This window comes from Porphyromonas vaginalis, from assembly GCF_958301595.1.
Classification (GTDB): Bacteria; Bacteroidota; Bacteroidia; order Bacteroidales; family Porphyromonadaceae; genus Porphyromonas; species Porphyromonas vaginalis.
Map to the genome: position 1 here is coordinate 1,384,117 of NZ_CATQJU010000001.1, position 115,343 is coordinate 1,499,459.

Annotated in this window: 75 protein-coding genes, 3 tRNA genes, 2 rRNA genes and 1 riboswitch (2 of these 81 only partly in view); of the genes, 17 read left to right on the top strand and 63 right to left on the bottom strand. The window is 52.6% G+C overall.

Annotated features, from left to right (window positions below; all coding sequences use genetic code 11):
• The 23 genes from Q2J34_RS05485 to Q2J34_RS05595 form a co-directional block, all read right to left on the bottom strand.
• Window positions 1–3 carry the start of a TlpA family protein disulfide reductase gene (locus tag Q2J34_RS05485; protein WP_298887880.1) on the bottom strand. Its footprint begins 1,104 nt before the window's first position, so the window shows 3 of its 1,107 coding nt (coding positions 1–3); the start codon lies at window positions 1–3; its stop codon lies beyond the left edge, outside the window.
• A 29-nt stretch (window positions 4–32) separates the two neighbouring features.
• Window positions 33–752, bottom strand: coding sequence for an SIR2 family NAD-dependent protein deacylase (locus Q2J34_RS05490; protein WP_298887876.1), 720 nt, complete (start codon window positions 750–752; stop codon window positions 33–35).
• A 41-nt stretch (window positions 753–793) separates the two neighbouring features.
• Window positions 794–1,408, bottom strand: coding sequence for a ribonuclease HII (locus Q2J34_RS05495; RefSeq protein WP_300969490.1), 615 nt, complete (start codon window positions 1,406–1,408; stop codon window positions 794–796).
• Between the two features lie 7 nt (window positions 1,409–1,415).
• Window positions 1,416–2,642 carry an aminotransferase class V-fold PLP-dependent enzyme gene (locus Q2J34_RS05500; protein WP_300969491.1) on the bottom strand — a complete coding sequence of 409 codons (1,227 nt, stop codon included), beginning with the start codon at window positions 2,640–2,642 and terminating at the stop codon, window positions 1,416–1,418.
• A gap of 23 nt (window positions 2,643–2,665) precedes the next feature.
• Entirely contained in the window at window positions 2,666–3,547 is an 882-nt protein-coding gene (menA, locus tag Q2J34_RS05505) for a 1,4-dihydroxy-2-naphthoate octaprenyltransferase (RefSeq protein WP_300969492.1), read from the bottom strand.
• 36 nt (window positions 3,548–3,583) lie between these two features.
• Complete coding sequence (locus tag Q2J34_RS05510; RefSeq protein ID WP_300969493.1) at window positions 3,584–4,960, bottom strand: aspartate kinase; 1,377 nt, start codon at window positions 4,958–4,960, stop codon at window positions 3,584–3,586.
• Window positions 4,957–5,694: a cell division ATP-binding protein FtsE gene (locus Q2J34_RS05515; protein ID WP_300969494.1), complete on the bottom strand. Its 738-nt coding sequence runs from the start codon at window positions 5,692–5,694 to the stop codon at window positions 4,957–4,959. The genes Q2J34_RS05510 and Q2J34_RS05515 overlap by 4 nt, the downstream gene beginning before the upstream one ends.
• A 25-nt stretch (window positions 5,695–5,719) precedes the next feature.
• A complete protein-coding gene (locus Q2J34_RS05520; protein ID WP_300969495.1) occupies window positions 5,720–6,247 on the bottom strand; it encodes an NAD(P)H-dependent oxidoreductase in 528 nt (175 codons plus the stop codon).
• Window positions 6,248–6,253: 6 nt separating this feature from the next.
• Window positions 6,254–6,940, bottom strand: a complete 687-nt coding sequence (locus Q2J34_RS05525; protein ID WP_300969496.1) for an outer membrane beta-barrel protein — start codon at window positions 6,938–6,940, stop codon at window positions 6,254–6,256.
• A 109-nt stretch (window positions 6,941–7,049) separates the two neighbouring features.
• Complete coding sequence (locus Q2J34_RS05530; protein ID WP_300969497.1) at window positions 7,050–7,694, bottom strand: nitroreductase family protein; 645 nt, start codon at window positions 7,692–7,694, stop codon at window positions 7,050–7,052.
• A gap of 905 nt (window positions 7,695–8,599) precedes the next feature.
• Window positions 8,600–11,053, bottom strand: a complete 2,454-nt coding sequence (locus Q2J34_RS05535) for a transglutaminase domain-containing protein (protein WP_300969498.1) — start codon at window positions 11,051–11,053, stop codon at window positions 8,600–8,602.
• A gap of 44 nt (window positions 11,054–11,097) precedes the next feature.
• Window positions 11,098–11,817, bottom strand: a complete 720-nt coding sequence (locus tag Q2J34_RS05540; protein WP_300969499.1) for a copper homeostasis protein CutC — start codon at window positions 11,815–11,817, stop codon at window positions 11,098–11,100.
• A 226-nt stretch (window positions 11,818–12,043) separates the two neighbouring features.
• A complete protein-coding gene (locus Q2J34_RS05545) occupies window positions 12,044–12,778 on the bottom strand; it encodes a HesA/MoeB/ThiF family protein (protein WP_300969500.1) in 735 nt (244 codons plus the stop codon).
• Window positions 12,769–13,875: a 2-iminoacetate synthase ThiH gene (gene thiH / locus Q2J34_RS05550; protein ID WP_298887852.1), complete on the bottom strand. Its 1,107-nt coding sequence runs from the start codon at window positions 13,873–13,875 to the stop codon at window positions 12,769–12,771. The genes Q2J34_RS05545 and thiH overlap by 10 nt, the downstream gene beginning before the upstream one ends.
• A complete protein-coding gene (locus Q2J34_RS05555; RefSeq protein WP_296928446.1) occupies window positions 13,875–14,657 on the bottom strand; it encodes a thiazole synthase in 783 nt (260 codons plus the stop codon). Before Q2J34_RS05555 ends, thiH begins: the two co-directional genes overlap by 1 nt.
• A gap of 25 nt (window positions 14,658–14,682) precedes the next feature.
• The gene (gene thiE / locus Q2J34_RS05560; RefSeq protein WP_298887850.1) at window positions 14,683–16,713 is read right to left on the bottom strand and encodes a thiamine phosphate synthase; all 2,031 of its coding nucleotides are present in this window, start codon (window positions 16,711–16,713) and stop codon (window positions 14,683–14,685) included.
• A gap of 22 nt (window positions 16,714–16,735) precedes the next feature.
• A complete protein-coding gene (gene thiC / locus Q2J34_RS05565) occupies window positions 16,736–18,508 on the bottom strand; it encodes a phosphomethylpyrimidine synthase ThiC (protein ID WP_297113377.1) in 1,773 nt (590 codons plus the stop codon).
• 41 nt (window positions 18,509–18,549) lie between these two features.
• Entirely contained in the window at window positions 18,550–18,750 is a 201-nt protein-coding gene (gene thiS, locus Q2J34_RS05570) for a sulfur carrier protein ThiS (protein WP_025883295.1), read from the bottom strand.
• A 128-nt stretch (window positions 18,751–18,878) separates the two neighbouring features.
• Window positions 18,879–18,980, bottom strand: a riboswitch (TPP riboswitch).
• Between the two features lie 461 nt (window positions 18,981–19,441).
• Window positions 19,442–22,549 (bottom strand): efflux RND transporter permease subunit, encoded by a 3,108-nt coding sequence (locus tag Q2J34_RS05575; protein WP_298887847.1) that lies wholly within the window; start codon window positions 22,547–22,549, stop codon window positions 19,442–19,444.
• 16 nt (window positions 22,550–22,565) lie between these two features.
• Window positions 22,566–23,627 (bottom strand): efflux RND transporter periplasmic adaptor subunit, encoded by a 1,062-nt coding sequence (locus Q2J34_RS05580; RefSeq protein WP_298887845.1) that lies wholly within the window; start codon window positions 23,625–23,627, stop codon window positions 22,566–22,568.
• A gap of 33 nt (window positions 23,628–23,660) precedes the next feature.
• Window positions 23,661–25,043 (bottom strand): TolC family protein, encoded by a 1,383-nt coding sequence (locus Q2J34_RS05585; RefSeq protein WP_298887843.1) that lies wholly within the window; start codon window positions 25,041–25,043, stop codon window positions 23,661–23,663.
• Window positions 25,044–25,059: 16 nt separating this feature from the next.
• A complete protein-coding gene (locus Q2J34_RS05590) occupies window positions 25,060–25,641 on the bottom strand; it encodes a TetR/AcrR family transcriptional regulator (RefSeq protein ID WP_300969501.1) in 582 nt (193 codons plus the stop codon).
• 519 nt (window positions 25,642–26,160) lie between these two features.
• Window positions 26,161–28,638, bottom strand: coding sequence for a choice-of-anchor J domain-containing protein (locus tag Q2J34_RS05595; RefSeq protein ID WP_300969502.1), 2,478 nt, complete (start codon window positions 28,636–28,638; stop codon window positions 26,161–26,163).
• A gap of 240 nt (window positions 28,639–28,878) precedes the next feature.
• Between Q2J34_RS05595 and Q2J34_RS05600 the strand changes: the two genes are divergently transcribed.
• Window positions 28,879–29,226 carry a hypothetical protein gene (locus Q2J34_RS05600; RefSeq protein WP_298887838.1) on the top strand — a complete coding sequence of 116 codons (348 nt, stop codon included), beginning with the start codon at window positions 28,879–28,881 and terminating at the stop codon, window positions 29,224–29,226.
• On the opposite strand, the gene Q2J34_RS05605 is transcribed toward Q2J34_RS05600, so the two are convergent.
• Genes Q2J34_RS05605 through Q2J34_RS05615 form a run of 3 tightly spaced genes read right to left on the bottom strand, consistent with a single transcriptional unit; the run spans window position 29,223 to window position 38,875 of the window.
• On the bottom strand, window positions 29,223–29,831 hold the full coding sequence (locus Q2J34_RS05605; RefSeq protein ID WP_306424757.1) for a WbqC family protein: 609 nt from the start codon (window positions 29,829–29,831) through the stop codon (window positions 29,223–29,225). The genes Q2J34_RS05600 and Q2J34_RS05605 overlap by 4 nt on opposite strands.
• Window positions 29,832–29,867: 36 nt before the next feature.
• Complete coding sequence (locus tag Q2J34_RS05610) at window positions 29,868–32,207, bottom strand: PIN domain-containing protein (protein ID WP_298887836.1); 2,340 nt, start codon at window positions 32,205–32,207, stop codon at window positions 29,868–29,870.
• 2 nt (window positions 32,208–32,209) lie between these two features.
• The gene (locus Q2J34_RS05615) at window positions 32,210–38,875 is read right to left on the bottom strand and encodes a sacsin N-terminal ATP-binding-like domain-containing protein (RefSeq protein WP_300969503.1); all 6,666 of its coding nucleotides are present in this window, start codon (window positions 38,873–38,875) and stop codon (window positions 32,210–32,212) included.
• Window positions 38,876–39,466: 591 nt separating this feature from the next.
• Between Q2J34_RS05615 and Q2J34_RS05620 the strand changes: the two genes are divergently transcribed.
• Window positions 39,467–39,730: a hypothetical protein gene (locus Q2J34_RS05620; protein WP_300969504.1), complete on the top strand. Its 264-nt coding sequence runs from the start codon at window positions 39,467–39,469 to the stop codon at window positions 39,728–39,730.
• Here Q2J34_RS05620 and Q2J34_RS05625 read toward each other — a convergent pair.
• From Q2J34_RS05625 to Q2J34_RS05650, 6 genes are all read right to left on the bottom strand, one after another.
• Window positions 39,727–40,380: a WbqC family protein gene (locus Q2J34_RS05625; protein ID WP_300969505.1), complete on the bottom strand. Its 654-nt coding sequence runs from the start codon at window positions 40,378–40,380 to the stop codon at window positions 39,727–39,729. The genes Q2J34_RS05620 and Q2J34_RS05625 overlap by 4 nt on opposite strands.
• On the bottom strand, window positions 40,374–40,859 hold the full coding sequence (locus tag Q2J34_RS05630) for a S26 family signal peptidase (RefSeq protein WP_300969506.1): 486 nt from the start codon (window positions 40,857–40,859) through the stop codon (window positions 40,374–40,376). Before Q2J34_RS05630 ends, Q2J34_RS05625 begins: the two co-directional genes overlap by 7 nt.
• A complete protein-coding gene (gene lepB / locus Q2J34_RS05635; protein ID WP_422763943.1) occupies window positions 40,843–42,261 on the bottom strand; it encodes a signal peptidase I in 1,419 nt (472 codons plus the stop codon). Before lepB ends, Q2J34_RS05630 begins: the two co-directional genes overlap by 17 nt.
• Before the next feature lie 27 nt (window positions 42,262–42,288).
• Complete coding sequence (dapB, locus tag Q2J34_RS05640; protein ID WP_300969507.1) at window positions 42,289–43,014, bottom strand: 4-hydroxy-tetrahydrodipicolinate reductase; 726 nt, start codon at window positions 43,012–43,014, stop codon at window positions 42,289–42,291.
• 78 nt (window positions 43,015–43,092) lie between these two features.
• Window positions 43,093–43,722: an OmpH/Skp family outer membrane protein gene (locus Q2J34_RS05645; RefSeq protein WP_300969508.1), complete on the bottom strand. Its 630-nt coding sequence runs from the start codon at window positions 43,720–43,722 to the stop codon at window positions 43,093–43,095.
• A 42-nt stretch (window positions 43,723–43,764) separates the two neighbouring features.
• Window positions 43,765–43,980, bottom strand: a complete 216-nt coding sequence (locus Q2J34_RS05650) for a hypothetical protein (RefSeq protein WP_296928842.1) — start codon at window positions 43,978–43,980, stop codon at window positions 43,765–43,767.
• 163 nt (window positions 43,981–44,143) lie between these two features.
• On the opposite strand from Q2J34_RS05650, the gene Q2J34_RS05655 reads away from it, so the two are divergent.
• A complete protein-coding gene (locus tag Q2J34_RS05655; protein WP_300969509.1) occupies window positions 44,144–45,607 on the top strand; it encodes an aminoacyl-histidine dipeptidase in 1,464 nt (487 codons plus the stop codon).
• A 2,154-nt stretch (window positions 45,608–47,761) separates the two neighbouring features.
• Window positions 47,762–50,137: a hypothetical protein gene (locus Q2J34_RS05660; protein WP_300969510.1), complete on the top strand. Its 2,376-nt coding sequence runs from the start codon at window positions 47,762–47,764 to the stop codon at window positions 50,135–50,137.
• Window positions 50,138–50,500: 363 nt separating this feature from the next.
• Here the strand turns inward: Q2J34_RS05660 and Q2J34_RS05665 are convergent, their stop codons facing one another.
• From Q2J34_RS05665 to Q2J34_RS05680, 4 genes are all read right to left on the bottom strand, one after another.
• Window positions 50,501–51,058, bottom strand: coding sequence for a DUF4625 domain-containing protein (locus Q2J34_RS05665; protein WP_422763946.1), 558 nt, complete (start codon window positions 51,056–51,058; stop codon window positions 50,501–50,503).
• An 11-nt stretch (window positions 51,059–51,069) separates the two neighbouring features.
• The gene (locus tag Q2J34_RS05670; RefSeq protein ID WP_300969511.1) at window positions 51,070–53,247 is read right to left on the bottom strand and encodes a TonB-dependent receptor; all 2,178 of its coding nucleotides are present in this window, start codon (window positions 53,245–53,247) and stop codon (window positions 51,070–51,072) included.
• 256 nt (window positions 53,248–53,503) lie between these two features.
• Window positions 53,504–53,881, bottom strand: coding sequence for a hypothetical protein (locus Q2J34_RS05675; RefSeq protein WP_298888150.1), 378 nt, complete (start codon window positions 53,879–53,881; stop codon window positions 53,504–53,506).
• A gap of 221 nt (window positions 53,882–54,102) precedes the next feature.
• On the bottom strand, window positions 54,103–54,801 hold the full coding sequence (locus Q2J34_RS05680; RefSeq protein WP_300969512.1) for a hypothetical protein: 699 nt from the start codon (window positions 54,799–54,801) through the stop codon (window positions 54,103–54,105).
• 535 nt (window positions 54,802–55,336) lie between these two features.
• Here Q2J34_RS05680 and Q2J34_RS05685 point away from each other — a divergent pair.
• The 3 genes from Q2J34_RS05685 to Q2J34_RS05695 are packed head-to-tail and all read left to right on the top strand — an operon-like array spanning window position 55,337 to window position 59,824.
• Complete coding sequence (locus tag Q2J34_RS05685) at window positions 55,337–56,908, top strand: DNA/RNA non-specific endonuclease (protein ID WP_300969513.1); 1,572 nt, start codon at window positions 55,337–55,339, stop codon at window positions 56,906–56,908.
• Between the two features lie 20 nt (window positions 56,909–56,928).
• A complete protein-coding gene (locus Q2J34_RS05690) occupies window positions 56,929–58,392 on the top strand; it encodes a fimbrillin family protein (RefSeq protein ID WP_300969514.1) in 1,464 nt (487 codons plus the stop codon).
• Window positions 58,393–58,426: 34 nt separating this feature from the next.
• Window positions 58,427–59,824 (top strand): fimbrillin family protein, encoded by a 1,398-nt coding sequence (locus Q2J34_RS05695; protein WP_300969515.1) that lies wholly within the window; start codon window positions 58,427–58,429, stop codon window positions 59,822–59,824.
• A 438-nt stretch (window positions 59,825–60,262) separates the two neighbouring features.
• On the opposite strand, the gene Q2J34_RS05700 is transcribed toward Q2J34_RS05695, so the two are convergent.
• From Q2J34_RS05700 to Q2J34_RS05710, 3 genes are read right to left on the bottom strand one after another with little or no spacing between them, the layout of a single operon-like run.
• Complete coding sequence (locus Q2J34_RS05700; RefSeq protein WP_300969516.1) at window positions 60,263–61,606, bottom strand: ABC transporter permease; 1,344 nt, start codon at window positions 61,604–61,606, stop codon at window positions 60,263–60,265.
• A gap of 14 nt (window positions 61,607–61,620) precedes the next feature.
• The gene (locus Q2J34_RS05705; RefSeq protein WP_300969517.1) at window positions 61,621–62,571 is read right to left on the bottom strand and encodes an ABC transporter ATP-binding protein; all 951 of its coding nucleotides are present in this window, start codon (window positions 62,569–62,571) and stop codon (window positions 61,621–61,623) included.
• A gap of 20 nt (window positions 62,572–62,591) precedes the next feature.
• Entirely contained in the window at window positions 62,592–63,068 is a 477-nt protein-coding gene (locus tag Q2J34_RS05710) for a type I restriction enzyme HsdR N-terminal domain-containing protein (RefSeq protein WP_300969518.1), read from the bottom strand.
• A gap of 54 nt (window positions 63,069–63,122) precedes the next feature.
• Here Q2J34_RS05710 and Q2J34_RS05715 point away from each other — a divergent pair, with 54 nt between their 5' ends.
• The 3 genes from Q2J34_RS05715 (at window position 63,123) to holA (ending at window position 70,612) form a co-directional block, all read left to right on the top strand.
• On the top strand, window positions 63,123–63,899 hold the full coding sequence (locus Q2J34_RS05715) for an AMP nucleosidase (RefSeq protein WP_027451210.1): 777 nt from the start codon (window positions 63,123–63,125) through the stop codon (window positions 63,897–63,899).
• Between the two features lie 23 nt (window positions 63,900–63,922).
• On the top strand, window positions 63,923–69,232 hold the full coding sequence (locus tag Q2J34_RS05720; RefSeq protein ID WP_300969519.1) for a DUF4011 domain-containing protein: 5,310 nt from the start codon (window positions 63,923–63,925) through the stop codon (window positions 69,230–69,232).
• 330 nt (window positions 69,233–69,562) lie between these two features.
• On the top strand, window positions 69,563–70,612 hold the full coding sequence (holA, locus tag Q2J34_RS05725) for a DNA polymerase III subunit delta (protein ID WP_300969520.1): 1,050 nt from the start codon (window positions 69,563–69,565) through the stop codon (window positions 70,610–70,612).
• 250 nt (window positions 70,613–70,862) lie between these two features.
• Here holA and Q2J34_RS05730 read toward each other — a convergent pair whose 3' ends face one another.
• The 24 genes from Q2J34_RS05730 to Q2J34_RS05845 all read right to left on the bottom strand — a co-directional run bounded on the left by Q2J34_RS05730 (window position 70,863) and on the right by Q2J34_RS05845 (window position 106,777).
• Window positions 70,863–73,277, bottom strand: a complete 2,415-nt coding sequence (locus Q2J34_RS05730; RefSeq protein ID WP_300969521.1) for a lamin tail domain-containing protein — start codon at window positions 73,275–73,277, stop codon at window positions 70,863–70,865.
• Window positions 73,278–73,293: 16 nt separating this feature from the next.
• Window positions 73,294–75,408: a M3 family metallopeptidase gene (locus Q2J34_RS05735; protein WP_300969522.1), complete on the bottom strand. Its 2,115-nt coding sequence runs from the start codon at window positions 75,406–75,408 to the stop codon at window positions 73,294–73,296.
• Between the two features lie 27 nt (window positions 75,409–75,435).
• A complete protein-coding gene (locus Q2J34_RS05740; protein WP_300969523.1) occupies window positions 75,436–76,692 on the bottom strand; it encodes a glycoside hydrolase family 57 protein in 1,257 nt (418 codons plus the stop codon).
• 33 nt (window positions 76,693–76,725) lie between these two features.
• Entirely contained in the window at window positions 76,726–77,982 is a 1,257-nt protein-coding gene (locus Q2J34_RS05745; RefSeq protein WP_300969524.1) for a glycosyltransferase family 4 protein, read from the bottom strand.
• A gap of 53 nt (window positions 77,983–78,035) precedes the next feature.
• Entirely contained in the window at window positions 78,036–78,908 is an 873-nt protein-coding gene (locus Q2J34_RS05750; RefSeq protein ID WP_300969525.1) for a hypothetical protein, read from the bottom strand.
• A gap of 52 nt (window positions 78,909–78,960) precedes the next feature.
• Window positions 78,961–80,967, bottom strand: coding sequence for a glycogen debranching enzyme N-terminal domain-containing protein (locus Q2J34_RS05755; protein ID WP_300969526.1), 2,007 nt, complete (start codon window positions 80,965–80,967; stop codon window positions 78,961–78,963).
• 627 nt (window positions 80,968–81,594) lie between these two features.
• A complete protein-coding gene (locus Q2J34_RS05760) occupies window positions 81,595–82,635 on the bottom strand; it encodes an IS3 family transposase (RefSeq protein WP_300969527.1) in 1,041 nt (346 codons plus the stop codon).
• The gene (locus Q2J34_RS05765) at window positions 82,632–83,012 is read right to left on the bottom strand and encodes a transposase (RefSeq protein ID WP_300969528.1); all 381 of its coding nucleotides are present in this window, start codon (window positions 83,010–83,012) and stop codon (window positions 82,632–82,634) included. The genes Q2J34_RS05760 and Q2J34_RS05765 overlap by 4 nt, the downstream gene beginning before the upstream one ends.
• Window positions 83,013–83,764: 752 nt before the next feature.
• Complete coding sequence (locus tag Q2J34_RS05770; RefSeq protein ID WP_300969529.1) at window positions 83,765–83,890, bottom strand: hypothetical protein; 126 nt, start codon at window positions 83,888–83,890, stop codon at window positions 83,765–83,767.
• A 216-nt stretch (window positions 83,891–84,106) separates the two neighbouring features.
• Window positions 84,107–86,044, bottom strand: a complete 1,938-nt coding sequence (mutL, locus tag Q2J34_RS05775; protein WP_300969530.1) for a DNA mismatch repair endonuclease MutL — start codon at window positions 86,042–86,044, stop codon at window positions 84,107–84,109.
• A gap of 208 nt (window positions 86,045–86,252) precedes the next feature.
• Window positions 86,253–88,379, bottom strand: a complete 2,127-nt coding sequence (locus Q2J34_RS05780) for an OstA-like protein (protein ID WP_300969531.1) — start codon at window positions 88,377–88,379, stop codon at window positions 86,253–86,255.
• A gap of 65 nt (window positions 88,380–88,444) precedes the next feature.
• A complete protein-coding gene (locus Q2J34_RS05785; RefSeq protein WP_300969532.1) occupies window positions 88,445–89,863 on the bottom strand; it encodes a peptidylprolyl isomerase in 1,419 nt (472 codons plus the stop codon).
• A 24-nt stretch (window positions 89,864–89,887) separates the two neighbouring features.
• Window positions 89,888–92,089 (bottom strand): DNA helicase RecQ, encoded by a 2,202-nt coding sequence (recQ, locus tag Q2J34_RS05790; RefSeq protein WP_300969534.1) that lies wholly within the window; start codon window positions 92,087–92,089, stop codon window positions 89,888–89,890.
• Window positions 92,090–92,189: 100 nt separating this feature from the next.
• Window positions 92,190–93,509 (bottom strand): ATP-dependent Clp protease ATP-binding subunit ClpX, encoded by a 1,320-nt coding sequence (gene clpX / locus Q2J34_RS05795; protein WP_300969535.1) that lies wholly within the window; start codon window positions 93,507–93,509, stop codon window positions 92,190–92,192.
• On the bottom strand, window positions 93,493–94,209 hold the full coding sequence (gene clpP, locus Q2J34_RS05800; protein WP_300969536.1) for an ATP-dependent Clp endopeptidase proteolytic subunit ClpP: 717 nt from the start codon (window positions 94,207–94,209) through the stop codon (window positions 93,493–93,495). Before clpP ends, clpX begins: the two co-directional genes overlap by 17 nt.
• Window positions 94,210–95,200: 991 nt before the next feature.
• Window positions 95,201–96,229: a radical SAM protein gene (locus Q2J34_RS05805; protein ID WP_298888093.1), complete on the bottom strand. Its 1,029-nt coding sequence runs from the start codon at window positions 96,227–96,229 to the stop codon at window positions 95,201–95,203.
• Window positions 96,230–96,248: 19 nt separating this feature from the next.
• The gene (gene polA / locus Q2J34_RS05810; RefSeq protein ID WP_298888091.1) at window positions 96,249–99,095 is read right to left on the bottom strand and encodes a DNA polymerase I; all 2,847 of its coding nucleotides are present in this window, start codon (window positions 99,093–99,095) and stop codon (window positions 96,249–96,251) included.
• A gap of 26 nt (window positions 99,096–99,121) precedes the next feature.
• On the bottom strand, window positions 99,122–99,727 hold the full coding sequence (locus tag Q2J34_RS05815; protein WP_298888089.1) for a sugar O-acetyltransferase: 606 nt from the start codon (window positions 99,725–99,727) through the stop codon (window positions 99,122–99,124).
• A 348-nt stretch (window positions 99,728–100,075) separates the two neighbouring features.
• Window positions 100,076–103,243, bottom strand: a complete 3,168-nt coding sequence (gene infB / locus Q2J34_RS05820) for a translation initiation factor IF-2 (protein ID WP_298888085.1) — start codon at window positions 103,241–103,243, stop codon at window positions 100,076–100,078.
• A 107-nt stretch (window positions 103,244–103,350) separates the two neighbouring features.
• Window positions 103,351–104,730: a transcription termination factor NusA gene (gene nusA / locus Q2J34_RS05825; RefSeq protein WP_298888084.1), complete on the bottom strand. Its 1,380-nt coding sequence runs from the start codon at window positions 104,728–104,730 to the stop codon at window positions 103,351–103,353.
• Window positions 104,731–104,797: 67 nt separating this feature from the next.
• On the bottom strand, window positions 104,798–105,295 hold the full coding sequence (locus Q2J34_RS05830; RefSeq protein WP_298888082.1) for an LSm family protein: 498 nt from the start codon (window positions 105,293–105,295) through the stop codon (window positions 104,798–104,800).
• Window positions 105,296–105,981: 686 nt separating this feature from the next.
• Window positions 105,982–106,239 (bottom strand): 50S ribosomal protein L27, encoded by a 258-nt coding sequence (rpmA, locus tag Q2J34_RS05835; RefSeq protein ID WP_004331204.1) that lies wholly within the window; start codon window positions 106,237–106,239, stop codon window positions 105,982–105,984.
• Window positions 106,240–106,258: 19 nt separating this feature from the next.
• A complete protein-coding gene (gene rplU / locus Q2J34_RS05840; protein WP_298887209.1) occupies window positions 106,259–106,576 on the bottom strand; it encodes a 50S ribosomal protein L21 in 318 nt (105 codons plus the stop codon).
• Between the two features lie 129 nt (window positions 106,577–106,705).
• Window positions 106,706–106,777: transfer RNA gene (locus Q2J34_RS05845), tRNA-Arg, on the bottom strand.
• Between the two features lie 194 nt (window positions 106,778–106,971).
• Here Q2J34_RS05845 and Q2J34_RS05850 point away from each other — a divergent pair.
• The 7 genes from Q2J34_RS05850 to Q2J34_RS05880 all read left to right on the top strand — a co-directional run.
• Window positions 106,972–107,739: an ADP-ribosylglycohydrolase family protein gene (locus Q2J34_RS05850; protein ID WP_298887212.1), complete on the top strand. Its 768-nt coding sequence runs from the start codon at window positions 106,972–106,974 to the stop codon at window positions 107,737–107,739.
• The gene (locus Q2J34_RS05855; RefSeq protein ID WP_298887215.1) at window positions 107,736–108,077 is read left to right on the top strand and encodes a hypothetical protein; all 342 of its coding nucleotides are present in this window, start codon (window positions 107,736–107,738) and stop codon (window positions 108,075–108,077) included. Before Q2J34_RS05850 ends, Q2J34_RS05855 begins: the two co-directional genes overlap by 4 nt.
• Before the next feature lie 415 nt (window positions 108,078–108,492).
• On the top strand, window positions 108,493–110,178 hold the full coding sequence (locus tag Q2J34_RS05860) for an IS1182 family transposase (RefSeq protein ID WP_300969006.1): 1,686 nt from the start codon (window positions 108,493–108,495) through the stop codon (window positions 110,176–110,178).
• A gap of 1,798 nt (window positions 110,179–111,976) precedes the next feature.
• Window positions 111,977–113,505 (top strand): 16S ribosomal RNA (locus tag Q2J34_RS05865).
• Between the two features lie 385 nt (window positions 113,506–113,890).
• A tRNA-Ile gene (locus Q2J34_RS05870) sits at window positions 113,891–113,964 on the top strand.
• A 41-nt stretch (window positions 113,965–114,005) separates the two neighbouring features.
• Window positions 114,006–114,079, top strand: a tRNA-Ala gene (locus Q2J34_RS05875).
• Between the two features lie 212 nt (window positions 114,080–114,291).
• A 23S ribosomal RNA gene (locus Q2J34_RS05880) occupies window positions 114,292–115,343 on the top strand; it runs 1,827 nt beyond the window's last position.
• The 16S and 23S rRNA genes sit together here with 2 tRNA genes alongside, the layout of an rRNA operon.

The following is a 115,343-nucleotide window of genomic DNA, read 5'->3' on the forward strand; positions in this document are numbered from 1 at the left end:
CATGTGGGTGGACATGAGGTGAAGTGGGGTTATTACGACTTGGGCATCAAGATCTCTAGTAGCTCCTGGACCCCTTGTGTGGCTACCTTCTGGATATGTGTGACATGAGCGATGCCGTGCGTATTGACCTCTTTGGGATCAATGAGGTAAATGGGGGTGCCGTTGGGTACGTAGGCGAGGAGGCTCGCGGCGGGGTAGACGTTGAGCGAAGTGCCCACGACCACCATGATGTCTGCCTGGCTAGCCTCACGAATGGCTGGCTCGATCATCGGGACCGCCTCGCCAAACCATACGATAAAAGGTCTCAGCTGCGACCCGTCGGGAGCGAGATCGCCCACATGCAGGTCGGGGTGCTCGGGGTCTACGGGATAAGTCTTCTGGGTATTGCGCACGGAGCAGTTTTTCATCAGCTCGCCATGAAGGTGGATCACCTTGCTGCTGCCAGCGCGTTCGTGGAGGTTGTCCACATTCTGCGTCACGACAGTTACGTCGTACTGACGCTCCAGCTCGGCTAGCCCGTAGTGTGCCGCATTGGGTTCGCAGCCCACATAGTCGCGGCGACGTGCATTGTAAAAGTCTAGCACCAGCTTGGGGTTGCGGATGAAGCCCTCGATAGAGGCTACGTCCTGGACGGGGTAGTTCTCCCACAGTCCGTCACTATCTCTAAAGGTGGATATGCCACTCTCGGCACTGACGCCAGCGCCGGTGAGGATGACTAGCTTGCGCTTCGCTTGATTGCTTGGGTTATTCATGATGTCTCTCTTCTTTATAGTGTATGCCTGAGGTACGAAACTTATTGCTCAAGGTCAAATAGAGGCTCGGGCTGCAAGAGCTGAAAGCCCTGTCGGTGCAAGGGGCAGGAGCCGTACTGGCGTATCCCCTCACGGTGCTGCGCTGTCGGGTAACCTTTGTTTTGCTCCCAGCCGTAGTGCGGGTATTCTTGCGCCTGCAGGGTCATATACTCGTCTCGGTGCGTCTTGGCCAGGATAGAGGCAGCGGCGATGGCTAGGTAGCGGTCGTCGCCCTTGACGATGGTGTGGTACTCGACCTCGTCGGGGCGTGGATCGTAGTAGTTACCGTCGATGAGCAGACGTTCGGGTGTGCAGGGCAAAGCCTCGATAGCGCGTTGCATGGCGAGCATAGAGGCGTGGAGGATGTTGATCCGCTGGATCTCCTGAACGGTTGCCACGCCTACTGCCCACGCTGTGGCATGCTCCTCGATGAAGTGGCGCAGCTCTTCGCGCTGCTTTGCTGTGAGCTTCTTACTATCTCGCAGATGCGGATGGTCTAGCGTGTCGGGCCAGACGACTGCTGCCGCATAGAGGTCGCCAGCGAGGGCTCCTCGTCCAGCCTCGTCACAGCCGCACTCGATGAGTCCGTCCGATGCGTAGCGATGTAGTAAGGGCATGGCACCTTTAGCCTAGCATGGTGAGGGCACGTCGTAGTGCTTTTGCAAAGATCTCTAGATCCTCGTGCGTGTTGTACAGCCCGAGGGAGGCACGGATCGTAGCGTGGTGTCCCATCCCCTCGATGAGCGGGATAGCGCAGTGATGCCCCGTGCGGAGTGCTACGCCCTGCTGGTCTAGGAGCAGACCGAGGTCGTAAGCGTGCGCCTGATGGCTGATGAAGGTGACGACGGCTCCCTTGCCAGGGGCGGTGCCAAGTATCTCGAGCGACGACTCCTGACTGATGATCTGCGTGAGATGCTCTAGGAGCTCCGTCTCGTAAGCGTGGATGCGATCCAGGCCGATAGCGGAGAGGTACTCAACGGCCGTGGCAAAAGCGTGCGAACCGATGAAGTCGGGCGTACCAGCCTCAAACTTGTACGGCAACTCGTTGAAGGTGGTCTCCTCAAAAGATACATGCTCGATCATCTCGCCGCCATACTGGTAGGGCGGTATCTGCTCGAGGAGCTTACGACGTCCCCATACGATGCCGATGCCTGTGGGACCGTACACCTTGTGCGAGGAGCAGACGTAAGCATCGATGCCCAGCTCCTGCACATTGACCGACATGTGGGGCGCAGACTGCGCTCCGTCGACGATGATGATAGCACCCTTGTCGTGAGCCAAACGGGCTAGCTGTGCGACGGGATTGACCGTGCCGAGGACGTTGCTCACATGCGCCACGGAGACGATCTTGGTGCGGTCGGTGAGTAGTGCCTCAAAGGCGGGTAGGTCTAGCGAGCCGTCTGCTAGAAGCGGAGCAACACGTAGATGCGCTCCCTTGCGGAGGCAGAGCTGTTGCCATGGTACGAGGTTAGCGTGGTGCTCCATGGCAGTGATCAGCACTTCGTCGTCGGGGTCGATGAGCGTTTCGCCAGCCGTAGAGGCTAGCAGGTTGAGCCCCTCGGTGGTGCCGCGTGTGAAGATTACTTCGTTAGGGTCGGAGGCTCCGATGAAGTGCGCCAGCGTGGCGCGCGCCGCTTCGTGGCGGTCGGTCGCCTCACGGCTGAGCTGGTAGACGCCTCGGTGGACGTTGGCATTGTATCGTGTGTAGCCCTCGGTGATGGCGTCGATGACCACTTGGGGCTTTTGTGTAGTGGCACCGCTGTCTAGGTAGACCCAGCCAGGCTGCGCGGAGGCGTAGTGCTGTATGAGTGGGAAATCTAGACGATATGAGGAGAGGTCTGTAGAAGACATAAGGATAAAGGGGAAATGTTCGACTAAAGCAACAGCCCGTCAATCAGATAGGCTGCTATATGTACGACGGCTAGCAAGACGACACCCATAGAGGTGCGCCTGAGCACAGCGTTGAGCTGGCTGCCGGTCACATGGATCATCTGACGGTATACGGATAGCGCGTAGAGGAGGTAGGGGAGCAGTAGGACGATGCCCCAGATGTTCCCCTTGAAGGCGACGATGGAGAGGAGCCATGCGAGGAGGATGTTGGCCAAGTAAAACTTTGGGGCGAACTCTTGACCCAGACGCACGATGCTCGTTCGCTTATTGTTCTTGCGATCCTCCTCGTAGTCTCGGTAATTGTTGACCACAAGGATATTGACTGCCACGGCACCCATAGCTGTTGCCACGAGGAAGCTCTGTGTCGTGACCGCTCCCGTCAGGAGGTAGTAAGTGGTCATCACGGCGACCCAGCCGTAGAAGGTCATCACCGCCACATCGCCTAGCCCTAGGTAAGCAAGCGGAAAGGGGCCACCTGTGTACATCCAGGCGAAGAGTATGATGAGCCCCCCAAGGAGGAGGAGCCACGGGTTGGTCTGCAGGCAAAGGGTCACCCCCGCTACGGCTGCAATGAGACCCCAAAAGAGTGCCACCCCGATGATGTCACGCTCTCGCAATTGACCCGAGGCGAGTGGGCGACTAAAGCCCACGCGTCCCGCTCCGTCAGCACCACGCTTGAAGTCGTAGTAGTCGTTGCAGCAGTTGGAGAAGGATTGCGCTGACAGTCCCACAACTAGGCAGAGCGTCGCTATGAGCCAGTTAGAGCCACCCTGTAGCCAAGCCAAAGCGATGGCTGCTGCTATCGGTGCTAGCGATGCTGGCCAACTGTATGGTCGTGAGACCGATATGAATTGCTTGAGGGTCATAATGTAGCGTGCCTGTCTCGAGCCTACACCTTATTATTATAGCACCTCTGGACCTGGTGTACGCAGATGTGCGAAGAGGTGATCCGAGAGATAGATCATCGCACGCTTTTTCTCTTCCGTAGCGATGACTAGGTCAATGCTGTTACCACTAGTTCCGTAGCAGATGAGCCGCACGGCTACATCGTCTACCGCCTCGAGGATACGCGCCTCAAAGCCTATGCGATGCCACCCCATATCGCCTACGATCGCGAGGATCGATAGGTCGCTTTGCACAGAGCCCTCAGCCCAGGGCGTCATCTCCTCGATCAGCGTGGAGATCGCCTCCGAGTCTTCCTCTGCGACGATGACGTAACCATCGCCCGAAGCCATCAAGATGTCTGGCTCTATGTGTAGGCGGTGCATAGCCTCCGTCAGCGTCACGAGGAACTGCCCCGTAGAGACGTCGCTATTGCTCAGATGCTTCAGCAGGAGCGTTACAACACACATCCCGTCCTTAGCCGAGATCGCCTTGATCATATCTCTGTTTGTCACATGAGATATGAGCGTGCCAGGAGCCGACGGGTCGAGCGTGTTGAGCAGTCGCACAGGGATGCCCGCACGTCGTGCCGGCTCGATGCAGGCGGGGTGCAGGATCTTAGCTCCGCAGCGTGCTAGCTCAGCTGCTTCGCCAAAGCTCAGACGACGCACAGGCGACGTCATATTGACTACTCGCGGATCATTGTTGTGCAGCCCATCAATGTCGGTCCATATCTGTATCTCCTCAGCTTGTACCGCCTCGCCAATGAGCGTAGCACTGTAGTCGCTACCGCCACGACGCAGGTTGTCCACCTCGCCGAAAGCGTTGCGACAGATGTACCCCTCCGTGAGGAAGAGTGCCTCCGCATCGCGTACCTCCTCGACCATCGGGCGCAACCGCTGAGCAATGTACTCGATGTCCGGTCGCCCCTCGTGGGTGATGCGCATGAAGTCTAGAGCCAGTAGCTTGTGCGGTGTGATCCCCTCGTAGAGCTGTAGCGTGAGTGCCATCAGGGCGGTACACATCATCTCGCCACAAGCGAGGATCTGCTTCTCATCGTTGTGGGTAAAAGCCTCGTTGAGCGTCTGAAGTAGGAGACTGTCCAAGATCGGAGTCAAAGCCTCCTCTGCCAACTGCTGGTGTAGCTCATGCCCCGCGAATAGCTCTGGTACTACATTGTCTATGTAGCGACTACGGAGCATCTCCACATGACGAGTCGCACGATCACGCTCGCCAGAGGTGATCAGCTCCGTCAGCGTCACGAGGTCGTTCGTCGTGCCAGCCATAGCCGAGAGCACCAGCGTCTTGCGCCCTGGTATACTCGCCACTAGATGCGCTACCGAGCGTATGCGATCGGGTGAACCGACAGAGGTGCCGCCAAACTTCAGTACGATCATAGTGCTACTTCAATAGGGTCTGTAGAAGGCTCCTCGATCTCCTCTAGGGTAGGGGGTAGGTCAATACGCTCCAGCGTACGACTCTCCAGATCGATATGGTATCTTGTGGCGGGTAGCTCCTGTATGAGCGTCTCATTGTGCGTGCTCATCAGCACCGCCACACCCTCCTTAGCCAGTGATTGGATCAGCTGACCGATCAGTAGTGACGTCTCACTATCTAGTCCCGTCGTAGGCTCATCGAGTAGGATCAGTCGTGGACGTACGACCAGGGCTCGCGCTATGCAGATACGCTCAGCCTCGCCACCGCTCAACTCGTGTGGGTACTTGTAGTGCTTGCCCTCCATACCGACCTGTGCTAGTGCCTCCTCGATACGCGTAGCACGCTGCTCCCGCTTTTTCACCCCCACGGCACGAAGGACGAAGTCTAGGTTGCCCTGCACCGTATAGTTATATAGGAGCTGCGCCTGTGACTGGAAGACGATCCCCAGCGAGCGTCTCAAGGCTTGTCGCTGGCGTACAGACATGCGGTGCAGGTTGTAGTCGAGCACCTTAGCGACGCCACCCTTAGGGGCCAGCTCGCCATAGAGTATCTCTAGGAGCGAACTCTTGCCACTCCCCACGGGACCCGTAAGGTAGGCAAAGTCCCCCGCTTCGAGCGATAGTGTGACGTCTCGCAGTAGCTCATGCTCATTGCGTGATACCGTGACGCCCTGTAGGTCAATGATCGTACTCATAGTGGCTAACGTCTAGATTCATTGGTTACTGAAGTGCAAAGCGCAGATACGCCTCACAGTTTGCCGGTAGCCTCTCGGCGACCGTATCGCTATACGTGTCGTAAAAGGCGTGATGCCCTATATAGTCAGCTCGTGCGAAAGCGGCTAGCCCCTCGTAAGGTGTAAGGAAAGTCGCTAGCGTATGCTTTTGCGATCCGCCCTCGCAGAAGTTTGCCTCAGCACTACCACAAGAGACAGCGACACCCAGCTGGCGACCCACCCATGCGTCGCCCCCTTCGCCGAAGGCCCAGCCCTCGCCAAAGACCTCGTCAGTCCACTGCTTCAGGATGGCCGGAGCGGAGTACCAGTAGAGGGGGAATTGTAGTATCACACGATCGTGACGCTCCACGAGCGCACGCTCATGCGCCACGTCTATGGGCGTCCCTGCAGGGTAAGCGTCACAGAGGCTATGTATCGTAGCGTGTCCCGTGAGTGCCTCCATCCAAGCTTTGTTGATGACAGAGTGCTCCAAGTCGGGATGCGCTACGATGATCAGCGTGTTATGTCTCTCCATATTCACTTAGAAAGTAAAGCCAGCACCGAGGTAGAAGGAGGTATTGCGCATAGCCTTCTGACCAAACTTCTCTAGCTTAGGATCATTCTTCTCAAGCTTCAGCTCATCGACGAAGCCCATGTCAGCGCCTAGCATACCATACCACGAGCCGAAGGTTACCTTAGCCTTAGCACCCAGACCGATGTCGTAGCGCTTGAGCTTGGCACCATCCATCCCGAGGATGCCGTCCTTGTAGACGTTGTAAGTCTTCTGGATATCGTCTAGGATTTTACCCTGGCTTACGGTAGCTCCCAGTGCGTAGGCGAAGTAAGGACCAGCCTCTACGGAAGCACCGATAGTAGGCGTCAAGTTCAGACGTACACCCACATTTATGGGGATCTGCATGTAGTGGCTGTAAATCTTTATGTCGCCCTCACCCTTTGGAGAGAGGAAAGTATATTGATTTCCCTTCATCGCAAAGGTCAGTCCTGAGCCGATGTACATCATCTTGCCCACATTGACGTCTACTCCAGCGCCTAGGCGGTAGCCAACGAAAAGCTTGTTTTCAGAGACATCCTGAAGCGTCTTAGCATGCGAAAGGTTAAAGAGTGGAGCTGCGTCAACGTAGATACGCAGAGGCATCTGAGCCTGAGCTGTGCCACCGAGCGCGCAGAGTGCTACGAGAGAAAGTAGTAGTGTACGTAGTCTTGTCATAGTAATATCTGTATAAGGTAAAGTTGTAATTACTCCTCAAAAGTACAACAATCTTGCGAGATGAGCCGGTTCGAGCGTCCGTGCGTCCCTGCGGGCTACTCGTGGGGTGCTAGTCAACGTGTATCACATAGCGATCCTTGCGGGGTGCTGGCTCGGGACTCTCATCTGGGTAGCCGATGATGCAGCAGGCGACACCCACGAGGTCTCCCTCCAGTCCCCACTCCTTGAGAAGTGCTTGACCCTCCTCCAGCTCGAAGATCCCCTTAGCCGCATTGATCCAGCAAGTGCCGAGACCGAGCGCGTGAGCTGCGTTCTGCATGTTGCCTACCACCAGAGCGCCATCTTGTAGGTAATTGCTCGATAGCGACTTGTCCGCCAGCACGACGAAGACCGCTGGAGCACCGTAAAACTGATCCTCCTCTCCACCGCGAGCTTTGTTAGCCAGCTGCGAGAGCTGGTTGCGCACAGTACGATTGGTCACAGCCACGATCGTGACAGACTGCTTGCCCATCGCCGAGGGCGCATAGGTGCCCGCCTCGAGTACCTTGTCTAGGAGCTCCTGAGACGGTAGTTCAGGCTTATACTTACGTATACTCCTGCGTGTTAGGAAGATGTCCATTTTCTCTTGAGTTGTCATACGCATAGTCTCTTCTGTAGTATTTGATTGATCTGTTGTTGTAGCCTTCTGACAAGCGACAGCTCCCACGAGGAGCAGTATCATCGTCATCGTCATCGGCATCCATTTACGTAGCATAGTCGGTTAGTCTCGATTCGTTAGTATATAAGCCCTTTATAAGCCCTTGCCTCTTGCGGCAAAAGCCCTCTACCCACAAATATACGAAAAGCTCTCCACAGCAGAAGCTCCCCACCCACCCGCCCCGCTCCCGCTCCAGACCGCCCCCTCTAGTCGTCCAGGGCTTTGCCCCTCCGACTGGGGGTTGGCTCGTTACAATAATTTAGATCTGACTACACATCGATACGGGGCTGTGTCGGGAAAAAAGTGATTTCCACGTGGATATTTCAAAATCTCCACGTGGAGAATAAAAAATTCTTCGGAGGAATGAAATGAAACTTCGGAAGAATGAAATGAAACTTCGGAAGAAATGAATCACGCCCACGTGGAAAAAGAAAAATATCCACGTGGAGATTTGAGATTTTCCACGTGGATATTCGAGAAAGGAGGGAATCGGACGAATTTCCCTGTAAAGAGATGTAAATAGAGATTAGAGGTTAGAGGGTAGAGATCAGAGGTTAGAGGGTAGGGGAGAGACATTATATACAATGAGCTTAGCTATGATCGCTTGTCCCTACGAATCGCTACTCGTGTGGCGGGGACTGGGCTGGCGAGATCGATGGAGTATAAATGGAGACTGTTGCAAAAGTCAACAGTCTCACAATCTTGCTTGCAAGATTGTCCTGACTTTGCAGAAAGGATGAAGCGCAAGGCGCTGAGGGTGAGGTCTGAAGGGAGCATACCTCCGTATGTGACCGAAGCCGAATCCCGAAAGCAACACAGCGATTCGCCTTTATGCAACAGTCTCAAACGCAGGGCTCGGACGCACCGACTGGTGTGTCCGAGCCCTGTTCGTGTCGAGCAGCACGGCGGGGATGCCGTGCGCGGGGTGTTGTGAGAGGCGCGTGGGGTGTTGCGCGGTGCGACTACAATTGCTTGAGTACCTTCACGAGATGCTCACCGATGTTGATGGTGTAGCCCTGCTGGATGTAGACGACTCGATTGAATGTGTCGCAGATGAGGAAGATGGGTAGCGAACTGGAGGTGAGCTTCATCTCCTCGCGGATCTCCTTGAGTATAGCACCCTCTGAGTCTATGCCCCAGACTACCTGAGCGGGTAGGTCGAAGCCTTCGTCGACAAATCGTGTAGCGGCGTCTTGGCTCTCAAAGAGTAGTACGACCGACTGGCTCCACTCCTCGAGAGAGGACTTATAGATGGCGATGTCTCGTAGCGTATGATTGCTCGGCTCGTGATTTGGCGCGATCAAGCCTAAGATGTAGTAGCCACGTCCGGTGGTCGAGATGAGGCTCTTGGTGGTCTGTGTGGCGAGGTCGTAGTAGAGGTTCTCCGCATTAAAGCTGCCGATGACCTGTACCCCCTCATTGCTCTCTCGCATGGTGAGCTGTACGGTCGTGGTCTCCCCACGCTTGATCTCAAAAACTTCGCTATGGGTGAGCACGGCACCGCTGGCCATACGTGTGCCAGTGGTCAGGAGATAGCGGCCCTCGTCTAGGGTGATGCCCTGGGCAAAGTCACGACTCCAGGTAGCCTCCTCGTCGAAGGTCAGTAGCGAGGTCTTGCCATCGACGATGCGACTGATGGTAAAGTGCGCATAGTACTTAGGATCGCTGATATACTTCGAGGGGGTATAGCTTAATAGGAGTGTACCCTGAGGGGCGGTGGCTATGGGGCTAGCTTGGTCGTGCCAGAGGACGTCGACCCAGTGATCGTCTGTGTAATACTGCAGCTTGCCATTGATCTCGTTGATGCGTGCGGGCCATCCGAGACTACGGGCTGCTGCTACGAAGAAGATGTTTCTGCCTAGCTCATCGGTCTGTCGCTCGCGGTAGACGCTCATGGGCTGCATTCTGAGGCGCTGCGGGTTCTGGTCCGTTACGAGCTTAATATTGGCGAGCGTCCAGTCGATCAGCTCTTGTGGTGAGCGGAGGGCTGCTAGCTGCTCACGGAGGAAGTGCTTGTACGGTGTGAGCCACTCCAGCTCTACGCGGGGATTGAGGACGTACTTGCAGTAGATCTCCGACTGATTGGTCTCGGCAGTCTCACTGTCTTGTAGGACTTCGAGGGCGATGTCTCGCAGATCTTTCTTCGTTAGGACGGAGAGGAGCTTCTCGGCCATCTCTTTGTTGCCTGCTTGTGCTATGAATTGCTGAATGGTGGCGTGATTGCCTCGTGACTCATCGACCATCGTCGCCTCGTAGGCTTGCCGGATGCTATCCTCGTAAGCTAGACGCTCGTTGTTGACGCGTCGCATCTCTTCGGAGACTGGAGGCAGGGAGCCTGATATGCTAGGCGGTGTAAGGGTTTCGTCAAGAATCTTCGGCAGGCTCTCGGACGATAGGATCACGGTCTCCACGGGCTTGGCACCGAAGGTGACTTTCTTCAGGGCTATGGCGCCGTCCTTTTCGACCCACACCATCATATCCCCGCGCCCAGCCGTGAGTTTGGCTCTTCCTAAGGCGTCGGTAAACTTAGAGGCTACGGTGAAGTACTCGGCATAGTTGTACAGCTTGAAGTCTACGCGGGCATTGGCTACTGGCTCGCCCGCAGGCGTCTTCACCTCGATGGTGAGGTCGGAGCTGGGGGCGTAGTGGTCGATCACATTGATCTCGGTGAAGAAGGACGTCTGGCGGATCACTTCTTCGGGTCCGTCGTACGCTCCAAACACTTTGGTGTGCATGAGCATACCGCGCGAAGCACTCTCGTTGAACCACCCTAAGTTGAGCACAGGCTCAGGCTCGCAGGCACCTAAGAAGTACCACTGGCCATCGACCCACGCCTCGACCCACGCATGATTATCGTCCGTATGCGCCCAGCGGGGCGTGTAGACCTGCCTGGCGGGGATACCCACAGAGCGGAGCGCCGCGACGAGCAGTGTGCTCTCCTCGCCACACCGTCCGTAAGCTGTACAGACGGTCGCTAGTGGGCTACTGGTGCGGGCGTCTGTGGGGCGGTAGGTGACCTTCTCGTGGCACCAGTGGTTGACCTCTAGCACAGCGTCGTACATAGACATGCGGCTGACACGATCTTTGAGCTCTTTGTAGAAGACCTCTCGGCTATTGTCCAGGTTCTCATTATTGACCCTAATCGGTAGGACGAAGTGTCTGAACTCCCGCTCGGGTATCTGCTTGCCCCAGGGCATCTCCTGGCGAGTCTGTAGTGAGAGTCGCACATTGTGCTCGTAAAAGGCTCTGCTATAGTCATAACGATCGGTGAGCGGTAGGTACTGATAGAGGAAGTCTAGGTACTGCTCGACCTGATCGCTACTCGTTGAGGTAGCGGTTGGCTTCGTTTGTGCTAGAGCCAGCGACCCGCTTAGGAGCATCACTGTGATGAGGTAAAGGAGAGCTTTTCGTGTCATAAGATTTAGATAGAGAGTTGTATTTGCTGTGCAAAGATAAGTGTTTAGTGAATAGCTTTTAGGAAGTCGCGAACGATATCTGCCGAGGTCTCCTGCCTGCCGTCTGGTAGACGTTGAGATGCTGAGCCATGTATCTCCTGAGCACCCGTCTCGGTGAGTATGCGCCGGATGTTGCTCGCCGTCACACCGCCCCCAGGGAGTATCGTAATGGCTCCTGCAGCTCGCTCGATGAGCTGACGAATGATCGGGATGCCCAGTTCGGCAGTCTCCCGAGTACCAGAGGTGAGGATACGGGTGCAGCCCAATGTGCAGATCGTCTCCATATCCACTAGCGGGTTCTGCGACTGATCAAACGCCCTGTGAAACGTGAAGGAGACTCCCTGAGACCGCTCCACGAGTCGTCTTGTAGCGACCTCATCGACAGTGCCAGCGGGCGTCATAGCACCACTGACGATAGCATCGACGTAGGGTAGTGCCGCCTCGATGTCTCGCTCCATGACGCGTAGCTCCTCCTCGGAGTAGACGAAGTCTCCCTCTCGCGGGCGGATCAAGACATGGATGCGAAGCTCGGGATAGAGGGCGCGCACCTCTCTGAGGAGTCCTAGGGAAGGTGTCAGTCCCCCTACGGATAGTGCGGAGCATAGCTCTATACGCTTAGCTCCTCCCGCCACAGCGGCCTGCACACTTCTCAAGCTGGCTGTGCACACCTCTAGCGTGTAGTCTCTTACCTCGCTGCGGTTGTCAAAAGTCTCTTCCTGCGTCATACTATATTATAGTAGGTTGTCTCTTAAGTTTAGTGGTTTTTGCTTCTTTAGTCAAGTGGTTTTGCTGCTTAGCCACGACAAACTTACTAAAAATGACTCGTAATAGACACGCTCTAGCCTCAGTGCCACATGTCATACGAGTGGGCGGATGTAGGAAGTGGCATACCTGCTATTAGCTATGATCTTCCTTTGCAGCAGGTCAATGGGGGCAGATGGTGGGGGCGTGTCAGGCGAGGTCGAAGGTGTGCCACGAGCCGTGCCAGAGGTCGACGGTGAGGAGCTTGCCGAGGAGGGAGGGCGTCTGCCCTAAGGCTAGCTGGAGCGTTTGACTCGCTTGGATGCTGCCGATGACGCCAGCGGTGGCACCGATGACGCCGGGCGGTACGATCTCCTCTGCGCTGTGCGGCTCGCTGTACAGGTCGCGGTAGCGTAGAGTACTAGAGGACGCAAAGATGGTACATTGTCCTCGCCACCCTTCGATAGCACCATGGACAAGTGGCTTGGCGGCGCTGCGGGTGTAGTCGTCTAGGAGATAGCGTGTGGGGTAGTTGTCCGTAGCGTCGACGATGATCTGATAGTCGGCTAGTAGGGTCGCCACATTGGTCTCATTAAGTCGCTCAGTGATGGCTTCGATCTGGAGGGTACTATTGAGCGCGGTGAGACGCTTTTGCGCCTGGATAGCTTTGGGGTGTGCGAGGTCGGCCTCACAGTAGAGGATTTGACGCTGGAGGTTGGAGGGGGAGACAACATCGCAGTCGATGATGGCGATGCGCCCGATGCCTGCAGCTGTGAGGTAGTAGAGTATAGGTGCTCCCAAGCCCCCAGCGCCAACGACTGCCACGCTCGTCTGAGCGAGTAGTCGCTGACCCTCGGGACCTATCTCGGGGAGCTGTAGCTGACGCGCATATCGTGCGCCGTCAGTGATGCCAGCGTTGTCGTGGGGCGTGCGGGTTACATCCACTGGTCCCAGTCTTTCCAGATGACTTCGTAACCCTGTGCTTTGATAGCAGCGATCATCTCTTCGGGAGAGCGTGAGTCGTTGATCGAGAACTGCTCTAGCTCAGGATTAGGATCGACATAACCGCCAGGCTGCGTGCTACTGCCAGCACTCATAGAGTTGGCACCGATGCGTACCGCCATATCTCTGAAGGCACTGCTCTCGCGAGTGGATAGGGAGATCTCGACCTCGGGATCGAAGATGCGGTAAGCGCAGATGAGCTGTACCATCTGACGGTCGTTGATCGGGTCTGCAGGCATATAGGAGCCTACGTGCGGACGCAGACGGGGCAGCGAGATTGAGTACTTGGTCTGCCAGTGGTGGCTCTCAAGATAGTCTAGGTGTAGCGCGGTAAAGAAAGCATCCGTGCGCCAGTTGTCTAGTCCTAGGAGGGCTCCAATACCGACCTTGCGAAAGCCTGCCTCGGCGGCTCTGTCGGGCGTCTCTAAGCGGAAACGGTAGTTGGCCTTGAGCCCCTTGGGGTGAAAGCGTGGATAGCTCTCCTCGTTGTAGGTCTCCTGATAGACGCAGACGTAGTGAGCGCCCGCCTCGACGAGAACTTTGTAATCCTCGACAGACATAGGCTGTACCTCGATGGATATTTGCGCAAACATGGGGCGTATGAGCTCGATGACCTGACGGTAGTACTCGACTCCGGCATGCTTTGGAGACTCGCCCGCCACGAGAAGGATATGGGTGAAGCCCATGTCGGCGATAGCTTTTGCCTCAGCCTGCACCTCCTCCATGGTGAGTACCTTGCGGACGATTTTGTTCTCCTGATTGAACCCACAGTAGACGCAGTGGTTGTGGCAATAGTTAGAGAGGTAGAGAGGCTCGTACATGCGTATGGTTTTGCCAAAGCGCTCGATGCTGAGCTGCTGTGCTTTGGTCGCCATAGCGTCTAGGTAAGCATCTCCTGCGGGGGAGATGAGTGCCTTGAAGTCGCGTAGCGTAGGCGTAGCTGTGGCGATGGCGTGCTCTACATCTTGAGCAGTAAAGGTGTCAAACTCAGCACACTCCTGCTCCCAATTGTACTGCTGCTTATAATCGTAGAATGTCATTAGTCAAAGAATCCTTGGAGTGGTGAAGTGGCGGTGGCGGTCATATCGGTGGCGGGCTGGTGCAGACCCATCTCGTAAGCTGAGCGACCAGCCTCGACAGCTTTTCTAAAGGCGGTGGCCATAGCTACTGGGTCGGCAGCGGTAGAGATAGCGGTATTGACGAGTACCGCATCGGCACCAAGCTCCATAGCCTCGGCAGCGTGTGAGGGGCGACCGATGCCAGCGTCTACAACTACGGGGACGGTGCTCTCTGCGATGATAATACGTAGCATATCTCGCGTGGTGAGTCCCATATTGCTACCGATCGGAGCGCCGAGGGGCATGACGCAAGGTGCACCGACCTCCTCGAGTCGCTTACAGAGCACAGGGTCTGCCTGTATGTATGGCATGACGATGAAGCCCTCCTTGACGAGTTGCTCGGTGGCGCGGAGCGTCTCCATAGCATCGGGGAGAAGGTACTTAGGGTCAGGGTGTACCTCTAGTTTGATCCAGTTGGTCTGTAGTGCCTCACGGGCTAGTTGTGCGGCGTAGACCGCCTCGTCGGCATTGCGTGCACCAGAGGTATTGGGTAGGATGATGACATTGGGGCGTGTGATGCTCTCAATGAGTGTATCGTGGAGGCCTGCAGAGGTCTCTACTCGGCGAAGCGCGACGGTGATAAGCTCGCTGCCAGAAGCGTCGAGGGCGTCTGACATAAGTTGATTGTTGGCAAATTTGCCAGTTCCGATGAAGAGGCGCGAGGTGAAGTCGTGGTCTCCGATTTTCAATGACTTAGTCTGCATGTATATAGTAAATTAGAATGTATGTCTATAGAATATATTTAGGAAAGCTTGATCTGTGATGCCGTAACTGCGATACGACTTGGGCCATATCGGTGGCATGCTCGATGGCACCGCTCACGGCGATGCCGTCAATGTTTTCGTTGCCTAAGAGCGTCTCAGCATCTTCCGGCTGTATGCCTCCGATAGCCACGATCAGAGGAAGGGTGTAGCAGCGATCTCTCTCTAGAGCTTGCTGAGCGATCTGCGAGATCCCCTCTAAGCCCAAGATAGGAGCGAGGAGAGCTTTGGTCTGTGTGTCTCGATAGGGACCCACGCCGATGTAGTCAATGTCGGCTGCCAAGGCAGACGGTAGGTCGTCGAGGCTATTGACCGTATAGCCGATGATGTACTCGTCGCCCAGGATGCGTCGCGCCTCTTGTGGAGGGCAGTCTCGCTTGCCGAGATGCACCCCGTCAGCGTCTACCGCGATGGTGGCGATGATGTCGTCGTCGATGAGCAAGCAGGCATGGTAGCGATCGGTCAGTGTGCGCAGGCGCAGGCCCATCTCGATGCGCTCCTCGGTGGTCGCCTCCTTGAGTCGTAGTTGCACCCAGCGTCCGCCCGCCTCTAGGTATTGGGATACCTTGTTATATAGTGTGTCGGGGTCTGACTCGTTGGTCACATATTGCAGGGCAAAGTGTGAGTACAGATGCTGCTTCTTCCAATTCCCTGAAAGGAACTTGGGGTAAAGTAGCTGTCGCCCAGGACGGTTTGGTTGCCCCGCAAAGATAGTGGCGAGGTAGTGGCAAGCCCGCTGCACAGAGCTTACGAGGCTGTACTCCATGGCCCAGTAGCTGGCGATTGCTGCGGAGAGCATACAGCCAGTGCCGTGGATCGACTTGTCGTAGCGATGCGTGTAGTAGGGGTGGATGCCGTCACGGGTGATCAGATGGTTGATCACAAGATGTGGCGAAGAGGTGTCGTGTCCACCCTTGAGGAGGATAGCCACGCCGTGCTCCTGAGCGATGCGCTGAAGCTCTGCGGGATCGTCTGTGCCAAAGAGCGCCTGAGCCTCAGGCTTGTTGGGTGTGACGAGGCTTACCTCATTCAGTAGGGTAGCGAGCTGGTCCTGCTCCTCTGTCCAAAGGCGGGACTGCGTCTCCTCGGCGGCTGTGGGCTGGAGGATAGGGTCCCAAATGATTCGCTTGACGCCTAGCGCCTTCATCTGCGCAACGATCTGCACCGCCTGCTGTAAGTCCTGCACCATACCGAGCTTAGCCACGGTGACTGGGTGGTCGGTGAGAAGCGTCGTCAGCGACTCCTGAAGTTGGTCGGACGGTGTAGCGGTAGCGGAGACGAAGCGGCGGAGGCTCTGTGCCGTGAGTGTAGAGATAACGCTGTAGCACTGCACGCTCAGATTATTTGCGATGCGGGTGTCTATGTTGATGCCAGCTCCCGATGTGGGGTCGTGACCCGCAACGGTCAGAATGGCGGGCGTTTGGTATTGATCCAGCCGCTCTTGTCGTTGCTCCTGCGGTTGCGACCAGATGTCTCCTAGTACGGCGACCCCAGCGTAGCCCGCCTTTGCGACGGTCTCTTGCCGCTCGGGGGTGATGCCCCCAAGAGCGTAGACAGGGTAAGGGAGCTTGAGCAATTCCTCCCGACACGAAAGTAAGGCGGGATTGCCCTGATAGCCCTCCTTGCTAATGCTATCAAAGAGCGGGCTGAGCAGGGCGTAGTCTGGTGTGAAGGGCAGCTCCAGTAGCTCTTGGATCGAATGCGCCCCGACCGCTATCGTCTGGTGAGGAGCGAGAGGGATATCCCTCCACTCCGCCACACGACGATAGGGTAGGTAGACGCCCGCCACGTCATACTCCGCCAGTAGCGCATAGTGATCACACAGCACGACATACTGGTGATAGGTGGGCTCTAGATTGTCTAAGACCTTTCTAAAGTCAGCCTCAGAGGCTCCCGGCATGCGCAGGTGTACCTTACAGATGCAACTTCTTACGACATCAAAGATATCGCCAGCTACATCTTCTACATACTTACGTTCGGGCGGCGTGATGATGATCATGGGGCGTCAGGCGGTTTACTGATTACTTGTCGTCCTCGATGCGTTTCTGCAGCTGACGACTAGCACGCATCGAGCAGAAGTGCTCACCACACATGGAGCAGAAGTGTGCCTCCTTGTGTCCCTCAGCGGGTAGCGTCTCGTCGTGATACTGAAGTGCGGTCTCGCTGTCGAGTGCTAGGTGGAACTGATCCTTCCAGCGGAACTCATAGCGTGCCTTGCTCATAGCGTAGTCGCGGTAGTATGCGCCTGGGTGTCCCTTAGCTAGGTCGGCCGCGTGGGCTGCGAGCTTGAAGGTGACGACACCCTCCTTGACATCGTCCTTGTTGGGCAGGCCTAGGTGCTCCTTGCGGGTCACGTAGCAGAGCATCGCTGTGCCGCGCCACGCAATCATAGCACCACCTATGGCACTAGTTATGTGGTCATAGCCTGGGGCAATGTCAGTGACCAACGGCCCGAGCGTGTAGAAGGGAGCTTCGTTGCAAAGGTCTAGCTGCAAGTCCATGTTCTCCTTGATACGCTGCATAGGTACGTGACCAGGGCCCTCGATGAGGACCTGCACGCAGTGCTTGTCCGCAATGCGAGATAGCTCACCCAGCGTACGTAGCTCGGCAAACTGTGCCTCATCGTTGGCATCGGCGATAGAGCCAGGACGCAAGCCGTCACCGATACTGATACCTACGTCGTAGCGAGCGCAGATCTGACAGATCTCGTCAAAGTGCTCGTAGAGGAAGCTCTCACGCTTGTGCGTCGTACACCAGTTCGCCATGATAGCACCGCCACGAGAGACGATACCAGTGAGACGCTTCATCGTCAGCGGGATGAACTGCCAGCGCAAGCCGGCGTGGATGGTGAAGTAGTCGACACCCTGCTCCGCCTGCTCGATGAGCGTGTCGCGGTAAAGCTCCCAGGTGAGCTTGTCTGCCTGTCCCTTGACCTTTTCCAAAGCTTGGTATAGTGGCACGGTGCCTACAGGTACTGGCGAATTGCGAATGATCCACTCTCTCGTCTCGTGGATGTTGCGCCCCGTAGAGAGGTCCATGATGGTGTCAGCACCCCAGCGGATAGCCCAGACCGCTTTCTCAACTTCCTCCTGGATAGAGGAGGTGATGGGCGAGTTACCAATGTTGGCATTGATCTTGACGAGAAAGTTGCGTCCGATGATCATCGGCTCGCTCTCCGGGTGGTTGATGTTGTTGGGGAGGATAGCTCGTCCAGCAGCGATCTCGTCACGGACGAACTCAGGGGTGATGCGCTCCGGGATATTAGCTCCAAAGCTCTCGCCTAGATGCTGTGGGTACTGCTCTCGGATCTCGTCAATGAGCTGATTCTCACGGATAGCGACATACTCCATCTCGGGGGTGATGATCCCCTGACGCGCATAGTATAGCTGCGTGACAGGATGCTCCTCGGTGCCTACGAGCGGCTGGTCGTTGAGATGGGCAAAGCGCAGATGATCTAGCGAAGCGTCTTGTCTCCGCTTGCGACCATACTCCGAGCTCTGTTCCTTCAGTCTCGTCGTGTCGCCACGCTCCTCGATCCACTGCTGGCGTATCTTAGGTAGCCCTTGGTGCGGATCGACATGATAGTCGGGATCGGTGTAGGGCCCCGAGGTGTCGTAGACTACGACCGAGCCGTTGTTGTGCCGTACACCCTCCTCGTCAATGGTGTCAGAGAGTGTGATGCGACGCATCGGCACGCGAATGTCGGGGCGAGAGCCGGTGACATATATCTTAGTAGAGCCAGGGAGTGGACCCTGAGAGATGTTTAGATTGTCCGTTTGATCTTTTTGCTTCATAGAGTAAAGAGATTAAGTGTGTTTGGAAGAAGAGGAGTGTTTTAGCCACCCATTGCTGCGGTAATGATCGTGACAGCATCACCCTCGCAGAGCTGGTGCGTAGGCCAGGCGTCACGTGGTATGACACGATGGTTGACCGCTAGCGCCGTGTGGTCGAGCGTCGCGACGACAGGCGATACCGCCTCTAGTAGCGAGGTACCTGCCGGCAGGTCGTGGGGAGTCTTATTGATCGTTACTTGCATAAGCCATATAAAAAGAAAAAGAGCCTACATACCTTCATCAGTCTGGTATGTAAAACTCTTAGTGTGTACTGTCCAGCCAATGAGGCTTGACAAGTAGGGTGTCCCAGTATGAGAGTCTGCACGGTCAGCGTGTAGTCGTTCTCTTTGCCTACGCCAGTATTATCTGGATCAGGTCGAGGGTCTCATCTCAGCCACCATGCAGTCGCACTGTGGCACCCCTAAGAGTCACCCACAAAGGTAGTAAAAAATATCAGAGTAGCCAACCCTCCTGCAACTCCTCGATCCGGTGGAGGCCGTTAAACGCCGAGTCGTTGTCGGGCGTATCTTGCAACAATGCCCTCCCCTCGCTAACTCTTATCTAGGAGTATCCATAAAGCGCGGAGGTAGTTTGCGTTCTTTGTATTGTGCTGATTTCGTTATATATGCGAGTTCCAAAAGTTGTTCCCCTTTTGGAACTAAAAAGTTCCAAGGAGGAACTTTTTAGTTCCAGCGGAGGAACTTTTCAGTTCCAAGGGGGGAACTTTTTAGTTCCAAGGGAGGAATCAGAAATTTCCTAGGTAGGAAAACTCTCCTCTTGACGAAAAGAGCATATCGGGAAGGGGGGGACGAAAAAGTCACGCCCAGGAGTGCGGTCGCTCCTAGGCGTGACTAAGACAAAGTAAACTTGAGGCAGGTTGCGACCCCGTGCGGGTTACTCTTGCATCAGTGCTTCTATATCGACCTTTGGCTTGCTGCTGGTGCGCTGCCTAGCGTGGAAGGCTTTGTAGAGGGCGGGTACGACAATCAGCGTCAGCAACGTGGAGAGCGCCATACCGCCGATGATGACCCACGCCATACCGGTACGTAGCTCGGCACCCGATCCACGTGAGAGCGCTACGGGGAGCATACCGATGATGGTCGATAGTGCCGTCATAAGGATCGGGCGGGTACGGAGCTTGACCGCCTGAATAAGTGCTTCGTCCACGGACAAGCCTTCGCCACGAGCTTCGTTGGCAAAGTCCACCAGTAGGATCGCATTCTTGGCGACCAGTCCCACCAGCATCACCATGCCGAGCATGGCGTAGATGCTCATAGCGGTATTGCTCATAGCCAAGGCTAAGAGCGCCCCCACGATGGATAGTGGGATGGCGACCATGACGACGAGCGGATCCGTCCAGTTGTTGTACAGTAGGACGAGGGCTAGGTAGATGAAGAGTAGGGAGAGCAGGATAGCGGTGGTGAGGACGCTCATCGAGTCGGCCATCTTCTTCATATCTCCAGCGGTCTGTATCTGTACGCCTTGGGGCATCTGCGCCTCGCTGAGCTGCCCCATAAACTGCTTGGCGATGGCTCCTGCAGGTACGCCGTAGGCTTGTGCACGCAGGGTCACGGAGCTGTTGCGGTTGAAGCGCTCCAAGCGACTAGGCCCGATGCCGAGCGTCACATCGGCAAACTGCGACAACTGTATCAGGTCGCCTTGCGGATTGGCGACGGTGAGACTTGCCACATCTTCGATGGAGCGACGAGAGAGCTTGTCGGCACGTATATTTATCGCATACTCGTAGTCCCCCTGCGTGTAGCGGAGCTGGTCATTGCCCTGGAAGAGGGTCTGCATCATACCCCCCACATTGTCTAGCGTTAGTCCCAGATTGGACATCTTATCACGATCCACTCGCACGAGGATCTCGGGGGTAGCGTTTTCGACCGAAAGGGTAGGCTGTATGACTCCCGGAATGGTGCTCAGGAGCGCCAAAGCCTTGTCCGCAAAGAGCGCCACCGAATCCTTGTCCGCACCTGAAACGATGTACTCGACAGCCGCCTTGGAGACGGTGCCAGTCATGCTCACACTATAGACGTTGACACGCGCATCAACGAGGTAGTCGGTCAGAGGTTTGCGGATACGAGCCACGTAGGCTTCGGTACCTTCGGGCGTCTTCCGTAGCTTGACATCTAGCTCGGCGAGGTAGGGGGTACCTTTGCTGCTCTGGCTGTTGTCACTCGTTAGTCCGACCATGGTCACCACTTTCTCCACCTCGGGGCGCTGCATGAGCCACGTCTCAGCCTTGCGCACGAGCTGGTTGGACTCAGCCATAGAGATGTCCTTGGGCATCTCGAGCTGTATGATACACTCTTGGCGGTCCATGTAGGGCTGGAACTCAAAGTTGATAAAGCCCAAGGGGAAGAGGACCAGCACCGCAGCCATCAGCGCGACGACGATGCCTGCCAAAGCCCAGCGGTGGCTTAGTCCCCAGCGTGTGAGCGACGAAATGCCCTCGGCAAAGCGGCTGATGCCACGCTCGAAGCTCGTGAGCATACGACCCAGCGGACGGTCGTTACGTAGTGGCTGTATGTTGCCCAGCCTAGATGTGAGCAGAGGCACCAAGGTGAGGGCAGCGAGTAGGCTAAAGAGGATGGCGATGACGATCACAGCGCAGAACTGACGCAAGATGTCCGACACCAGCGAATTGGTAAAGATGATCGGGAGGAAGACCACCACGAGGACGAGCGTCACGGAGATGACCGTGAGCCCGATTTCGCTGAGTGCGTCCCAAGTGGCTCGGACACGGTTCTTGCCCATCTCCATGTGGCGGTAGACATTCTCGATGACCACGATGGCATCGTCAACGAGGACCCCGATGACCAGTGAGAGGGCTAGGAGCGACATCATATTGAGGGTGAAGCCGAAGATGCGCATCCCGATGAAGGAGGAGATGAGCGATACGGGCACCACGACCATCACGATGAGCGCATTGCGCACGTTGTGCAGGAAGAGCAGTATCACGAGCGATACGAGTAGGATCGCTAGGAGCAGGTCGGTCAGCACGGAGCTGATGGCGTTGCGCGTGAAGGTGGTTGTGTCTTGTGCTACCTCCACTTTGAGTCCCTCAGAGGCGTACTGCTCCTCAAGGCTTTGGATCTGCTTGCCGACAGCTTCGCTCACCTGGAGCGCATTGGCATCGGACTGCTTGAGGATATTGAGCAGGATCGCCTCCTGACCATTGACGCGTCCCATCTTGACAGGGTCTTTGACCCCGTCTACTACCTCAGCGACATCCTCTAGACGTATGGGTGCGCCAGAGACATTGCGCAGGATGATCTGGCGTAGCTCCTCGATAGAGGTTATTTTGCCAGAAAGACGTACGGCCATCTGCGTTTCGTCGCTCTGCAGGTAACCTGTCGGGAAGTCGAGGTTGGACGCTCTGATGGCACCCTGCACCATCATCGGTGTGATGCCAAACTCCTGCATGCGTCCCTTGTCAAGGTTGATCTGTATCTCACGTTCTACACCACCGACGAGGTCTACATTGGCGATGCCCTTGATGTGCGATAGCTCGGGGACGATGCGCTTGTCCACAAGGTCGTAGAGCTCTGTGGAGCCGATGTCGGCTCTGGCGGAGAGGATCAGGATAGGCTTCTCATCTACTGACACCTTAGATATACGAGGGGCAAAGACTTCGCGAGGAAGCTCGGCACGCTTGGCAGCAAGACGGTTTTGCGCCTCGGTCATAGCTTTGTCAATGTCGGTACCAAAGTCAAAGGAGACCATGATCATCGACATACCCTCGAAAGAGTAAGACTGCATCTGATCAATGCCCTCCATGCTGGAGAGCACCTCCTCGGCCTTTTGCGTTAGCGAGTTCTCCACCTCGCTAGGCGATGCGCCTGGGTAGATGATCTGTACGTTGAGCAGAGGCGGTGTAAACTTAGGCATCAACTCTGCACTCAAGCTCTTGAAGCTCAAGTACCCCAGCACAGTCAGCAGTATGAAGAGTACTGTGACGTAGATGGGGCGTTGGATAGATAACTTTACGATTTTCATGCTGTGGTCCGCTCAGTCACTCGTTGATGGTCTTGACGGGTAGTCCGTCCGATACGTTGATGAGTCCGGCTACGATGACGCTTTCGCCAGCTTGTAGTCCGCTCAGCACCTCAATGCGGTCACCGATGAGAGAACCCGCGGTGATCGCCTTCTGCTTAGCTACGCCCTGCTCTACGACATAAACGTGAGCGTCCTTGACGCTGCCGACGATAGCGCGGCGGGGAATCAAGATACCATGTGTCTCCTGCTGATTGCCGAAGGATACGGAGACATACATCCCAGGGCGCAGTCCGTCGGTGCTCTGCTTGTCTAGCGTTACATCCACGGGGAAGGCGAGCGCATGGTTCGCCTTGTCACCTACCATTGAAATCTTGCCCGTGATCGTCTGACCAGGGTAAAGCTCGCTCTCCACGGAGACTGTCTGTCCCTTGGTGAGTTGTAAACGCTGGCGCTCGGTCACGAAGCAACTAGCCTTGAGCTGTGAGTCATCAACGATGTCAAAGAGCTTCGTGCCTGGGTTGACATAGCTCCCGACCTCTACGTAGCGCTTGTAGATCTCTCCCGAGATAGGCGCCTTGATAGAGGCATCGGTAAGGCGACTGCGACTAGATATGTACCGTCCCTGGGCTGCGACCATCTGCGTGTGCATCGTCGAGAGCTGCTGGTCGGTGACACCGCCCTGACTGTGCGCCTGCTGAAAGCGCTCGTAGTCCTTCTTGGCTGCTTCGTAAGCTACACGACTAGACTCGGCATCGGCTCGGAGCGTCTCGGCATCGAGCTGTACGAGTAGCTTGCCCTTGGAGACATGGTCGCCCTCGTCGGCATAGAGCGAGACGACGCGTCCGCCGAGACTGGAGACGAAGGATAGATCTTGCACACCCTCCACGAGTCCATTGGCGGTGAAGTCTGCGGTATAGTCGCTCTCGCTGACTACCTCTGTGCGTACAGCCACGGCCGACTCCTCAGCGAGGAGGGCTTGTGTCTTGGCGGTGGTGGATTGCTTGTTCAGTACTAGGACTAGTACGATGAGTCCGATAGCTAGCACGATGGTTATCGGTAGATAGACTTTTCGTTTCATAACTATATAAGTGTGATGCTATTGAGTTGTTCTTTAATTCATTAAGTCTCTGATCTCGCCTTTGCTCTTCTTGAGATCGATGTAGGCTTTGATATAGTCGCCGAGGGCGTTGGCGTAAGACATCTGCGCCTGCACGAGCGACTGACTCGCATTGAGCACATCTGAGAGCGAAGCTACACCGAGGGTGAAGTTTTGCTGTGCTAGGTCGAAGACCTGTGCTGCGAGGGTTTGGTTTTCCTTTTGCAGTGAGATCGTCCGCTGAGTGTCTTGTAGCTTGAGCGAAGCGTTGAGATGCGCCATGCGTAGCGACTGATCGAGAGAGCGCAGATCCTCCTGCGCCTTGAGCAGATCCATGTGACTCTCGCGCACCTTGGAGAGATGAGAGAGACCACTAAAGATAGGTACCCGCAGGCTCAGCCCCAGCATCGCTGTCGGGTAACTGTACTGCGTGTTGCCACCGCCAAAGAGCTTGTCGCTCGTATAGTTGTACTGAGCATTGAAGGCAAGAGATAGGGTAGGGATGTAGTCATACCGCTTAGAGCGCTCCTGTAGCTGCGCCATCTTCTCACGCTCTTGCAGCTGCTGGTAGGCGATATGCTGCACGGGGTCAAAGGTTGCTGAGCCACTCTCGGCGATCTCCTGCTGAGCTAGCTGGTCTAAGTCTAGCGGAGCGATCACGATCGGCTCTGTGACCTCTAGACCCATCTGTAGCTTGAGGAGGTTTTTCTGCACCTCCAGTCCGCTCTCGATAGCTGCTTGCTGTGTCTTGAGGTTGGTCAGGTTGACCTTGAGACGATCCACGTCTACCTTCTTGATCAAGCCACTGGAGTAGCTAGCCTCCATCGTGCGGAGCATCTTGTCCACTAGCTCTACACTATGCCCCATCTGCTCGGCCGCATACTGCGTGACCTGAGCTCCATAATACAGTGTTGCCGTCTGGGCGATCACATCCTCCTCGGTCGAGGTCGCAGCTAGTGTCGCCATGCGCTCAGAGACCTTGGCAATGTCGAGCGTGTTAAAGAGCGACATATTGAGTATCTGCTGATTGACAGCGACTCCAGCGTTGGCACTGTACTGCGTACCCATCTCGATGGTCATATACTGTGAAGCGTTGGGGTCGCGCATCTTCTCGGGGAGCATATTGTTCATAAAGTTCGGCATGATGAACTTAGCCTTCTTTACGTTGTCATTTAGCGCAGCCGACCCGCTGATCTGAGGCATCAAAGCTCCGATCACCTCTTTGCGAGCCTGCTTCGCTTTCTCCTGATCGTAGGATGATTTCTTGACATTACTGTTGTGCTGCACAGCATAGTTGAGACATTGCTGTAGCGAGTAGCTCTCCTGAGCATAGCCTGAGGCTACGAGCAGGAGCAGGCTGATGAGGAGCAGCCCAGTGCGACGATTAGATTTTATCATGATTGTGGTGTGTAAACTAATTCCCTTGTGTCGAGACGATAGCTCGTAAGTGATACTGTAGTATGGAGGCGAAGTAGCTACCCGAGGGTAACGGCTTACTGCGAATCACTGCCTGTATGTAAAAGCCAAATATCGAGTAAGACATATACTCGCATACGAAGGGGATGTCTAGATCGGCCCTATAGAGACCCGTCTGGACGCCCCGCTGTAGATTGGCCGTCATCTTCTCGCCGAAGTAGTTAGACCCCATGACATGCTCCAGCATCGCCTGGTCGGGATTGCTACGCATCAGGTCGGAGAAGAAGACGGGGTTCAGCGTTACGAAGAGCTCGTCTAGCTGTGCGAAGCACTTTGTCAAGCTCTCTATGGCACTCACCTCCTCGTCATCGAGTATCGAGAGCACACGCTGGAAGTCTCCCGAGATAGCGTGCACGCACTCCTTAAGCAGCTCCTCCTTGGAGCTGAAGTTATTGTAGAGGGTCTTCTTCGTGATCCCCATCTTGGTAGCCATCTTATCGAGCGATAGTCTGAAGCCCTCCTGCTTGAGTATGCTGATCGCCTTGGCTACATAGTTATCCTTGCGACTATTTGTATTCATACGGTCTATATTTGAGACGTTTCTATTTGCAACTAGAACTGTTTCGTCTTACATTACGACGCAAAGGTACACTTTTTCCAATACAAAAGTGTAATCTGTGTAGTTTATTCTCGGATATTTGGTGAAAAGGCTGAGAAATAGTCGGACAAGATCGTCCTGTCAAGTGACGAAAAGCCTGTATTAAGGCGCATCTAGGTCGAAAAAGAGAATCCCCACGTAGGAAATCGAAAATCCCCACGTGGAGAAGAAAAAATTCTTCGGAAGAATGAAATGAAACTTCGGAGGAATGAAATGAAACTTCGGAAGAAATGATTCGCATCCACGTGGAAAAAGAAAGATAGCCACGTGGGGATTTGATGATTTCCACGTGGCTATTTCTATTAGAGGTGTACTGGTGATAGAGTAACCCGCTTTGCACGGTTCTCTTTAGCCACTCTGTCAAGAGGGCTCTCTGCTAGTCACCGATTATTGTCAAGGGGACTTGCCCCTGTCTAGATCTTAAGTCGCGACTACTTGTGATCACTCACGAGTCATAAGCTTGTAAGTGATGCCGTTTAGTAGCAGTATGTAGCATTTGCTCGGCTCAAGTGTGAGCTGGCTCATAGCAGGGTAATCACCGTGAGCCACCATCGTACCATCTACTGTGTAGAGTGTCAGAGAGCTATGGTCCGTAAGTATCAACTTGACTCCATCAATTGTGTAGGCAGGCGCTGTGACGACATCTTGCAGTGATGTGATTTGGCTTACCTTGACATTGTCTACCTGATAGGTTGTGGTTCGCTTGCTTTGAGAGCTATCATCGCCTTCGTACTCGAAGAGGATGAAGCTATTGCTGATGCCCTTAGGCAAGACGATAGTCTCTGTGGTAAAGTTGTCAGCATATCCCTGCTCAGACTCCGTGGCGGTGAATGTCTTAAGCTCCTTAGTCAATTGTCCCTGAGCATCGTAGAGGCAGACTTTGAGGGTTGCACCATTGCAGAATCCGCTCTTGAGGTCAAACTGCAGCTCGTACTCCTTGGCAGCGTCTATCGCTACAAGAGGCGTAATAAGTCCTACGGTCAGTTGCTCTCCACTCTTAAATGCTGAGAACTGGGCATACTGATTACTGTTGTACTCCTTGATAATCCATTGGCGAGTACCGACTAGTGCCTGTGAGCTCCACCCCTCGGGTAAGGAGCCCGACTCAAAGTCCTCATTGAGAGAGATAGGTGTTGCCGTTGTGTCAAAGTGGTAGGAGGCTGGGGTCGGATCATCGTCATCATCGCCCTCGTTACCCTCTACGGTAGCTAGTACGGGAATCGCGAGAGATGCCTCGCCACTCTTCACTAGGATCTTGGTTGTAAATGATCCCGACTTCTTAGCATCAAAGGCGATTGTTATATCTCCACCCTCCTTGGGTAGGGTCGTGGGGCTGATGGTAAAGCCTTCATCACCCTCTAGCGATATAGTCATATCCTCGCTTAAGTCCTCTCCAGTGAGCGAGATCTGATACTCATCTCTCTCTCCAACGAGAAACTCTCCAAAGTCCACACGAGACTCACTCGCCTTGATGCTACCCGATGAGGGCTGGTCGCTCTCAGCATACACCTTAACATTGTCTAGTCGATAAGCCGTCGTGCGTTTTAGGCTCTTGTCGTCACTGTCCAGCCCCCTGTACAAGAAGGTGATAAAGCTATCATCACAGCCTGAGGGCAACAAGATCTCCATTGGAGTGAAGTCATCCCTCCACAGTACATTGTCGGTGTGGGAGAGTGTCGTGAGCTCCTTGACAACCTTGCCCGCCTTGTCTAAAAGTAGGACAGATAGCTCAGCTCCATTGGCAAAGCCCCAGTTGTAGTCGAAGGATAGCGTGTAGCTCTTTGTCGGATCCATATCGATCAGAGGTGTCGTTACGGCCGTCTCGACCTCTACACCTAGACCAAAGGGATTGATCTGTAGGAACATATTATTGTTGTAATCTCGAACCTCCCACGCTAAACGACCTTTGAGAGGAATCTGACTCCACCCCTTGGGTAGATTGTAGCCAGAGTCGTCCCATCCGTATGGCTCAAAGTCCTCATTGAGAGCTTGCGGAGTCATAGTGACGTTCACATTGTAGGGATTAGAGGGGTCCAAACCACGTCCGTAGAGCATAATCCCCTCATAAAGATCTCCAGCCGTTGCGGAGAGAGAGGCTGAGTGACTGCCGCCCTCTGTGGGATGATAAGTGATGACCAGCTCACCACCCTCCTTAGGTAGGGTGGTGGTGCTCAGGGTAAATACTTTGCTGCTGTCAGTGAGTGAGAGCTGTATGTCCTCAGGGAGGTTGCGCCCGAGGAAGGTGATAGTGTAGGTGTGATCCTCGTTGATCGCACGACTATAGAAGTCGTAGCTACTTACGGAGGCGGTGAGCTCTTGCTCAGCGTTGGCAGGCTCTATGACGATGTCATCGATCTCGTAGGTCGTGGTCATGATAGGTCCTTGCGTGTTGTCGTCATTGCCGATGTACTCAAAGCATATATAGCCTGGCTCTGTCGTGTCAGGTAGGTAGAGTGTGTGCTCATCCCAAAAGGGAGCCCAGTCTGGATGACTTTCTTTGATGAACTCCTCGAGGACTTGTACCACATTGCCATTGCGATCGAGTAGTTTCGTCACGAGCTTTGCTCCATTGGCATAGCCTGTATGACTCCAGAAGTTTAGCTGATAGCCCCGCCCCTCATTCGCAGGGAACTCAATCAGAGGGGATACGAAAGCTGTGGTACACTTGCTCCCCGATTGGTAAGCTGTCATACGTAGAGCCGTATTCTCGTCAAAGGTCTTAAGGACCCACTGGCGTGATCCCTCTAGAGATACATTGAGCCAGTCAGTAGGGAGTTGCCCATCTTCGAAGTCTAGATCTATCGTCGTGCAGGCGATAGGGGTGGCTGTCGGATCTACTCCGTAGGGATTGCTCTGAGCGTGTGAGGAGCTCAGTAGTCCTAGGAGTAGTAAGGTGAAGAGGTAAAGTCTTTGTCTCATAGTAAAGTGATAAGGTTTATGATGATCAGGCTTGATGATGCGCAGTCTCTATCTAGAGCGCACCACAAGGTACTGCCCACTAGAGCAGTTGCGGAGACAAAGGTATGCTGATGATGTGAAGGGACTGTTACTACGGGTGCAATCTAGTACTAAGGATCCCCCCATGTCGTAGAGTTATGGAGTCTCTATTGATAGCTTTTCGTACATTTGACATCGCAAAACATTATCAACTAGCTCCCTATGGAAGTCAATACTCCTCCTCCTTACGAAAGCCGAAATGAGGAGCAACAGGACAAGCCAGTTACAAATGACTATGTCCAGAACGTGGTGCCGAGTCCGTGCAAGAACCTTCTAGGGACGACGGGCTTTGCCTTGTCGTTGGTCGCCCTAGTCGTAGGTTGGTTCCCCGTCGTAGGTTGGATTGTATGGGTCTTAGGAGCCATCTTCTCTACTATTGGCATCTTTCGTAAGCCACGAAGTCTAGCCATTGCAGGGGCCTGTATCTCTTTCTTTTGGCTTATAATCTTCGTCCTAATCTTCGGCGTCTTTATGACGGCGGTTGTGGCCGATGGCTACGCTAATCCCTAGAGAAGCGAGATGCCCGATAGCTGGTCGTGGAGCTGTCGCAAGACGAGGAGCGACTCGGGTCCCATATTGAAAAGCAGGTCGAAGATACTGAGATTGGCGACGAAGCCGAGCGACCCGGCGAAGACTTGGTAGTACGGAACGGAGGCGATAGCCTCTTCTGTCGCTGTGCTGGCGGTGGAGATGGGCGGCAGGAGCTGTGAGCACACGTCAGCTGAGGTGCCGACATATTGCTCCGTCTCTTGCCACTGGTAGGGATGGTGGATGAGTTGGCAGATGCGCGAGATGAGCCGTTGGTTGTGCTGATAGAGCGATGTGGATCGGTGCGCTTTGTCGAGGTAGAGTGGCACTAGGTCGGGAGCGTAGTACTCGTAGTAAGGTGATGCGCCGTAGCAGGTCTCTATGGTGTACCAGTGCTTGTGTCGCCAGTTGTCATGCTCAGCGATCTGCACCGACTGGATAGAGCACTGCTGTGAGGAGCCCGCGAGGACGGGGATAGAGAGCTTCATCACCCCCTCGGCACCTACGATGGCGCAGCGATTGCGTATTGTCCGCTTCGGGGGGGAGGGAGGGGTTCCTTTCTCTCTGACAACAAGAGTGTAAATCAGCTACTGTACTATTAACAGTCTTTATCTCGTCTCAAATTATTGTCTAAGAAAAGATTTCAAGGAGAGAGTTTTGAACCCAAGAATTTTCGATTTGAGCTGTAATCCATTGTCCGATGTTAGCATGATAGGGTTTTGATCTTTATATTTTAATGCTACTGATATAATCATGTTATCAGGTGAACGCTTGTCAAAGTCTTCTGGCAAGAGAGCGGTGTTGGCAAACTCGTAGATAATCTCATGTTGTGTCTCGTTGTTCAGATTACGAAGAGCTTTCTCTGCATTGCGTTTACCTTCGTCACTCAACTTTATCTTCATCTTATCGAGTTCATCTGTGACCTTGGCAGACAAAATGATAGGATATTTCTTATCAATCTTACTGATGATGTCCGGACAATTTACAAAGACATTCGTGTCTATGATGTAATAGTTCTTCTTGTTCGAGCTTAGCTCTTTTTTAGTGCGTTCAAACTTTGATAAGTCAATCTTTCCGACTACTTTTACTCCAATTGTTGGAGTAGAAACTTCTGATTTAGTCGTTTCCTCCATAGTTTGGCTTGGTTCTGTAATTTGAGTGGCTTCAATCTTGTTATTGGGAATAACCTTTATGCCTCCATCATACTTGTCGCAGTTATCAATAAATTGTAAGACTGTTGGTGATACTGTATGGAATTCGTGTAAAGGGATGTCAGAAATGATGAGTGTGGTGCTAAGCGAACGGCTCGTTGCGACATTGAAGCGACGGTCTTCAAGCGCAAATCCAGGGTTGCGCCCAGGGATATAAAAAACTGCATAATCAACTGTCATGCCTTGGATCCGATCAATGGTCTCAATGGTTATGTCCAACTCTATGTCAGATGTGCAAAATCGTTTTTGCAACTCTTTGACAGATTCACGAAATGGTGTAATAATCGCCAATGATCGTGTTGGATAATGACTCTCCATCGTATCAATCACACTTTGGATGATTAGATTTGCTTTATCGGAATACACCCCATTGCGAGCATCAAAAGTACAATGGTATATGACACCTCCTCTAGTTGGAAAAAGAGGACTATTAGCATCTGAAAAGTCAAGGTATTCTTTCTTTACTGACACAAAGCGGTTGCCGTAGAAAAGCTTGGTAAGAGTAGCTGAACGACTTGTAAGACGAAATGTCGTAATAATACGATATGACGTAATCTGAGACCCTAACGCCACCGTTTTTAATCCTTCCACTTGAGTTGAGATATTCCACGAATTATATTGTGGATTGTTTAGTTTCACAATAGGTGGCAACTGCATAGGGTCGCCCACAATCAAGCAATTTATGCCTAACTGCTTAAAAGCCACGATAGTTGTAAGGAAGGCCTGAGAGGCCTCTTCTATGACTACTAGATCATATTGTGGTAATCCGTACAGGGCCTTCTTCTTCTCACTATAAACGCTCGCCAATTGATAATTTGTGGCACAAAGCAGTTCGCCTCTTGGAACTTGTAAATCAGCAGTAGCCTCTTTTATTCCAGGTACTTGCTTTCGCTCGTCAATAGAGAGGTTTGTCTTACTGACACGGCCTTGCTTGACATGCTTCTGGAGTGGCTTCTGTTTAATAAGCTCTATGAGACCTTTGTTCGCCATAGTGGTGACACAAACAGCTTTACTAGCATCAAGGTATGAAGAAATAATCGACGCTATGGTATAACTCTTACCAGTGCCTGGAGGACCTTGTACGATACAGCAATGTTCATTGGCGAGTGTATCTATGATAGTGTCAGAGATACTTGTTGGCTTCTGCTCATCAAATGCAAGTTCCTCGGGATCCCACTCTTCATAATTGATAGTTGGTTCAAGGTTAAGTTCCTTGTTTGAAGAGAACGCATCTATATAGTTGGATAGGTCGCGATAATACTCTACAGGAGGAAATGGGTTGTGAACTATAAGTGAAAGACTTTTACCATCAGCCAATGCCTTTGATAATATGTCATACAACTTAAAGCTAAATCCAGAGCATGCAACATAGTCATAATCGGGGTCACCAGTATGCATATAGTACATCGGGGTCATGTCAGAACCGGGAGAATGGAAGTCCTTATTGCTTACGAACTCCTCCCAGCGGCATGTCCACTCTGTAACGTGCACACCTAATGCCTGCTTTGCACCTTTCTTTATTATGCACACACCTTTTTGGACTTTCAAGCGAGGAGCCATACAATGGGGGCATTTAAGGATAATCATACCTGTCTCGCTCTGAATGGAGTCTACATAAGCAAGAGACAGCTCGCCTTTTTTGAACAGGTCTCGCATCTGCAAGCGGTTTATCTTTTGTTGCTCCTCGATTGCCTCCTTTACTTGGTCTGCAAAGAATGACTTATAGTTGGAAAGCTTGATATTGTCTGTCATAATCAGTAGTCGTTGTCGTCGTAATCATCATTGCCGTCCTCTGCTTCTGCCATAGCACCAACATAGTGAGCGAATACGGCATCCATATTTGTACGTGAAGCAACACGTATTAAGGTATACGCAGTACCCTTGACACCTTCGAGCAATCCTCCGTAGAGAGCCTTGATGACAGCCACTTTCTCCTTACCGGTAATCTTGATAACAACATCGTCTTTTTCTACGAGTTTCAGGAATTCCTCGGCGTTGTTGATGAAGTGGAAATTCTTGCCTTGTCCATCAAGATAAACGCAAATACTCCACCTACCATTGACTACGTTATTCCATACTGAGGGAGAAACGTACATTACGCCACGAGCCGCACTACAAGTATGAATGTATCTACCATCTTTAAGTTTGTGTACAGTTACATCACTCGCATTACGCACGAACTCTTCCATCGTCTCCTCAGGCTCTGCATGCATCTCATTTTTGAGGTTCTGGTACAGACGCAACTGAGCAAGATAGTTGGTGTCGGCAATCTGATCTGGCTTGATGTTACATTGAGCCAAGAGGTCAATTTCTTCCCTTGTTGGCCGTAATGACTCAAGTTCGAGAGGTGTACCATGCGAACGAAGACGCTCAATTTCCTCGTGGGTGAAATTCTTCAGATGCTTACGAGTGCGAGGCTTGTAAGGTCTGTCTCCGACTGGCTGATAGTCCTTATCCTTATCAACAGACCCCATGTAACCATTTCTATCAGGATCGTAATCTTTATGAGGCTTATTCGAAGGAGAGTGAGATGTGCCAGAAGTTTGATTCTGGGCAGACCTTGCTTCCTCCTTATCCGTCGTGTCAACATCATCGTCAACTTCTACATCTTCCGTTTCATCTACTTCTTCATAATCATCGTTATCAATTTCACCTTCATCAACCTGCTCGTAAGTATCATACTGTTCAAGATCATCATCTGCCTCATCCTCTGTTGTAGATGAAGTTGCATAACCAGCAGGTGAGTCTGTACGTTGCTGTTGTAGACGAGAGTCAGAAGCAGGTCGCTGCGATTCGGCTTGGGTAGGAGCTTGTGATGTTGGCGTTGTTTCTGCATCATCTTCTTCTTCAACTTCTGGCTCGTCTGCAGGTCTTGCCATTACATCAGTATTTGAAACGGATGGATTATCATTCACGCTAACGACTTTTGTTGAGTCAATTTGCGGGTCTTCTGTTAATGTGTCGGCCGTTTCTTCTGTAGCGAGATTTGCAGAATCATTCGTAGTATCACTATAGTAGTCTGTTTCGGTATCGACAGGTTCTGCTTTCTCCGGCTCTATATTAATGGTCAAACCCAAGGACTTAAGACAAGCGCGGAATTTTTCATCGTATGTGAGTGAAGAGCAATACTTTTCGATGCATGCTTCTACAGTAACACTATCATCAAGAACGTCTTCACATACATTATCATACACGTCAAAACCTACCAGTTGCTTCAATCTACTACAGAACTTTGTAAAGGTACGATTATGCTTCCATGAGCTTACATAATAAAGGTGGTTGTCATCGTTATAGATACGCTCCACATCATTATGTATCGTGTCATAACCTAGGTCTATCCTTTCACATACAACAAAATGATACTGCGACAGCTTTGTATTATAGCGTTCGTAGAGTTCTTGAAATCGAACTGGGTTCTCGATAGCCGACAAGATAAGCAGACGAGGTCTAAGTATGGCAACCATCTCCTCAGTTTCATCTTGTTTGCCTATAGGTGTTGCCACAAAATCAGAACTTGTCAGACATTTTATCTTCAGCATGTCGCAAACTTTCACAAAGGGATCACTGTCTGTTGGAAATGCGCTTGTTCCCATAACAAACTCATCACCACGGAAGATGTTCCTTTCCTGCGTTGCATCTGGATGAATAGCATAAAGTTCCGTAATATGCTTCTTCTGCCCCTTGCCATTACGCCATTCTGCAGTTGGCGTTTTACGATAGTTGTCAACTAATGTCTCATCTTGATTAGGCGAAGAAAGCATCCAATTTATCACAGTTTTACGGAAATAAGACTCCTTATCTCTTGGATGTGTAACCCGTGCAAGGTAGTAAAGGCAATCTTCAAAAGAGAGAGTTTTAAGGAAGTTGATCTTTTCAAATAATTCGCGAGCATCACGATTATCAATAGAGTCGATGATCGCTTTGCAAGGAACCTTCTCTTGCCATTGAGGTGCCTTGGCACGAACAGCATAACCAGCTATGTGAGGTGCATACAACAACTCCGGCTTCTGGACAGAATTCTCTGTTGGGATGCATACAACATTATTGAAGGCCCCTTTCTCTATCCAAGTTTCGTATTCTGACCAGCGACGAGAGAAGCATTCTGCCCAGAAGTAGCATGCAAATGTGCGATTATCAAGGAACTTCAAATCATCAAGCGTCATATTCTGATGCAAGCCTTCTGCTTTGAAGTATGACTTGATGATATCCTTATTATCCTCAAAGATATATGCGTCAGAAAGATATGATAGCTCTGCCACACCATTCCCCTCAAAGTCACACGTTGGAGAATAAGCAGATCCAAGTGTCAGTTCATTAGCAAACTTGTAGGTTGTCTCTGTAGACTTTACAAGATATTTGATCTGTTTCCGAAGGTCCTTGTCGATGTTGTACTCATTCTGTATTTTGGCAACCTCACGCACAAACTGGATATGAATGTCGGAAATACTACTTTCATCGTCAGCAAATTTAGCAAGATAATCCTTCACCTTCGCTTCAATCCACCTTTGCTTTGTAGTGATAAGATTGCGATTATTGTATTCCTCAGAGATAAGCAGTAACAACTCTTTGTTTTTCTTCGCGATGTCTGGATGCACCTCGTCGGATAGGGTAATATACTTGAATGGTTCAGAAATAGAGGCTTCATCCACATGAACGATTAAGGCTTGTTTGAGAGTCTTATACTCGCCAGATTGAGTGCGTACTCGAAGTTGGACAATTTGCTGTCTTCTTTCTTCCCAGTTGTCCTTTAAATCCTTTAGATGCTTGGTCATCATCGCAATAACCGAATCCAAAGACTCTGCCTCAAGCGAAGCAAGATTAGGCAGAATGTCAGAGAATAAGATGTCCTTATTATCAGATTTAAGACCTAATGTCTTGAAGAGCTTCAACCACTCCACCTTCTCACTCTCGTTGTTAGTTCCAATGTATGCTGAAGACACAAACTTGGCTGTCTTTACATATTTGGTTACTAAATCCTCTATCTGTTCTTTTTGATATGAGTCAGAGATATAAAGCGATGTGTTGGCAGTTATGACATCGTTTGTGTCGAGCAAAGGAATCGCCTCGAACTTGTCAACCGCAGCAATCTGCTTTTGGTTTGTTTTTACCCAACGCCAGAAATCAATGTTGTTTGCCACATCGTTTATTGATTGGCGCAAGTGTGCACTCCGTGCGAGAATGTCGGTTATCGCATTGATGTCAAATTTTGCGATCTTAAAAAATTGAAGTACATCTTGTGAGAAGTCATCTGTGTAGCTCTGAGCGAGTACAACATACGTCTTTGGGCACCAGGCTTTTTCATACAGTGTTTTAGCATCTTCGTTATATTCAAGATACTGGATATCTGCTTCTCTTGATTTTATTACGCTTCCATTATAGGCAAGCAACGGCATATCCTTGATGTTGTTGAAGCTCATACTGCCATCAAAAATCCTATCTGCATCTCGCTTCAAATACTTCAAGAAGGTCAGCATCGTAGCTTCATCTACAAGAGTAGGGTAGATACCCTCCTTATTCTTGATAACAACATCTGTAAAGAAAGATTTGTCCGTAAAAGTTTTTACACCAAACTGCTGACGCAAGAATGACTCCAATTTCTTTGCGTCTTCCTTTTCATAGCCATCAAAATATGCATTCGAAAGCGCATACATCATACTTTCTTGCATCCATATATGACTTATATTATCTGCATAGGAGCTATTCTGTTCGAGTGCCTCTTGATTGAAGTAGCGCACCTTATCGTTACAAAGGTAAATATCGTTGCCCTTAATATCAGCACAAAGCAAGACGTAATCTTTGAAACTGTTTCCTTTCAGCTCTGCATCACCATGAAACACGTAATCAACAAAAGCCTTGTTGGCTCCATAGTTATTCTCTATAGTAGCATTAACTTTTGCTTGGAAATTAGTATCGCTAACAATTACATCAGTGATGAATGATTCCGTAGTGAATTTCTTGAATCCGAGATAATCAAAAATGGTGGCTAGCTTCTCTTTCTCTTCAACAGACAAGCCCTCAAAATAGATGTGAGACAGAATGTTGACAATATTATCGCCCATCCAAACTTCTTGAATCAGGTCGTAAGCATCGTCATTGAAGAAATAACGATAATTGGTGTAGTCGGTGCTCACTTTGCCATCCTCTGTGATATATGGGACTTTTCTGCCATCAGCCTTTAGATTCACATCATTTGCTGATAGGTAACGATAGAATGCTACCGAGTTCTCTGGCACGGTGAGCCGTTCCATGGCATCTTTATCGGAAAGAATGAAAGTAGTAATCATTGAAGCTGCAGAGAATGCCCGGAAATACTCATCAGCAAATGCCTTCCAGTTGCAATCTTCTTCAAAACTAATTCTTGAAGCATCGCAAAGATGTGGAATAAACCTGCGCAGAAATCCTATTCCACTACAATTAGCGTCGAAATCATAGTAGAGACTTCCTGCTGTAAACAAATTGCCTTTGTATTCAATAAATATATTTTTCTTTGCAAACTCGTTTAGTTCATCCTCACTCAACCAATGTCTTATAAATCGTGTATTGTTCTCGGGAACTGTCAACCATGTCTGGAAATTAGTTTCCTCACATTTCTTTACAACAGCATCAACCTTTACATCAAGGCTTGAAGGAGAATGCTTGTACAAGAAATCCATGAATGCCTCCGATTGTCTTAACTCATCAACTGGCAAGGAGTAGTCACCCAACTCCATAAGAATTATGAAGTCTTTGTCAGAAATGACTCCGTTCGCTGTCATGCCAGTCATGTCGTTAATAATATTGTCGATGCATTCAAAGGTTTGTTCACCATTCTTGTCCACGCATGGAACAAAAGGCTCTTCTTTTATGAGCTTTTCAAATTCTTCCTGGAACTCCTCTATAAACGTCTTATACACGCGTCTCTTCTTGCACTCATCAAAGTCTGGGATAAGTGCAAAGATAGAGTCAAGGTCGTATTTTTTGCTTTCAATAAGTTGCTTGATCCAATAAAAGAACTGTTTACCGGCAATACGAGCAATAACGTGATTGAGTTCGATGTCCTCAATATCATCACGTTGGCCATTTGGCACCATATCGGTGTTCATTAGGAAATTGAAGCCCCAATCAGCACGCTTCGCTGGAAGGTAGCAATACAATATGGCATCATCAACGGGCATTAACTTGCGTCCGTCTTTCCTGCAGGCAAACTTTACCGCGGTCTTACGGAAGTTTCTATACTTCTCTGGGATTTTCTCATAACCATCAGAACGAAGTGAATCGGGATTTGCTAAAACATCGTTTATCTTATCGGTGATTTCCTCTGGTATATCATCAACAAGAGCATCCGAAACACACCAGTCTTTATTGTCTTTTTCGCGTATAATCGGCTCTTGCTTACCTTCAATAAAGATGCTTACCTTCTTGATGTTTGGGATGAATAATATGACACGTTCTGAGTCGAACACATCTGTGAATAAATCGACATAGTTATCGTCTCTATCTTCGTCCATTAGTATTTCCGCATCTCTTGGTCGAAGTGCAAACTTCACTCTAAACTCATCATTAGGATGCCGGAGAAATATCGACTTTATATCAGGGTCTATTTTATTATACTCTGTCCAAATAGGTAGTATCTGCCATGGGGTGTTGATCACATCAGTAGCTGACTTGTCAAATCTAAAAGAATACTTACCTGAGTTTAGAAGCACGTAGTCGCTGTCAAGGAATACGGTCTTAAAGCCAATGCCTTTATATCCAATGACTTCTGAATTGTCTGCCTTTTCGCCATCATTTATATCGCAAATGGCTGCAATGTTCTTAGGATTGAAATAGTCGCCCGTATGCTGGAATATTAGATACCGCTTTGTAATATGAAATTCCACTTCAACAGGTAAGGCTTGATACTCGTTATTATTAGTACGACGAGGATAGTCATTAGCATTCTGCAAAAGCTCATAGATGAACACTTCTTTGCCACTCTGTGTGAGCTGCTTTTTGAGAGTGTCTAGTGAACGAACAATCTTCTTCGCGGCACCTGCAGGATAACGCATTATGCCATTGTAAAGGCTGCTCACAATCGCTTTCTGCCATACTGGCGTTACTTCTTTGTGCAAGTCAATACCAAACTTGAAAGGATCTGTCTCAAGTAGCACCCATGTGAATTTGTAATAAGCAAAACGCTTAAAGTCTTCATCGCTTCTAAATGATATTGATAGATTTTTGATGCCACGTTCCTTGTCCTCAATCTTTATGAAGTCAGTATTACGGATGTCTCTTATCGTGTACCATCCTTCATGCTTTTGTGGTGCAAACTGACCAATAAACTGATTGTTTTCGAGACGCAATCTTCGTTTGACACTTTCTGCAGCTTTTGAATTTGCATACGTAATGCCCTTGCGTTGAGTGTTATGTCGTTTTGACTCTTTTATTGGATGATCCTGCATATTGTATCTTCGTGAATGATTTATTCTACTAATCCTTTAGGTGAAGTCTGGAGCAAATTTGATACTTTGAAGATTGTATCGAGACTTGGTCACTTGCGACTACACAACATAAGCGTTGGTAATACTAAGACTAACACCTCAGCTAGTTGGCTCTATGGGGGCTGTTTATCTCAGTACTGACCACAAAGATACAAACTTGCAACAAGTCTGCTCTCTTTTGAGATTTGTACACCTTGGTGGCAACTATCTGAAACTTCTACGCAGAAAATCGAAAAAAATTCCATATGGAGGTTGGCGAATTTCCTCGTGGGGATCATCCTTTTCTAAGCAAATTCGTATCGTTGGCTTATGAGGGATTCTAATTTATAGTGGGCAGTGTGGCACTCCTCCAGCATCTCAAAAGTGGGTGTTGGCCTCAAAATAGGAATAAGTAGATAGACTCGCTAGAGTTTCTGTTGATAGCTTTTCGTACATTTGACATCGCAAAACATTATCAACTAGTTTCCTATGGAAGTAAATACTCCTCCTCCCTATGAAAACCGAAATAAGGAGCAACAGGACAAACCCGTTACAAATGTATACGTTCAGAATGTGGTACCGAATCAGAACAAGAATTCTCTAGGTACTGCAGGCTTCACCTTGTCGCTGGTCGCTCTAGTCGTAGGCTGGTTCCCCGTCGTAGGCTGGATTGTGTGGGTTCTGGGAGCCATCTTCTCTACTATTGGCATCTTTCGTAAGCCACGAGGTCTAGCCATTGCAGGGGCCTGTATCTCTTTCTTTTGGCTTATAATCTTCGTCCTAATCTTCGGCGTCTTTATGACGGCGGTTGTGGCCAATGGCTACGCTCATCCCTAGAGAAGCGAGATGCCCGATAGCTGGTCGTGGAGCTGCCGCAAGACGAGGAGCGACTCGGGACCCATATTGAAGAGCAGGTCTAGGATACTGAGATTGGCGATGAAGCCGAGCGACCCGGCGAAGACTTGGTAGTACGGAACGGAGGCGATAGCCTTTTCGGTCGCTGTGCTGGCGGTGGTGATGGGTGGCAGAAGCTGTGAGCACAGGTCAGCTGAGGTGCCGACATATTGCTCCGTCTCTTGCCACTGGTAGGGAAGGTGGATGAGTTGGCAGATGTGCGTGATGAGCCGCTGATTGTGCTGATAGAGCGATGTGGATCGGCGCGCTTTGTCGAGGTAGAGTTTTGCTAGGTCGGGAGCGTAGTACTCGTAGTAAGGTGATGCGCCGTAGCAGGTCTCTATGGTGTACCAGTGCTTGTGTCGCCAGTTGTCATGTTCCGCGATCTGCACCGACTGGATAGGGCACTGCTGTGAGGAGCCCGCTAGGACGGGGATAGAGAGTTTCATCACCCCCTCGGCACCTACGATGGCGCAGCGATTGCGGTAGGTCTGCTTCTGATAGTACTCGTGTGCCTCTATACGCGTGGAGCTGTCCAGTAGATAGCTCATATAGGCGACTGAGGGAGCGTATGCCGTGGGGAGTACTACCATATTATGGTCGCTGTGATCTCTGAGCAGTGGATTGGTCCGAGGTGGCGCGAGTCTATCGTCTCTGCCGTGAGCGGGGGCTTGGCTAGAAGCCAGTATTCATCTGGAGCCAAGATCACTTCGTAAGTGCTTTGCTGTAAAGGCTGGGGGAGTGGCATGATAAAGGTTTGCCGGCCACGCTTGCCCAGGACCAGGAGCTTGCCCTCGGTAAAGCGCAGGGTATCGCTTGGCTCGCCCACAACTCGTAGCATGAGTTTGCTCCCAGCTAAGCTGTCGGCTGTTAGCGTGAGGAGCACATTGTCGCCTCGATGTGGCTGTGCGATGCGGCTCATCAGGTGGTAGCTAGTACCGCTAGGTGTGGGCTGGCGATAGACAAAGAAGAAGAGACGTCCGACGATGATGAGTCCTACCATGATCATCGGAAGTACCCAGCGTAGCCAGGTGGCTCGTCTCTTCGTCGCTATGTCAGAGTGGCTGGCCATGTATCGTGTGCATCATACGTCTCCAGCGTATCTTGCCGCCCCAGAGACCTAGATCCTTGTCTAGCGAGAGCCAGAGGAGAGCGGGGCGCCCTACGATATGATCCTCGGGGACGAAGCCCCAGTAGCGACTATCGGCAGAGTTGTGACGATTGTCACCCATCATATAGTAGTAGTCCATCCCAAAGGTGTAGTGCGTGGCAGGCTGTCCGTCGATGAGAATGGTGCCATCGGGACGCTGCTCGAGAGCGTGCCCCTCGTAGTTGTGTATGCACCGGCTGTAGAGTGCTAAGGCTTCGGGCGTAAGCTCGATGGTGAGCCCCTTGCGTGGTATCTGTAGTGGGCCGTAGTTGTCACGGGTCCAGCCGAGGTTGTAGCCTACGGGGTAGAGATTGGTATTGGGGTCTTGCGACACAACGATCTTAGCGACACGGCTATCACTGGCTAGTTGCTGGCGCATAGTCTCCGTGAGGGGAAGCAGGTAGAGTGCCTGCAGATCGTTGGGGTCGACACCAGCTAAGCCCATCTCCTCGAGGTCGGCTGTCGTGAGCTGTGATGCGGAGACCACATGCTGGTCATCGAGGCTAATGCCTAGATGCTTAAGCTCCTCAGCGGAGAAGCGTCCTCCACGGGTGCAGACCCAATAGTTGAGCTGCATCTGCTCGGGGCGCGCCTGTAGCTTGCCATTGATATAGATGTCGTTGTTGCGTATCTCGATAAGGTCGCCCGGTAGTCCCACACAGCGCTTCACATAGTGGTCACGACGATCCACGGGGCGGTAGACGATCTTGCCGAAGACCTCAGGCTGAGCCTCCAGGGCAGCCCGTCCGCCATACATCTCTTTGAGATAGTAGTAGTCGGGGTTGGTCACCTTGGTTGTTACGGTGTCGCCCGTGGGGAAGTTAAAGACAACCAGGTCGCCACGCTGTACCTTTCGGATGCCTTTGAGTCGCTTGTAGGATAGCTGTGGCTTGCTGAGGTAAGACTCACGGCCGAGGAAGCGGTTTTGCGTTAGTGGCACCTGCAGCGGCGTCATCGGCATACGGGGACCGTAGGTCACTTTGTCCACAAAGAGGTAGTCACCCACGAGGAGTGTCTTCTCCAGAGAAGAGGTGGGGATGGCAAAATTCTGAATGAAGAAGATGCTGAGCAGATGCACGCCGATGACCGCCCAGAGGAGGTCTGCCAGTAAGGAGACGAAGCCCCGCAGCGTCTTGTTCTTGATGTTGCGATACCAAGACCAATTGATGAACTTGGTAAAGTAGTAGTCCAGGATAAAGGGGAGGAAGACCAACCAAAAGGGTCCCGCCCAGAGTATGCAGAAGAGGAGGTAGAGGATCGGTATGACGATGGCTACAATCTTCTGAAAGAGGGTCTTCTCTTGCCAGTGAAGCTTGATTTTCATAGCGTGAAAGGGGCTGTATGGGTAGGACTATTTGTGTAGGATGAGGTCACGCATAGACCAGACGCCTACGGGGTGCTGTAGGAGATACTCAGCGGCGAGGGTGGCTCCTAGCGCAAAGCCCCGACGGCTATAAGCCTCGTGGCGTAGCGTTATCTCATCGATATCAGAGTGGTAGATGACGGAGTGGATGCCAGGCACCTCGCCCTCACGGATTGCCTCGATGCCGAGAGAACCATCGTGCGTCTCTACGCCTAGATGCCAGTCGTGTAGCGAAGGGGTCTGCTCGATCAGTCCCTCAGCCAGTGTGATCGCAGTGCCGCTCGGCGCATCAAGCTTGTGTATGTGATGCGTCTCCTGAATGCGTGGCGTGTACTCGGGATAGGGAGCCATGAGCTGTGCGAGTTGCTCGTTGAGGATCATCATCAGATTCATCCCGAGGCTAAAGTTGAACGCAGCAAAGAGTCCCCCACGGCCAGAGCTTTGCACCTCTGACTTGAGCTCCTCTAGTTGCTCCTTCCAGCCCGTACTGCCCGTGACTACGGGTAATCCCGCCTTTAGGGCGGCCTGGCAAAGCTGGTAGCCACTCTCAGGGGTGGAAAACTCAATGGCGACGTCGGCCTCTCGCAGAGAACCATCCTCCAGTAGGGCAGCGTCAGCCTTATCTATACGAGCGACCACCTGATGTCCGCGCTGGGTGGCGACCTCTTCGATCATGTGCCCCATGCGTCCGTATCCGAGTATAGCGATTTTCATAGTAGTTAGTAGCGGTTTGATAAGCCAGTGTGCGTGAGGAGCGATATGTCTCCTCACAGCACACGTAGTGTAGGTTTTTTACTTCTTAGCTTCCTTAGTCTCCTTAGACTTAGCTTGGTAAGCAGCGTTGAGGAAGTCGAGGACTTCTTGGGTAATGTCAAAGCCTTCGCCAGCGTACATAACCCCCTCCAGACCTACGGAGGTGAGGATTAGGTCATACTTCTTATCTGCGTTGAAAGCTTTGAGCTGAGCGGTTACCTCATCGTGTAGCGCCTTCTGTGCATCAGTTTGTGCTTTCATAGCCTCCTCGGCATAGCGTTGCTCCAGTTGAGCACCCTCTTGCTGCATAGCGGTGATGCGCTTCTCCTCGGCATCGACCTGAGCCTGAGAGGTGAAGAGCCCCTTCTGAGCCTTCTCCATATAGCTTGCATAGGCTTTTTGAGCCTGTTGCATCTTGTTAGCGAGAGTCTGCTGATTGCGCTTGAGCTGGGCCTCTATCTGCTTGTTTGCATCGACATAGTACTCGTAGTTCTTGTAGAGCGAGTCGAGAGATACGACGCCTATCTTGAGCGTATGATCGCCCGTAGATGCATTCTCAGTGAGTGCCTCTGAAGTAGCAGTCTGCCCATCGGACTGCTTCTTCTGGCAGCTACCGAATAGGAGAGACGCAACGAGTAAGGAGAGTAGAAGGATTGATTTCTGATTCATATAAGTTGTAGTGTTGATTGACGAGTAGGATAGGAGAGAGGATTATTGCGGGTCATCGGCTAGACGGTCGGCTAGGTTTTGCCTTGAGGCTAGCTCCGCCATCTGCTTGTTGGCGCATCCTATACCTCTCTTCTTAAGTGCTTTACTATCCTCTATATGCGAACTCTGAGGGCTCTTGTCGCCCTTGACGATCAGTCGCAAGGCGAGTAGGACTACGGCAAGTCCGATGAGGATAATGGATATGATGATGAGTTTCATAGTTTTTCTTAGTATATTTGCAGAGGGAGAGTAGCACGGTGCTACAGCTCTCAGGTAGACAAAGGTATACCTTTTGTCGGACTTACGCACGCATTTGAGGTGACAAACTGATATCGTGCGGTAGTTAACGCACTTATATTCTAACTTTTCAAAGCAATAAACGATGCAAATAACAGATCTAACTCACATGCCCATCTGGCAGCACTTCTACGAAATTACCAAGATCCCTCGTCCCTCCAAGCACGAGGAGCAGATACTGGCTTTCCTTAAGAAGTTTGCCGAGGAGCATAACCTAGACTATGCGCAGGATAAGACAGGCAACATCGTCATCCGCAAGGGTGCTACGCCTGGCATGGAGGACCGCGAGACCATCATCCTCCAGGGTCACGTAGATATGGTCTGCGAGAAGAATAGTGACGTAGAGCATGACTTCTACAAAGATCCTATCAAGACGCAGATCACCGACGGATGGATTCACGCTGAGGGTACGACCCTAGGAGCTGACAACGGTATTGGTGTCGCAGCAGGGCTAGCGGTCCTGACAGACCCCACCGTAGAGCATGGACCCGTCGAGTGCCTCTTCACAGTAGATGAGGAGACTGGTCTGACCGGTGCCATGGGTATCGAGCCAGGCTTCGTCCAGGGACGCATCCTCATCAACCTCGATAGTGAGGATGAGGGCGAGATGTTCATCGGTTGCGCTGGTGGTATGGGTACGATGGCATTCTTTGACTACACCACAGAGGCTACGCCTGCTGGGCAGATAGCTCTCGAGGTGAAGGTGAGTGGTCTCAAGGGTGGACACAGCGGTGGTGACATCCATGTCGGTCTAGGCAATGCCAATAAGCTCCTCGTGCGCTACCTATATAAGGTACTTAAGGAGGTACCCGAGATGCGCCTAGCTACGATCGATGGTGGTAACCTACACAACGCTATCGCTCGTGAGGCTAAGGCTGTCATCACGATCCCTGCCAATCGCAAGGAGAATCTAGCTATCTGGGCAAACGAGATGGACGCTGAGTTCCGCAACGAGCTCAAGAAGGTCGATCCTAATGTCAACCTCCGTGTGGAGACAACCACAACCCCTAAGGAGGTTGTCGACAAGAAGACGGCTGACACGGTCATCCGTACACTCTACGCTTGTCCTCACGGCGTGATGGGCATGAGCCACTCACTGGAGGGGCTCGTAGAGACCTCTACCAACCTAGCCAGTGTCAAGATGAAAGAGGGCAATGTGATCAGCATCGAGACGAGCCAGCGCAGCTCTACCGAGTCGCTCAAGGAGGATGTAGGCAATATGCTCCTTGCTCTCTTCGAGCTAGCAGGTGCACGCACAGAGGTACGTGACGGCTATCCCGGTTGGGCTCCTAACCCCGACTCTGAGATCCTAAAGGTCGCTGAGAGTACCTATCGCGAGCTCTTCGGCAAGGAGCCAAAGGTCAAGGCTATCCACGCAGGTCTTGAGTGCGGACTCTTCCTAGCGAAGTATCCTTACCTTGACATGGTATCCTTCGGTCCGACGATGCGTGACGTACACTCACCCGCAGAGCGCATGGAGGTCCAGACGGTGGAGATGTTCTGGCGTCACCTCGTAGCGATCCTCAAGAACGCTCCTAAGCGCAAGTAATCATAGCTAAGGCTGCTGATCCACTAGTCAGCAGAACAAAAACAACGAGAAGGCTCAGTCGCAGCGATGCGGTTGAGCCTTCTGTGCTCTAGGCATCACTCGTTGAGCATGATCGATAGCTCTTCAGCGACCACCCTGTCAAGGTTTCATTGATAGAGAGTGCAAAGGTAATAAAAGAGCCCCTTGCGACTGAACTCTTGTGCCCTCAACGTCGCTCTGTAATCACCAAGCGTCTCAACACTCCATAAAGAAGAGCTTGTCAGATTCAAAGATAGTTGCTACCTTTGTGGCAAGAAAGAGCAGGTTCACTCGGCCTGCCTTTAATTATAGGCTATATACTGCGTTTGCAGTACGAACCCGGGGAGCTTCCTCTTTTCCCTTTGGAATATAAACCGTATCTTTGCGGTAGAAGAGGTAAACACTCGAGCCGCCTTTAATTGAAGGCTATATTCTGTAATGGAACGAATTGAGGTTTACCCATCACGCTTGCTGTAAAGGCAAGAAACGACGTACATCCCAATGTGAGTCTCACCTAAACGTCGGGAACGAGGTAAGGGCGTTTGGGGTGTACGTCCTTTTTTACAGGAGGACAGAGGCTCTTTTGCTAAGCGAAGTCACGACGACACTTATTACATCTTTGATAAGTCTGTCATTTCAAATATAATTACTACCTTTGTAGTGCGAGGGTGTCGTTTAATTCTCCTCTAGTTGTGGAGGAACGCCCCTTGCTCCAGGCCCAAGTGGATTACTTGGGCTTTTTTTGCGCCTTGGCAAGTCACCTTGCGTCTTGCTTTGCTGGTAAGCGAGGTGCTTCAAATATAGCTACTACCATTGTGGCACAGGAAGGGAAGTTATTTAGGCGATGTGCGCGAGTAACGTCAAGCTGCCACTTCCCTGATTGTTTAGAAGCCGGGCTAAGCTCGGCTTCTTCTATGCCACTAGCCGGATTGTTCTGCAGGAAGGCTTGTCGTTTGAATTGTAAATAGTAACTTTGCAGACAGAGAGCAATTGGTTGGAAGTCTTCCGTACGTTATAGAGCGTTATAAAGGGAAGCACTAACTAATTGCTCTTTTTCGTTTACAGACGGGGGACGCCGTAGATTTCTATCTCATGGCGAGTTGCTCATCTGAGATATTGTCACTACCTTTGTGGCAAGAAGGAGGAGTTTCTGATATTAGTCTTTCCCAGGGCCGTGGAGCAGGGAGCGAGCGTTCAGAAGCCCCTCTTTTGTTGTCTGTAGATGCGTGGTCGTTTCGTTTATTGTTATAGACTCTGCGACTCTCATCGCAAATCTACTGAGCAGATTTACGTGTAGTTCGCTACAAGAGACGCACCCCATGTGAGACTCGCAAGGTCTAGGTCGTTGTTTTGCTCATCTCAGACATTGTCATTACCTTCGCGATGTGAGGTTCGGTAAGAGATCGGGCTTGCGCCCCGTCGTTCGTCACTCCTAAGAAAGAGCTAATTCACTCAGCCTGCCTTTAATTATAGGCTATATACTGCGTTTGCAGTAAGAACCTGAGGAGTTGGCTCTTCTTTTTATCTAGGTCTGAGGCATCATATACAATGAACTCATTGACCTCTCTACGCCTCGCTTGTTGATCATGTGTAGCTCCTGACTGAGCGATTATGAAGCAACATCCTTGGCTGGACAAATTCAACGCCGACCCGCAACAATAATTTAGATCCGACTACACTTCGACACGAGACGGCATCGGGAAAAAGTGATTTCCACGTGGATATTTCGAAATCTCCACGTGGAGAATAAAAAATTCTTCGGAGGAATCAAATGAAACTTCGGAAGAATCAAATGAAACTTCGGAAGAATCAAAACGCCCCCACGTGGAAAAAGAAAAATATCCACGTGGAGATTTGAGATTCCCCACGTGGATATTCGAGAAAGGAGGGGATCGGACAGACTTTCTCGTAAAGATATGTAAATAGAGATTAGAGGTTAGAGATTAGAGAGCAGGGGTGACACACATATATATAATGGACCTCATCTATCCCCTTGCTTGTCACTCATGTGTAGCTCCTAGGAGAGCGATTATAATCGTCAGCCCTCTAGGAGGCTTATATTTTTTAGAAACTTATTTCCTTTGCGCGGCCGTACATTTTTTTGTGCGGTGCAACAACCAAATCTATAAGACTTTTATGCAACGAAATCTATTATTCCTCTACAGCCTGCTCCTTGCACTGATTCCGCTAGGTAGTGTGGCTCAGACTGCAACGAATGATGTGCTGACCTTTACGACAAGTAAGGCGGTTGGTGAAACCATCCAAATAAACCTTCAGTACCAGGGTCAGCTCGAGATTAAGGGCCTTGAGAGTGTCCCTGCGAGCGCTCCATTTGTGTACAATACCTCAATGGTCAAGCTCACGGCACAGACTGTCACTATCAAGGGACAGCTCTCGCGCATTGCTATACACAACGACCAAAAGATAACCGGCCTCTCTGCGCCTAACCATACGACTCTGGAGGAGCTGTATTGCGTTAATAACCCTTCGCTCACAAGCCTCAACCTCTCTGGGTGTAATAAGTTGAAGTATATATCCATCCCTGGTACAGGACTTAAGAGTCAGTATCTGACTCAGTTTATAGAGTCACTCCCCAAGGTAAAGGACGGGAAGCTCAACTTCTATCGTGCAGACCAGAAGGCACCCCATGCTTACTGGACTATTCAAGACATCCGAGATGCCAATGCTAAGGGATGGCAAGTTAACACCACTGTAGGGTCAAGTGTCTTAGAACTTTACCCAGACGAGATCACTATCGGAGTCGATCCCGCAGTCAGTGAGACGCTGAGTCTCTGCATCATCGGAGAGGGTGAAAATATCCCACTCATCTCAAATATAGAAGGAAATCCCGTCATTGAGAGCGGAGATAAATTCACTCCTTATACCGTAACGCAGAAGTCGGTCATCATCGGAGGCAATGTCAAGCTTTTCAAGGTGGAGTGGCAGAAGAACATTACCAGTATCAATCTAGGTAAGAATCGTAGCCTCACACACTTAGTCTGTACTAAAGGTAACGTCAAGGAGCTGGGACTGTCGGAGTGTTCGTCCTTGAATCTCGTAGAGTGCTACGGCAATGGCATACGAGGTGAGGCAACTACACGACTGATGTCTACACTGCCAGACCGCACCTCAGCGCAGGAGCCTGGCAAAATCTACTTCGTAGACGAAGCCTCTACTGAAGCACAAAAGAACAGCTACAGCGATACAGACCTCTTCCTCGCCAAGAGCCGTGGCTGGGTCGTCTATCGTCGGCTCTCAAGTGGCACCTTCGAAGAGATCAAGCCCACTGGTACTTCTTACGATCAGATAACCTTTACCACGGACAAGAAGGTTGGAGAGGGCTTCTTTATCGTCACAAATCCCTCTAACCCTATAAGTGTACGTGGACTCAAGTTACTCTCTCAGAGTGAGAGTACGCCAGACAAGAATGCCATCGTCACGACACAGGATATAACGCTCGTGGGTAATGTGCTGAGTCTCGTGCTTGCAGATCAGCAGATCACCGCTTTTGAGTCAAAGGACAACAAAGAGCTTCGGTCGTTAGTTATCTCAGGTAATAAGCTGACCAAGCTGGATCTCTCTACTTTCGAAAAGCTCGAAAGTGTGGTCTGTTTCGATAATCCGTTTGATAAGGAGGGCTCCACTTTTACCTTGTCGCACCTGCCTAATCGTACGAAAGAGGAGACACCTGGGGCTATCACCTTTGCCTCTACGGCTGAGGGCGACCTTACGCCCACATACAGCTTGGCAGACATCGCTGCTGCCAATGCACTCAACTGGAAGGTAATGCAACGTGATAACGAAGGCAAGGAGTCTGAGATCGTCCCCAAGGTCAATGTCATCACCCTCGTCACGGACAAGACTGTAGGTAGCGAAGTGACAATAGACGCAAAGCTAGTCGATGGTCGTCCAGTCAAAGTGACGGGACTATCCGTTGCTGAGATTACTGCTGCCAATGCGGCTGGCAAGTTCACCCTAACGGCACAGACTGTCACCCTCTCAGGCGATGTCTCCTCCCTAAGCATCCCCGATGGCGAGTGGACAAAGATTGAGACTACGGCAGATTACGACAAGCTCGAGTCTCTCGCTTACCCAAGGAATAAGGTGACGTCTCCTGTCCTAAAGACCCCTCGTCTCTCTATGCTGGACTGCAGCAACAATGAAGTGAAAGCAGACCTCGTGTCGCAACTAATCGCTCAACTGCCAGACCGCTCTGCTGAAACGAACAAAGGTGAGCTACGTCTCTTCAATACCTTCAAGGGGGTAGGCGAGACCAACGAAATAACTGCCGACCACCTCAAGGCTGCTAAGGCTAAGGGCTGGCGTATCACAGACAGCAAGATGGAGATTACAGAGCAGCAACTAGCTACGGATCTCGTCCTGCGTCCCAACAGCACGGATGATACGGTATACACACTCGAGGGTATCCGCCTCTTTACCCCAGTTGACGAGCTACCTGAAGGTATCTACATCATCGGCTGTAAGAAGGTAATCATCAATCGCACGAAGTAACAGGCTCCTTTTGAGGAGCATTAAGGTATCTCTGTCTAGATAGGACAGAGACCTCACACAGAGCGGACTCAATCACTCAGAGATAGTGGTTGAGTCCGCTTCGATTCTGTCAGCCCACCTATACGGAGACTGTTGCAAAAGTCAATAGTCTCCTTTATACGACAGGGGGAGGGCATCAGGTAGCCGTGAAAAAGGCGAGAGGGGCGCTACCCTCACGGTAACACCCCTCCCTATCACATACACTAAACAAATTATTGTCTCTTCAATTCGTCGCTATCGGTTTAGACGATGTGTACTCCCAGTGGAGAATCTTATCGTCTGTCGCTAGATGTGGACGAATTGAGTTATCTCTTTTGCCCGATCTTATTCGTGGTTATGATCGTGGTCATGATCGTGGCCATGGTCATGATCGTGGTCATGGTCGTGGTGATGATCACCAGGAGCATCCTTGGAGAGGATGACGGTGCGAGCCACCATCGACTCATTGCCAGAGCGATCCACGCAGTAGACTAGAAGGTGGTACTCACCTGGTGTTGCGTCTGCTGGGATCTTGATGTCGTGGTGGTGAATCGATGCGTTGCGCTGGTTGACCGTGTACTCCTTGTTGAAGCTAAAAGGCTTCGTCTGGTCATCACCGTGACGTAGATCGCGGGTGTGCGAGTGCCCGTCGAAGTTGTTGTGGACGTCGATCTTGTACGACTTGACGAGGTCGTTGTCCGAGAGCTTCATCTCGAAGTGTACGCCATGCGCATCTCCGATGCGAAGTGAGTCATTGTCTTCGGGCTCGATGAGCTCGATGACAGGCTTTGTCGTGTCGACAGTTGGTTGATTCTTGGGCTCCTCTTTGCAACCGGTGAAGGCTGTCGCCAAAGCGAGACAACTGAGGAGCGTGATTGATGTGAAGATTGTTCTTTTCATCATAGTATTGAAGATTAGAATGATAGATTGATTGTTAGCAATAGGTTTCGTCCAGCCTCAGGAAGATTGACTCTTCTGTAGTAACTCATGTGGTCATAGTAGCGGCTGTTCAAGATGTTTTGGATAGCTAGAGAGATGCGGTAGTTGCTCTGTCTGAGCTGTCCGTCGTAGGTCACAGCTAGGTCTAGTAGCGTCGCTGTGCCAGGTGTAGGTGCCTCATTGCGCGCTATGCGATGCTGAGGAGCGATGATGCGATGCTTGAGCGAGAGCGCCCAGTGCTTAGGGTGCCAGGTCAAGTCGTGGCTCAAGCGTGCTGGTGGCGAGTAGGGTAGCGCTAAGCGGTCTGCCACATTGTAGGTGTAGACGTAGTCACCCTGCAGGTGGTAGTCCCACTGCGGATGCAGATGCCAAGTGCCCTCTAGCTCGACTCCTGTGAAGAGCGCCCGTGTGGACTGGTAGCGGTAGATCTGTCCCGAGTGGGGCAGTATAGACCACTCACCCGAGGGCTGCAGGTAGATGTAGTTGGTAAAGTAGGTCACAAAGGGAGAGACCGTACAGCTCCACAGGTCATTATGAAAGCCCACCTCGCTATCTAGTAGCCAGCCCTGCTCGCTGCCTAGCGAGGGGTCGCCCACCTCGTGGCGGAAGGTGCCGTGGTGGATGCCATTTGCCGCAAGCTCGTAGATGCCTGGTAGGCGAAAGCTCCTGCCCAGATTAACCTTCCAGAGCCAATGCCGATTGATCTGCCAAGATAATCCGACACTGCCCGAAAGGTCGTGCCACCTGCGCTCACCCTCCTGGCTGCTGTAGTAGTACTGCGCCAAGGTTGCCGAGGACTCGCCACGCTCCTGGAGGTAGTCAGCTAGGTAAGGGTCGTGGTAGGGACTCATCGCTATGTATCCTAGATCGTAGCGCAGACCACTGGTGAGGTGTAGCCCCTGGGCTATGCGTCCCTGATAGGTCAGGCTCACGCCACTCGTCGCCCGCTGGTAGTCTGGTAGGAGGAAGCCGTAGCCTCTCCGCTTGTGCCACTGGTACTGCCCATCAGTGGCTAGCGTCCACTTGCCACCCCATGGGGCGTAGTAGCTGGCCTGTAAGCGTGCTGAGATGGTTTTGAGGTCAAACTCAAACTCTAAGTCAGCGTCCTGCACGGGTCGCTGCATCGTCCCGTAGTGGGTGTGGAAGGCACTAAGCTCACGGCGCAAGTTCTGCTGCCAGCCTAGCTCACCGACCAGCTGCCACTGCGGAGAGACTCGCCACTGCAGGCTGCCCTGTGTAGAGATCTGACGCACCGTGCTGTAAGGTAGCTCGATGTTGTATCGGCTCTTGTCAGGTAGCACACGCTTGAGGTCTGGCACGCCATGCGCTCCTGGGAAGAAGCCACTGCGCTCTCCATTGACAGAAGCTTGCAGCGAAGCTTTGACCTGCTCTCCTAGCCATTCGTAGCGTAGTTGCGAGGCGTAGGTCTGTGTGGCACTGTTTTTCAACCTACGATTATATATAGGTATCCAGCGCGTGAGGTAGGTAATGCTATCTGCCGTCACATTGCGGTCCCCGTGATACTGCCCGCTCATACGTAAGCGGATGTGGTGCGCTCCGTACAGGTAGCCCATCATGAGACTGCCCCCGCCACCCATGGTACTGCTTTGCCCCATCATGGTATAGGAGCCGTAGAGGCCTTGCTTGTGAGGTGTCGCAGCCGGCTGTCTCACGATGACTCCCCCTAGGGCGTCACTGCCGTAGAGCAGCGAGCCAGCACCCTTGATCACCTGTACAGGGTCTTGGTCGAAGGCGTCCACCTCCAGCCCATGGTCGGCACCCCACTGCTGCCCCTCCTGCTTGAGTCCACCATCGACATAGGCGATGCGGTTGAAGCCTAGACCACGGATCACCGGCTTACCATAGCCAGAGCCGATCGTGATCACATTGACCCCAGGCAGCGTGCTCAGAGTCGCTGCAAAGTTACCCGTAAAGTGCTTCGTGAGGTAAGTGCTGTCGAGCCACTCGATCGTCTGACCGATACGCATAGTCTGGAGCCGCTTGCTATTAGCTCGCACCTCGACCGTCTGGAGCGTCTCGTCAAATGTGTGAGGCTCTAGCGCGACACTATCAAGTCTCGAGGCGGACGGCTCAGCTAGAGCCACCGTCGGGATGAGATATAGTAGTAGATAGCAAATGTATCGACAATACATCGCAAGAGTGTTATTAACCAGTGAAATGTAAGGAGATCGTGCGCACCACTATACCAATAGCTTAGCTCACACACAGCGGAGGAGCAGGCGTACGTATAGGATTGCGTCACATAGGTATGGTCTAGCTATGCTAGGGGAAGAGGAGAGCGACATCACGGTCACTCACACCTTGGGCTGTTTGCCAAGGTCAGCACAGCAAGCGGAGTATAAGCGTATAGCTAGTCCGCTGGAAGCCACATAGTCGATAGGAGTGTGGCTAGCAGTATCTCACTGGTGGGGCTCTTAGAGCTTTGCCCTCTCTCAGGGCTAGGTGTACAGCTTCGGGTTGCAGCTCAGGAGCGGGAGCATCCCACTCGTCCACTGCAAAGGAAGGTGCTACGGCACACTGGTCGGTGATGCCGAGATGAAACTCGCAGACGGGGCAGGTCACGCTATTGACCAGATAGACCTCCGAGCTAGCTTCGTGATGCTCCTCACCGTCTGTGTCAGACTGAGAGGCTACATAGCTTCTTACCGAGAAGGCTCCTGCGTCGTGCTGGTGCATAGCTTGTCCCATCAGAGCCAGTACGTATACTAGCCCCAATAGCAAAGCCGTCATCCGCGTCGGCATATCGATATGTGTGAGTCTTCTCATATATGCTGTATTGCCTGCAAAGATAGTAAAAAGATTTTTCCCCGCAAGTGGATCGCCCAGCTCAAATTTGAAATTGTATATGCCCCTACAGGCTCCGCCCTCCACTAGCTACCTTAGTAGCAGATCTGCGGTGAAACTTGGATTAAGGAATAGAACAAGGGCTGACTCCTCCAAAAGAGAAGTCAGCCCTCTTTAGAACGACTTTTTGAGCTGTGCGTCTACTACTGAATGTCTAGCTGTAGCTTGACTGGCAGGTCGAAGACTTCTTTGTTTGGTTTAACATCATCACGAATCTCCATATACTTATTCCAGGAAACATTCTTATTCTTAAGGATAGCTCCCTTATCGATAAACTTCATACGGATAGTAATCGTAGGCTTACCGCCACCTATCACCTCCGTTGGTAGTCGGTCAATAATGAGTGTAGGCTTGCCCGTTTCAAACACTTTAAGGTTAGCCCAGGCCTCCTTGTCGTTAGCTCGTATGAGATGCTCCGTGGTATAGTCGCCCTTATAGCCGTTCTCTATGAACTCCATAAGGGAGGGGAAGCCAAAGAGGACAATTGGAGTCAGGTCACTTCCTACGGGGTAATCTGCACCAAAGCTGGCATTGTCACTCACGATAGAAATATCTTGAAACTCCCAGTAGAGAGCACGATCAGGGATATAATACTTGGTGTACTTCTTCTTAAAATATAGATCTTTACGATGAACGACAGGGATGCGACGATAATAAGCTGTATCCCCGATCTCTTTACCAAAGAACCAGCCATTGTCTGTATTCACGCCTGTGAGGGTAAGATAGTCGACATTGCGAAGTTTACCATCCACTACCCGACACTTGAAGGTGCGTGGTCTCAATGCCTCTGCCTCTGTCAGCGTGTCTAGACGACTCCTAGATTGGTATTCGTTTACAGACAAATAGCATGGGGCTAAAGTCTCAAAAACAAAGTTGTTGCAACTGACCTCGCTCTTGGGCATATAGCAACTAGTTACCCCAACTGCTAGCAAAAGTGCAACTGATAGGGCTACAAGAGCATTCCTAATAATTCGCTTCATATAACCTTTTCGTTTAACGGGTTGAGTGTTAGGATTATTTCGATATGTAGAATGTAGAGATATCGTAATGCGCTTATTTTGTTGCGTTTGTTTTTATTTGTCGATGCCCTGCGGGCAAAGGTAGTGAAAAAAAATAGATCAAAATGGCTTGTGAAACGCGTAGATTCAACTATCCAATGAATTGGTCTCGTCAAGCTTTTGATAAAAAGCTGTCCAGGAGTTAGAAACGTGCGTCTCATTGGCTAGCACTTCATTTTTTAGTAGCTTTGTAACGTCGTAGTAACGGTAGTGTAATTGAGCCAATCTACCTTTGCACCGTGTCTTGGTAGGATCCTGAATGGGCTACTTGTTGCTATGACATCAGGTATTATAGTTAATCTGACACAACAATTGTTCTATGACAAATAAGACTTATCGTCTACTCTTCACACTACTAGCACTCTCTTGGGGTCTATTCCTGACAGCTGCTTGCCAGCCCAATGGACAGCAAAGAGGTGCCGAGCAGCCTCAGAGTGAGACCAACCAGACATTTCTAGCATCGCAGCAGGACTACGACCTGCGTGTCGCTGGCACCGCTTGGGAGGCTGGCGACCAGATAGGTATCTACGTACGTCGCACAGCGCAGAATACGACCTGGTCGGCTGAGCAACTACAGCATAGCAACCTGCACTACAAGACCACTCGTGGTGGGGGGCTAGCGACCTTCGACCCCGCTGACGAGCAGCAGAAGGTGCAGTGGGACTCTTCGATGAAGTATGACATCCTCGCTTACTACCCCTACAATGCTCAGACGCAGGGTGGCAAGATCGCTTACAGCGTCGCTGATCAAGCTTCGCTCAAACCACTTCTTATCTCGGACAATCTCTCAGCTATTGCGCCTGATGTCGCAAAGGAACTAGTCTTTCGTCAGGCACTCGCCTCGCTACGCTTTGAGATGCGCAGTGAGGATGGTGGTTCTCTAGAGGGCGTCCAGGTGCGCATCGTTGGTATGCCGACGACAGGTTCGCTAGACCTCTTGAGTCGTCAGTGGCAGGTCGATGACAGCTCTACGGCTGAGATCTCAGTGCCTGTTACCGTCTTGGGTGCTACCGCTACGGCCACCGCACTGATCCTACCTATCGAGACGACCACGAGCGAGATGAAGGTACTCTTCACGCTGCCCAACGGACGTACCTACACCTGGCCACTACGTGAGGGGCAGAGCCTTGTCATGGGACAGCAGCGCACCCACACCATCACGCTCAAGGATACTGGCACGGGCAAAGTCGCAGAGGTTGGCCAATACTTCGAGCTACCCGCCAAGAAGAATCTTCCCAATACGCTGGAGGTACAGCACAATCTCCCGAGCAATCCCTCGGCACGCAACTACTTCCTACTATATGATACGAAGATGCACCTAGCTCACTATGTGGCTTATCCGCTGTACAAGGATGTAATGGAGAAAAAGGTTGATCGCATGAATGCTTGGGGCTATGATCCGTACATCTCTAAGGCGTATCAACCAAACTTGACGGGGGCTTATGACGGCTACTCTCGAGGACATCAAATTCCCAGTGCAGATCGACTCTCCTCTCGGGCGGATAACGCTAGCACATTCTACTTCTCTAATATGGTACCACAGAAGCAAACCCATAATGGGGGTATCTGGAGTAATCTAGAGGGGCAGGTACGCAATCTTGCTAACAGTGTCGACACGCTCTATGTAGTGACGGGCGTAGGCTTTGACGATACGAACTATAAGTACACTCGGGATCGAAGTAATGTGGCTTGCCCAGTACCTGACTACTTCTATAAGGTAGTCGTATGGCGCGACAAGCAGGAGCGCTGGCACTCCAAGGCGTGGTGCATACCACACGAGGGCTTCTCAGGAAAACCTGACAAATACAAGAAGACGCTCAGTGAGATGGAGGCGAAGACTGGCTTTGACTTCTTCCCTGCGCTCAACGATGTCAACGTACTTGATAACTAATCCGCAGCCGACCTACTATTATGAATAAGCTACTAACGACAATCTCTATACTACTCACGACGCTACTCCTCGCTACCTCTTGTACCAAGGAGCAGTCTCGCTGCTCCACTTGCCCCGATGCAGACGGTGCGCAAGCTAAGGACTACATAGTCTTCAAGAGCAACATACGTCTCGGCGGCAAGGAGGTACGCGCCACGGACGAGCGCTTTGACGTGAGCGATCAGATCGGTGTCTATGCACGTGGAGCGGAGGAACGCAACAATCTGCACTACCACGCCATCCCTGGGGGAGAGATAGCCATCTTTCACCCCACGACCACGTCTGACCGCATCTACCCCAGCACTGTCAAGGAGCTAGACTTCTACGCTTACGCTCCTTACCGCACAGCCGTTCAGAAGGGGATCATACACCTAGATCTGATCAAGGAGCCGCTTGATCTCCTCTGGGCTCATCACCGTGAGGTAGCGCCTCGTGTCGAGAAGAAGGAGTACACGCTCCTCTTCGGGCACGTCCTCTCACGCATCGTCTTCACCATCCAGGGACTTCCCGCGGGTGTGACGCTGCAGTCGATGCAGCTACAAGGCATGGTCGTCGAGGGGGACTTTGACGTCCTCACGGGCGAGCTGCGCACGCCGTATAGTTCGAAGGAGACGCTCCCGCTCACCGTTGGTGCTGACAAGCACTCTGCCTCGTCCCTCATCCTCCCTAAGGATATTGTGGACGCACAGCTACAGCTCACGCTCAGCAATGGGCGCACCTACACCACGGAGATCAAGCAGCTAGACATCATCAGCAACAAGATCTACTACTACAACATCACTCTCGACGGTCAGGACAAGATCTCCATAGACCTTGTCAATGGACAAATCATAGACTGGGAGGACGATGGCACCATTTCCAATATCGTTGCCACGCCGACCGAAACGCCCACTCCCACGCCAGAACCTAAGCCAGCTGGTGAGAATATTTATAATGTAGACCTCACACAGGTAGCTCGCGCACTACCGCTCAATGATGACTTCGCCAAGGGGGGTAAGGACCACGATCCCTTTGCACTCCCAGGCTGGCTCAACAAAGCACTCGTCGGTTCGCGTGACTTCCAGAAGCGCTCTTACGGCGACGTACACTATGCTCAGGCCAGTGCCTATAAGTCTGCCGATCCAGTAAATAAGTGTGTCCTCATCACGCCTCGTCTGCAGATGACAGCTGGCTCTAGCTATATGGTAGAGCTAACTTACAGCTCAGGACACACCAACGGTGCTACCCTCACTGTCCAGCAACTAGACAAGGATGGAGCACTCGTCAAGACCCTAGAGGTCATCAATGACACCACAGCCCCAGATGGCTATGGCAATCAGCACTACACGAAGAGCTACGCTATCGCAGGCTCTGCTGAGGCTGGCTACATAGCCCTCCTCTACGAGGCTTCTCAGGAGCCTCTCCACTCCACGACTTATCAAGTCGAGGCTCTAACTGTTAAATAGCAAACAATCAATAATCACTTAAATACTACAAGACATGAAGAAACTACTTGTCGGTGCACTCGCACTACTCGCACTCACGGCCTGTAACAAGGACTGCAAGGATGCAGCACTCCAGCAGGAGGCGATGCAGTTTGGGTCAAACATCCCAGCGCTCAACCTCCGTATGGCAAACAATGCCTTCGAGGCAAACGATGCCATCGGTATCTCTATGACTGGTGACGCTACCGCTACCAACGTGGAGTACAAGACCACCGCAGGAGGTGCTACCGCAACCTTTGCACCTGCCGCTACTGGACTAACCTTTGCCGAGGGGCAGACGGTCAACTTCGTCAGCTACTATCCTTACAGCGCTAATGCTACGACCGATCTAGCTATCGACCTAACCAACGCTCAGACCGATGTCCTCTACTCCAATAACCTGACGGGCATCAAGACCGCTAAGGCTGCTAATGGAGCTAACCACGTACTGCAGTTTACGCACAAGCTAGCTCTCGTGAGCTTCACCATGACTGGTCTACCCGCTGGTACGACTATCGCCTCAGCTCAGCTAGAGGGCATCGTCACCACCAGCTCGATGAAGATCGCTGATGGTACGCTCACCAACGGCACGACAACAGCTACGCAAAAGCTACAGCTCAAGAATGGTGCCTTCGCTCCCACGATCGTCATCCCTGCTACCAATGCTAATGCTAAGCTAGTCATCAAGCTGAGCGATGGCAAGAGCTACAGCTACACCTTTGCTAACCTTGCTCTACAGTCTGGCAAGAACCATAAGTTCAACGTCACCCTCGCATCTGGAGCCATCACAGTAGATCAGGTCAATGGTCAGATCTCTAACTGGGACGTCGTAGATGGTGGCAACGTAACCGTTGTTCCCGACAACACGGGTGGCGTAACACCTCCTCCTACGCCACAGCCCACTACCGGTGAGCTCCTCTTCCCTGGTGCTGACTTCGAGGACTTCGCTGCCTTCAAGGGTACGCTAAACAGTCGCTTTGGTCTACAGGCCTATGCTACTGAAGCTGCTGGCGCTGGTCGCAATGGTAGTACAGCACTCCACATCAAGAATACGCCTTCAGGCAATGACTATATCTTTACCGCTGAGAACAAAGCAGGTAAAGACTTTTCTGGCAAGACCAAGATTTCATTTTACATCAAGGGTACGGCTGCTGGTAAGAGCCTCTCCTGCAATGTCTACACAGACGGTAGAAACTATAAGGCCTTTAATGTAGGAGATGTCAACAATGCTGATGTCAACGTGTCTGTAGCTGCAAACAATCAATATGCAGGTAGCATTACTGCCAACGATTGGGTTAAGGTTACGCTTGACATAACGGGTCTCACGCTATCCACCTCTGGTAACTTGTTTTCACTCAAGGTCGGCAAGGAAGTTGCTTGGGACCTCTACATCGATGACATCACGATCGAGTAGTCAGTCACACCAGCGAGCCTCCGTCGCCTAGCACGAGAGGCAAGCTCACTAACGAATAACGTAGGGACGTACGGCATTGCGCTGTGTGTCCCTACGTTCATTTTATCCCATACCTCCCGACAAAGGGCTAAAAGTCCGTTAGACCTCAGTGCCATGGGTATGAAACTCTAGTTTCATAGGTAGTAAACTGTTCGTTTAGCCCTAGATCCCCCAAATCGCTACTCGTCTCGCTGTGATGCAACGGACGCACGACCGTGCGTCCCTACAAAGGGTTACACGTCACGGGGAACACAGATCGCTACTCGTCTAGCCGTGCTACGACGGAGGAGAAAGAAACAGCCCCCTCACCTGCTGAGCAGTGAGGGGGCTGTTGCGATAAGTCGCTGGGGCTGTGTGGCTTTCACTAACTACTAGCCACTAACTACTAGCCACTAACCACTAGATGCGTATCCAGCTCCAGAGGTCGCGCAGAGAGGGTTTCTTGCCCGTGAAGAGGATGCCGACACGGTAGATACGTGCGGCTAGCCAGACGATCCCAAAGGCGGTGAGGTAGAGGAGCACGATGCTGAGGATGAGCTCCCACATGGCGACCCCATAGGGTAGTCGAACCATCATCACGAAGGGCGAGGAGAAGGGAATGATACTGCCCCAGAAGGCCATCGTGCCATCAGGATTGTCCATGCTACCCATAGCGATGTAGAAGCCAAGCATCATGACGAGGAGAAACGGCATCATAAACTGGCTGGCATCTTCGTCGCTCGAGACACTCGACCCGATCGCTGCAAAGAGCGAAGCGTAGAGGAGGTAACCTCCGATGAAGTAAACAAGGAGCATGATGATGAGCTGTACGAAGTTGATACTCTGTAGCACCTCTAGACTAGACTGCATCTCGGCAACGGAGTCCGTACTCATACCGCCAGCGAGCCCACCCATCTGTGCGGGGTCTAGCTGCGAGAGTGCCGAGAGGTCGTAGACGCCGCCCACGGCGACTAGTGAGCCGACGACAAAGATAATCCCTCCGAAGATCAGCCATATAGCAACCTGTGTCAGTCCAACGAGGAACGCACCAATAATCTTTGAGATCATCATATCGATAGGTCGTACGGTGCTGACGATGACCTCTATGATGCGGTTCTTCTTTTCCTCTAAGACGCTACTCATCACCTGCCCCGCATAGTTGGACATGAAGCTGAGGATGATCACAGAAAGTACCAAGCCGATCACTCCAGCTAGCGAACCGCTAGACTTAGCTTCCTCGCCCTTGGCATCCCACTGATAGGTGGGTACGGAGATGGTCGTCTCCACATCGTCGATGATTTCGGGGAGACCCTCTATATCATATTGAGCGATGCGTTGCTCCTTGAGCCGCTCGGTAAAAGCATCTTCGATGTAGCTGACGATGCCACTGGGGAGCTTCTTGTAGGAGTAGAGGCTCCAGCCGTTGGGATTGTTCATCAGCGTGTCTTTTATATAGAGGACCGCTGTGATTCCCTCTTCCTCGAGCTTTGCCTTGTCGGTATAAGCCTCAAGTGGCTCGGAGCTTGGGACGAAGGTGTAGTATTCGTCATCGACTAGTACGTCGCTATAGAGTCCCGTCTCGTCAATGACGGCAACACGCTCGTCACTGAGCGAACTCATACTGATGTAGATGACGATAAAGAAGATCGCAAACAGGATAATCGGGACGAGGAGGGTGGTGACGATGAAGGACTTCTTCTTGACACGCACCATGTATTCTCGCTCGATAAGTATGGAGAGCTTGGAGGGTGATTTCTTGTTCATAAGAGTGGGTCTAGTTAAAGGGTGGTCGTAGCGGGCTGAGCTTGAGCCGTGGTGGTGCGGATAAATATCTCCTGCATGGAGGGTATCTCCTGTGCAACCTCTAGGAGGTGCAGGTCGGTGGGGACTAATCCCGCGAGGGCGCGTACGTCACGCTGCTGCGGGTCTTTGAGGCGGACGCGCATATCGTGTCCCTCACGCTTGATCTCGAGTAGCTCGATCTGCTGCTCGGTCAGGGGCTCGACCCAGTTGGGACGATACCCCTCGCCTGCTATGAGTAGCGAAGCGATACCCTCGAAGTGGCTTCGCTTGACCTCGGTTACGTTGCCACGGAGCACTACCTTGCTCTGGTTGATGAGTGCGATGTCGTCGCAGATCTCCTCGACAGACTGCATGTTGTGCGTGGAGAAGATGACGGCACAGCCGTTGTCTCGTAGCTCTAGGATCTCACGCTTGAGGATCTCCGCATTGACTGGGTCGAAACCGCTAAAGGGCTCGTCGAAGATGAGTAGCTTGGGACGATGAATGACGGTGCAGATGAACTGGACCTTCTGCTGCATACCCTTAGATAGCTCCTCGACCTTACGGTGCCACCAAGGCATGATGTCAAACTTCTCAAACCAGTGCTTCAGCTCCTGCTGCGCCTCCTGTCGGGAGAGTCCGTGCAGACGAGCCAGGTAGATGGCTTGGTCACCGACCTTCATCTTCTTATAGAGTCCACGCTCCTCGGGCAGGTAGCCGATATGGCGTATATCTTCGTAGGTCATCTCCTGGCCGTTGAGCAGTACGGTACCGCTGTCGGCGAGGAGGATTTTGTTGATGATCTTGATGAGGGTACTCTTGCCAGCTCCATTGGGACCGAGGAGGCCGAATACGCTATTGGGCTGGACTTGTATGGAGACATCGTCGAGGGCGAGGTGGTTCTTGTATCGCTTGACGATATGCTCAGCTTCTAGTAAGTAGGACATAAGAGGTTAGAGATTAGACTTTAGAGATTAGAGGTTTGGAGTATGTCGATGGCTCGCTGGTAGGAGGGTATCTCGGCGAGCGGTTTTGCCGTGGCTGTGGCGTAGTCTATCTGCAGGACGAGGTGGGTGAGCCCGTTGGTCATCATCAGGAGGGGGGCGTGGTAGTGCGCATTGTAGCGCGAGATCTGATTGACCGTCTCCTGTGAGAGGGGCACCTCGGGCGCCTTGCACTCGATGAGAGCGAGGACTCGTCCGCCAGGACCGTAGATCATTGCATCAAAGCGGTCTTGACGTATGGAGCTGGCGACGAGGCTCTCCACCTGTATGGAGAGGCGCGGGTAGCCTAGATGATCCGTGAGATAGTGCAGGAAGTGCTGGCGCACCCACTCCTCAGGGGTTAGCGCGACCATACTCTGACGATAGACGTCATATATGACCGAACGCCCTGACTGCTCCTCAATGAGAGCAGGGTAGGAGGGTAAGTGGAGGGGTTTCATTAACTTTGCTTCGCACTACTGCTATTAGACGGTGCAAAGTTACCATTTCCACCAATGAAAACAAAGAAAGAGATTGCTACCAATTGGTTAACGAGGTACACCACACGAAGCCTCTCGGAGTTTGCGCCACACATACTCCTGACCAACTTCACGAGCTACCTGCAAGCTTTTGCCAAGAAGATCGGCGAGCCGATCCTAGGCGAGAGCGCCTCGATGCCAAACTGTGGCAATGCGGAGATGACGATGATACACATTGGCATGGGGAGTCCGAATGCGGCGACGATCATGGATCTGCTCTCGGCCATTGAGCCCCGGGCAGTGGTTTTCCTCGGTAAGTGTGGCGGGCTCAAGTCGCAACTGACGCTGGGGGACTACGTCCTCCCGATTGCAGCGATACGTGGCGAGGGTACGAGCGATGACTATATGCCTCGTGAGGTGCCGTCGCTCCCTTCCTTTAATGTGCTCAAAGCTTGTAGCAATGCGCTCCTCGAGGCGGGCATATCCTATGCGCCAGGGACGGTCTACACGACGAATAGACGGCTCTGGGAGCATGACGAGCGCTTCAAGGAGTACCTGCGCACGACCCATGCGGACGCCATCGATATGGAGACGGCTACGCTCTTTACCGTGGGCTATGCGAATCGCATCCCGACGGGTGCTCTCCTGATGGTGAGCGATATGCCGATGACACCCGAGGGCGTCAAGAGCGACGAGAGCGATAGCTACGTGACGGCACACTTCGCCGAGCAGCATCTCCAGCTCGGCATCCGCACTGTCGAGAGCCTCCGCCAATCTCCCGAGGAGATGAAGAGCATCGTCTTTGACTGGTAGTAAATTATTATAGTAGAGAGAAAATGAAGAGCGTCAAGATCAATGTCGAGTACCTGAAAGTCGTCAACTATGCCTTGTGTCACAACAAGATCCCCATTTGCCAGTCGGTCGACATCGTCAATACCTCTGAGGCCCCACTGGAGGATGTGCAGGTACTATGCGAGGGGGAGTATGTGACTCCGTATGAGAGTACAGAGATCTTGCAGGTTAGTCCTGACGAGACGGTACGTGTAGTGCCCTTTGAGATTGTACCTGATGGTGCTAAGCTGGCTGCGCTCACTGAGCGCATAGTTACGAGCTTTACGATTACGGTGACAAGCCAGGGCGAGCGTGTGGGGCAGGAGACTTTTTCGCTAGAGATGATGCCGTATGACCACTGGCTGGGGTCGGTGATTTTGCCACAGACGCTGGTCTCCTTCATCACGCCAAATCACCCCGCTATCACGGCGCTAACGCTCAAAGTGGCCGCAATGCTCAAGCGTATGACAGGCTCCTCCGCGCTAACTGAGTACCAGTCAGGCAATCCCAACGAGGTGCGTCTACAAGTGGCTGCGCTCTTTGCGACCCTTCATCAGGAGGGGATCGTCTATCGCGCTATACCTGCAAGCTATGAGGTCATAGGGCAACGCATCACCATGCCTGATCATGTCTTAGCGACCAAGATAGGTAACTGTATCGAGCTGACGCTGCTGATGGCTAGCGTACTCGAGAGCATCGGCCTGAATAGCGTCGTGATCCTACAAAAAGGGCATGCCTATCTGGGCGTATGGCTTGTGGATGACTGCGCCCTCGTAGGGGTCTCTGACGACGCCTCCTTTATAGAGAAGAAGTGTTCGCAAGGTATCAGCGAGATGCTGGTGCTAGAGTGTACGAAGCTGACCAGCGAGCAGACTTCCTTCGAGCAAGCGATCCAGATTGCAGAGCTCAACCTAGCAGATCACGCACTCTTTGACATCTTCATCGATGTCAAGCGGTGTAGACTCGAGGGCATACGTCCTCTGCCCTCGAAGGCTCTAGCTGAGGGCAACTACGCCGTTGCCGCCGCAGGCGTAGCGCATGAGGAGTGTGTCATCAATGTCGTAGAGCATGATCGCTACGATCTGACTCATATAGCGGATAGTAAGAAGGAGCTGACGAAGTTTGACATCTGGGAGCGCAAGTTGCTCGACTTCTCTCTACGCAACTCGCTCCTCAATACCAACCTACGTCGCAGAGGTATACAGTTCATATCCTTTGATGTGGCAAGCATCGAGGACTATCTACAGGATGGTAAGGAGTACACCGTTGCTTGTAAGCCAAACGTAGATCTCTCCTTTGACTCTTCAGAGCAGATCGTCCGCTCTAAGCTTTATCCGCAACTGGAGGCACTGATTCGCAATGATATAGCTCATTGTACCCTGCACACCTACAAGACAGAAGCTGAGACCAATGACATCCTTAAGAACATCTACAAGGTGGCGCGCAGCTCTATTGAAGAGACGGGCGCTAACTCTCTCTACCTGGCCATCGGCACGCTCCGATGGTTTGAGACTGAGCGGAGCGAGACAGCGCGCTATGCCCCGATACTGCTCCTGCCTGTGGAGATGGTCTACAAGAGAGGTAAGTACTGCGTCAGGACTAGAGACGAGGAGATACTCCTCAACGTCACGCTGATAGAGTTTCTAAGACAAAACTATGACATCTCCATCGGAGGTCTAGACCCGCTGCCTAGAGATGAGAGTGGTGTCGATGTGTCGCTCATATTTGCCACAATACGTGATGCGCTCAAGGAGCAGAAGAGATGGGACGTAGAGGAGGAGTGCCTCTTGGGTATATTCTCCTTTAGCAAGTACCTCATGTGGAATGATATCCATGCTAATCATGAGACGCTCCGAGAGCATGATATCCTAAATAGTCTCGTAGAGGGCAAGCTCACTTGGCATCCCGAAGAGAGTACCGCAGATCTAAGGCAACTAGACAAAGAGACCTCGCCCGCAGGACTAGCTCTACCACTGACAGCTGACTCATCGCAGATAGCCGCCATCATAGAGGGGGGCAAGGGACACTCCTTCGTCCTCTATGGTCCTCCAGGCACAGGCAAGTCGCAGACGATCACCAACCTAATAGCCAATGCGCTCTATCAGGGCAAGAGGGTGCTCTTCGTAGCACAAAAGATGGCCGCACTAGATGTCGTGCAGAGTAGACTAGAGAAGATAGGACTAGGACCGTTTTGCCTAGAGCTACACTCCAATAAAGCGACCAAAAGGCATGTCCTCACCCAGCTCGAAGAGGCACTAAAAGTAGCGCACATCCTACCACCTGAGGGCTTTCAGGCGCAGGCAGACAAGATCTTTGAGATGCGCAAGCAGCTCATAGACTATATGAATGCGCTGCACGACAAAGATCCTCAGGACAAGCTCTCTCTATACGAGTATATCCTACACTATGAGAGCTTAGAGGTAGAGCCTTTGGCAAGCTTCACCTTTGAAGAGCCGCTGGATCAGCTCCTGATGACGGAAGGCGTCAGAGGGGTCGAGGAGCTACTAGGCGCACGGCTAGAGACTGTCGTGAAGTTGGTCGGACAGCCTGCGATCCACCCCCTGAAGGGGCTCAGACTAGACCGAACCATGCTGACAGATAGCTCAGGGGTCGTGGAGGAGATGCGTCGTAGCCAAGAGACTCTGAGGCAAGCACTCACGCATCGTGAGGATCTCCAGCAGACGAAGGAGCAGCAAGAGCAAATAGTGAGGGACAATGCGCCAGAGATCCTAGCACAAGACGTAGAGCAGCTCCGTACGGAGTGGCGTGTGGCAAAGGCTAAGTGGTTCATTCCGCGCTTTTTTGCCAAGCGCAGCTTCATGAAGCGACTCAAGCAGTTCAACGCATTCATCACCGAGCCTGAGGTAGACAAGTTGATCGATGACCTAACCCTTTACCACAAGAGGCACGAGGAGATCGAACAGCTAAGGACTATCTTATCCCGCCACTTCGGGCTAGAGACTTCAGAAGATACGATGCCAGAGGCCGCTACGATAGAGGAGTCTATCGATCAGCTAGACCGCTGGAGCACCCACTCAGACAAGATGCGAGACTGGCTACACTGGTCTGAGTACGCCGATGAACTGGAGTCTCATGGTCTCGGCTGTGTCGTAAGAACCATGTACCAGGAGGAGCATCAGCCCGCTCAGATCAAAGAGTCCTTTATGAAGGCTCTCTTCAAGTACAAGGCGGAGGAGCGTATCAGACGCTCTGAGGTGCTGGCCACCTTTGAGGGGATGATCTTCGATCAGGTGATACAGTCTTACCGGACGATGATCCAAGAGTTCCAGCTGCTGACCCAAAAGGAGCTGTATGCACGACTAGCTGCAGGCATTCCACGGATGACCGATGATGTGGTATCTGGCAGTGAGATCGGTCTACTCAATCGCAACATTAGTAATGGCGGACGAGGCGTCTCTCTGCGCGAACTCTTCGCACAGATACCCACGCTACTCCCGAGGCTTTGCCCCTGTATGCTTATGAGCCCCATGAGTGTGGCGCAGTATACAGACATGACGCAGGAACAGTTTGACCTAGTCATCTTCGACGAGGCGTCTCAGATGCCTACCAGTGAGGCGGTGGGGGCTATAGCTCGAGGTAAAGCACTCATCGTCGTGGGCGACCCTAAGCAGATGCCACCGACGAGCTTTTTCGCCACCTCCAATGTAGATGTTGAGGAAGCTTATATAGACGACATGGAGAGCATCCTCGAGGATTGTCGCACGCTAGAGATACCCGCCCTCCAGCTGTCTTGGCACTACCGCTCTAGGCACGAGAGCTTGATAGCCTTCTCTAATAGTGAGTACTACGATGGGTCGCTCATCACCTTCCCCTCAGTAGATGACCAGAATACAAAAGTCTATCACGTACCCATAGAGGGCTACTACGACAAGGGTGGCCGACGCACCAATGCCGCAGAGGCAGAAGCCATCATACGAGAGGTGATACGCAGACTGCGAGATCCAGAGCTGCGGACGAAGAGTATAGGCGTGATATCCTTTAGTGTAGCTCAGCAAGGACTCATAGAGGATATGCTACAGGCACAGCTAGATCGTGAGCCAGCGCTACAAGAGATCGTTGACCAGATGCCTGAGCCGATCTTTGTCAAAAACCTGGAGAACGTCCAGGGTGATGAGCGAGATATCATCCTCTTTTCCATAGGTTACGGACCCGACAAGGAGGGCAAGGTGTCGATGAACTTTGGTCCGCTAAACAATGCGGGCGGTGAGCGAAGACTCAATGTCGCCGTGAGCCGTGCAAGACAAGAGATGTACATCTTCTCTACGCTTCGCTCTGCAGACATTGACCTACGCCGATCCAAGGCGCTGGGTGTAAAAGGTCTCAAGGACTTCCTCCTATATGCTGAGACTCAGTCCCTGCCCACCTACTCGCAGACACAGGTGGAGAGCAGCGACACACTGCTGGCTGATCAAATCGCTGCCGAGCTAGCCGCCAGAGGACATCAGGTCAAGACGAATGTGGGGCGCTCTAGCTTTAGAGTAAAAGTCGCTATCTGTGACCCGCAAGACCCCGAGGTCTATCGTCTCGGCATACTTCTCGATGGGGAGAGCTATAACAAAACGCCCACCACCAGAGATCGAGAGGTAGGGCAACCCTCCGTGCTATCTGCCCTCCAGTGGCAGGTCATGAGGGTGTGGAGCGTCGACTGGTTCAATAATAAGGAACGTGTACTGAGTCGAATAGAGGAGCGTCTCGCTACGGCACTCTCCGCACCCGTAGAGGTCAAGGCTACTCCCAAGGCGCACTTTGACATTTCTCAGGAGCAACTCGTCGAGGAGACAACGCAAGGGCAGCAGTATCGGAGCTACTCCATAGCAGAAGCCACGGCAAGGGGCTCTATGCGTGATATGGCTCAGCTCGTTCGAAGTATTATCGCCACCGAGCAGCCGATCACCTTCGCACTCCTCTGCAAGAGAGTCGCTACCCTCACAGCTGTGGGGCGTGTCACCCCGACCTTGCAGGCTACTGTCAAGGAGCTACTCACTCCCTTCTATCAAGACGAAAGCGAAGCTATATGGCTCAGCAAGGAGGATAGTAGCGACTACCACACCTATCGTACAGACTCTGGAAGAGAGGTGGCGAACATACCTCGTGTGGAGCTGATAAACGCACTCAGCGAGACTCTCAGAGAGCAAGTAGCTCTGAGCCAGGATAGCTTGACGCTCCTAGCGGCTCGCAAGCTAGGCTTCAATCGCAGGGGCAGCAACGTCGATGCGGCTTTTTCAGATGCCTTGGCCGCGATGATAGAGGCTGGCACCGTTGAGGCGGTCGGTTCTAACCTTCGCCTCAAGTGAAGGCTGGACTAGCGAGTGGCTCGTGTTATGGATATTCAAGTAGAGACTGTTGCATAAAGGCGAATCGCTGTGTTGCTTTCGGGGTTCGGCTTTGGTCACATACGGAGGTATGCTCCCTTCAGACCTCACCCTCAGCGCCTTGCGCTTCATCCTTTCTGCAAAGTCAGGACAATCTTGCAAGCAAGATTGTGAGACTGTTGACTTTTGCAACAGTCTCAAGTAAGAAGAGCCAATCCCGTGGCTCAGACCAATTCACTACCTTTGCTGTGCAACGCAAAGCGGAGACGGTACGACGTTGGTATCGTCTTCAATCGATAGGAAGATGCAGCTATGACTGAACTTGTACAGATTAGTGACCAGATCCGGTCGGGTCAACCGCTCCCGCCTCTCGTGCTTGGCTACGGGGAGGAGAGCTACTATATCAATCGCCTAGAGGAGCTTGTCGTCGAGAACTACATTCCTCAGGAGGAGCGCACGACCCAGCTGGTCGTCTACTTCGGCTCCGAGACGACAGCTCCCGAGGTGCTTCAGCAGGCACAGACCTTCTCGATGTTTGCACCGAAGCGTCTGATCGTCTTGCGTGATGCGCAGGATCTTAAGAAGAGCTCCGTACTCAAGAAGCCGTACGGCATTGCTGAGCTGATACGCGATGCGACCACCTTTGCCGAGGGCACCACACTCCTTATATTATACCACGATGCGCTCCCCGCAGCTGCTAAGAAGAATGCGCAGGCACTCAAGTCGCAGGTTGCGCTCATCGAGTCGACACCCGTCAGGCGTGACAACGAACTGAGAGAGGCGATGATCCGGATGGCTGAGGGGCTAGGCTTGCAGCTGGCTCCGCAAGCGATCTCGACGCTGATCGAGCGGGTCGGATACGACCTAGAGACGCTCTACTCGGAGCTGCAAAAGCTCTCCATACCCGCCAAGGGTGCCGGCGGACTCATCTCACGTGCCATGGTGCAGCAGGTGGTGAGCAAGTCGCGCAAGTACGGTCCTTACGACTTGCTCAATGCGGTGCAGCGACGCAAGGACGATGAGGCTCTGCAGATAGCACTCGCCATGGCGGAGGACGAAAAGAGATACCCCGTACCGCAGATCGTCGCTTCGCTCTACGGCTTCTTTGCCAATCTGATGGTAGCGCACTACCTGCCGTCCAATAGTCAGAAAAACATACAGGAGGCACTCAACCTGAAGTATGAGTCGATGGCACGCATGTACCAGTCGGCCATGCGCCTCTACTCTAAGCAGCAGACGCTCAACATCATCTCCGCTATACGACGTGCCGACGGTGACGCCAAGGGTGCCCACGGGGTCAATGCCTCGGCACGCACCATCTATCTAGACCTCCTGACGCAGATCTTTGCGCTGAAGTACTAAACGAAGACTCTTCGTAGTTTTCCAAAAACTTTCCAGCCTTGGAAAAATAAATTTCCAACGCTGGAAATTTTATTTTCCTCCCTTGGAAACTTTCTTTTCCAACGGAGGAAATTTTCTTTTCCAACGCTGGAAACGTCCAGTTCCTACGTTGGAACCGAAAAGTTCCTCCGTTGGAACTAAAAAGTTCCAAAAGGGGAACCAGTTTTGGAACTCGTATCTGCTACGGAGACAGTACGATAGGAGCGTGTGTTTAGTTGGCGATGATGCTGACGAGCGGGTAGGCGCGCTTGCGGTCGGGGTGGCGTAGCTCCACGAGGAGGATGGCGCGTGTAGTGAGTGTCGCGGGCAAGAGCTCGGCGAGGCTTTGCCGCTCTACGATGGCTCGGCAGAGGGTCTCGGTGCTGGCGTGGTCATACTGCGCTAGCCGATAGCCCGCCACGGCGTATAGCGTGGCTGTGCAGCGGGTCTCACCGTCTGAGATCTCTTGGAGTACCAGTCGGGCCAGCTGCGGTAGTGATAGGCGCTTGCGTCGTTTCGGTAGATCGATACTTTCGTCAGAGGCGGCGGTGCGTCCGTAGACACTGTTTTGCCGCCCCGGCGTGCCGTAGTTAGCCCACGCCTCAGCAGCCGTCCAGTTGCTCAAGTCTTGTGGTTGCTTGTCTGGGATGATGCGCTCCTGGGCTACCCCTTTGACCTTTTGCAGAGCCTTGGGAAAGGTCTTGATGTCGTAGTAAACCTCCTCGACGATGCTGTCGTTTGCCAAGTGCACGAGCCGTATCGCGCACTCGCTATCTGGGAGCTGAGGCATCTCGGGGAAGAGGAGCAAGCTGTCGGGCTTGGCGTAGTAGAGACGCTCGAGCGGATGCGTGCTGGGTGTGAGCGCGAGGTAGCCCCGTGGGGGGATGCCGCCCGTGGGGTGGGGCGGGAGCGGGTAGACCTTGGAGGGGTGCCCAGACCGCACGATGACCAGTCCGAGCTGGTCCGTATTGACCGTGGTGTCGTTGGGGTTGTAGAGCTCGATGTACTCGGAGCCGTCGACCGTAGGACGCGCCATGATCTCGGTGATGTAGAGCGGTAGGGGCGCTGCGCGGTGGGTCGTGTCACTGGGAGAACCGCCTGCAGGCTGTATGCTGTTGCGCTGCCCTGGGGTAGCGAAGTTCGCCTGTGGGGTGGCTGCGCCCCAATACTCGTGGCTCTTGTCGCCCGTGGGGGAGAAGTATCGCTCGAGGGCTACGCCATGCTGACTGCGAAGTTTACCCAGGAGCCCCGGATCGTAGCGAAAGGTCTCCACAACCGTTGAGTCGGCATGGCGGAGCAGCTCGATGGTGAAGCCCTTGTTGGCAAGCTGTGGCAGCGTCTTGCTCTGAGTCAGACTATCTCGCGGCGCCTCATAGAAGGCGGTGATGCCCTCTACCGAAGTGGTGAAGGCATGATATCCTCCCGCTGGAATTGGACAGGGACGATTGCTCAGCGGGTACCAGGTGGTCACCTTGCCCTGTCGCCACACCCCGATCGAGTAACCACTAGCATCGAGCACTTGACCGGTGGGGTTGTGCAGCTCAATATACTCAGAGGCACCCGAGAGCGGGTTGGCCATAAACTCGCTAAAGGTGAGTGCCAAGCTATCTGGACGAGGCTGTGGCTGGTCATACTCGACGGCTATCCTGTAGATCGCATTCTCGACACGCTTGGCGCTGGCGGTCCGTACCCCGCGGAAGGAGAGCGCATATTCACCCTCTGGGATTGCAGCCTCACTCCTTATATAGATGCTTTTGCCCTCGGTCGTGGTGGCGAGCTTGCCCCACGAGGGAGCCACTGCGATGATCGCCTCCGAGAGGTCGGCCGGCTCGGCGCAGAGCATCTCGACCGTGTGCGGATCTCTCTGACGAAACTCTTGGTAAAACTGGCTCGCTGGGATCACATTGCGCTCACGAGTCAACTCCTCAGGAGAGCGTAGTGCGGGGTAAACGTCGAGGAACTCTAGCGAACTGTGCTTCGACCGAGACTTGCTGTATTCGCAAGCGAAGAGGAATGAGGTGCTCTTGTAGCTGCTGGGCGCAGCGGGCGTGCTGCCTGCACTGCCCACATACTTGTAGAGGTCGGTCGCACGGTGTCGCACCCACATCGACCAGCGCGCCTCAGCTGTCGGATCATACTGGATGACAAAGTCAACGACCCCTCCATCTTCGTGGATCTCGTCAAAGTAAGGGTACTCGATTAGCTTGTGAAGCGAGATTTGCCTGATGCGCCCATTACCTTCTAGAGCGACATTGCTCTCTGCTAGGAAGAGAGCCTGTTTGTTGTCCATCTTGAGCACCACATAGTTGAAGGTGCCGTCAGCTAGAGCCTCGTAGCAGTAGAGGAGGAGCTTGACATTGTTGCCCTTGGTCGGGGTGTAGTCAAGGTGCAACTTGCCCTGCCAGGTCATCTGCTTGCTGAGAGGCACTCTTGCCTTGATGTAGGCGTAGTTGGTCGTGCTACTAGGCTTGCCGTCGTTGAGTTGTAGCCCTCTGATCGGATCGCAGCGAAACTTGTCGAGCGTCCCCCGCCATACGGAGGGCGAGAGCGTGACGCTGTCGGCAAAGTGCGCCTGCCACTGCCCCACGGCGGACCAACTGCTGAGCAATCCTAAGATGAGTGCAAACCAGATCCAGCGAAGGCGCATAGCTTCTCTCTCTTAGCTAGTTAGCTGGTGTAATGCCGTCACGCTTGAGCATTGCGGTGAGTGTTGGTTTGCGCCCTCTGAAGCGTACATAAAGCTCCATCGGGTCAAGCTCGTCACCCCGCTCCAAGATCTGATGTCGGAAGTCGGCAGCGACCGTCGGAGAGAAGATGCCCTCCTCGCTAAATCGCTCGAAAGCGTCTGTGGCGAGCATCTCGCTCCACTTATATCCGTAGTAGCCTGCGGCGTAACCTCCCGCGAAGATGTGACTGAAGGCGGTGGCGACGATGTGCTTCGGATGCTGCGGATCACGCTCCCTGTCGCGCAGGGTGGTGCCTCGGAGGGTCTCCCGCTCGTAGGTGTAGAGGTCGTCGGGCAGGCTCTCACCCTCGGCTAAAGTGTGGTAAGCCATATCCAGTTTGCCAAAGATAACCTGTCGGATGGTGCTGTAACCGACGGGGTATTGAGTCGCTTGGATTGCTTTGTTGAGGAGCTTAGCGGGGAGCGGTTCGCCTGTCTGGTAGTGCCTGGAGAGCAGTTCGGTGACCACCTCGGGCTGGAGGAGATAGTTTTCCATAAACTGGCTCGGTAGCTCCACAAAGTCACGCTCTACATTGGTTCCCGACATAGAGCTGTAGCGTGTCTGTGTGAGCAAGTCGTGGAGCGAGTGGCCGAACTCGTGAAGGAGCGTGTGCACCTCCGAGAGCGTGAGCATGGCTTCCTTGCCAGCCGTCGGCGGGGTGAAGTTCATCACGAGGAGGATGTGGGGTCGCTGCGTGGGCGTCCACTCCCGTAGATTGTTCATCCAGGCACCACTGCGCTTGCCCTTGCGGGGGAAGAAGTCTAGGTAGAGCAGTCCGAGATGCGCTCCATCGCTGTCTAGCACTTGGTAGGGACGCACGTCGGGATGATAGACGGCGACCTCCTCGGCGGGTGCGAAGGTGATGCCGTAGAGCCGTGTGGCAATAGCGAAGACGCCCGAGATGACCTGTGAGAGCGGGAAGTAGGGACGTAGCTCCTCCTCCTTGACCCCAAAGGTTTGCTCGCTGTGCCGCTCCATATAATAGGAGAGGTCCCACGACTCTAGCTCGAAGCCCGCCTCACGATCTAGCTCGTCTAGCTCATCGAGAGCGGTCTGTCGGTAATACTTCGTCAGGTCGTCGAGGAGCTGATCTACTTGCTCAGGGCTGTTGCACATACGATGCTTGAGGCGGTAGGTCGCATAGTTGGGATGTCCGAGTAGTCGTGCCAGCTCGCCACGGAGTGTAGCTATCTGACGAACGATCTGCCGGTTGTTTTGCTCATTGTCACGATTGCCCACGCTGCCCCGACCTAAGTACATCTTGTAGCGCAGCTCTCTGTCGGCACAATGCTTCATGATGGCACCCACATGCGGAGCCGACAGGTCAAAGAGATAGCCCTCGCCATGCGCCTCGGAGGCTGTGCGTGCCTTCTCCTGAGCATCGTCTAGGATCTGCTGAGGCAAGCCACGTAGTCGGTCGCTTTCGTCAGCAGGCACAAAGAGCGTCCAGGACTCCTCGTCGCAAAGTTTGTTTTGCGCAAAGCGTGTGGTCAACTGACTGAGCTGCTCATTGATCTCTCTAAAACGCTCCCGCTCGGCACCAACGAGCAGAGCACCATTGTCCGCAAAGCCCTCGTAGCTCTCGGTCAGGAGGCGCAGGTCGATCTCGTCTAGGTGCAGCTCCTCGCGCTGCTCATAGACGGAGCGAATGCGGGCAAAGAGCGCCTCGTTGAGAAGGGTGTCTGTCGACAGCTTGCTGAGCCAATCGGAGAAGGTCTCCGAGAGCTGCATCATCTCGGGGCAAGAGTAAGCGGAGAGCAGATTGTAGAATGCTGCCGTGACCGCCTCCAGTGCCTCTCCACTCTCCTCGAAGCGACGAATCGTATTATCAAAGGTGGCTGGCTCACGCTGTGCCGTGATCGCATCTATCTCCGCACGATGTAGCGTGATCGCCTCCTGCATAGCCGTGCGGAAGGTCTCCATCGTCTGCGCTATGGCAGTAGCGGAGGAGAGGTCGAAGAACTGATCAAAGGGGAAGCTCCCATACGGAGTCTCGGGAGCGGTAAAGAGTTTGCTTAGCAGTGCTGTCGCCTGAGGCGTGGTTGCAGTCATATATATAAGGAGTCGGATTGGTTCGGTTTATTTAGCCAACTGAGCTTCCAGCTGAGCTATCTTCTTGTTTTGGTTTTCGATGGTCTGCAGGAGCGCGCTGAGCTCCTCATTGCCCATAGAGGTGGGGTACTCGGCAGAGACACGGAGGAGGAAGTCGCTCAGGACGTTCATATAGTTGGTAAAAGCAGCGTAAGGCGTCTCGTAGGGCGAGAATGCGCCTGGACCGCCCAACTTAGTGGTCATGTAGAAAAGGTGGTCGGAGCCCTGCAAATTGATCCAGTCCTCCAGGAGTCGCTGGTCTCGTGAGAGACGGATGCGCTCGCCCCACTCCTCGAGTTTCTGTATGACACATTGCTGTAGCTCATTGCCTGTCCATAGCGAAGTGTCTCGCTCCTCGCCCATACGGCTCACCGGATAAGTCGCTTGTATTGTGTCTTGCGGGGTGCAGTGCGTGGCAATCTCTTGAGGCGTGGTAAAGGTGAAGCCATGCTTAGAACCCTGCTCGGGAAGAGCGCGGAGGAACTCGAAGATGCCAGTCTCACGGCTCCATACAGATCCGAGTGTCTCTAGAGGCAGAGAGACCAAAGCATAGTCGCCTTGCTCAGCCTCCAGCGTAGCAAAAAACCGCTCCGTCGTGTAGGGGTAGAGCGGACTGTCGTACCGTGCGAAGTCGTGAGCGATCGCATCGGAGAGCTCTGCGTGACGCATCAGGAGAGATACTCCCTCGGTCGTAGCGTTGTACAGGTAGTTAGGACTCTTCCACGCTAGGAGGTGCTTGGCGCCCTCGGTGACGATTGCTTTGTACCCTTGGCTGTGGGCTATCTGTGCGATGCGGTCGCTGTAGATCAGCTCTGGATTGGAGAGCGTCACGGGAGCGACCCCAAGGAGCGAACTGATACGGGTGCGGTACATGCGCAGTTGGTTCGCATACTCCTCCTCATCGTACAGCCCGCAGAGCCCGTGCGAGATCGGCTCGCCGAGTATCTCGATACGCCCGCTCTTGACCAGTCGCTTGAGCAGCTGAATCATGTCTGGCGTGTGTAGCTCCATCTGCGTGAGCACCGAGCCAGAGAGCGTGAGCGCAACTCTAAAGTCGGGATGCGCCTCGATCAATTGCTCGATCAGTTCGAGGGCAGGTCTATAGGAGCGGTCTACCACTTGACGCAGTATCTCCTCATTGGCAAAGTCGTCGTAATAGTAGTGGTCGCTACCGATATTGAAGAAGGGGTAGCTCTTGAGCCTAAATGGTTGGTGTAGGTAGAAGTGAAGTATAATCTGTATCATAGGAAGGTGGAGAAGTCGTTTGTCAAAGGGGGGTTATACAAGTCGGTCATAGATAGCTCTGAGGCGCAGTCCAGCTTTGCTCCAGACGATATTGTTGACTTCCTCGATACCCTTTTGCTTGAGATGCTCGTGGAGCGTCGGATAGGAGACGAGAGCGTGCATAGCGTCGGCCATAGCGTCCACGTCCCAGTAGTCAGTCTTGATCGCGTAGCGCAGGATCTCGGCGCAACCACTCTGCTTGGAGATAATGCTCGGCACGCCACACTGCATAGCCTCTAGCGGTGAGATGCCAAAAGGCTCCGACACAGAGGGCATCACGTAGACATCGCTCGAGCGAAGCATCTCATAGACCTGCCGCCCCCGTAGGAAGCCCGTGAAGTGAAAGCGGTCGGCTATACGCTTGCGAGCCACGAGGTCAATCATCTTGTCCATCATATCGCCATTGCCCGCCATCACAAAGCGAATGCCGTCGGTATGCTGTAGCACCTTGTGAGCTGCCTCGACGAAGTACTCAGGTCCTTTTTGCATCGTAATACGCCCTAGGAAGGTAATCACCTTGTCGCCCGTATGTTGCTTATTGGGCAAAGCTAATAGCTCAGGACTAAGCGGCTCGACAGCGTTGTGGACGGTAAAGACCTTGTCGGGGCTCTGACCATACTTGTCGATGACGGTTCGTCGGGTCAGGTTGCTCACACAGACGATAGCGTCTGCGTAGTCCATCCCTTGTCGCTCGATCGCATAGACCTGCGGATTGACATTGCCACGACTGCGGTCGAAGTCGGTCGCATGCACATGGATCACCAGCGGCTTTCCCGTAACCATCTTCGTATGAATCCCCGCAGGGTAGGTGAGCCAGTCGTGCGAGTGAATGATGTCGCACGGCACCGTCCGCGCTATGACGCCCGCCACGATCGAGTAGTTGTTGATCTCCTCCAGCAGGTTGTCTGGATAAGCTCCGCTAAACTCCAGACAGCCCAAGTCGTTGGGGCAGCGATAGCGAAAGTCATCGTAAATGTGCTCTCTCGCAGCCTGGTAGTAGTTCACCTCCGCCTCATTGTGTAGCCGTGAGCGCAGATACTCGGCACTATGATCATGGTAAACGATCGGCGTGCGGTCGGCGCCAACCAGCGTAATGTGCGAAGTGTCCTCATCGCCATACAGCTTAGGCACGACAAAGGTTATATCCATATCGCTCTGCTCGGCCATACCATTGGTCAAGCCGTAGCTAGCTGTGCCTAGCCCTCCCGAAATGTGTGGGGGAAACTCCCACCCGTACATCAATACTCTCATCTTACAAGAACATCTTCATAGGTCTCACTTGTCGCGTTAAGAGGCAATCTCTATCAAAGTAGTATCTTTTGAGTGAACGGTGTGGAGCCGTCTGCAAATTCTATATGAATCACATATGGTTGATTAGGGTATGGGAGCGACAAGACAAACTCCTGCGGATTGGCTATATCATACGCTTTTGTGTAGCCTGCGATATTTGAGAGGGTAATGCACGTCATAGGACGCTCACTATTAATGAGCAGTTTACCACGTTCAACCTCTATCTGAGGTATATTCTTATCTTCCATATGCTGTACCGCCACAGGCTTAGACTTCAGCAGATGAGTAGGGATGTAGCGACCTCGATAGTATCCTGTCTCTAGCTCGAGAAATCTTACTGTGTATAATGTGTCTGGGGAAACACTCGAATTTTTGCCATAAGAATGAGCAAGCCCCCACCCTCCTAAAGTGATTGTAGCCTCAGAACGTCCAGAAAAGTCAGCAAGCATCATCTTCTGTCCAGTCGTTGTCAGAAAGTAAAAGTAGAATCCAGGGAGCGGCTCGCCCCCAGGTTCTGATGGTCCCATAGTCTCATGCACAAAGCAACCCTCTACAGTGACGTATTTTGCGCCTTTATGGAGTTGCTCGAAGTCGTAGCTGTAGACATCACCATCTTGCCTACAGACAAAGTGGTAGATGCTGTCTAGCTGTATAGGCTTACCCGATAGTGTTTGTGTATTGGACTGCGGATTTGCCACAGTAGCATACACCCCCTCCTTAATTTGTATCGGGATATAAGCTTCATCAGTCATAATTGCAAGGACACGCCCTCGCGCTTGGTCTGTAGGATGCTCCACTGTCGTAAGGAGACCATCCCAAGTCCACTGTGCCGAGGCGATCAGTCCGCAACTGAGTAGTATCGTTAGTAATAGCAGTTGGTGTCTCATAGTTTCGTAGGCTTTAGTGATACTTCAAAGGTAAGGGTATTTATTGGTCCGCTCATCTTGTAGGACGCTCTTCGTTGCTGGTTGTATAGTATAGATAGTTAGCCAGAGGGGTCTCCTCGCTGTTGTATCGCTCGAGGGTCACCAAGGCGCGCAAAACCTCCGCACAGCTCATCGCAAAGGATATACCGCCGTGACTATCGTAGGGCGGGTTGCCGTCGTATAGCTCGCTCAGTGTCGAGATGCCGTGATGCTGTAGCTCATCCTGTATATCCCCGAGTAGGCGCGCTAGGTGGGTCACACCGCTACGCCCATTGATCTTCAGATAGGCATCCGTGTAGGCACCCAGTAGCCACGGCCACGCGGAGCCATTGTAGTAAGCATGCTCTCGCTGCTCCTGAAGCCCGCTGCACTGCTCCACATAACCCTCACTGCGGGGGCTCAGCGAGCGAATCCCCTTTGGCGTGAGTAGCTCAGAGGTCACGATCCCTAGCACTTGTCGCTGCTTAGCACGGCTCAGCGGGCAGAACGGTAGCGAGATAGCTATCAGCATATCGGGTCGGACAGCCCGCTCACGATAGCCCTCCTTGGTCACGTAGTCATATAGGTAGCCGTAGGGATTAACAAAAGTCTGCTCGAAAGCAGGTCCCAAGCGCTCGATCACGCTCGCCAGCTCCTCGGGAAAGTTTTCTGCGCCACGAGCCTCACGGTAGAAGCAGAGCGCATTGTACCACAAGCCGTTTACCTCCACCAGATAGCCCCGTCGTGGCACGACCGCTTGCCCCGCTATCGTTGAGTCCATCCAGGTGACTGGAGGCGTGCCGCTCCCCTCGGCATAGAGCAGTCCATTAGGCTCGATGCGCAGGATCGGATGACGGTCGCTCAGGTAGTAGTCGATGATGCGCCCTACGAAGTCTAGGTAGAAGGAGCGGTGGCTATCGTCTGGATACTCAGCGAGGAAGAGCTGTATAGCACGTATCGCCCAGAGCCCGACGTCAGGGTCACGCACCCCCTCCATATCTAGTGGTAGCTCTATCTGCTTGATGAAGTTGATACTGCTCCGTATGAAGGTGCTCATCACATTGTGAAAGCGCTCCGGATGATCGCTATAGATCGAGCAACCAGGCAAAGCGACCATTTCATCTCTCGCCCGCACCCCATACCAGGGGAAGCCCGCGAGGATGTAGTGTCTATTGGATTCTGGTTTATAGTAAAACTGGCTACAAGCGTTGCGTAGACAGCTCCGCAGATCCACCCGCGCCTTGCGATGCGCCACCTCCGAGTCAAAGAGCTCTGGCAGCGTGGTCACGTCTACCTCCTCTAGTTGTGCGGTGAAGTAGACCGACTCACCATTGCGCAGATCCATCTCGAAGTAGCCCGGCGAATAGAGGTCTTCGCAGCTTTCGTACCCTCGTATCTGCTCCTTAGGGTAGTGCAGGTTCTTGATCCAGTACCCCTCATCGACCCAATGCGAGGGGGCATCCACCTGCATGTATAGATCGGGATAACCCTCATAGAGACAGGTGCGCACACCCGTCGTGCCGACTGGGTGGACGGTCGTGTCGGCGGTATCGTTTTCATGCGATAGGAGGATCACATCCCTAAAGGCGACCACAGGGCGCAACCGCAGAGTGGTCTCGCTGTGACTGTCGAGGAGCGTAAACTTGATAATCACCTGATTCTTGTAGTGGCAGAAGATTGACTCTCGCTGCAGGACCACCCCGCCCACGCGGTATATCGTGCGGGGCATCTTGTCTATGTTGTACTCTCGTATGTACTTGTGCCCATTGGGATAGACCGTGCCATCGCCGTAGAGATGCACCCCGAGGTTAAACTCTGCCCCATGCTGTATCACCGTAGCGTCTAGCGATGAGAGGAGGACATGATTGTGACGGCTCAGGTGAGGCAGCGGCACCACGAGCAGACCGTGATACTTGCGCGTGTTGCACCCCACGAGGGTCGTACAGTTGAAGGCCCCCCCACGGTTAGAGCGTATATGCTCCAGCTGTAGCGAGCGGTCTAGGTTAGAAAGTGTCGTGCGGTCAAACTTGAGATAACTCATAGATAGTAAATTACTTGGGAGTTATGATGCGACCGCTCCTCGACGTGCGCCAGAGACGAGCGTACTCTGGCGAGGTGGCGAGCGGTCTGGAGGATAGTCCTCTCTGCGTTGCTAAGATACGAATTAACCGCTGAACGGAGGTTAAATTCCCGCTAAACGAACAGTTCCCTCCGAAGAAACTGGAGTTTCACCCAGGGCTGACGCGTTATATATAATGAACTCATCGACCACTCTACTCCTCGCTGGTCGCTAATGTATAGTTTCTGAAAGAGCAATTATGATGCGTCAGCCCTAGCTGGTAAAAATCGACGCCGACTCACTACAATAATTTAGATCTGACTACATATCGAAACGGCATTGTGTCGGGGAAAAGTGATTTCCACCTAGATATTTCAAAATCTCCACGTGGGGAATAAAAAATTCTTCGGAGGAATGAAATGAAACTTCGGAGGAATGAAATGAAACTTCGGAAGAAATGAATCATGCCCACGTGGAAAATAAAAAACATCCACGTGGAGATTGTCCTCTTCCTGAAAAAAGTACACAGTTGGGAAGGTATTACTGAGATGGTACTCGGGTCATTTTTGTTAGTCCTGTGAGTGTACTCATTTGTTAGTTTTGCTCCTGCTAGGGTACACGACTTGTGGTCGTTTTTACTGCGGAGGTACACAAAGATAGGTCTTTGTGTGGAGTTAAGCGGCATGAGCTCGGAGATTTGAGGCTCGGAGCTTTTGGTGAATTGTTCTTAGATGTCTGTTTCTTAGAGGGTTGTGTGGTTATAGGGTTGGGGTAATCTGGTATGAGCATCTGCATCGGAGTCTTCTTGTTGATGGCTCGATGAGGACGCGCTGTGTTATAGAGAGCAATCGTTTGCGAGAGGATCTCTCGAACTTGATCTATGGGCTTATCCTCGAAGTTGTAGAGCCAGTCGTTCTTGATGATCCCGTTAAGTCGCTCTGCCATAGCGTTGTGGAGAGGGTTGCCTGTCTGGGTGACACTGGTTACGATGCCTAGGCTGGCCTCGTAGTCGGTCATCTGCTTGGAGACATATTGACAGCCTCGGTCGCTATGGAAGATGAGCCCTTTGAGGTCAAAGCCATGCTTCTGGTAGAAGTCAACGGTCTGTCTTAGTGCGTTGTAGGGGCCCTCTGTGGAGAGCGTGGGCTGCAGGTCAAAGCCGGTGATGATGCGGCTATAAGCGTCCATCGTCAGGGAGAGATATGCGAAGCCCCCTAAACATTTGACGTAGGTTATGTCTGAGACGGTGAGCCGGCAATGGTCAGTGGCAATGTATTTAGGGGTGGTGTTCAGGTGGTCTTGGAAGCCGTGATTAACCACTCCCTTGGTCGTCTGGGGTGGACGCTTGTGCTTGCGACTTCTCAGCAGCATATCGTTGGCTCCTAAGACTTTGTACAGCCAGTCGCGACCTACTTGGAAAGTCCCTTCGAAGTATTCGTTGGTACACTGCTGAAGGGTGTCTACGCCTGCCCTGTGGAGCTTACTTCGCACATACTGGCAATAGTGTAGGACGGAGGCTACTTTGACATCTTCGTCTTGCTCGGTGAAGGTGTGCTTGTAGTAGCCTTTGCGGCTGACTTCTAGTAGCTGACAAAGGTAGGTTATGGAGAGCTTTTGATCTCTCACTTTGGCGTGTTCAAGCTGTCTCACGGCTGCAAATCGGTCTTTTTTTTTAGATCAATATGGTAGCGATTCAGGACCTCTTCGAGTAGTGTCTTGTTGACTAAGGCTTTGCTCTCAGCCTGGAAAAGGGCTGTTTTGAGGCGAGCGTTTTCGCGCTTGAGTTCTGCGTACTCTGGATCTACGTCTTTGTTCTTGTTTGTCTTGCTCATAGTGCTACTGCTGCTTTGGTTGGGTAACTCTACTCCAAAGGTACGCAACCAATTTCGAATGGTGCGTGTGGTAATGCCGTAGCGCTGGCTGGTCGTGGCGATGCTCTCGCCAGTGGCTAGGAGGTCATCAATGACTCTCCACTTGAAATCTAGGGGATATCCCTTTCGTCCTCGGTTACTTTTTTCTTCTTTCATAGTTGTTGGGGTTGGCTTCCCAACTGTGTACTATTTCAGGAGAGGACAGATTTGAGATTCCCCACGTGGATATTCGAGAAAGGAGGGAATCGGACGAATTTCCCCGTAAAGATATGTAAATAGAGATTAGAGGTTAGAGATTAGAGGTCTCGGAGTGAATCGGAACAATCGGAGGGATTGGAGCGATACGACCGCTTGCGGTCGGACGAATCATAGCCCCCAGTCGGAGGGGCTACGCCCCGAACGACTGGGGGTAGGAGTGCCATGTGAAGTAAGCGACCTCCCCATTGTGGGAGGTCGGACTGGAGCTGTAACTATAAGTTGCGTCTAGTCCGACCCACAAGGGGGCGATAAGTTGCTATCATCTTGTCCCCGAGGGTCGTTCGGGGCTTTGCCCCTCCGCCCCACGGCTATGATTCGTCGGACCTCTTGCGAGGTCCTATCCATCAGGGCGGATCGGAGGGTGGCTTAGAGATTAGATGCTAGAGATTAGAGATCCAATCACTCTGATAGCTCCGATGGTTCCGATAGCTAACAGCCAATAGCTAACAGCCAACAGCCAATCCATGGTTGACACATTATATATAGTGACCTCATCTATGCCTCGCTTGTCGCTAATGGGTTGCTTCTGAAAAGACGATTATAATGCGTCACCCCTGGAGTTTCACCCAAGTGGTACTGATAGTTGGCTCAAAAAAAAGACTAGGAGGCGAACCCCCTAGTCAGGTAGATAGAGTAATAGATTGTGTGGATTAGAACCACTTGTCGATCTCCTCGGAAGTGAGCGAGACCATGATGGAGCGTCCGAGCGGGTCGAACTGCGAGTTGGGCGTCAGAAAGAGGTCGGAGATGATCTGACCTAAACATCTGAAATGCATATTTGAGGCTGGCGAGCTATAAGAAGAAGTGGTTATTTCCAAAATGGAAACAACCACTGCATACTGATCTCTACAAGACACGACTCAGACGAGCAAAATCAACTTGACTTTGAGAAGTCGCTCAAAGAACAATGCGTAGACACTCCTCGATGAAGCCTTTGTGAACCAGTCCAAAGGCTTCGCAAGGAGCTCTGAAATTGCTAGCGGGAATGAGGATTAGAACCACTTGTCGATCTCCTCGGAGGTGAGCGAGACCATGATGGAGCGTCCGAGTGGGTCGAACTGCGAGTTGGGCGTCAGGAAGAGGTCGGAGATGATCTGACTGGGCTGCGCGGCACGTGCGTGGAGTGTGTGGCGCACCAATTCGCTGGCTTGGCGCAGGGCTTCGCTGGAGAGGAAGAGTTGCGCGAGCTGCGTCGCCTGAGAGAGTTCTGGATCACTCTCTTCACGCTCCAGCTGATCGAGGTACTCGCCGAGCGTCTGGGTGATCATATCGGCAACTCCGATGGGGCGGAGCGGTTTGGGTACAGAAGTGATAAGGTAGACGTTTTCGTCTGTGCCTGCAGAGGCTTCTTGCGGGGTGATCTCAAAGCCGATCTGCCGTAAGCTTTCGACCAACTCGTGGTGCATCGGGTAGATTTCGCTAGGTAGTGACAGCTCCTCGGCAAAGAGTAGTGGCTGCGCCTGATCGGGTTCGAGCGTGAGGGTGGCGATCTGCTGCTCGTAGTAGATACGTAGCAGCGCGCGATCAATCTGTATGACTGCAAGACGGTCGCTCATCGTGGTGAAGAGGTAGCGCTCTTGAAAGGTGTAGACCAGATTGGTGCTATTGGCAGCTGGCTGAGCGGGGCTGGCGGAGACCGCAAAGAGTGGATCTGTCGCTGTGGGGACTGCCCCTGTGGGTTGGCTTGCGGGAAGTGTTGACTCGCCTCGTCGCTGCTGGAAGTCGTCGATAAAGTTTTCCCAATGAGCGGGAGAACCGCTACTCAGCGGGGAGAGTGGGTCGAGGGGCTGCTGATCGACCGTTTGGATCGCCTTAAAGGGATTGTACTCAGGGTCTATCTGCACGGGCGGTGGCTGGAGCGTACTGCTACTCTGTCGTGTGGCATCGTAGGCCGGTATGTCGATTAGCTGGTCGGTGCTAAAGGTGATGGCGGGCATAGCGCTGGTGGTGCTGAGGTGCTCGCGTAGCACTACCATGAGGAGCTTGAAGATGGCTTGCTCGTCGAGGAACTTGATCTCCGTCTTGGTCGGATGTATATTGACATCGATGCGACTGGGGTCTACCTGAAAGTAGATAAAGTAGTTGGGCTGGCTACCTGGCGCGACGAGGTCCTCAAAGACGTTCATGACCGCACGGTGGAAGTAGGGGTGCTTCATGTAGCGTCCATTGACAAAGAAGAACTGCTGGGCTCCTCTGCGCTTCGCATCACGAGGCAGGGTAATGAAGCCCGAGACGTTGGCTAGGGGACCCTGGTACTCGATCGGGATGAGCTGCTTGGAGTAGCTCTTGCCTAGGAGGTCTACGATGCGGTGCTGCAGATCGCTCTTGGGAAGGTTGCGTATGAGCTTGCCCTCGGAGTAGAGGGTGAAGGCGATCTCGGGATAGACTAGAGCGATGCGCTCGAACTGGCGGTAGATGTGTCGCAGCTCCGTCTCGGAGCCTTTGAGGAAGCGTCGCCGTGCGGGGACGTTGTAAAAGAGATTCTTCACCGTCATAGAGGTGCCTACCTCGGCAACGGTGGGGGAGGAGCTGATGACCTCGGAGCCGTTGATCAGAAGCTTGTAGCCTATGTCGCTGTCGGCCTGTCGTGTGATCAGCTCGATCTGAGCTACTGCCACGATAGAGGCAAGCGCCTCGCCACGAAAGCCCATGGAGCGAAGCGTGAAGAGGTCGTCGACGGAGGAGATCTTGCTGGTAGCGTGCCGCTCGAAGGCCATACGAGCGTCTAGCGGACTCATACCGACGCCATCATCGATGACACGCATGAGCTCTTTGCCCGCATCTTGTAGCTCGATGGTTATCTGCGTGGCATGGGCATCGATAGCGTTTTCGACCAGCTCTTTGAGCATAGAGGCTGGTCGCTGGATCACTTCACCAGCGGCTATCTGATTGGCAATGCTGTCCGGGAGGAGGTGTATGATTTCGCTCATAGGAAGGAGAAGAGGGGACCCTGTCTATAGTATAGTACCCAGACGATGAAGCCTAAGAGGATGAGCGTCAGGATAGAGCGCAAGATGATGCCCGAGCGGGCGTAGTTGTCTATGCCTCGGTCTCGCTGCTTCTTGAGATGGCGTGTGCCACCGTAGAGACTCTCCGAGAGACTCTCACGAAACGCTTCGCCAGAGCCATAGTCAGCCGCTACTTGCTTGTCGTGGGCTTTGTTGGCGTCGTCGCTACTTCCTGCTGCGTCGGAGCCTTCGGCAGCTTCGAGCTCTCGTCTGATCTGCTCGATGCGTCGCTGGAGCTGCTCCTTCTTGGGGTCCCAATAGATGGGCTTGTGGTTGAAGTTGCGCGGTTGTCGTGGTCTATATATGAGTCCCATGAGTATAGAGGTAAAAGGTGTATGTAGCTCTGGAGCGAGTCTGCGGGAGACTGTACGGAGCTGCTGTCGCTCTCTAGTGGGCGACGTATGTAGATGGAGAGTGGCGTCTCGGCTACGGCCGTCGTGTCGGAGGCTGCCGCAGGCTTAGCTTCTGCTGGCTTGGGCTTCTCGATGGCTTGCTGGTACTCCTTGTAGAAGGCTTGCCATGCAGCGAGTCCGTCGAAGCCTTGGCTCATCTTGTTGTTTTGACCTTGCAGTGTGGCGAGCGAGTCGGTAGACTCTAGCGGTGCTGTGCGGTCGGGGATGACATCTTCAGGCGTGAGCGGACGCTTGTCGCCATGCCACTCGGCTCCGCTCATCTGACGCAGCTCATCGGTGAGGTCTTGGATCGGGTGGATCGTCCCCTCAGCCTTGCCATGCCAGAGGATGTGGTCGAGCTTGTCATCGGCAATGTAAACGTCCATCTGCGGGTTTCGCACCTGAGCGAGGGCGTAGTAATGCTTCGCTTTCTCCTGCTGCAGGTAGTAGCGTGACTCTACGTTGGAGCGATAGAAGGCGTGGTCGAGCGTGCCTTCACGAAAGTAAGCTTGGATCGTATCGGCCTTGACACGGTCCTGCTTGACCGAATCAATCCAGCGCACGGTCGAGGCGTTTTGCCAAGCGAAGGCGTGGTCGATCGTATCGTTGGCAAGGTGAGCATAGATGGTGTCACCCTTGAGCTGTGTGGAGTCGTTCCACAAGATAGGACTGCCAAAGAGCTTGATGAGCGAGTCTACGGAGAAGTAGTGTATGGAGTCACCGATGGCCTGTATATCCTTGCGGTAGAGGCGCACATCGTGGTACCCCTTGGTGTACTTGACCTCTAGCGAGTCGGTAGTGCCTGGTGCCGGAGGCAGATTGCGCTTGATGCCCTCCATGATCTGGGCAGACATATATAGGGTGTCCTCCTCGGAGTAGTCCATGACGTAGGCACGTCCTGTGGCGTAGGTATAGCCATTGGCCTCATCGAGATAGCCGTAGTCGCCGAAGTAGGTTACCTTGTCCTCCTGGTTGTCTATCACCACATCGTAGAAGGCCTGGCAGATCTGTCTCTTCTTGTCGTAGAGTATCGAGTCTCCCGTCATGGTGCCATCGGGATGCGTGACGAGCGAGCGATCGAGGAGGATGCTCTGCTCGGTGTCTGTATTGTAAAAGCCACGGTCTGTCTCGATCGTGACTGAGTCTTTGGTCTCTATGAGGGTGGGGCTGACGATACGACAGATCGAGGTCTTCGTATTGTAGTGCAGTATGTCGGTGTCGAGGGTAAAGCGGTCGTTCTCTAGGTGCACATCGTTCTGAAAGAGTGCCTCGTCGGAGCTGGTGTTGTACTCACCATAGATAGAGGTGAGCGTATTGACCGAGTCGGCCAGGGTGCCGAAGTTGTCGTAGTAACCGACCTTTTGGTTGCGATCGTAGAAGAGCCTCTCGGTGAAGAGTGTCGTCACATTCTTCGTCAATATCACATTGTCGTGCAGCTCTGCCATAGCGGTCATACCGTCGTATAGCATATCTCCAGCGGTGATCGAGATCGAGTCTCCCTCTAGGATCTGCACATGACCGAAGGCGTCAAAGGAATTGGTCGTCTCGTTGAGATTGGCACTGTCGCAAGTCATGATCCAGCTGCCATGCCTGAGACGCACATTGCCCGTAAGGATGACAATGTCAGGGTGTATCTCCTGATCGTGGCTGAGTACATCGGCATGGTCGAGGATGATGAGCCGCTTGCCTCGCACCATCGTGGGGGGAGGTGCTGGAGCGTCTGCAACATGAGTGGCGGGGTGTAGCATCGCCGTACCGCCCCATAGAGGTAGCCCCACAAAGAGTACCAGAGCGACAGCCACTAGCCCGCTGAGGGTGAGTAGTAGTCGCTGTGTAGTGGTCACTTGGTGAGACTGAAAGGACATGAGACTCTATAGTCTAATGGGTAGAGATGTGGGTCCGCATCACCTCCTCTGAGGAAGTGTAGGTACTACTTCTTGATCCAACCTGGATAGCGGAAGTCGCACTGCTGATAGTCAGGGCTGATGCGTATATAAGTACTCTTCTGGTGCTGGACGATCCACTTGTCTAGCTCTTTCTGCTTCTTATCCTGCAGAGCTAGCTGCTTGATGAGCTGGAAGTCGGTAGCCATGTCGGCGCGGTGACCTGCGACGCGACGCTTGAGCTTGAGGAGTACGACCTGCGTATTGCCGTTGGCATCTTGAGAGACAAAGGCGGGAGAGACATCGCCCACCTGCATCTTGTCCACATAAGAGGCGAAGTCTTGCTGTAGCTCGGACATGGTAAAGAGTGCCGTGCCGTAGCGGTCGCTCTCGTAGTCTTCGTTGAGGAGGAGACCAAAGTTGTTTTTCGTCTCGTCCACGTTGCTGCATAGGACGACGGCCTCGTCAAAGGAGGTCTTGCCATTGCGCACCTGCACAGCGACAGAGTCTGCTTTGTTGACGGCTTGCTGTAGTTTGTCAGGAGCCACGCTCGGCTTGAGGAGTATATGACGGAAGTTGATCGTGTTGTCACGCTTCTCAATAAGCTGTACGATGTGATAGCCCGTGGCGGTGCGTATGATAGGGGAGACCTGCTTGGTATCGGTCAAAGCGAAGACAACCTGGGCAAACTCAGGCTCTAGAGAGCTACGAGCCACGAAGCCATACTCACCACCACGCAGGGATGTGCGCGAGTCCTGTGAGTAAAGACGTGCTATCGTGGAGAAGTCGCGACGTCCAGCGAGGATATCTTCGGAGTAGCCTCTGAGCTGCTCTTTGATCTGATCAATAGCTGCCAGCTCGATGTCGGGCGTGATACGAAGTGCTTGGACCTCGACGACATCTGGTATGTATGGTAAGCTGTCTTGTGGTATCTGAGCGTAGTAGGAGCGGATCTCTGTGGGCGTTACGGCCACTCCCTGGATGATCTTCTGTTGCATCTGTCGGACGATCTCATTATTGACCGCCATGATGCGTTGCTGCTCACGAATGCTGGAGTAGGGACGGTTGAAGTACTCCTCGAGACGCTCACGAGAGCCGATCTGCTGCACGAGGCTCTCCATAAAGTTGTCTACAAATCGGTCTACCTTAGTATTATCTACCGAGAAACTATCGATCTTAGCTTGGTTCAGAAAGAGCATCTGGACAGCTAGTTGCTCCGTGAGGTAGCAGTCAGGGTTTCCCTCGAGAGGCATCCCCTGAGAGCGCATGTAGAGCTTCTGGTTTTCTATCTCAGACTTGAGGATAGGCTCATCGCCCACGGTCCATATAACCTCATCGACGACAGATCCTGTGAGGACCTTCTGCTGCGGTGTCTGAGCCGTCAGAGAGAGGCTAGTCAGCAAAGACAAGAGCATGGATGCTATCATCCAGAGTACGGGTGATGTAGATGATCTATAGGTAGACATAAGAGTTGTATTGCTAATGTGGTCTTATTGGTTGCAGGAGAAGATGAGCATAGCGAGTCGTAGCTCCGCCTCGTTGTAGAAGTCTTCGTACTCGCTGATGAGGTCGTCTAGCGTGCATCCTGGGTGGTCCTCTAGATACTCTTTCAGCTCGTCATAGCTATCCTCGCCTAGCTCGGAGGAGATGAGGTAGTTGAGCTTGACTTTGGTGCCAGACTTGACGATACGCTCCAGCTCGGTGAGCAGATCGTCGGTACTGATAGAGTGCGAGATAGCTATGTCCTCAAGGATCACCTGACGGTCTAGCTGCTGTACGATAGAGATATGCTGCTTGGTGTTGTTGGGCAGTGTGCGGATCTTGTAGTCTTCGGGTCGCTCGATCTCATACTCCTCGACATAGTTGCGTATGACACGGACGAACTCCTCGCCATATCGGTCAGCTTGCTCGACGTTGACACCTGATATGTTCTTAAGCTCAGGCAATGTGATCGGATATAAGGTAGACATCTCCTCAAGAGCAGCATCTGGGAAGACCCCATTGGGTCCGAGCCCGAGCTTGATGCTGAGCTTCTTGCGCATATCCTTGAGTATGTTGTATAGAGCGGGATCGGTAGAGGCAGTACGTCCACGACCTCCAGATACAGAGCTATCCACCTCATCATCATCGTCTAGATCATCATCGTCATCTAGATCTTCCTCTTCGGGAGCTACGATCTTGAACGAGGTCGGCTTCTTGATAAACTTCTTGCCACTCGGTGTGACGCTCAGGATGCCATAGGTCTCTGTACTCTCGGTCAGGTACTGAAGTACTAATGCGCGCTCTACGACCAGCTCCCATACATCTCGTGAGTAGTCGCTGCCTATGCCGTAAGAGTCCAGTTTGTCGTGATGAAAGTCCTCAATAGGAGCGGTGTCGCAACCTAGGATCACATCGATGACGTGATCTTTCTTAAATTGTTCTTTGAGCTCCAAGACCGTTTGGAGCAGTTGTTTCAAAAGCTCTTTAGCCTCCATTGTTTTTCTGTTTTTTGCACAATTGTCACACGCTCCACAGTTCTCCTGATCATATCTCTCTCCGAAATAATAGAGCAGATATGCCCGTCGACACATGGGCGTGAGTGCAAAGGTAGAAGTTTTTGCGAGTAATTGCCTACCTATCTCCTGCTCGGCGATAGGTTTTCCTTGCATAAAGTTCTCCAGCTTCTGTATATCTTTCTCATTATAAAAGGCTAAGCAATATCCCTCGCCACCATCACGACCTGCACGTCCTGTCTCCTGATAGTAGCCCTCGAGGCTCTTAGGCATGTCGTAGTGTATGACGTAGCGCACATCGGGCTTGTCGATACCCATGCCAAAGGCTATCGTGGCGACGATCACACGGCACTCCTCGCTCAGGAAAGCATCCTGATTGGCCGAGCGCTCCTTGGCGTCTAGTCCGGCATGGTAGGGGAGCGCCTTGATGCCGTTCATCTGGAGCAGCTTGGAGAGATTCATCACTTTCTCACGGCTCATGCAGTAGATGATACCGCTCTTGTTGGGTCTCTTGCGGATAAATCGGATGATGCGCGCATTGACATCTTCGCCCTTCTCCTCGACGCTGTAGTAGAGGTTAGGACGGTTGAAGCTTGACTTAAAGATCCGGCCATCGAGGATGCCCAGATTCTTGCGAATGTCGTGCTCTACCTTAGGCGTTGCCGTCGCTGTCAGCGCGATGATTGGTCTGCGTCCTATCTCGTCGACTACGGGGCGTATCTTGCGATACTCAGGGCGAAAGTCATGCCCCCACTCGGAGATACAGTGCGCCTCATCGATCGCAAAGAAAGAGATCTTGACCTGACGGAAGAACTCTATGTTCTCAGCCTTGCCGAGTGACTCGGGAGCCACATAGAGTAGCTTCGTATCACCTGCAGAGACATCTTGGTAGACCTGATCCAGCTGAGCTTTATTGAGCGACGAGTTCAGCACGTGCGCTATGTCGTTAGATCCAGTCGTCTCGCGCAGGGCATCGACTTGATTCTTCATCAGAGCAATCAGCGGGGAGACGATGATCGCCGTCCCCTCCATGATGAGCGCAGGGAGCTGATAGCATAGAGACTTACCGCTACCCGTAGGCATCAAGACAAAAGTGTCGTGACCCTCTAGCAGGCTTTGGATGATCTCTTTCTGATTACCCTTGAACTCTTCAAAGCCGAAGATCTTACTCAGTAGTTCTGTCAGATTGTGTGTCATGGTTCGTGAGATTGGTCATCCGGAGAGGCACTGTGATGCGCTCTCCACTGGTGGATTAACGATTACATAGGTGGTGCACTGGTTTGTGGCAGAGGTAGATTTAGTTTGCTAGAGAGGCAGTCATGCTCGGTGTCACCTTAGAGCGGGCATACTGCTCTGTGATACGTAGCGTCTTGCGCTTCAGAGAGGGTATCTCGTACATCGCGTCGATCATGATCTTCTCCACGATCGAGCGTAGTCCACGAGCCCCCAGCTTCGTCTCGACAGCGATATGGACGATATACTTGAGAGCCTCCTCGTCGAAGGTGAGCCGAACGCCATCCATCTCAAAGAGCTTCTGGTACTGCTTCGTGATGGCATTCTTAGGCTCTACGAGGATGCGCAGGAGTGACTCACTATCTAGGGCGTCTAGATAGGTGAGGATAGGCAGACGGCCTATGATCTCGGGGATCAAGCCGTAGCGTCGTAGGTCTTGATGAGTAATGTGCGCCAGCAGATTGTTTTGGATCGTCTGGTAGTCCATCTGCTGCTCCTTATAACCCACCACGCGGGTGTTGAGGCGAGAGCCGATGATCCGCTCTATGCCGTCAAAGGCGCCAGCACAGATGAAGAGGATCTGCTGCGTATTGACCTGGATAAACTTCTGCTCGGGATGCTTGCGACCACCATAAGGGGGGACGTTGATGACACTCCCCTCGAGCAGCTTCAGAAGGCCCTGCTGCACCCCCTCACCACTCACATCACGGGTGATGGAGGGGTTGTCGCCCTTGCGTGCTATCTTGTCAATCTCATCGATGAAGACGATGCCACGCTCTGCGGCGGCTACGTCGTAGTCGCAGTTTTGCAGTAGGCGAGAGATGATACTCTCTATATCCTCTCCCACATAGCCAGCCTGCGTCAGGACGGTCGCATCGACCATTGCAAAGGGCACCTGCAGCATACGAGCTATCGACTGCGCTAGAAGTGTCTTACCGCACCCAGTCGGCCCCACCATGATGATGTTGCTCTTGGCGATTTCTACATCGTCTAGCTTGGAGCTATCGTCGCTCTTTTCGTCCTTCTCTTGGCTAGCTAAGATACGCTTGTAGTGGTTGTAGACAGCCACCGAGAGATACTTCTTAGCATCGGTCTGCCCGATCACGTAGCGATCCAGGTAAGCAGCTATCTCCTGCGGCTTGGGCAGCGACTCGTAGGTGAGTGGCGCAAAGGCAGAGCCCTTGACTCCCTGCTTCTTCTGTTCATTAGGGTCAAGCGTGGGACCAGAGACCAGCCCGTTCTGATAGAGCAAAGCGTAGATCTGCTCCGCGCAGTCACTACAGATCTGCGCAGAGCCCTCGGCTCCTATTAGTATAGGCACCTCGCTCTCAGGACGATTGCAGAAAGAGCAGCGACGCTCTATCGAATTACTTTTCTTTGCCATCTGCCTTCTTGTCCTTAGCTGCTTGCTTAGAAGATACGAGTACTTTATCGATCATACCATACTCCAGCGCCTCTGTAGCGGTCATCCACTTGTCACGATCGCTGTCTCGCTCGATCTCCTCGACAGAGCGACCTGAGTGATCAGCAATGATCTTGTAAAGCTCAGCTTTCACCTTGAGGATCTCCTTGGCAGCGATCTCTATGTCGCTTGCCTGACCCTGCATACCACCCATCGGCTGGTGTATCATCACCCGCGAGTGGGGTAGTGCATAGCGCTTGCCCTCGGCACCCGCTACGAGGAGGACGGCGGCCATCGAGGCAGCCATACCGGTACACATCGTCGAGACATCACACCCCACGTACTGCATCGTATCGTAGATGCCAAAGCCCGCATAGACCGACCCGCCAGGACTATTGATATAGATCGAAATATCCTTGCCAGGGTCCGCATTGTCTAGGTACAGGAGCTGCGCCTGGATCACATTGGCCGTGTAGTCGTTGACCTCCGTGCCGAGGAAGATGATACGATCCATCATCAGGCGGCTGAAGACATCCATCTGCGCCACGTTGAGCTGACGCTCCTCGATGATAGTCGGATTGATGTAGCCAGTGGAGGCGGTTATGTAGTCGTTGAGTGCATTCGTATTCATCCGAAGATGAGCGTGTGCATAGTGGACGAAGTCCTTATTGTAGTCTGTCATAGTGATGAAGCAGAGTTAAGTGAGTTACTATTTATAGGTAAAAGGAGCGAAGCCACGCTTCACTTGCTAAAGGTTAGAGCCAGTCGAGTCACCCCGACCAAGCTTGATTTTGAGACTATTGACTTTTGCAACAGCCTCGATTTAGAAACAAAGATAACGCTATTTCTGAACATACGCCACACCCCCCTCATCGTAGGTCCCGCAAATCTCACGAGCGTGCGACCTATAGGGACTCACGACTAGTGCCTAGTGAGATGGCGACCGTTGTCGAATCAGCCGACGAGTAACGGTTGTAGGGACGCTCGTCTCGTGCGTCCGTTGTAGAACTGCAAGACAAGTATTGACATCGTCTCCTTTAACGGGGATGGACGCACAGATCGTGCGTCCCTACAGGGTATCGTCACGTTCGTGCGTCCGTTGTGCCCGTTAGCTCTTGGCTGGTGTTACTGTGCCCTGTAGGGACCCACGGAAGTGTTTAGTCGGAGGGCGTCCGTTGTGTCACAGGTTACGACATCAGGGTTTTAACGGGGACGGACGCCCTCTCGCTAGACACGAGCCGTGCGTCCCTACACTTCGCTACTCGTCCGATAGCTCCGATCCCTCTGATAGCTCTGACAGCTCCGATCATCTCCCCTCTAATTTCTAATCTCTAACCTCTAGTCCCTATTTACATATCTTTACGGGGAGATTTGTCCGATTCTATCCTTTCTCCAATATCCACGTGGGGAATCTCAAATCTCCACGTGGATGTTTTTTATTTTCCACGTGGGGGCGTTTTGATTCCTCCGAAGTTTCATTTGATTCTTCCGAAGTTTCATTTCATTCCTCCGAAGAATTTTTTATTTCCCACGTGGAGATTTTGAAATATTCAGGTGGAAATCACTTTTCCCCGACACGGTGTCGTTTCGATATGTCGTTGGGTCTAAATTATTGTAATAGGTCGGCGGTGAGTTTGCCCTGATGAGACTGTTGGTTTTGAGGGCGTATGGAACTAGTAGTTTAGCTTTTTGGTCGTGTGCGTGTCGCGCTCTGCGTAGGCATTGCGCTGGGTGAAGATGGCACGAAGCAGCCGCCCGACGAGGCGCGACTGGCGAGCATAGTTCCTGAGCGAGACCGCGCGAAAGTCCACCCCCTGAGGTCCGAAGCTTTGCGGGGAGAGGTAGTAATAGGTCGCCTCCTCAAAGAGCTTTGCCAAGCGTCGAGGCGGCTTGGCTGTCTGGCTCATCTTCTTACTGCTGGGGCAAATGACCTCTATACCATCAGCACGAAGCCGCTCTACGGTAGTCGCTATGACCCGGTCGTAGGCCGCTACGAGGGGAGTCATGTCGAACTCCTTGTAGGCACTCTCACCGATCTTCTGCACGGGGCGTATCTGCACCGTTCGGACGGGATAGTCACGGATTAAGTCGGGTAGATGGCTTAGCTCCTCCAGATTGTCGTGATTGACCGTGTAGTTGAGCCGTACGGCGGGTGGGTTGTCTAGCGCCTTCAACCACTCTAGTAGCGTGACAAATCGTTGCCACTCGGCACCCACCATCAGCCGCTCATAAGTCGCTTGCGTGGTGCCATGCAGCGAGAGTGTTAGCTCACTCAGTCCCGCTGTCACGAGTGCCCGCAGGGTCTTCTCGGTCAGGGCATTGCCATTCGTTATGACGGAGATCCAAGGGACGTGGTACTCCTGGCCCAGCTGCACAAGACGAAGCATAGTCTCTGGGGTGAGCGTCGGCTCGGCACCACAACCGATCTGTAGCCTGAGTGCCTGGGGGAAGAGATGAGCCGCTATCGCCTCGCAGTCGTCCGTGGTCAGCTTGCCACGCAGCGTAGCTCTATACTCTGGATCGCTAAAGTAGCACATCTGACAACGGAGGTTGCAGGCTAAGATAGGGTCGATGAAAACGCCTATGTAGCGTCTCCTCAAGAGGTGCATACCGAGGACGGAGAGGAGCTTAAGGCGATCTCCTCCCTTACGGCTCAGGGTGCGTGCTAGCCGCTGTGTGGCGTGGGTGAGCGGGTTCATCATCCTCTCTGTCTCGGGCGAATTAGTGTGCTGCGAGCCAATCTTTGCCGGTGCCGATCTCGACTACAAGCGGTACGGAGCACTCGGGCCAGGCACCCTCCATCGCTTCACGAACGAGGGCAGTGACACGATCTAGTTCGTCGAGATAGACGTTGAGAACCAGTTCGTCGTGCACCTGTAGGACGAGGTAGCTGCGTAGCTGTTGCTTCGTCAGCTCCTCCTCGACACGTATCATAGCGATCTTGATGATGTCTGCGGCGGTGCCTTGGATCGGTGCGTTGATCGCGTTGCGCTCGGCATTGCCACGCTGGGCTCCACGCGCTGTGCGGAGGTTGCGCAGCTGCCGACGACGACCGAAGGCGGTCTCCGTATAGCCCCGCTCGGTGGCGAGCGCTATAGCCTCATTCATAAAGGCCTGTATATGGGTAAAGGTGGCGAAGTACTCCTTGATCAGCTCGGCAGCCTCGCCAACGGGGATGTTGAGACGCTGGCTCAGACCATAAGGCGTGATGCCGTAGTTGATGCCAAAGTTGGCCGTCTTCGCCTTGCTACGCATCAGCGGGGTCACCTCCTCGGGGGCCACCTTAAAGACCTTAGCGGCTGTCGCCGTGTGAATATCGTCGCCCGAGAGGAAGGAATGTATCATCGCTGGGTCTTGGCTCAGATGCGCCATGACGCGTAGCTCCACCTGCGAGTAGTCCGCACTGAGCAGGACAGCTCCGATCGGCTCCTCATGGGTGTGATCCACAGGAGTACAGGCGGAAAGGCGTGGGGTGTAGTAAGGGTCAGCGACAAAGGCACGACGCAGGGGACGCCCGAGGTCGCTACGGATGGGGATGTTTTGCAGATTAGGATTGCTCGAGGAGAGCCTGCCCGTGGCGGTGACCGCCTGATTGTACGAAGTGTGCAGCTTACCATCGGGGTAGCACATCTTGGGCAACGGATCTATGTAGGTGTTGAGCAACTTGCGCGCCTCACGGTAGTCTAGGATGAGTGCGACGACAGGGTGGAGCGAGCGCAGCGGGAGGAGCGTCTCCTCGTTGGTCACATAGCTACCAGTCTTAGTCTTGCGTGGCTTCTCCACAATCTTAAGCTCGTCAAAGAGCAGTTCGCCGATCTGCTTCGGACTATTGACCTTAAGGTTAAGCCCTCGTGATGAGTAGCTCTGTATCTCCTGCTCTAGGCGGAGGACGCTCTCGAGAAGCTCCTGACGGGAGCGCTGCAGTGCCTCGATGTCGAGGACGATGCCACGCTGCTCCATGTGCATCAGCACATAGAGGAGCGGTATCTCCACCTCGGTGAGGAGACGCTGCTCGGTAGGGGAGAGCTGCTTGTGCAGGGCGTGGTAGAGGCGTAGCGTCACGTAGGCATCTTCGCTAGCGTAGTCGCAAAGGAGCTTGGGGTCTACGTCAGTGCGTAGCGCAAAGCTCTCCTGAGGCGAGAGATCTTTGTAGCGTATCGTGTCGTAGCGGAGCAAGCCGCCCGCCAGTTCGTCGAGACTATGCCCCTGGTCGGCATCGATCAGGTAGTGCGCCAGCATGGTATCGTAGAGTGGACGCGCCTCGGGCAGTCCGTAGCGTGTCAGCACCTCTAGGTCAAACTTCGCATTGTGTGCCACCTTTAGCACATGCTCGTCTTGCATCAGATCCTTTAGCGGAGAAAGTATATGCGTCGCCTCCTCAGCCGACTCGGGAAGCGGGATAAAGTAAGCCTGCTGCTCATCGGCACAGAGCGACATGCCGACGATACCCGCACAGAGCGCATCGAGGCCATCGGTCTCGGTGTCAAAGGCGACAACGGAGCTGCCCGCCAACTGCTTAGCGAGCTGGCTCACCGCCTCGTAACCTTTGATTTCGGTAAAGGTCACGCCAACCGTCTTGTAGTTTTCTAGAGGAGCTGCGGCACTCACGGGACCCGACACTTCAATTGTGGCTGGCGAACTTGGTACTGTCGAACTACCGCCAAGGTCAAAGAGACCCACCTGAGGATTGCTCTCTGCGGGCTTGCCGATGCGCTTCAGTAGCGAGGTGAAGGCAAACTCCTTGAAGATGCGCTCCACAGCGGCGTGGTCGGGGCCTCGCCACTTCATCTGGTCGGGATCAAAGGTGACTCCCGGCACGTCGGTCACGATGGTGACGAGATGCCGCGAGAGCATCGTCTGCTCCTTGGCTGCGAGGAGCTTTTTCGCATAGGTCGGCTTCACCTGGTCAATGCGTGCGTAGATATCTTCGATCGAGTCAAACTCCTCGAGAAGTTTCTGTGCTGCGACTTTGCCAATGCCTGGACAGCCGGGCACATTGTCGGAGCTATCGCCCACAAGCCCCAAGTAGTCAATCATCTGCAGCGGATAGCGGATGCCGTACTTAGCGGTAATCTCCTCAGTGCCTAGTAGCTCAAAGCCTGACCCCGTGCGCTGTGGCGCAAACATCTGCGCGTGCGGTCCGACGAGTTGCCCGTAATCCTTGTCTGGTGTGACCATACGCACCGCGTAGCCTGCCTCGACAGCTTGACGGCTCAGCGTGCCGATCAGGTCGTCTGCTTCGTACCCTTCGACCCCTAGCAGAGGTATCTGGTAAGCCTGCACCAACTCTTTGATATAAGGCATCGAGAATCGTATCGTCTCGGGTGTCTCGGGGCGATTGGCCTTGTACTCTGGGTACTCCTTGTGGCGAAAGGTTCCCCCCGGCATATCCATCGCCACGGCGATGTAGTCGGGTCGCTCCTTGTCAATGATGTCTTGTAGCGTGGAGGCGAAGCCGTAGAGCGCACTCGTGTCGCGCCCCTGCGCATCCACGAGGGGACGATTGATGAAGGCGTAGTAAGCTCGGTAAATCAGGGCATAAGCGTCAAGCAGATAGAGCGTAGGCATAGTTTAGATAGGGTAAAAGTAACGGGTTAATCTTGAGGGTCGATGGGCTTGCTGAGCGAACGAATGACACGGCAGGGATTGCCCACGGCTAGGCTCATCGGGGGGATGCTTTTGGTGACGACACTCCCTGCACCGATCACAGAGCCTCGGCCAATGGTTACGCCGGGGAGGATCGTACAGCCACCACCGATCCAGACATGGTCCTCGATGATGATCGGGATGCCAAACTCCCAGCCGGCAGCGCGCTCCTCGAGGTCGAGCGGATGCCCCACACTGTAGAGCGAGACGGAGGGGCCGATGAGTACATGGTCACCGATGGTCACATGTCCGCCATCGAGCATGGTGCAGCCACTATTGATGAAAGTATGACTCCCCACCTCAATCTCGCTCCCGTAGTCACAAAAGAAAGGGGTCACCAGCCAACTCTCCTCGCCAAGCCCTCCGAGTAGTTTCTCTAGCTCACGATGATACTGCTCCCGCTCTTCGACGGGTATGCGGTGCAGGGCTTGCAGTCGCTCTTTGCACCGACTAGCCAAGAGCTGACGGTCGGTGTCGCTCTGTATATTATAGTAGCGATAACCCTCGGGCTGCGGGGATGGTACAAACGATAATGGGGAAGTCGTGTGAGACATACGGTGAAGCGGTAAATGCGGAGAGAGGAGCCTGTCATCTCCACCACGGAGCCGGCAGAGCAACCCTCAGCGGAGGCTATGGCAACAGTCTCCTACCACAAAGGTAACAATAAATCCCCTCTCCTTTCTGTTTCCTCCCGCTGGCACTCCAGTTTCACCCGTATGGCACTGGAGTTTCTTCCGTATGGCACTGTAGTTTCTTCCGTATGAAACTGGAGTTTCACCTATATGGCACTGGAGTTTCTTCCGTATGAAACTAGCTGAAGTGGGGATGAGACAAAAGAAAAGTGGCGACTGCTCCTCCGGGAGAAGCAGTCGCCAATTAGACAAATGTATTGGGGTAGGGGACTAGAGCTTGCGCCGAACCTCGATCTCCTCAAAGGACTCGATGATGTCGCCCACCTCCAGGTTGTTGTAGTTCTTGATATTGATACCGCACTCGAGACCTGAGACCACCTCCTTGGCCTCGTCCTTGAAGCGCTTGAGCGACTCGAGCTCGCCTGTGTGGATGACCACACCGTCGCGGATGACACGCACCTTGTCGGTACGCTTGATCTTGCCATCGGTGACCATACAGCCTGCGATAGTGCCGATCTTGCTGACCTTGAAGGTCTGCAGCACCTCCAGATTGGCCGTGACCTGCTCGCGAATGTCTGGCGAGAGCATGCCCTCGAGGGCATCGCGCACATCTTCGATAGCATCGTAGATGATGGAGTAGGTGCGGATCTCGACGCCCTCCTGCTCGGCGAGCTTGCGGGCCTGAGCACTAGGACGAACCTGGAAGCCGATGATCACAGCGTCTGATGCCGTAGCCAGTTGGATGTCTGACTCGGTGATCTGACCGACACCCTGATGGATGACGCTCACCTGGATCTCCTTCGTCGAGAGCTCGATGAGGGAGTTGGCCAGTGCCTGTACGGAGCCGTCCACGTCGCCCTTGATAATGAGGTTAAACTGCTGGAAGTTGCCCACAGCGATGCGACGACCGATATCATCGAGGGTAAGCATCTTCTGCGTACGCAAGCCTTGCTCACGCTGCAACTGCTCACGCTTGACCGCTAGCTCACGTGCGTCCTGCTCGCTCTCCATGACATTGAAGTCGTCACCAGCGGTCGGTGCGCCGTTGAAGCCGAGGATAGAGACGGCCGTGGATAGCCCCGCGGTGTCGACACGCTTGTTGTACTCGTTGTACATAGCCTTGACACGTCCGTAGTAGCTACCAGCTAGGATGTAGTCTCCGATGTGGAGGGTGCCTCGCTGGATCAAGACGGAGGCGAGGTAACCCTTGCCCTTGTCTAGTGAAGACTCGATGACCGAGCCTGAGGCACGACGATGAGGATTGGACTTAAGCTCGAGGAGCTCTGCCTCGAGGAAGATTTTGTCTAGTAGATCGGGGATGCCGATATTCTTCTTGGCCGAGATCTCCTGTACCTGATACTTACCACCCCAATCCTCGACGAGGTAGTTCATACCAGCGAGTTGCTCGCGGATCTTATCGGGGTTGGCTCCGTTGACATCGATCTTATTGATCGCAAAGATGATCGGCACGCCGGCGGCACTCGCATGGTTGAGCGCCTCGATGGTCTGAGGCATCACGGCGTCGTTTGCCGCAATGACGATGACCACAATATCTGTAATCTGCGCACCACGAGCACGCATAGCGGTAAAGGCCTCGTGACCAGGTGTGTCTAGGACGGTGAGGCGACGACCATCGGAGAGGGTCACATTGTACGCACCGATGTGCTGCGTGATACCGCCCGCCTCGCCTGCGGTAACGTCCGAACGACGGATGCAGTCGAGTAGCGACGTCTTACCGTGGTCTACGTGACCCATGATGGTGATGACGGGTGGACGAGGCTCTAGATCCTCAGGCTTGTCGGGCTCCTCGTCGGCGGTGATTGCCTCGACGACGTTGGCCGATACGAACTCGGTCTCGTAGCCAAACTCCTCGGCAACGATATTGATCGTCTCAGCATCGAGACGCTGATTGATCGACACCATCATGTCGATACTCATACAGGTGGAGATAACGTCGGTGACGGGCACGTTCATCATGTTGGCCAGGTCGCTGACGGTGACGAACTCGGTCAGCTTGAGTACCTTCTCGTCCTGCGTGGAGAGCTCCTGCTCACGCTCAAACTCGGCACGACGTGCCTCGCGCTTCTCTCGTCTAGACTTAGCCGCACGTCCGAAGACAGACTGCTTGTTGTTGAGCCGTGCTAGTGTCTCCTTGACCTGCTTAGCTCTTAGCTCGTCCTGCTCCTCGGGAGTCAAGACGGGCTCCTGACGCTTGCTCTTACGTCCAGTGCGACGCTCATTGCGCCCTCCGCGCTCACCTCGCTGTGGAGCTGCTGTGCGATCGCCCTTCTTGCCTGAGCGGTCGTCCTGTATCTTGGCACCCTCGCTCTTGACATCGACAGCTCCTGAGGAGATGCGCTTGCGCTTGCGACGATTGCTCTCTTTGTCCTTGCTAGACTTGCGAGAGCGAGAGGTGCTAAAGCTACTGAGGTCGATCTTGCCGACCACCTTGAGCTGTGGCTCGTCCTCTTTCTTGGCAATGCGGAAGATCTCGGTCGCATCCTTACCCTTGGTTTCGGTAGGAGCCTCGGTGGGCGTCTCTGCCTGGGGCTTCGCTGCGGGAGCCTCCTTGACGGCTGGCTCTTGGGCTGCTGGCGCTGGTGCGGTAGAGGCTGGTTGTTCGGCAGCTTTCTGCTTCGGCTCTTCCTTGGCCGGCTCAGGCTTAGCAGCTACTGGCTTAGCCTCTGTCTGTGCAGGGGTCTTAGCAGCAATAGGTGTGGACTCCTTAGAAGTGTCGCCCTCGGGCTCCTTAGACGAAGCCTTTGCAGAAGGCTTAGGGCTCTCTGCGGGCTTAGTCTCGACCTTTGTCTCTTTAGTCTCGGGAGCCTTCTTGGTCTCCTTAGTCTCTTTGGCTGGCGTAGTAGCCTTCGGCTGCTCGGTTGTCGTGCTAGCCTTCGTCTTGGCAGGCTCCTCCGGTGTAGCCTCCTTCTGCTTAGAGGTCATTGTGCTTTTGGCCTTGCTAGTCTTAGCTGTAGCCTTCGTCTTAGCTGGCTCCTCCTGAGTAGCCGCAGAGGCTTTGCCCGTAGAGGCTGAGACGGGATTGTTGTGCTTGTCCAGCTCTATACGTCCCACGACGTTGAGCTGTGAAGCACTGGCCGTAGTGGGGATGTCTGGCTCTGCCTGGGCCTTTTTAGCTGCTGGAGCTTTACTCTTCGAGGGTTGCTCCTCGGAGCTACTAGCCTCAGTCGTTGCCGTCTTGGCAGACTCCTCTGGTTTAGCCTTAGAAGTGCTCTTGCGGAGAAACTTCTTCTTGACTTTTCCTATAGTCTCCTCATCAAAGGTCGGCGTGAAGTCACGCAGGACTAGATTAAACTCATCCTCCGTGATGCGTGTGTTGGGGTTGTTGTCTACCTCCTTACCCTTATCGTTAAGGAAGGAGACAAGCGTGTTGACTCCGATGTTGAGTTCTTTGGCTAGGCTAAACAGTTTTATGGACATATATTTCTCTTGATTGCTCGTCTACGGGTGGGGATTGGTATTTCTTGTCATTATCATATAGTCACGGTCACCCCCTATACTGTGACTAGCTAGTAGTGTGCTGCTGCTTACTCCTCGGTAGCTTCGTCTTCCTTGAGGTCTTCGATGATCGCCTCTGCGATCTCACTTTGCGTAGGCACGGGGCTCTTGAGCAGGTCAATGTTTTCCTGTGGTAGCCCCATCTCCTCTAGCTCCTCAAGGTCAAACTCGGACGAGAGGATACGGAGGACATGGTCGATGGTCTCTATCTCGAGATCGGTCTTCTTAAGCAACTCTGAGCGAGGTGTGGTCAGGACGGCACGAGCCGTGTTGAGACCTATGTCTAGAAGCATCTTGATGACCCAGTCCTCAATCTCATCGCTAAACTCGGAGAGGTAGATATCCTCCTCGGTCGTATCTGCTGCATCGCGGAATACCTCAATCTCAAAGCCCGTCAGGACGGACGCGAGCTTGATGTTGCTGGCATTCTTACCGATAGCTAGAGGCACATCCTCTGGACGTAGGTAAACCTCTGCCTTGGCGGTCTCTGGATAGAGCTCGATCGAAGAGATCTTAGCCGGACTTAGCGCACGCTGTATAAAGAGACTATCGTTTGCCGTGTAGGTGAGGACGTCAATGTTCTCCCCATGTAGCTCCCGGACGATGCCACGTATGCGGCTACCATTCATACCGACACAAGAGCCGACGGGATCGATGCGATCATCGTACGACTCGACGGCAATCTTGGCGCGAACGCCTGGGATGCGTGCTACACGCTTGATGGTGATCAGTCCGTCAGCGATCTCAGGGACGTTGATCTCGAAGAGACGCTTGAGGAACTCAGGGCTAGTGCGTGAGAGTGTGACGCGAGGGTTATTGTTCTCATTATCTACACGAGCTATGACGGCATGGACGCTATCGCCCTTGCGGAAGTACTCGTCGGGGATCTGCTCGCTCTTGGGCATGATAAGCTCGTTGCCATCCTCGTCGACGAGCAGAGTCTCACGCTTCCACACCTGATAGACTTCGGCCGTGATCAGCTCTCCCACACGCTCTATGAAGGTTTGGTAGAAGTGCTCCTTCTGCAGATCCAAGATCTTGCTCGAGAGGGTCTGGCGTAGATTGACGATGGCGCGCCGACCGAAGGAGAGGAAGTCTACCGAGTCGGTCACATCATCTCCGATCTCAGCCTCGGGATCTATCTCAAGAGCCTCCGTGTAGGCTACCTGCTCGTTTTCCCGCTCGACGGCATCGTCGGCAACCACCTCGCGGGTGCGCCAGATCTCAAAGTCTCCGCTATCCGCATTGATGATTACGTCAAAGTTGTCGTCTGAACCAAACATCTTAGCAAGGATGCTCCGGAAGGAGTCCTCTAATACGTGGAGCATCGTCTCCTCGTCTATGTTCTTTAGTTCTTTGAATTCAGTGAGTAGAACCTTTAAGCTCGTTGCTTCTTTCTTTCTAGCCATATATGTATGTTGGGTCTCTTCTGTGGGACTAGTATATCTAAGTAATGGTGGGAGAGGGGGATCGCTATCAGAGTGCCTTGTCTAGGTCGTACGAGATGCGCTTGAGCTGATCACGCTCGATGCGGTGAGGCTCGATGATCTGCTGCTTTTTCTTCTTCTTGCCATCCTGTATGGTCTCTGTGCGCTCGATCTCTAGGATGACGTACTCGGGGAGCTGATCAGCATCCCGGGCACCGACCTCTATGAGCTTGCCGTGCCACTTCATGCCTGACGCATCGACCGCCTGCACGGGCGCCTCTAGATGACGTGTGTACTGCTCGTAGACCTGCCACGGATCGGAGAGACTGGGCGACGACACCTCGAGGGCGTAGTCCTCCTCCTCGTCACGATCGTGTAGCTGGGTGATGGCTCTAGAGACCTCGACACAGCGAGAGATGGGCAAGCCTCCCATGGCATCGATCACTACGCGGATCTGATCCCCTGGGCTACTAGTTATCTCCACGACGAACTCGTCCTCGTGGAGCATCTGCTCTATTTCTGTGCGGAGTACTGCTAGATCTATCATGATACTCGATGGTTTATATACAAAAAGGAGGGAACCGCTGTCGCATGGCTTCCTCCTCCATACCTAAGCTGAGACGACTGCTCGTGAGCCGTACGACCTCAACCGGTTCATTACGATGCAAAGATAGTAATATTTCTTCAGATAGCACACTATCTACCCGATTCGAAAATCTTACGAGTAACGATTTGTAGAAGAGACGCACGGTCGTGCGTCCGTCCCTGTCAAGGGTTACAATGTCCCGATTACACGTCTTGTCGTTTGACAACGGACGCTCTCTCGCTAGAGACTCCCGAGCGTCCCTACACAGGGGCTACCCGAAAGATTTGCGGAGTCGTCTCTACCCGATGCAAGGTAAATAATACAGAGGAGCTGCCTAGGTAATAATGAGACTGTTGCAAAAGTTAACAGTCTCACAATCTTGCTCGCAAGATTGTCCTGACTTTGCAGAAAGGATGAAGTGCAAGGCGCTGAGGGTGAGGTCTGAAGGGAGCATACCTACGTATGTGACCGAAGCTGAATCCCGAAAGCAACACAGCGATTCGCCTTTATGCAACAGTCTTAATGTTGGAAGAATGAAAAATGTCAAGCCCCTCTACCTCATAACCCTTACTAAGCGAAGGGATAGGAGGCGGAGGGGCTGTTGTATTGTGTAGCGTAGAGCTTAGCGATGTGTCACTAAGTGATGACTACTCGTGTGTCGCTACAGAGACGAAGCTACGATCTCCTCTCGTCTGAGTGAAGACGACCGTACCGTCTGTCAGTGCATAGAGGGTATGATCCTTGCCCATACCCACGTTCTCACCTGGGTGGTGCTGCGTACCTCTCTGACGTACGATGATGTTACCAGCCTTACAGGCTTCGCCTCCAAAGATCTTAACGCCTAGGCGTTTGCTTTCGGATTCGCGTCCGTTCTTGGAGCTTCCTACACCTTTCTTATGTGCCATGATTCCTTAGAGTCTTTAATTATCCTACGATTTGCTTTACTAGTATCTCGGAGAACTGCTGGCGATGCCCTCTGAGCTTGCGATAGCCCTTCCTCCGATTCTTATGAAAGATCAGCACCTTCTCACCCTTGACGATGGGAGATACCACCTCACATACTACCTGTGCGCCCTCGATCGTCGGGGCACCTACTGAGACTGCTCCGTCCTTGTCTAGGAGCATAACCCGGTCAAAGGTAACCTCTGCACCCTGCTCCACCTCGCGGATATGATGCACGAAGAGCTTGCGACCCTCCTCTACCTTAAACTGCTGACCTTGGATTTCAACAATTGCGTACATTACGTTCGTCTGTTACTATTATTATATAGTCCCGTAAGGTGGCTGCCCACTGTCGACGAGCTCTTGACAAACCTTACTTAGGAAGTAAATCGACTGCAAAGGTACAAAAAACTTCACACCCCGCAAGCGTACCCCCGCTGAGAATCGAACTCAGATCTAAAGTTTAGGAAACTTCTATTCTATCCGTTGAACTACAGGGGCCTCTGCATACTCGCACGCTGGCGTGTGCCGCAGCTCTGTGCAAAACAGCCTCGTACAGTCGCCACCGCAAAGGTACGCAATAAAAACGTACCGCCGCACTTTTGCTTCGCAAAAAAAAACAAATCTAGCCCAGAGCGTAGACACTCCAGTACTCGTAGAAAAGCATTACCTTTGTGCCAAACAACAAGCAAGTTATGATAGGAGCAATAGTAGGAGACATCGTCGGATCACGATTTGAGTTTGCAAATACCCACCGCACAGACTTCGAGCTCTTTGCCAACGGATGCGACTATACGGACGACACAATCTGCACCATAGCCGTTGCCGATGCACTGCTCAGAGGAGTGGACTTTGCCGATACCTTGCAGACTTGGTGCAGGCGTTACCCCCATCCTAAGGGGGTCTACGGCGGACGCTTTCATCAGTGGATCTACAAGACCCCACCAGTGCCGTATCGCAGCTTTGGCAACGGTAGTGCTATGCGCGTCTCTCCGTGCGGCTGGCTACCCACTCGCGATGCCGCCCTCTCACAAGCTAAGGCCAGCGCCGAGTGCACACACAACCACCCCGAGGGGATAAAAGGGGCGGTCTCTATCGCAGACGCCATCTACCAGCTCAGAGGTGGGGAGAGCAAGGCCGACCTCAAGAAGCATATCGAGGAAACCTATCACTACGACCTCACGCAAAGTGTAGACTATATTCGAGAGCATAACAGCTTTGACGAGACTTGTCAGGTGACTGTGCCGCAAGCGATCGTCTGCTTCTTAGCGGGGCGCACCTTCGAGGAGGTTATCCGCCTCGCCATCTCCATCGGTGGCGACAGCGATACCATAGGAGCTATCGCAGGGAGTCTCGCCGAGGCGCACTTCGGGATACCCGCCGAGATAGAGCAGCGCGCCTTCGCTTATCTCCCCGAGGATATGCGCCAGGTCATCGACACCTTCCGCCAGACGATCCGATGACACGAGACGAGCTGATCAAGCAGTGCCGCTACTACAAAGGTGAGGAGACAAATCCCTTCGAAGGCGTAGACCAAGATAAGTCTCTCTTTTGGTCGTATGAATATATCTGGGTTGATGATTTTAAGGGAGACTATATTGACGAGCAAATGACTCAGTCTAGTTACCTTGCCCTCTCGTCTGTCGCAAACGCTAATAAGGGAGACTTATCTTCTGTCCCCGTATCTCTTCAGCTGCTACTCTTCAATCGTTATGTGCACTGGCTGGGTGGCTATCAGTCTTTGGAGGATGATGTTGCCAGCTTTGTGGCTTGGCTTAAAAGCTCCTATCTACAACAATGACCATCGAGCGAACGCCTTCATCTAGCATAGCCAGTATGAAGAAATACAAAGCTAGAGCCCGAACTCATCTCTACATGACGAGCGGAATTAGAATTGTACTATCGCGTGTTAGTTTGTGCCTAGTCCAGGAGGGCGTCCGTTGCATCCGTTGGCCGTTAGCCGTTGGCTAGTGTTACTGAGCCGTGTAGGGACGCACGATCTGTGCGTCCGTTGTGTCCGTTGGCTAGTGTTACTGCGCCGTGTAGGAGGCTGTTGCAAAAGTCAACAGTCTCGGGGCTGTGTCAAAAGTCTCTCCCCCAGCAGAAAGTAAAAGACAGAGGATCTTGCATCTTTCGGTGTTTATTTTAGAGCTAAACACTTGCTTATCTAGTTAGTTTTTAGTAACTTAGCAGAATAAACGAGAGGTTCCTAACTAATGGAAAAACGACACTTCCGACCCTATATACAGAATCAGATAGTCCTTTTCCCAGAAAGAGTCGACAAGGACATTGCCGAGGATGATCCTGTGCGTTTCATCAGTGCTATTGTGGATGGTTTGGATTTAGAGCCATTCAAAAAACTTTACTACACGATGGGTCGCAGCCCCTATCACCCTAAGATGATGCTCAAGGTGATCATCTACGCCTATATGAACAATGTATACTCCTGCCGTGAGATGGAAAAGCGCCTCCTCAGAGATACGCATTTCATCTGGCTCGCTGGTGGTGAGAAGCCTGACTTCGTCACGATCAATCGCTTTCGCAATCGTGTCAAGCGAGAGATCAATGAGATCTTTACACAACTGGTACTCCTACTAGCAGAGAGAGGTCTGATCTCTTTAGATGTTGAGTATATCGATGGGACAAAGATCGAGTCTAAGGCAAACAAATACACCTTCGTTTGGCGAAAGAACGTAGAGCGCTATCGGTCAAACCTGATGGAGAAGTTGCGTGTCCTACTGCAACAAGTCGATGATGTCATCATCCAGGATCAGCAAGCCAAGCCAGAGGTCGTAGAGTTTACTCCGACTGAGCTGACCTCTATCGTGGAGGAGCTCAAGGAAGCTCTTGACAAGGAACCCGCTCCTGAAACCAAAGAGGCGAAAGCCGAACATAGAAAGCGCAAAAAGCAGATTAAAACCTTAGAGGAGCACCGAGACAAGCTAGCTGAGTACGACCAACGTCTCGACCAACTAGGCAAGCGCAACTCTATGTCTAAGACTGACCCCGATGCGACTTTTATGCGTATGAAAGAAGACGCCAAAGGTAAAGGTCTCGCTAAGCCTGGGTACAACCTACAGATTGCTACAGAAAACCAAATTATCACAGACTATGCTCTCTTTCCCAACCCCTCGGACACCTGTACTCTCATACCATTTGTAGAAAGCTTTCAAGAGCGTTACGATCATCTGCCGACCACGGTTGTAGCTGATGCAGGCTATGGTTCAGAGGAGAACTACCGCTTTATGGACGAGTCTGAAATGGATGCTTACGTCAAGTACAATTACTTTCATCAAGAGCAGCGTCCACGCTACAAAAACAACCCCTTTCTCCCAGAGCATTTATACTACAACGCTCAGGAAAACTATTACGTCTGCCCGATGGGACAGCATCTAGAGTTCCGTGAGACTACGACCACAAAGACCAGCACGGGCTATACTTCAGAGAGCTCTATCTACGAAGCAAAAAACTGTAGAGGTTGCCCATTACGAAGTCAATGCTACAAAGGAAAAGAAGATAGGCGCAAGATCAGCGTGAACCATCGCCTTAACAGCTACAAGCAAAAAGCTCGTACACTGCTCACCTCAGATAAAGGCATCAAGCATCGAAAGCGACGATCTGTGGAACCCGAGTCAGTCTTTGGACAGATGAAAAACAACATGCACTATCGGCGCTTCCGTCACTTCGGTCAAGACAAAGTTCTGATGGACTTTGCCTTTTTCGCCATAGCCTTCAATCTCAAAAAAGTGGCTGCCCAACTCAAGAAAACGCAAGAAAATGACCCTTTACCCTCTCAAGACGCCACTTCGAGAGGCAAAGAGGGCGTTGAGCGCTCCGAGACGATCACTTTTACACACTTCAAGCCCTACTTGTCGAAAAACGTCTTCAGCATCGCTGCTTAACAAAATTCCCAGCCTCCCCCCTCTCTCAAACGACAAATGGACTATTGACACAGCCCCGTTGTGTCCGTTGGCTGTTGGCGGTTAGCTAGAGACACTAAAGACACTAGTGACACTAGAGGCACTAGAGGCACTAGTTCTCCGATACCTCCGATCACTCCGATAGCTCTGATACCTCCGACACCTCCGATCGCTAACAGCCAACAGCCAAGAGCCAAAAGGTACCTCCGATGGGGGCAAGACAATAGCAGTTTGTCGACCCCTTGTGGGTCGGACTAGACGTAGCTTACAGTTCCAGCCCGATCTATTCTTCATTTGTCGTTACGTGTAGCTCCTGACAGAGCGATTATGATGCGTCAGCCCTGACTGGGCAAACCTATCGCCAGCTTGCTACAATAATTTAGGGCCGACTACATATCGAAACGGCGCTATGTCGGTGAAAAGTGATTTCCACGTGGATATTTCGAAATCCCCACGTGGAGAATAAAAAATTCTTCGGAGGAATCAAATGAAACTTCGGAAGAATGAAATAAAACTTCGGAGGAAATGAATGACGCCCACGTGGAAAATAAAAAATCTCCACGTGGAGATTTGAGATTCCCCACGTGGATATTCGAGAAAGGAGGGAATCGGACGAATTTCCCTGTAAAGATATGTTATTAGAGATTAGAGGTTAGAAGTTAGAGATTAGAAATTAGGGGTCGGAGAGCATCGGAGGAATCGGAGAGTTCGGAGGGGGAGAGATTAGAAGTTAGAGATTAGAGGGCTGACACATTAGAGACTGTTGCAAAAGTCAACAGTCTCACAATAGGTGTCCTCGCAGATGCGACCTAGGTACTCCTATATGTAATAGGTGCCCTCGCAAATTCGACCTAGGTACTCCTATATATAATAGGTGTCCTCGCAAATGCGACCTAGGTACTCCTATATATAATAGGTGTCAGACACAGGATGAGGCTCTCGGGAAAAAAAAACTTCTCCGAAAATTTGGCGGATTCAAAAAGTTGTATTACCTTTGCACTCGCAACTCAAAAGAACGGGTCTTCGGAGGTGTCTGGGGAGCCTTGAGTGGTGAGCAAGTTTTGATGACTAGAGTGCTGCTTGTTAGCTTCTTTGTCGAGGTTTCAGATCCTAACGGATAGGACACTATAATATAATAGGCATCCTCGCAAATGCGATCTTGGTACTCCTATGTATAATAATAGGTGTCAGGCGCAGGAGTGAGGCTCTCAAAAAAAAAACTTCTCCGAAAATTTGGTGGTTTCAAAAAGTTGTCGTAACTTTGCATCCGCAACTCCAAAGAAAGGGTGGTCGGAAGTGTTCGATACATGATTGGAGGTTGGTAACGACGACGGCTGATTGAGGCGCTCATAGAGCTAGCTTAGAGGTCTACTTAATACAGACTTCCGAAAGGCAGAAATCGATCGGCGAAAAAAAACTTCTCCAAATATTTGGTGGTTTCAAAAACTTGTCGTACCTTTGCACTCACAACCCGCAAGAAAAAGCAGTTCGCTCTTCACAAGCTGAAGAGGTCTAGAGCTGGAGCTCCTAACGAGGGGCTACGCTTACGGGGATTATAGAAGCGATCTTTGATATATTTCATAACTAAGCAATCAAAGTGTAGTGGTCTAGATTACATCTAGATCAAGCAATACCTAAGACAATCAAAAATCTAGGTCTACACTGCGAGGACAATAAGCATAATAGCACAATAATCATCTTAGAGACAAGGCTTGAATAGGTGGCGCAAGCTACTGCGGGTCTTGTGTTATAACACAGAGAACAAACAAACAAAATACTAACAATGGAGAGTTTGACTCTGGCTCAGGATGAACGCTAGCGATAGGCTTAACACATGCAAGTCGAGGGGCAGCGAGATGTAGCAATACGTCGTCGGCGACCGGCGAATGGGTGAGTAACACGTATGCAACTTACCTCTTAGTGGTGAATAACCCGATGAAAGTCGGACTAATACACCATACTCTCCTTAGATCACATGAGAAGAGGAGGAAAGATTAATCGCTAAGAGATAGGCCTGCGTTCCATTAGCTAGTTGGTAAGGTAACGGCTTACCAAGGCAACGATGGATAGGGGGACTGAGAGGTTGACCCCCCACATTGACACTGAGATACGGGTCAAACTCCTACGGGAGGCAGCAGTGAGGAATATTGGTCAATGGGCGAGAGCCTGAACCAGCCAAGTCGCGTGAAGGAAGACTGCCCGCAAGGGTTGTAAACTTCTTTTGTATGGGATTAAAGTCGTCTACGTGTAGGCGTTTGCAGTTACCATACGAATAAGCATCGGCTAACTCCGTGCCAGCAGCCGCGGTAATACGGAGGATGCGAGCGTTATCCGGAATTATTGGGTTTAAAGGGTGCGTAGGTTGCAAGGGAAGTCAGGGGTGAAAAGCTGTAGCTCAACTATGGTCTTGCCTTTGAAACTCTCTAGCTAGAGTGTACTGGAGGTACGTGGAACGTGTGGTGTAGCGGTGAAATGCATAGATATCACACAGAACTCCGATTGCGCAGGCAGCGTACTACATTACAACTGACACTGAAGCACGAAAGCGTGGGTATCAAACAGGATTAGATACCCTGGTAGTCCACGCAGTAAACGATGAATACTAGATCTATGCGATATACAGTATGGGTCTAAGCGAAAGCGATAAGTATTCCACCTGGGGAGTACGCCGGCAACGGTGAAACTCAAAGAGATTGGCGGGGGTCCGCACAAGCGGAGGAACATGTGGTTTAATTCGATGATACGCGAGGAACCTTACCCGGGATTGAAATGTAGATGCATGAGGCTGAGAGGTCTCTTCCCTTCGGGGCTTCTATGTAGGTGCTGCATGGTTGTCGTCAGCTCGTGCCGTGAGGTGTCGGCTTAAGTGCCATAACGAGCGCAACCCGCGTCGATAGTTACTAACGAGTTAAGTCGAGGACTCTATCGAGACAGCCGTCGTAAGACGTGAGGAAGGAGCGGATGACGTCAAATCAGCACGGCCCTTACATCCGGGGCGACACACGTGTTACAATGGTAGGGACAGCGAGCAGCCATCTGGTGACAGAGAGCTAATCTATAAACCCTATCCCAGTTCGGATCGGAGTCTGCAACTCGACTCTGTGAAGCTGGATTCGCTAGTAATCGCGCATCAGCCATGGCGCGGTGAATACGTTCCCGGACCTTGCACACACCGCCCGTCAAGCCATGGGAGTCGGGGGTACCTGAAGAGCGTGACCGTCACAGGAGCGCTTGAGGGTAAAACTGGTGACTGGGGCTAAGTCGTAACAAGGTAGCCGTACCGGAAGGTGCGGCTGGAACACCTCCTTTCTGGAGACACGAGGCACTGAGAGGTTGAGATAAAGGGGAGCGATCCCTTATTGTCGAGATCTCATCAAGACCTATCTCTAAGATTGGTGCTATTTTTCTTACAAGTCTATCAGACGCAGTGAGACATGGATAGGAGATTGAGGGCAGGTAAGGCAGGCTACAATATATAGTAGTATACACAATGAATAGAGTATTAGTTATGAAATCCATATAACATGGAGCATCGATGAAGCGAGAGCGACCCTGAGGCAACGCTCAGAGGCTGTCAGCTGGAGATCAGCGGGCAGGAATAGAGAGCGGTCTCGAGACGTCGTCCACGTGTAGAGCGATAAACCCATGAATAGGATATACGCCCTAGGTCATGCTGAGGTATGACAGACTAGAGAGTCCTATAGCTCAGTTGGTTAGAGCGCTACACTGATAATGTAGAGGTCGGCAGTTCAACTCTGCCTGGGACTACAAAGGGACGGCATCTTGTATATCTTATAAGTAAGATGGACGGGGGATTAGCTCAGCTGGCTAGAGCACCTGCTTTGCAAGCAGGGGGTCATCGGTTCGAATCCGATATTCTCCACACGGATGCTAGGGCAGAGCGCAAGCGAAGCGAGGCATCAAGTGATCTTTGACATACGTAGCAATAGAAACAATAGAATAGAAACGAGTAACGAGCGTACTTAGCAATAAGTACGAACAAACGAATACAAAGCGAGTAACGATTTTAGATCGTGCGCTAAGTAGTATAACTCAACTGAGATTGTATCGACGTAAGTTGATGCAAGGCTCAAGGCGAAAAGTTATAAGGGCAGATGGCGGATGCCTAGGCTCTTGGAGGCGACGAAGGACGTGATAAGCTGCGATAAGCTGCGGGGATTGGCACATACGAATTGATCCGCAGATTTCCGAATGGGGCAACCCACTAGACTGGAGGTCTAGTATCTCGCAAGAGAGGTCAACGGGGGGAACTGAAACATCTCAGTACCCTCAGGAAAAGAAAACAAAAGTGATTCCCTTAGTAGTGGCGAGCGAACGGGGAGTAGCCCAAACCGCAGATGTTTCGGCATCTACGGGGTTGTAGGAGTAACACTAATGTACTATACACTTGTAGAAGAACGACATGGAAATGTCGACCATAGAGGGTGACAGTCCCGTATTTGAAACGAGTTTATAGACAGAGTTACCACCTGAGTAGCGCGGGACACGAGAAATCCTGTGTGAATCTGCGGGGCCCATCCCGTAAGGCTAAATACTTCCAAGAGACCGATAGTGAACAAGTACCGTGAGGGAAAGGTGAAAAGAACCTCGATAAGAGGAGTGCAATAGACCCTGAAACCATCTGCTTACAAGCGGTAGGAGCCCCTTCGTGGGGTGACTGCGTGCCTTTTGCATAATGAACCTACGAGTTACCGTTGCCGGCGAGGTTAAGTACATGTAAGTACGGAACCGGAGCGAAAGCGAGTCTGAATAGGGCGATTAGTCGGTAGAGGTAGACGCGAAACCAAGTGATCTACCCTTGGTCAGGTTGAAGGATAGGTAACACTATCTGGAGGACCCAACCGGTAAGCGTTGAAAAGCTTTCGGATGAACTGAGGGTAGGGGTGAAAGGCTAATCAAACTTGGAGATAGCTCGTACTCCCCGAAATGCATTTAGGTGCAGCCTTTGGTGTTTCTTGTATGAGGTAGAGCGACTGATTGGATGCGAGGCTTTCACCGGCTATCAAGTCCAGACAAACTCCGAATGCGTACAAGTGAAAGCCAAGGAGTGAGGGCATGGGTGCTAAGGTCCATGTCCTAAAGGAGAACAATCCGGACCATCGGCTAAGGTCCCGAAATCACTACTA

Coding starts and splice junctions, on each gene's coding strand:
- holA (WP_300969520.1), top strand. CDS start 69,563: ATGACTGAACTTGTACAGATTAGTGACCAGATCCGGTCGGGTCAACCG.
- Q2J34_RS05500 (WP_300969491.1), bottom strand. CDS start 2,642: ATGTCTTCTACAGACCTCTCCTCATATCGTCTAGATTTCCCACTCATA.
- Q2J34_RS05600 (WP_298887838.1), top strand. CDS start 28,879: ATGGAAGTCAATACTCCTCCTCCTTACGAAAGCCGAAATGAGGAGCAA.
- infB (WP_298888085.1), bottom strand. CDS start 103,243: ATGTCCATAAAACTGTTTAGCCTAGCCAAAGAACTCAACATCGGAGTC.
- Q2J34_RS05615 (WP_300969503.1), bottom strand. CDS start 38,875: ATGCAGGATCATCCAATAAAAGAGTCAAAACGACATAACACTCAACGC.
- dapB (WP_300969507.1), bottom strand. CDS start 43,014: ATGAAAATCGCTATACTCGGATACGGACGCATGGGGCACATGATCGAA.
- Q2J34_RS05690 (WP_300969514.1), top strand. CDS start 56,929: ATGAATAAGCTACTAACGACAATCTCTATACTACTCACGACGCTACTC.
- nusA (WP_298888084.1), bottom strand. CDS start 104,730: ATGGCTAGAAAGAAAGAAGCAACGAGCTTAAAGGTTCTACTCACTGAA.
- Q2J34_RS05535 (WP_300969498.1), bottom strand. CDS start 11,053: ATGACACGAAAAGCTCTCCTTTACCTCATCACAGTGATGCTCCTAAGC.
- Q2J34_RS05750 (WP_300969525.1), bottom strand. CDS start 78,908: ATGAGACACCAACTGCTATTACTAACGATACTACTCAGTTGCGGACTG.
- thiH (WP_298887852.1), bottom strand. CDS start 13,875: ATGACATTCTACGATTATAAGCAGCAGTACAATTGGGAGCAGGAGTGT.
- clpP (WP_300969536.1), bottom strand. CDS start 94,209: ATGACAGACTACAATAAGGACTTCGTCCACTATGCACACGCTCATCTT.
- Q2J34_RS05700 (WP_300969516.1), bottom strand. CDS start 61,606: ATGAACAAGAAATCACCCTCCAAGCTCTCCATACTTATCGAGCGAGAA.
- recQ (WP_300969534.1), bottom strand. CDS start 92,089: ATGACACACAATCTGACAGAACTACTGAGTAAGATCTTCGGCTTTGAA.
- menA (WP_300969492.1), bottom strand. CDS start 3,547: ATGACCCTCAAGCAATTCATATCGGTCTCACGACCATACAGTTGGCCA.
- Q2J34_RS05555 (WP_296928446.1), bottom strand. CDS start 14,657: ATGCAGACTAAGTCATTGAAAATCGGAGACCACGACTTCACCTCGCGC.
- rpmA (WP_004331204.1), bottom strand. CDS start 106,239: ATGGCACATAAGAAAGGTGTAGGAAGCTCCAAGAACGGACGCGAATCC.
- thiE (WP_298887850.1), bottom strand. CDS start 16,713: ATGATCATCATCACGCCGCCCGAACGTAAGTATGTAGAAGATGTAGCT.
- rplU (WP_298887209.1), bottom strand. CDS start 106,576: ATGTACGCAATTGTTGAAATCCAAGGTCAGCAGTTTAAGGTAGAGGAG.
- Q2J34_RS05655 (WP_300969509.1), top strand. CDS start 44,144: ATGCAAATAACAGATCTAACTCACATGCCCATCTGGCAGCACTTCTAC.
- Q2J34_RS05540 (WP_300969499.1), bottom strand. CDS start 11,817: ATGACGCAGGAAGAGACTTTTGACAACCGCAGCGAGGTAAGAGACTAC.
- Q2J34_RS05495 (WP_300969490.1), bottom strand. CDS start 1,408: ATGCCCTTACTACATCGCTACGCATCGGACGGACTCATCGAGTGCGGC.
- Q2J34_RS05710 (WP_300969518.1), bottom strand. CDS start 63,068: ATGAAACCCCTCCACTTACCCTCCTACCCTGCTCTCATTGAGGAGCAG.
- Q2J34_RS05595 (WP_300969502.1), bottom strand. CDS start 28,638: ATGAGACAAAGACTTTACCTCTTCACCTTACTACTCCTAGGACTACTG.
- Q2J34_RS05665 (WP_422763946.1), bottom strand. CDS start 51,058: ATGATGAAAAGAACAATCTTCACATCAATCACGCTCCTCAGTTGTCTC.
- Q2J34_RS05525 (WP_300969496.1), bottom strand. CDS start 6,940: ATGACAAGACTACGTACACTACTACTTTCTCTCGTAGCACTCTGCGCG.
- Q2J34_RS05585 (WP_298887843.1), bottom strand. CDS start 25,043: ATGATAAAATCTAATCGTCGCACTGGGCTGCTCCTCATCAGCCTGCTC.
- Q2J34_RS05705 (WP_300969517.1), bottom strand. CDS start 62,571: ATGTCCTACTTACTAGAAGCTGAGCATATCGTCAAGCGATACAAGAAC.
- Q2J34_RS05765 (WP_300969528.1), bottom strand. CDS start 83,012: ATGAAAGAAGAAAAAAGTAACCGAGGACGAAAGGGATATCCCCTAGAT.
- Q2J34_RS05815 (WP_298888089.1), bottom strand. CDS start 99,727: ATGTCTCACACGACTTCCCCATTATCGTTTGTACCATCCCCGCAGCCC.
- Q2J34_RS05520 (WP_300969495.1), bottom strand. CDS start 6,247: ATGGAGAGACATAACACGCTGATCATCGTAGCGCATCCCGACTTGGAG.
- Q2J34_RS05735 (WP_300969522.1), bottom strand. CDS start 75,408: ATGACTGCAACCACGCCTCAGGCGACAGCACTGCTAAGCAAACTCTTT.
- Q2J34_RS05515 (WP_300969494.1), bottom strand. CDS start 5,694: ATGAGTACGATCATTGACCTACAGGGCGTCACGGTATCACGCAATGAG.
- thiS (WP_025883295.1), bottom strand. CDS start 18,750: ATGCAAGTAACGATCAATAAGACTCCCCACGACCTGCCGGCAGGTACC.
- mutL (WP_300969530.1), bottom strand. CDS start 86,044: ATGAGCGAAATCATACACCTCCTCCCGGACAGCATTGCCAATCAGATA.
- Q2J34_RS05850 (WP_298887212.1), top strand. CDS start 106,972: ATGATAGGAGCAATAGTAGGAGACATCGTCGGATCACGATTTGAGTTT.
- Q2J34_RS05510 (WP_300969493.1), bottom strand. CDS start 4,960: ATGATCGTACTGAAGTTTGGCGGCACCTCTGTCGGTTCACCCGATCGC.
- Q2J34_RS05785 (WP_300969532.1), bottom strand. CDS start 89,863: ATGTCTACCTATAGATCATCTACATCACCCGTACTCTGGATGATAGCA.
- Q2J34_RS05745 (WP_300969524.1), bottom strand. CDS start 77,982: ATGAGAGTATTGATGTACGGGTGGGAGTTTCCCCCACACATTTCGGGA.
- Q2J34_RS05770 (WP_300969529.1), bottom strand. CDS start 83,890: ATGCATTTCAGATGTTTAGGTCAGATCATCTCCGACCTCTTTCTGACG.
- Q2J34_RS05530 (WP_300969497.1), bottom strand. CDS start 7,694: ATGCTACGTAAATGGATGCCGATGACGATGACGATGATACTGCTCCTC.
- lepB (WP_422763943.1), bottom strand. CDS start 42,261: ATGAAAATCAAGCTTCACTGGCAAGAGAAGACCCTCTTTCAGAAGATT.
- Q2J34_RS05650 (WP_296928842.1), bottom strand. CDS start 43,980: ATGAAACTCATCATCATATCCATTATCCTCATCGGACTTGCCGTAGTC.
- Q2J34_RS05715 (WP_027451210.1), top strand. CDS start 63,123: ATGAAAACAAAGAAAGAGATTGCTACCAATTGGTTAACGAGGTACACC.
- Q2J34_RS05660 (WP_300969510.1), top strand. CDS start 47,762: ATGCAACGAAATCTATTATTCCTCTACAGCCTGCTCCTTGCACTGATT.
- clpX (WP_300969535.1), bottom strand. CDS start 93,509: ATGGCAAAGAAAAGTAATTCGATAGAGCGTCGCTGCTCTTTCTGCAAT.
- Q2J34_RS05830 (WP_298888082.1), bottom strand. CDS start 105,295: ATGATAGATCTAGCAGTACTCCGCACAGAAATAGAGCAGATGCTCCAC.
- Q2J34_RS05860 (WP_300969006.1), top strand. CDS start 108,493: ATGGAAAAACGACACTTCCGACCCTATATACAGAATCAGATAGTCCTT.
- Q2J34_RS05755 (WP_300969526.1), bottom strand. CDS start 80,967: ATGAGTTATCTCAAGTTTGACCGCACGACACTTTCTAACCTAGACCGC.
- Q2J34_RS05645 (WP_300969508.1), bottom strand. CDS start 43,722: ATGAATCAGAAATCAATCCTTCTACTCTCCTTACTCGTTGCGTCTCTC.
- Q2J34_RS05630 (WP_300969506.1), bottom strand. CDS start 40,859: ATGGCCAGCCACTCTGACATAGCGACGAAGAGACGAGCCACCTGGCTA.
- polA (WP_298888091.1), bottom strand. CDS start 99,095: ATGCCTACGCTCTATCTGCTTGACGCTTATGCCCTGATTTACCGAGCT.
- Q2J34_RS05740 (WP_300969523.1), bottom strand. CDS start 76,692: ATGATACAGATTATACTTCACTTCTACCTACACCAACCATTTAGGCTC.
- Q2J34_RS05805 (WP_298888093.1), bottom strand. CDS start 96,229: ATGATGAACCCGCTCACCCACGCCACACAGCGGCTAGCACGCACCCTG.
- Q2J34_RS05780 (WP_300969531.1), bottom strand. CDS start 88,379: ATGTCCTTTCAGTCTCACCAAGTGACCACTACACAGCGACTACTACTC.
- Q2J34_RS05610 (WP_298887836.1), bottom strand. CDS start 32,207: ATGACAGACAATATCAAGCTTTCCAACTATAAGTCATTCTTTGCAGAC.
- Q2J34_RS05670 (WP_300969511.1), bottom strand. CDS start 53,247: ATGTATTGTCGATACATTTGCTATCTACTACTATATCTCATCCCGACG.
- Q2J34_RS05730 (WP_300969521.1), bottom strand. CDS start 73,277: ATGCGCCTTCGCTGGATCTGGTTTGCACTCATCTTAGGATTGCTCAGC.
- Q2J34_RS05590 (WP_300969501.1), bottom strand. CDS start 25,641: ATGAATACAAATAGTCGCAAGGATAACTATGTAGCCAAGGCGATCAGC.
- Q2J34_RS05625 (WP_300969505.1), bottom strand. CDS start 40,380: ATGGTAGTACTCCCCACGGCATACGCTCCCTCAGTCGCCTATATGAGC.
- Q2J34_RS05720 (WP_300969519.1), top strand. CDS start 63,923: ATGAAGAGCGTCAAGATCAATGTCGAGTACCTGAAAGTCGTCAACTAT.
- Q2J34_RS05685 (WP_300969513.1), top strand. CDS start 55,337: ATGACAAATAAGACTTATCGTCTACTCTTCACACTACTAGCACTCTCT.
- Q2J34_RS05695 (WP_300969515.1), top strand. CDS start 58,427: ATGAAGAAACTACTTGTCGGTGCACTCGCACTACTCGCACTCACGGCC.
- Q2J34_RS05855 (WP_298887215.1), top strand. CDS start 107,736: ATGACACGAGACGAGCTGATCAAGCAGTGCCGCTACTACAAAGGTGAG.
- Q2J34_RS05675 (WP_298888150.1), bottom strand. CDS start 53,881: ATGAGAAGACTCACACATATCGATATGCCGACGCGGATGACGGCTTTG.
- thiC (WP_297113377.1), bottom strand. CDS start 18,508: ATGAAGCAAAAAGATCAAACGGACAATCTAAACATCTCTCAGGGTCCA.
- Q2J34_RS05575 (WP_298887847.1), bottom strand. CDS start 22,549: ATGAAAATCGTAAAGTTATCTATCCAACGCCCCATCTACGTCACAGTA.
- Q2J34_RS05580 (WP_298887845.1), bottom strand. CDS start 23,627: ATGAAACGAAAAGTCTATCTACCGATAACCATCGTGCTAGCTATCGGA.
- Q2J34_RS05490 (WP_298887876.1), bottom strand. CDS start 752: ATGAATAACCCAAGCAATCAAGCGAAGCGCAAGCTAGTCATCCTCACC.